106 protein-coding genes (2 of these 106 cut by a window edge) are annotated in these 115,343 nt (G+C 51.7%); 20 read left to right on the forward strand and 86 right to left on the reverse strand.

Features of this window, described 5'->3' with window-relative positions:
• From DFP95_RS12590 to pdhA, 12 genes are all read right to left on the reverse strand, one after another.
• On the reverse strand, positions 1–114 hold the 5' portion of the coding sequence (locus tag DFP95_RS12590; protein ID WP_115993202.1) for a glutamate synthase subunit beta. Its footprint begins 1,377 nt before the window's first position; the window shows 114 of its 1,491 coding nt (coding positions 1–114); it begins with the start codon at positions 112–114; its stop codon lies off the left edge, out of view.
• A gap of 124 nt (positions 115–238) precedes the next feature.
• On the reverse strand, positions 239–730 hold the full coding sequence (locus tag DFP95_RS12595; protein WP_115992990.1) for a dihydrofolate reductase: 492 nt from the start codon (positions 728–730) through the stop codon (positions 239–241).
• Between the two features lie 101 nt (positions 731–831).
• Complete coding sequence (locus DFP95_RS12600; protein ID WP_115992991.1) at positions 832–1,608, reverse strand: anti-sigma factor; 777 nt, start codon at positions 1,606–1,608, stop codon at positions 832–834.
• Between the two features lie 3 nt (positions 1,609–1,611).
• Positions 1,612–2,178: an RNA polymerase sigma factor gene (locus DFP95_RS12605; protein WP_115992992.1), complete on the reverse strand. Its 567-nt coding sequence runs from the start codon at positions 2,176–2,178 to the stop codon at positions 1,612–1,614.
• Between the two features lie 89 nt (positions 2,179–2,267).
• Entirely contained in the window at positions 2,268–2,960 is a 693-nt protein-coding gene (locus DFP95_RS12610; protein WP_115992993.1) for a cupredoxin domain-containing protein, read from the reverse strand.
• Entirely contained in the window at positions 2,957–4,594 is a 1,638-nt protein-coding gene (locus tag DFP95_RS12615; protein WP_115992994.1) for a cupredoxin domain-containing protein, read from the reverse strand. The genes DFP95_RS12610 and DFP95_RS12615 overlap by 4 nt, the downstream gene beginning before the upstream one ends.
• A 171-nt stretch (positions 4,595–4,765) precedes the next feature.
• A complete protein-coding gene (gene thyA / locus DFP95_RS12620) occupies positions 4,766–5,560 on the reverse strand; it encodes a thymidylate synthase (protein WP_115992995.1) in 795 nt (264 codons plus the stop codon).
• A 52-nt stretch (positions 5,561–5,612) separates the two neighbouring features.
• Positions 5,613–6,104 (reverse strand): acyl-CoA thioesterase, encoded by a 492-nt coding sequence (locus DFP95_RS12625; protein WP_115993203.1) that lies wholly within the window; start codon positions 6,102–6,104, stop codon positions 5,613–5,615.
• 146 nt (positions 6,105–6,250) lie between these two features.
• Positions 6,251–7,672, reverse strand: coding sequence for a dihydrolipoyl dehydrogenase (gene lpdA, locus DFP95_RS12630; RefSeq protein WP_115992996.1), 1,422 nt, complete (start codon positions 7,670–7,672; stop codon positions 6,251–6,253).
• Positions 7,673–7,675: 3 nt separating this feature from the next.
• Complete coding sequence (locus DFP95_RS12635) at positions 7,676–9,022, reverse strand: dihydrolipoamide acetyltransferase family protein (RefSeq protein WP_115992997.1); 1,347 nt, start codon at positions 9,020–9,022, stop codon at positions 7,676–7,678.
• A gap of 16 nt (positions 9,023–9,038) precedes the next feature.
• Positions 9,039–10,016 (reverse strand): alpha-ketoacid dehydrogenase subunit beta, encoded by a 978-nt coding sequence (locus DFP95_RS12640; RefSeq protein WP_115992998.1) that lies wholly within the window; start codon positions 10,014–10,016, stop codon positions 9,039–9,041.
• 87 nt (positions 10,017–10,103) lie between these two features.
• Positions 10,104–11,207: a pyruvate dehydrogenase (acetyl-transferring) E1 component subunit alpha gene (gene pdhA, locus DFP95_RS12645; protein ID WP_115992999.1), complete on the reverse strand. Its 1,104-nt coding sequence runs from the start codon at positions 11,205–11,207 to the stop codon at positions 10,104–10,106.
• 245 nt (positions 11,208–11,452) lie between these two features.
• On the opposite strand from pdhA, the gene DFP95_RS12650 reads away from it, so the two are divergent.
• On the forward strand, positions 11,453–12,205 hold the full coding sequence (locus DFP95_RS12650) for an alpha/beta hydrolase (RefSeq protein WP_115993000.1): 753 nt from the start codon (positions 11,453–11,455) through the stop codon (positions 12,203–12,205).
• Here DFP95_RS12650 and DFP95_RS12655 read toward each other — a convergent pair.
• From DFP95_RS12655 to DFP95_RS12665, 3 genes are read right to left on the reverse strand one after another with little or no spacing between them, the layout of a single operon-like run.
• Positions 12,202–12,735, reverse strand: coding sequence for a hypothetical protein (locus tag DFP95_RS12655; RefSeq protein WP_245987619.1), 534 nt, complete (start codon positions 12,733–12,735; stop codon positions 12,202–12,204). The two genes, DFP95_RS12650 and DFP95_RS12655, sit on opposite strands and share 4 nt — an antisense overlap.
• Entirely contained in the window at positions 12,725–13,204 is a 480-nt protein-coding gene (locus tag DFP95_RS12660) for a low molecular weight protein-tyrosine-phosphatase (RefSeq protein WP_115993001.1), read from the reverse strand. The genes DFP95_RS12655 and DFP95_RS12660 overlap by 11 nt, the downstream gene beginning before the upstream one ends.
• Positions 13,201–13,842 (reverse strand): trimeric intracellular cation channel family protein, encoded by a 642-nt coding sequence (locus tag DFP95_RS12665; protein ID WP_115993002.1) that lies wholly within the window; start codon positions 13,840–13,842, stop codon positions 13,201–13,203. Before DFP95_RS12665 ends, DFP95_RS12660 begins: the two co-directional genes overlap by 4 nt.
• Positions 13,843–14,018: 176 nt before the next feature.
• Here DFP95_RS12665 and DFP95_RS12670 point away from each other — a divergent pair, with 176 nt between their 5' ends.
• Positions 14,019–14,684 (forward strand): thiamine diphosphokinase, encoded by a 666-nt coding sequence (locus tag DFP95_RS12670; protein ID WP_245987620.1) that lies wholly within the window; start codon positions 14,019–14,021, stop codon positions 14,682–14,684.
• On the opposite strand, the gene DFP95_RS12675 is transcribed toward DFP95_RS12670, so the two are convergent.
• The 3 genes from DFP95_RS12675 to DFP95_RS12685 form a co-directional block, all read right to left on the reverse strand.
• Positions 14,681–15,454 carry an MBL fold metallo-hydrolase gene (locus tag DFP95_RS12675; RefSeq protein WP_115993003.1) on the reverse strand — a complete coding sequence of 258 codons (774 nt, stop codon included), beginning with the start codon at positions 15,452–15,454 and terminating at the stop codon, positions 14,681–14,683. The genes DFP95_RS12670 and DFP95_RS12675 overlap by 4 nt on opposite strands.
• Positions 15,455–15,633: 179 nt before the next feature.
• Positions 15,634–16,305 (reverse strand): GNAT family N-acetyltransferase, encoded by a 672-nt coding sequence (locus DFP95_RS12680; protein ID WP_115993004.1) that lies wholly within the window; start codon positions 16,303–16,305, stop codon positions 15,634–15,636.
• Complete coding sequence (locus DFP95_RS12685) at positions 16,305–16,937, reverse strand: GNAT family N-acetyltransferase (RefSeq protein WP_115993005.1); 633 nt, start codon at positions 16,935–16,937, stop codon at positions 16,305–16,307. The genes DFP95_RS12680 and DFP95_RS12685 overlap by 1 nt, the downstream gene beginning before the upstream one ends.
• A gap of 358 nt (positions 16,938–17,295) precedes the next feature.
• On the opposite strand from DFP95_RS12685, the gene DFP95_RS12690 reads away from it, so the two are divergent.
• Entirely contained in the window at positions 17,296–17,796 is a 501-nt protein-coding gene (locus DFP95_RS12690) for a C40 family peptidase (protein WP_115993006.1), read from the forward strand.
• 161 nt (positions 17,797–17,957) lie between these two features.
• On the opposite strand, the gene DFP95_RS12695 is transcribed toward DFP95_RS12690, so the two are convergent.
• From DFP95_RS12695 to metH, 14 genes are all read right to left on the reverse strand, one after another.
• Entirely contained in the window at positions 17,958–19,313 is a 1,356-nt protein-coding gene (locus DFP95_RS12695) for a HAMP domain-containing sensor histidine kinase (RefSeq protein ID WP_115993007.1), read from the reverse strand.
• Complete coding sequence (locus DFP95_RS12700) at positions 19,310–20,008, reverse strand: response regulator transcription factor (protein WP_115993008.1); 699 nt, start codon at positions 20,006–20,008, stop codon at positions 19,310–19,312. Before DFP95_RS12700 ends, DFP95_RS12695 begins: the two co-directional genes overlap by 4 nt.
• Positions 20,009–20,161: 153 nt before the next feature.
• Positions 20,162–21,751 (reverse strand): serine/threonine protein kinase, encoded by a 1,590-nt coding sequence (locus tag DFP95_RS12705; protein ID WP_115993009.1) that lies wholly within the window; start codon positions 21,749–21,751, stop codon positions 20,162–20,164.
• A gap of 114 nt (positions 21,752–21,865) precedes the next feature.
• Positions 21,866–22,888 carry a 23S rRNA (cytidine(2498)-2'-O)-methyltransferase RlmM gene (locus tag DFP95_RS12710; protein WP_115993010.1) on the reverse strand — a complete coding sequence of 341 codons (1,023 nt, stop codon included), beginning with the start codon at positions 22,886–22,888 and terminating at the stop codon, positions 21,866–21,868.
• Positions 22,885–23,664 (reverse strand): ABC transporter ATP-binding protein, encoded by a 780-nt coding sequence (locus DFP95_RS12715; RefSeq protein ID WP_115993011.1) that lies wholly within the window; start codon positions 23,662–23,664, stop codon positions 22,885–22,887. The genes DFP95_RS12710 and DFP95_RS12715 overlap by 4 nt, the downstream gene beginning before the upstream one ends.
• Entirely contained in the window at positions 23,661–23,981 is a 321-nt protein-coding gene (locus DFP95_RS12720; RefSeq protein WP_115993012.1) for a thioredoxin family protein, read from the reverse strand. The genes DFP95_RS12715 and DFP95_RS12720 overlap by 4 nt, the downstream gene beginning before the upstream one ends.
• Complete coding sequence (locus DFP95_RS12725) at positions 23,974–24,321, reverse strand: cyclic-phosphate processing receiver domain-containing protein (RefSeq protein ID WP_115993013.1); 348 nt, start codon at positions 24,319–24,321, stop codon at positions 23,974–23,976. Before DFP95_RS12725 ends, DFP95_RS12720 begins: the two co-directional genes overlap by 8 nt.
• 2 nt (positions 24,322–24,323) lie before the next feature.
• Entirely contained in the window at positions 24,324–25,169 is an 846-nt protein-coding gene (locus DFP95_RS12730; RefSeq protein WP_115993014.1) for a deoxyribonuclease IV, read from the reverse strand.
• The gene (mutM, locus tag DFP95_RS12735; RefSeq protein ID WP_115993015.1) at positions 25,169–25,987 is read right to left on the reverse strand and encodes a DNA-formamidopyrimidine glycosylase; all 819 of its coding nucleotides are present in this window, start codon (positions 25,985–25,987) and stop codon (positions 25,169–25,171) included. Before mutM ends, DFP95_RS12730 begins: the two co-directional genes overlap by 1 nt.
• Entirely contained in the window at positions 25,988–26,854 is an 867-nt protein-coding gene (locus DFP95_RS12740) for an HAD-IIA family hydrolase (protein WP_245987623.1), read from the reverse strand.
• Positions 26,855–26,861: 7 nt separating this feature from the next.
• Positions 26,862–28,208, reverse strand: coding sequence for a ribonuclease H-like domain-containing protein (locus DFP95_RS12745; RefSeq protein WP_115993016.1), 1,347 nt, complete (start codon positions 28,206–28,208; stop codon positions 26,862–26,864).
• Positions 28,205–30,490, reverse strand: a complete 2,286-nt coding sequence (locus tag DFP95_RS12750; protein ID WP_115993017.1) for a DEAD/DEAH box helicase — start codon at positions 30,488–30,490, stop codon at positions 28,205–28,207. Before DFP95_RS12750 ends, DFP95_RS12745 begins: the two co-directional genes overlap by 4 nt.
• A gap of 285 nt (positions 30,491–30,775) precedes the next feature.
• Positions 30,776–31,744 (reverse strand): metal-dependent hydrolase, encoded by a 969-nt coding sequence (locus DFP95_RS12755; RefSeq protein WP_115993018.1) that lies wholly within the window; start codon positions 31,742–31,744, stop codon positions 30,776–30,778.
• A gap of 137 nt (positions 31,745–31,881) precedes the next feature.
• On the reverse strand, positions 31,882–35,337 hold the full coding sequence (metH, locus tag DFP95_RS12760; protein ID WP_115993019.1) for a methionine synthase: 3,456 nt from the start codon (positions 35,335–35,337) through the stop codon (positions 31,882–31,884).
• A gap of 147 nt (positions 35,338–35,484) precedes the next feature.
• Between metH and DFP95_RS12765 the strand changes: the two genes are divergently transcribed.
• Complete coding sequence (locus tag DFP95_RS12765) at positions 35,485–36,024, forward strand: cupin domain-containing protein (protein ID WP_115993020.1); 540 nt, start codon at positions 35,485–35,487, stop codon at positions 36,022–36,024.
• 59 nt (positions 36,025–36,083) lie between these two features.
• On the opposite strand, the gene DFP95_RS12770 is transcribed toward DFP95_RS12765, so the two are convergent.
• From DFP95_RS12770 to yneA, 5 genes are all read right to left on the reverse strand, one after another.
• Entirely contained in the window at positions 36,084–36,602 is a 519-nt protein-coding gene (locus DFP95_RS12770) for an RNA polymerase sigma factor (RefSeq protein ID WP_181907384.1), read from the reverse strand.
• Between the two features lie 201 nt (positions 36,603–36,803).
• Positions 36,804–37,595 (reverse strand): HAD family hydrolase, encoded by a 792-nt coding sequence (locus tag DFP95_RS12775; RefSeq protein ID WP_115993022.1) that lies wholly within the window; start codon positions 37,593–37,595, stop codon positions 36,804–36,806.
• A gap of 12 nt (positions 37,596–37,607) precedes the next feature.
• Positions 37,608–38,126: a hypothetical protein gene (locus DFP95_RS12780; RefSeq protein ID WP_115993023.1), complete on the reverse strand. Its 519-nt coding sequence runs from the start codon at positions 38,124–38,126 to the stop codon at positions 37,608–37,610.
• Positions 38,127–38,231: 105 nt separating this feature from the next.
• Complete coding sequence (locus DFP95_RS12785; RefSeq protein ID WP_425453280.1) at positions 38,232–38,432, reverse strand: DUF896 domain-containing protein; 201 nt, start codon at positions 38,430–38,432, stop codon at positions 38,232–38,234.
• A 129-nt stretch (positions 38,433–38,561) separates the two neighbouring features.
• Positions 38,562–38,963, reverse strand: coding sequence for a cell division suppressor protein YneA (gene yneA / locus DFP95_RS29375; protein ID WP_245987625.1), 402 nt, complete (start codon positions 38,961–38,963; stop codon positions 38,562–38,564).
• Between the two features lie 160 nt (positions 38,964–39,123).
• Here yneA and lexA point away from each other — a divergent pair, with 160 nt between their 5' ends.
• On the forward strand, positions 39,124–39,747 hold the full coding sequence (gene lexA / locus DFP95_RS12795; protein WP_115993025.1) for a transcriptional repressor LexA: 624 nt from the start codon (positions 39,124–39,126) through the stop codon (positions 39,745–39,747).
• Between the two features lie 155 nt (positions 39,748–39,902).
• On the opposite strand, the gene glnA is transcribed toward lexA, so the two are convergent.
• The 19 genes from glnA to DFP95_RS12890 form a co-directional block, all read right to left on the reverse strand.
• Positions 39,903–41,231, reverse strand: coding sequence for a type I glutamate--ammonia ligase (glnA, locus tag DFP95_RS12800; protein WP_115993026.1), 1,329 nt, complete (start codon positions 41,229–41,231; stop codon positions 39,903–39,905).
• A gap of 31 nt (positions 41,232–41,262) precedes the next feature.
• Complete coding sequence (locus DFP95_RS12805; protein WP_115993027.1) at positions 41,263–41,676, reverse strand: MerR family transcriptional regulator; 414 nt, start codon at positions 41,674–41,676, stop codon at positions 41,263–41,265.
• Positions 41,677–41,780: 104 nt separating this feature from the next.
• Entirely contained in the window at positions 41,781–43,049 is a 1,269-nt protein-coding gene (locus tag DFP95_RS12810; protein ID WP_115993028.1) for a methionine gamma-lyase family protein, read from the reverse strand.
• Positions 43,050–43,084: 35 nt separating this feature from the next.
• A complete protein-coding gene (gene hflX / locus DFP95_RS12815; protein ID WP_115993029.1) occupies positions 43,085–44,374 on the reverse strand; it encodes a GTPase HflX in 1,290 nt (429 codons plus the stop codon).
• A 25-nt stretch (positions 44,375–44,399) separates the two neighbouring features.
• Entirely contained in the window at positions 44,400–45,386 is a 987-nt protein-coding gene (locus tag DFP95_RS12820) for an AAA family ATPase (protein ID WP_115993030.1), read from the reverse strand.
• A gap of 74 nt (positions 45,387–45,460) precedes the next feature.
• Positions 45,461–46,072, reverse strand: coding sequence for a YdcF family protein (locus tag DFP95_RS12825; RefSeq protein ID WP_115993031.1), 612 nt, complete (start codon positions 46,070–46,072; stop codon positions 45,461–45,463).
• Positions 46,072–46,632, reverse strand: coding sequence for a ribonuclease FAU-1 family protein (locus DFP95_RS12830; protein WP_115993208.1), 561 nt, complete (start codon positions 46,630–46,632; stop codon positions 46,072–46,074). The genes DFP95_RS12825 and DFP95_RS12830 overlap by 1 nt, the downstream gene beginning before the upstream one ends.
• A gap of 178 nt (positions 46,633–46,810) precedes the next feature.
• Complete coding sequence (locus DFP95_RS12835; RefSeq protein WP_181907385.1) at positions 46,811–49,327, reverse strand: transglycosylase domain-containing protein; 2,517 nt, start codon at positions 49,325–49,327, stop codon at positions 46,811–46,813.
• A gap of 194 nt (positions 49,328–49,521) precedes the next feature.
• A complete protein-coding gene (gene hfq, locus DFP95_RS12840; RefSeq protein WP_115993032.1) occupies positions 49,522–49,764 on the reverse strand; it encodes an RNA chaperone Hfq in 243 nt (80 codons plus the stop codon).
• 30 nt (positions 49,765–49,794) lie between these two features.
• A complete protein-coding gene (gene miaA, locus DFP95_RS12845) occupies positions 49,795–50,784 on the reverse strand; it encodes a tRNA (adenosine(37)-N6)-dimethylallyltransferase MiaA (RefSeq protein WP_115993033.1) in 990 nt (329 codons plus the stop codon).
• Positions 50,777–51,547, reverse strand: a complete 771-nt coding sequence (locus DFP95_RS12850; protein ID WP_245987627.1) for a class I SAM-dependent methyltransferase — start codon at positions 51,545–51,547, stop codon at positions 50,777–50,779. The genes miaA and DFP95_RS12850 overlap by 8 nt, the downstream gene beginning before the upstream one ends.
• Positions 51,548–51,549: 2 nt before the next feature.
• Positions 51,550–53,544, reverse strand: a complete 1,995-nt coding sequence (gene mutL, locus DFP95_RS12855) for a DNA mismatch repair endonuclease MutL (protein WP_115993035.1) — start codon at positions 53,542–53,544, stop codon at positions 51,550–51,552.
• Between the two features lie 36 nt (positions 53,545–53,580).
• Complete coding sequence (locus DFP95_RS12860; RefSeq protein WP_181907386.1) at positions 53,581–55,005, reverse strand: S41 family peptidase; 1,425 nt, start codon at positions 55,003–55,005, stop codon at positions 53,581–53,583.
• Between the two features lie 2 nt (positions 55,006–55,007).
• Complete coding sequence (gene mutS, locus DFP95_RS12865) at positions 55,008–57,695, reverse strand: DNA mismatch repair protein MutS (RefSeq protein ID WP_115993037.1); 2,688 nt, start codon at positions 57,693–57,695, stop codon at positions 55,008–55,010.
• A 167-nt stretch (positions 57,696–57,862) separates the two neighbouring features.
• Entirely contained in the window at positions 57,863–58,918 is a 1,056-nt protein-coding gene (fni, locus tag DFP95_RS12870; protein WP_342768215.1) for a type 2 isopentenyl-diphosphate Delta-isomerase, read from the reverse strand.
• 114 nt (positions 58,919–59,032) lie between these two features.
• Positions 59,033–60,532, reverse strand: a complete 1,500-nt coding sequence (locus DFP95_RS12875) for a putative amidoligase domain-containing protein (protein WP_115993038.1) — start codon at positions 60,530–60,532, stop codon at positions 59,033–59,035.
• Between the two features lie 193 nt (positions 60,533–60,725).
• A complete protein-coding gene (locus DFP95_RS12880) occupies positions 60,726–61,289 on the reverse strand; it encodes an outer spore coat protein CotE (RefSeq protein ID WP_115993039.1) in 564 nt (187 codons plus the stop codon).
• A gap of 142 nt (positions 61,290–61,431) precedes the next feature.
• Positions 61,432–62,403, reverse strand: coding sequence for an aromatic acid exporter family protein (locus tag DFP95_RS12885; RefSeq protein WP_115993040.1), 972 nt, complete (start codon positions 62,401–62,403; stop codon positions 61,432–61,434).
• Between the two features lie 74 nt (positions 62,404–62,477).
• The gene (locus DFP95_RS12890; protein ID WP_115993041.1) at positions 62,478–64,007 is read right to left on the reverse strand and encodes a carboxypeptidase M32; all 1,530 of its coding nucleotides are present in this window, start codon (positions 64,005–64,007) and stop codon (positions 62,478–62,480) included.
• A 125-nt stretch (positions 64,008–64,132) separates the two neighbouring features.
• On the opposite strand from DFP95_RS12890, the gene DFP95_RS12895 reads away from it, so the two are divergent.
• A complete protein-coding gene (locus DFP95_RS12895) occupies positions 64,133–64,474 on the forward strand; it encodes an iron-sulfur cluster biosynthesis family protein (protein ID WP_115993042.1) in 342 nt (113 codons plus the stop codon).
• A 21-nt stretch (positions 64,475–64,495) separates the two neighbouring features.
• Positions 64,496–65,074 carry a beta-class carbonic anhydrase gene (locus DFP95_RS12900; protein ID WP_115993043.1) on the forward strand — a complete coding sequence of 193 codons (579 nt, stop codon included), beginning with the start codon at positions 64,496–64,498 and terminating at the stop codon, positions 65,072–65,074.
• On the opposite strand, the gene DFP95_RS12905 is transcribed toward DFP95_RS12900, so the two are convergent.
• Entirely contained in the window at positions 65,037–65,594 is a 558-nt protein-coding gene (locus DFP95_RS12905) for a DUF309 domain-containing protein (protein WP_115993044.1), read from the reverse strand. The genes DFP95_RS12900 and DFP95_RS12905 overlap by 38 nt on opposite strands.
• A 155-nt stretch (positions 65,595–65,749) precedes the next feature.
• Between DFP95_RS12905 and DFP95_RS12910 the strand changes: the two genes are divergently transcribed.
• Both DFP95_RS12910 and DFP95_RS12915 read left to right on the forward strand, forming a co-directional pair.
• Complete coding sequence (locus tag DFP95_RS12910) at positions 65,750–66,172, forward strand: hypothetical protein (RefSeq protein ID WP_115993045.1); 423 nt, start codon at positions 65,750–65,752, stop codon at positions 66,170–66,172.
• A gap of 18 nt (positions 66,173–66,190) precedes the next feature.
• On the forward strand, positions 66,191–66,457 hold the full coding sequence (locus DFP95_RS12915) for a DUF2653 family protein (protein WP_245987629.1): 267 nt from the start codon (positions 66,191–66,193) through the stop codon (positions 66,455–66,457).
• 730 nt (positions 66,458–67,187) lie between these two features.
• On the opposite strand, the gene DFP95_RS12925 is transcribed toward DFP95_RS12915, so the two are convergent.
• The 16 genes from DFP95_RS12925 to DFP95_RS13000 all read right to left on the reverse strand — a co-directional run bounded on the left by DFP95_RS12925 (position 67,188) and on the right by DFP95_RS13000 (position 90,501).
• Positions 67,188–68,168, reverse strand: coding sequence for an aldo/keto reductase (locus DFP95_RS12925; protein ID WP_115993048.1), 981 nt, complete (start codon positions 68,166–68,168; stop codon positions 67,188–67,190).
• A gap of 107 nt (positions 68,169–68,275) precedes the next feature.
• Complete coding sequence (locus DFP95_RS12930) at positions 68,276–69,964, reverse strand: methyl-accepting chemotaxis protein (protein ID WP_115993049.1); 1,689 nt, start codon at positions 69,962–69,964, stop codon at positions 68,276–68,278.
• A 195-nt stretch (positions 69,965–70,159) separates the two neighbouring features.
• Positions 70,160–70,669 (reverse strand): MgtC/SapB family protein, encoded by a 510-nt coding sequence (locus DFP95_RS12935; protein ID WP_115993050.1) that lies wholly within the window; start codon positions 70,667–70,669, stop codon positions 70,160–70,162.
• 9 nt (positions 70,670–70,678) lie between these two features.
• Entirely contained in the window at positions 70,679–71,719 is a 1,041-nt protein-coding gene (locus DFP95_RS12940) for a LacI family DNA-binding transcriptional regulator (protein WP_115993051.1), read from the reverse strand.
• Between the two features lie 69 nt (positions 71,720–71,788).
• Complete coding sequence (locus tag DFP95_RS12945; protein ID WP_115993052.1) at positions 71,789–72,820, reverse strand: ABC transporter ATP-binding protein; 1,032 nt, start codon at positions 72,818–72,820, stop codon at positions 71,789–71,791.
• On the reverse strand, positions 72,817–73,860 hold the full coding sequence (locus DFP95_RS12950) for an ABC transporter ATP-binding protein (RefSeq protein ID WP_115993053.1): 1,044 nt from the start codon (positions 73,858–73,860) through the stop codon (positions 72,817–72,819). Before DFP95_RS12950 ends, DFP95_RS12945 begins: the two co-directional genes overlap by 4 nt.
• Positions 73,861–73,893: 33 nt before the next feature.
• Positions 73,894–75,042 carry an ABC transporter permease gene (locus tag DFP95_RS12955; RefSeq protein ID WP_115993054.1) on the reverse strand — a complete coding sequence of 383 codons (1,149 nt, stop codon included), beginning with the start codon at positions 75,040–75,042 and terminating at the stop codon, positions 73,894–73,896.
• Positions 75,043–75,044: 2 nt separating this feature from the next.
• Positions 75,045–76,043 (reverse strand): ABC transporter permease, encoded by a 999-nt coding sequence (locus DFP95_RS12960; RefSeq protein WP_115993055.1) that lies wholly within the window; start codon positions 76,041–76,043, stop codon positions 75,045–75,047.
• A gap of 96 nt (positions 76,044–76,139) precedes the next feature.
• Positions 76,140–78,113, reverse strand: coding sequence for an ABC transporter substrate-binding protein (locus DFP95_RS12965; protein ID WP_245987631.1), 1,974 nt, complete (start codon positions 78,111–78,113; stop codon positions 76,140–76,142).
• Positions 78,114–78,711: 598 nt separating this feature from the next.
• On the reverse strand, positions 78,712–80,829 hold the full coding sequence (locus DFP95_RS12970) for a DUF5054 domain-containing protein (protein WP_115993057.1): 2,118 nt from the start codon (positions 80,827–80,829) through the stop codon (positions 78,712–78,714).
• A complete protein-coding gene (locus DFP95_RS12975; RefSeq protein WP_115993058.1) occupies positions 80,822–82,639 on the reverse strand; it encodes a right-handed parallel beta-helix repeat-containing protein in 1,818 nt (605 codons plus the stop codon). The genes DFP95_RS12970 and DFP95_RS12975 overlap by 8 nt, the downstream gene beginning before the upstream one ends.
• Positions 82,640–82,943: 304 nt before the next feature.
• Complete coding sequence (locus DFP95_RS12980; protein WP_115993059.1) at positions 82,944–83,420, reverse strand: (2Fe-2S)-binding protein; 477 nt, start codon at positions 83,418–83,420, stop codon at positions 82,944–82,946.
• Entirely contained in the window at positions 83,417–84,256 is an 840-nt protein-coding gene (locus tag DFP95_RS12985) for an FAD binding domain-containing protein (protein ID WP_115993060.1), read from the reverse strand. Before DFP95_RS12985 ends, DFP95_RS12980 begins: the two co-directional genes overlap by 4 nt.
• Positions 84,253–86,571, reverse strand: coding sequence for a xanthine dehydrogenase family protein molybdopterin-binding subunit (locus DFP95_RS12990; RefSeq protein ID WP_115993061.1), 2,319 nt, complete (start codon positions 86,569–86,571; stop codon positions 84,253–84,255). The genes DFP95_RS12985 and DFP95_RS12990 overlap by 4 nt, the downstream gene beginning before the upstream one ends.
• A gap of 137 nt (positions 86,572–86,708) precedes the next feature.
• Positions 86,709–87,389 carry a DUF7002 family protein gene (locus DFP95_RS12995; protein WP_115993062.1) on the reverse strand — a complete coding sequence of 227 codons (681 nt, stop codon included), beginning with the start codon at positions 87,387–87,389 and terminating at the stop codon, positions 86,709–86,711.
• Positions 87,390–87,423: 34 nt separating this feature from the next.
• The gene (locus DFP95_RS13000; protein ID WP_115993063.1) at positions 87,424–90,501 is read right to left on the reverse strand and encodes a hybrid sensor histidine kinase/response regulator; all 3,078 of its coding nucleotides are present in this window, start codon (positions 90,499–90,501) and stop codon (positions 87,424–87,426) included.
• A 197-nt stretch (positions 90,502–90,698) separates the two neighbouring features.
• Between DFP95_RS13000 and DFP95_RS13005 the strand changes: the two genes are divergently transcribed.
• The 4 genes from DFP95_RS13005 (at position 90,699) to DFP95_RS13020 (ending at position 92,698) form a co-directional block, all read left to right on the forward strand.
• A complete protein-coding gene (locus DFP95_RS13005; protein ID WP_115993064.1) occupies positions 90,699–91,103 on the forward strand; it encodes a CBS domain-containing protein in 405 nt (134 codons plus the stop codon).
• Between the two features lie 225 nt (positions 91,104–91,328).
• A complete protein-coding gene (locus DFP95_RS13010) occupies positions 91,329–91,658 on the forward strand; it encodes a PadR family transcriptional regulator (protein WP_115993065.1) in 330 nt (109 codons plus the stop codon).
• Positions 91,655–92,053 (forward strand): permease prefix domain 1-containing protein, encoded by a 399-nt coding sequence (locus DFP95_RS13015; protein WP_115993066.1) that lies wholly within the window; start codon positions 91,655–91,657, stop codon positions 92,051–92,053. Before DFP95_RS13010 ends, DFP95_RS13015 begins: the two co-directional genes overlap by 4 nt.
• A gap of 12 nt (positions 92,054–92,065) precedes the next feature.
• Positions 92,066–92,698, forward strand: coding sequence for a hypothetical protein (locus DFP95_RS13020; RefSeq protein WP_245987633.1), 633 nt, complete (start codon positions 92,066–92,068; stop codon positions 92,696–92,698).
• Positions 92,699–92,759: 61 nt separating this feature from the next.
• Here the strand turns inward: DFP95_RS13020 and DFP95_RS13025 are convergent, their stop codons facing one another.
• The 5 genes from DFP95_RS13025 to DFP95_RS13045 form a co-directional block, all read right to left on the reverse strand.
• Positions 92,760–94,496: an ABC transporter substrate-binding protein gene (locus tag DFP95_RS13025; protein ID WP_115993067.1), complete on the reverse strand. Its 1,737-nt coding sequence runs from the start codon at positions 94,494–94,496 to the stop codon at positions 92,760–92,762.
• Between the two features lie 78 nt (positions 94,497–94,574).
• Positions 94,575–95,480, reverse strand: coding sequence for a carbohydrate ABC transporter permease (locus DFP95_RS13030; RefSeq protein ID WP_115993068.1), 906 nt, complete (start codon positions 95,478–95,480; stop codon positions 94,575–94,577).
• Positions 95,481–95,492: 12 nt separating this feature from the next.
• Entirely contained in the window at positions 95,493–96,449 is a 957-nt protein-coding gene (locus tag DFP95_RS13035; protein ID WP_115993069.1) for an ABC transporter permease, read from the reverse strand.
• Between the two features lie 168 nt (positions 96,450–96,617).
• On the reverse strand, positions 96,618–98,138 hold the full coding sequence (locus DFP95_RS13040) for a response regulator transcription factor (RefSeq protein WP_181907387.1): 1,521 nt from the start codon (positions 98,136–98,138) through the stop codon (positions 96,618–96,620).
• The gene (locus tag DFP95_RS13045) at positions 98,131–99,915 is read right to left on the reverse strand and encodes a sensor histidine kinase (RefSeq protein ID WP_115993071.1); all 1,785 of its coding nucleotides are present in this window, start codon (positions 99,913–99,915) and stop codon (positions 98,131–98,133) included. Before DFP95_RS13045 ends, DFP95_RS13040 begins: the two co-directional genes overlap by 8 nt.
• A 195-nt stretch (positions 99,916–100,110) precedes the next feature.
• On the opposite strand from DFP95_RS13045, the gene DFP95_RS13050 reads away from it, so the two are divergent.
• On the forward strand, positions 100,111–100,419 hold the full coding sequence (locus DFP95_RS13050) for a Dabb family protein (RefSeq protein ID WP_115993072.1): 309 nt from the start codon (positions 100,111–100,113) through the stop codon (positions 100,417–100,419).
• A gap of 108 nt (positions 100,420–100,527) precedes the next feature.
• On the opposite strand, the gene DFP95_RS13055 is transcribed toward DFP95_RS13050, so the two are convergent.
• Positions 100,528–100,794 carry a hypothetical protein gene (locus tag DFP95_RS13055; RefSeq protein WP_115993073.1) on the reverse strand — a complete coding sequence of 89 codons (267 nt, stop codon included), beginning with the start codon at positions 100,792–100,794 and terminating at the stop codon, positions 100,528–100,530.
• A gap of 207 nt (positions 100,795–101,001) precedes the next feature.
• Here DFP95_RS13055 and DFP95_RS13060 point away from each other — a divergent pair, with 207 nt between their 5' ends.
• Positions 101,002–101,349 carry a helix-turn-helix domain-containing protein gene (locus DFP95_RS13060; RefSeq protein WP_115993074.1) on the forward strand — a complete coding sequence of 116 codons (348 nt, stop codon included), beginning with the start codon at positions 101,002–101,004 and terminating at the stop codon, positions 101,347–101,349.
• Here DFP95_RS13060 and DFP95_RS13065 read toward each other — a convergent pair.
• Entirely contained in the window at positions 101,346–103,463 is a 2,118-nt protein-coding gene (locus DFP95_RS13065; protein WP_115993075.1) for a sensor histidine kinase, read from the reverse strand. The two genes, DFP95_RS13060 and DFP95_RS13065, sit on opposite strands and share 4 nt — an antisense overlap.
• 140 nt (positions 103,464–103,603) lie before the next feature.
• Here DFP95_RS13065 and DFP95_RS13070 point away from each other — a divergent pair, with 140 nt between their 5' ends.
• Genes DFP95_RS13070 through DFP95_RS13080 form a run of 3 tightly spaced genes read left to right on the forward strand, consistent with a single transcriptional unit; the run spans position 103,604 to position 106,558 of the window.
• Positions 103,604–104,347, forward strand: coding sequence for a response regulator transcription factor (locus DFP95_RS13070; protein WP_115993076.1), 744 nt, complete (start codon positions 103,604–103,606; stop codon positions 104,345–104,347).
• A 23-nt stretch (positions 104,348–104,370) separates the two neighbouring features.
• A complete protein-coding gene (locus DFP95_RS13075) occupies positions 104,371–105,240 on the forward strand; it encodes a class I SAM-dependent methyltransferase (RefSeq protein ID WP_115993211.1) in 870 nt (289 codons plus the stop codon).
• Between the two features lie 43 nt (positions 105,241–105,283).
• Entirely contained in the window at positions 105,284–106,558 is a 1,275-nt protein-coding gene (locus tag DFP95_RS13080; protein ID WP_115993077.1) for a CapA family protein, read from the forward strand.
• Positions 106,559–106,888: 330 nt separating this feature from the next.
• On the opposite strand, the gene DFP95_RS13085 is transcribed toward DFP95_RS13080, so the two are convergent.
• Positions 106,889–107,389, reverse strand: a complete 501-nt coding sequence (locus tag DFP95_RS13085; RefSeq protein ID WP_115993078.1) for a MarR family winged helix-turn-helix transcriptional regulator — start codon at positions 107,387–107,389, stop codon at positions 106,889–106,891.
• Positions 107,390–107,584: 195 nt separating this feature from the next.
• On the opposite strand from DFP95_RS13085, the gene DFP95_RS13090 reads away from it, so the two are divergent.
• A complete protein-coding gene (locus DFP95_RS13090; protein ID WP_115993079.1) occupies positions 107,585–107,764 on the forward strand; it encodes a hypothetical protein in 180 nt (59 codons plus the stop codon).
• Between the two features lie 20 nt (positions 107,765–107,784).
• Here the strand turns inward: DFP95_RS13090 and gyrA are convergent, their stop codons facing one another.
• Genes gyrA through DFP95_RS13115 form a run of 5 tightly spaced genes read right to left on the reverse strand, consistent with a single transcriptional unit; the run spans position 107,785 to position 115,124 of the window.
• Positions 107,785–110,271: a DNA gyrase subunit A gene (gyrA, locus tag DFP95_RS13095; protein ID WP_115993080.1), complete on the reverse strand. Its 2,487-nt coding sequence runs from the start codon at positions 110,269–110,271 to the stop codon at positions 107,785–107,787.
• An 18-nt stretch (positions 110,272–110,289) separates the two neighbouring features.
• On the reverse strand, positions 110,290–112,263 hold the full coding sequence (gene parE, locus DFP95_RS13100; RefSeq protein ID WP_115993081.1) for a DNA topoisomerase IV subunit B: 1,974 nt from the start codon (positions 112,261–112,263) through the stop codon (positions 110,290–110,292).
• A 58-nt stretch (positions 112,264–112,321) separates the two neighbouring features.
• On the reverse strand, positions 112,322–113,311 hold the full coding sequence (locus tag DFP95_RS13105; protein WP_115993082.1) for an ABC transporter permease: 990 nt from the start codon (positions 113,309–113,311) through the stop codon (positions 112,322–112,324).
• On the reverse strand, positions 113,304–114,275 hold the full coding sequence (locus DFP95_RS13110; RefSeq protein WP_115993083.1) for an ABC transporter ATP-binding protein: 972 nt from the start codon (positions 114,273–114,275) through the stop codon (positions 113,304–113,306). The genes DFP95_RS13105 and DFP95_RS13110 overlap by 8 nt, the downstream gene beginning before the upstream one ends.
• Positions 114,276–114,308: 33 nt before the next feature.
• On the reverse strand, positions 114,309–115,124 hold the full coding sequence (locus DFP95_RS13115; RefSeq protein WP_245987634.1) for a GDSL-type esterase/lipase family protein: 816 nt from the start codon (positions 115,122–115,124) through the stop codon (positions 114,309–114,311).
• A 163-nt stretch (positions 115,125–115,287) separates the two neighbouring features.
• Between DFP95_RS13115 and DFP95_RS13120 the strand changes: the two genes are divergently transcribed.
• A protein-coding gene (locus DFP95_RS13120) for a hypothetical protein (RefSeq protein ID WP_115993085.1) crosses the window boundary here: on the forward strand, positions 115,288–115,343 show its 5' portion. It continues 202 nt past the right edge of the window; only the first 56 of its 258 coding nucleotides appear in the window; its start codon is at positions 115,288–115,290; its stop codon lies off the right edge, out of view.

Here is a 115,343-nt window from a genome sequence, read left to right on the forward strand (position 1 = left end):
CTGCTCTTCGGAGAACATCCGGTGGAATTCATTCCAGTCCTTGATGCGCTCCAACGGATCGCGGTCGCTTGGCAGCTCCCGTTTATATTCCATGAAACCCGTAGGTGTCGACATCTTCTTTTCCCCCATCTGTCGGTATCTTCTTTAGTGCGCTAATACATTAATTGAACGTTGATGATAGAAAATCCTAACAAAATAAGCCTACCGCCTGAATGCATTATGCGTAAGATTGTTTGTACTATTTCACTAAAACACGCTCATAAACGCAAAATGCGTATGGAAGTAGATTTTTGTCGTCCTGAACGCCCGCTTCGCGCGAAACTAAGTCCCACTCGTCGCGATTGAAAGAAGGGAAATAAGAATCCCCCTCGAACGGTTGTCCGATCTCCGTCAATAACATCCGGTCTGCCGATTCCAGCATTTGCGCATAAATTTCCGCGCCGCCGATCACCATCAGCTGTTCGTCCGCGAACATCGACAGAGCCTCGGGGATCGTTCTTACTAATATACAGCCTTCGGGAGCTTTCGACAATGATCGCGACATAATCACGTTAGTCCGATCCTTCAGAGGCCGTCCCAGCGACTCGTAAGTTTTGCGCCCCATTAATACGGGCTTGCCTAGAGTTTGCTTTACGAAATATTTCATATCGGCAGGCAGACGCCATATTAGCTTGTTATCCGCGCCAATAACCCCGTTCGAGGCTACGGCGGCAATGAGAGTTACGGTCATAGCTGACTTCCTTTGCCGGCAAGTAAGCGGCTTTTTTAACATCATACCATACCGTCTTGCCCCTGCCTACCCAATCGAAAGCAGTCGAAATGTTGACAATATCAAGCTTGGCCGGGCGATTCCTGCTTATCCGAACCGAACATCTTCGGTCCCCGAGGCGACAAGGAATGACTATCCGGCTCCAGAGTCACGCCGACCGCATCCGTATCGAGTTCTTGATCTCCCAGCGGTAAAGTCATGATTCCGATTCCGGACTCCCCGACGGTAAAAGTACCGGCGCTAGTCCGTTGACCGTCCTTCAATAGCCACACATGATAGGCTTCCTCGCCCTTCGTGCGAGGCGTGCCGAATACGTAGACGACTAACTGCTCGCCTTGCCCGGTACGTACGAAACAGGCTACTCCGTAAGCCCTAGCATTGTTTGCGAACTGCCCGGCGCTCCTGTCGGCGCTCAAATGGAATACGGTCTCTATATTGTCGGGGAGCCGCACGGACGACTCTCGTTCGGGAACCATGGATTGCCGATTGCCGATCAGCCATCCGGACGAGAAGACGGCCGCCACGATCGCCGCTCCCATAGCCCACTTCGCGAACGGTCCCGCCTTGCGCGTATTCCTAGCCGATATAATCGGCCCCGACGTCAAGGAATCCTTTTTCAAAATAGGTCCCAGCACTTCTTCCTTCAAGTCGGCTGGAAGCTCGAGCAATTCCGCGTCCTCCGATAAGCGATCCCATACTTGGCGCCATAAAACAGCTTCTTCCTGGCAGGTCGCGCAGGTTGCGAGATGTTTCTCGAATCTCTTCCGATCCACATCCATGCTCTCGCCGGTTAAATATTCGATTAGATTATCGCAGGGCGACGTTACCCGGTCGTTCATCGTTTAAAGCTCCTCCCTCGAACTCTGAAGATGTCTGCGAAGCGACTTCAGCGCCTGGTGCAGCCGGTTTTTGACCGTGCCGACCGGCTCTCCGCCCATCTCCGCGATTTCAAGAAGCGTGTAGCCTTTCCAATACATCAATTCGACGACTCTCTGCTGAGGCGGGCTTAACCTCCTCGAAGCCGAAGCAATAGCTTCTTGCCGGTCGTTGCGCAGAAGGATCGATTCCGGATCATCTTCCTCAACGTGACTTCGCGTTTCTTCTATTACATCTATGGAGACCATGGATTGATGTCTACGCTCTCGCCTTAGAACATCGATGGCAATATTCCTTGTTATCGTAATCAACCAACTCGAGTAAGCCCCTTTAGTCGAATCGTACTCCGCTTTGGTCGACCATAGCCGCGTGAAAACAAGCTGCACGATTTCGCGCGCCATTGATTCTCCGCCGGCCATTCGATAGGCGAAAGAATAGACGATCCGCGCATGCCGATCGTAAAGCCGCTCCAAAGCGTCTCTGCTTCCTTCGCGCACACGGCGCATGAGTTCCCCATCGGACAGGTTAGCCATCTGGTCATATCTCCTCGTTACGAACATTATGCTTATCCGATAATCGGCAAACAGGCGGATGGGATGTTACTCCCACCCGCCTTCTTCTACTAATCTTCAACGATGATCGAACCCGTCATTCCCGGATGCGGAACGCAATAATAAGTGAACGTTCCCGAGTCGTCGAACTTGATTTCCTTCTCTTCGTCCTTACCGAACAAACCCGTATCGAATTGTCCGCCGTCCGCCGTGGCGGTATGTTTGACCGTATCGCGGTTGATGAAGGTCACCGTGCTGCCTTTGGAAATCGTTAATTCAGCGGGGGAAAAGGCGAAATCCTTGATTTCTACTATGATCTGCTCCCCTTCCGCCTCGCCCTCGTTTTCTTTCGTCGGAGTCGGCGTGGCCGCTTCCTTGCTCGGAGTTGGAGTTGGGTTTGCAGAAGGACGTACGGACGCCGATGGAGAATCTGCGGATGCCTCTTCGGATTCATGCCTGTGCGACTCTGCATCCGAAGCCGAAGGGCTTGGCGACGGTGAAGGCGAAGGTGAAGGGCTTGCCTGTGCCTCTTCCGAAGATTGTTCGCTAGGCTCGTCGGTTTCCGAAGCCTGCGCCGATTCTACCGGGGAGGCCGAAGGCGAAGCCGACGTCGTTGCCGAAGCCGTTTCGAAAGCTGGAGCCGAAGCGTTCGAAGCGGCTCCCTCCGAGGAAGTCGACGATTTCGAGCTTCCGCACGCGGCTAGCGATAAGATCACGAAAATGGACAACAGCGCGAGTAAGTAACCTTTATGTCGGAAGCTCATTGGACGATAATCGTTCCCTTCATGAAGGATTTATGCGGTTCGCAGAAATATTCATACGTCCCCGGCGTATCCAGCTTGATCGTGGCGGACTGTCCCTTCTCGAGCAACTCCGTCTTGAAGGAACCGTCCACCGCCACCGCGTTATGCTTCATGTCGTCGCGGTTGATGAACTCGATCGTCGTCTCCGCTTTGACCGTTAGTACAGTCGGCGTAAACGAATTTTCCTTCATCTCCACTACGGCTTTTTCCGTGACCACGGGCGCTGGAGTATCCTTACCCGCAGTCGTGCCCGCGAAAGTCGATGGATTGACCGCGAACCATATATCGCCTACGGCTTGCCCCTTCAGATCTCCTCGCTTGGTATCCTGCGCGACGTAATATAGCGGATATCCTTTGAACGTCGTTTGCTTAATGCCGTCTGACCTTGTGATTTCTCCGAAGTCCTCCGTCTTCAAGCCTTTGGGAACGACAATGGAATCCGCATGGAAAACTGGCCAATTCGCCAGGCAATTGCCTTCGCACACGCTTTTGCCAATGGGGTCTTTGTCAAAATAATACAAGCTTCTTCCGGAACTGTCGACCAAATAATTAGCTATTTTCGCATCCGTCCCGAGTCCGATCGTATAGAAAGGATGTTTAACGAGAAACCAAACGTCGTTCGCTCCCTCTCCGTTCACGTCTCCGGCCTTTGCGTCCTTGTTGAAATAATAGAGCGGCCAGCCTTGATAGGTCAGTTGCTTCCCGCCGTCGGTACGAACGAATGCTCCGAAATCCTTGGCATCCAGACCGTCCGGAACGATTAATTGGTCAGAGTACGCGACCGGCCAGTTCGTTAAGCACGTACCTTGACACGAGCTAAGATCAGCCATATCCTTCGTGAATAAGTAGAGCGCCATTCCTTTGCCGTCGGTCAAATAAGAAGCCCCGTCCGCGGTTTGACGAACGTCGATCCTGAGACCTTCCAATAACTTTCCGTTATCCGCGGTTACGATGTTCTTCCCGACAAGCTCGTGTAGTAAAGCATGCATACCGCCTTTAGGCGTTGCCTGAAGCGTTTCGGCGAGTACGGTCGATAGATCGCGATTAGTGAAAGGGGATGCGCCGGCGGCACGATAAATGCCCTGCTCGGTCGCGAAGACTATCGTATCCTTAAAGGCGAAATCCGTTCCCGAGCGGTAATTAAGCGATTCCAGCATGACCTTATAGATTTGCTGCGCCGTTATTGCGGCATTGGGCTCGAAGTTACCGGTTCCCGTTCCGCCCCAACCGTAGGTCGGATTATTCTTAAGATAAGCAAGCACGGGCTGACTGGCCTTTCCGGCGTCTGCGGCATCGGCGAACGTGTCCGTCCCCATGTAATCAAGCGCTTCTTGTTCTTTCCCGATTAACCTCAACATAAGAATAGCGGCTTGCAGCCTTGTCGTCGTTTTGCCCAAATAAGCATCCGTTACGCCTTGACCATCTCCCTTAAGCACGCCCAATTGCGTGACGGCCTCGCTTGAGGTATGCGTTTGCACGGTAAGCGTAGTTGCGTTGGTAGCCGGCGTTTCTCCCTCCGCCAATGCGGATAGAGGCATTAATGCTAATCCGAATACAAGTCCAAGCGTCATTATCCATCTTCTGCCCATGTTCATTCGCGATCTTTCCCCTTTCGGAATGGAATCTCATCCTAGCTAACGAATGGAATCGAATTCCGGTTTGAGGGAAATCGAAATTCATATTAAAGCCGGCAACGTTCGCGCGAATGAAAAAGACCGCCTCTCCACCCACCAAAGGGTAGAAGGCGATCTTGTGCCATGAATCGATTAAATGGCGACCGGGGCCTTGATAGACGGATGAAATTCGTAACCCAGGAACTCGAAATCCTCGAACGTATAGTCGAATATCGATTCCGGCTTGCGTTTAATGCGCAGCTGCGGCAGCGGCAATGGCTCCCTGCTTAATTGAAGCTCCACTTGCTCGAAATGATTGTTGTAAATATGAACGTCTCCGCCGGACCATACGAACTCGCCGACCTCTAGATTGCATTGCTGGGCGATCATATGCGTCAACAGGGCGTAAGAGGCAATATTAAACGGCAGTCCCAAGAACGAATCTACGGAACGCATCGTAAGCATGCAAGACAGCTTGCCTTGAGCCACGTAAAATTGGAAAACGAAATGGCACGGCGGAAGCTTCATCTCGTCGATAACCGAGACGTTCCAAGCGCTAACAAGATGCCGGCGCGAATCGGGATTGTTCTTGATTCCGTCGACGACCTGCTGGATCTGATCGATCGTACGGCCGTCGGCCGTCTCCCACGCACGCCATTGCGAGCCGTATACCGGACCCAAGTCTCCGTTCTCGTCCGCCCACTCGTCCCAGATCCGGACTCCGTGCTCCTTCAAATAATCGATGTTCGTGTCGCCTCTTAGAAACCATAACAGCTCGTGAACGACCGATTTCAGATGGATCCGCTTTGTCGTCACAAGCGGAAAACCTTGAGACAGATCGAAACGGAGCTGCCTGCCGAACACGGATAACGTTCCCGTACCCGTGCGATCCCCTTTAGGCGTTCCGTTCTCGAGCACATCCTTCAGTAAATCCAAATAATTACGCAACGAGTACACACCTCGACCAAAGTTTTTGTTGTATATTGTATCACTACGTTAGTTAATCTGTCGATGAATAACGCTCGGCTCGCCGCTTCTTCCGTGCTTCGTACCTCTCGGGCGCGCTGTCGTACAGCTTCCGTTCGGCCGCGTTCTCCGGCAATACCGGAGGCACGGTGATCGGTTTGCCGTTCTCGTCCACCGCGACGAAGGTAGAGAACGCGGTGCAAGTCACTCTTCGTTCTCCGGTGAACAAATTTTCCGCGCGAACGACGACGTATACCTCCATCGAGGTTCGATGCGTCGAGGCCACGAATGCTTCCAGCTCGACGGCTTCTCCCATCCGGATCGGAGTTAGAAAATCGAGGCTGTCCGTGGATGCCGTCACGACGGACTTGCTGCAATGGCGCATTGCCGAAATGGCGGAAATTTTATCGATATACTTCATTAATGTACCGCCGAACATCGTGCCGTGATGATTCGTATCCGTCGGAAACACGAGCTCCGTCATGATAGATCGCGACCTGCTTACCGGCCTCACTTCTGCCTCCATCCATTCATCCCCTCCCGCTTTAATATATTCTTGGATCCCATTTATTCGAACCAATCGATTAATGATATTAAATAAACCTTCATGAAGACAGGCCACGAATGCTCGTGTCGTCTTCATGAAGGTTTACTCGTCTCTTCGACTTCGAATTAAGATTTAGGAGCGAGCGTGTGGATCGGATGACCCATCGCGAGCTCGGCCGCGTCCATCGTAATCTCAGCCAACGTCGGATGCGCATGGATCGTAAGCGCGATATCCTCGATCGTCGCGCCCATCTCGATTGCCAGGCCGATTTCCGCGATCATGTTGGAAGCCTCAACGCCGGCGATTTGCGCGCCAAGCACGAGTCCGTTGTCCACGTCGTGGATCAATTTCAAGAAGCCGTCCGCTCCGTTCAGAGTTACCGCGCGGCCGTTACCGCCGAACGGGAACTTGCTGGACTTCACTTTATAGCCTTTTTCTTTCGCTTCCTTCTCCGTATAGCCGACGCTTGCGCATTCCGGATCGGAGAAAGCGACCGCAGGTATGCATTTATAATCCACTTTGGATGGCAATCCGGCAATGGCTTCGGCCGCGACTTTCGCTTCGTAGGAAGCTTTGTGCGCCAGAGCCGCTCCCGGCACGATATCGCCGATCGCGAAGATATGCTTAATGTTCGTGCGGCATTGCTCGTCGACCTCGATCAATCCCCGTTCGCCGACCTTGACGCCGATAAGATCCAGGCCAAGCTCTCCGTCCGTGTTAGGACGACGACCGACGGTGACGAGCAAGTAATCGGCCGTAACCGACTTCTGTTCGCCCGCGACTTCGTACGTAACCGTTACTTCTTTGTCGGTTTGCTCCGCGCCTTTGGCAAGCGCGCCGTTGACGATGTCTACGTTGGATTTTTTCAGCTTCTTCACGACGAGTTGGCTCATGTCTTTGTCGAAGCCCGGGAGAATCGTATCCGCGCCTTCCAGCACGGTTACCTTCGTTCCGAATTTCGCGTACATTTGGCCAAGCTCGATTCCGATGTATCCGCCGCCGATGACGATCAAGCTCTTCGGCAATTCAGGCAAGGATAAAGCTTCGGTCGAGGACAGAATCCGTCCGCCGAACGGGAACGGCTTAAGCTCGATCGGGCGGGAGCCCGTCGCGATAATGCAGTTCTTGAACCGATAACGCGGAGCTTCCTGATCGTTGAACAAACGGGCTTCGTTCTCGTTGATGAACATGACTTCGCCTTGGAACATTTCCACTTTGTTCGCCTTCAGAAGCATTTCTACGCCGCCCGTCATTTTGTTAACGACGGAGGTTTTGTAGTCTTGTACTTTACCGAAATCAACGCCGATATTCTCGGCGGACAATCCGAAGTCAGCCGCGTGCTGCATCGACTCGTAGTGATGAGCGGCATTAATCAATGCCTTGGACGGGATGCAACCTACGTTCAAACATACGCCGCCGAACTTTGCTTTATCCGCGATAATTACTTTTTGACCTAATTGAGCAGCGCGAATAGCTGCCACGTAACCGCCAGGGCCCGCGCCTACGACGAGCAAGTCGATATCTAGAGAAGCGTCTCCTACGACCATGGATTACACCTCCATAACAAGCAGCTCAGGATCGCTAAGCAGTTGTTTAATATAGTTTAGGAAATTTTGCGCTGTTGCGCCGTCAATGATACGGTGGTCAAAGCTAAGGGACAGTGCCATTACGGGCGCGATTACGATTTCGCCGTTCTTAACGACGGCTTTCTCGGTAATGCGGCCGGTTCCGAGAATAGCGACTTCAGGGAAGTTAATGACCGGCGTGAAGAACATGCCTCCAGCGGACCCGATGTTCGTGATCGAGATCGTGCCGCCTTTCATTTCGTTCGACGTCAGCTTACCGTCGCGCGCGCGAGTAGCGAGCTCGCGAATTTCGTTCGCGATCGACCAGACGTTCTTGCGATCCGCGTCAGCTATGACGGGAACGACCAGTCCGTTATCCGTATCGGTAGCGATGCCGACATTGTAGTATTTCTTGTAGACGATTTCGTTAGCCGTCTCGTCTATCATAGCGTTAAGAGGCGGGAATTCGCGAGTTGCCGCGACAAGAGCTTTCACGATGAACGGCAAGTAAGTGAGCTTGACGCCCTTCTTCTCCGCCACCGGCTTCGCTTTCGTCCGCAGTGCAACAAGTCCGGTAACGTCTACTTCGTCCATTAAAGTAACGTGAGGCGCCGTATACACGGATTTCACCATCGCGTTAGCGATCGCTTTGCGAATGCCTTTGAACGGTACGCGTTCTTCGACGCCAGGTCCGCTTACGGATGCTTTGGGAGCAATCGCAGGTGCTGCGGTCGCGGAAGCATCGGCTACCGGAGCGGCATCGGCCGCTTTCGGAGCTCCGCCGGCGCTAAATCCGAGAACGTCATCGCGGGTAATACGGCCATTCTTGCCGCTGCCGGATACTTCGGAGATCGTGACGCCTTTCTCGCGAGCAAACTTGCGCACGCTCGGAGTCGCTAGCACTAACCCGCCAGAAGCAGGTTGAGCGGTTGGGGCTGGCGAAGCTGCCTGAACGGGCACCGCTTCGACGACCGGTTGCTGAGCGGGCTGGCCTTGCGTATCCGTTCCGCCCGTCGCGCTGTTGCCGCTTGCGCCGCCGGAAGCTTGCTCGGCGTGGCTTTCCTCGGAAGGAGCCTGATCGGGAACGTCGCCTTCCGCTTCGATAATCGCCACGACTTCGCCGACGTGCATGACTTGTCCGTCTTTGGCGCGAACTTCGACCACCTTGCCGTTAACCGGGCAAGGAACTTCGACGATCGCTTTATCGTTCTGAACTTCCATAATGATATCTTCGTCTGTTACCGTCTGGCCCGGCGCGATGTGCATTTTGACGATTTCGCCTTCATGCAGTCCCTCGCCCAGCTCCGGAAACCGATATTCAAATCTCGTCACATGGAAACCTCCTCATTTAGAACTGAAGCACCTGATTTACGGATTTTACGATGCGCGCGACCGAGGGAAGCCATGCATCCTCCACTTGCGCGAACGGATATACCGTATCTGGACCTGCGACGCGGAGCACGGGTGCTTCCAAGTGCAAGATAGCTTTTTCGTTGATTTGGGCAATGACTTCCGCCGCGGCGCCGGAAGTTTTCTGAGCTTCCTGAACGACGATCGCCCGGTTTGTTTTCTGGATCGATGCCACTAGAGTATCGATGTCTAACGGCATAAGCGTACGCAGGTCGATAACTTCTGCCGAAATACCGTTTTTCTCAAGTTCTTCTGCTGCTTTAACGGAAGTATGAACCATTAAGCCGTAAGTGATAATGGTAACGTCTTTGCCTTCGCGCACGACTTTAGCTTTGCCGATCGGCACGGTATAGTCGCCTTCCGGCACTTCGTCGCGGAAAGCATGGTACAAATTCAAATGCTCCATGAAAAATACGGGATCGTTATCGCGAATCGCAGAGATCAGAAGACCTTTAGCGTCATAAGGGTTGGAAGGGATAACGACTTTGATGCCCGGAGTCTGGATAGCCAGACCTTCCAAGGAATCAGTATGCAATTCCGCCGCTTTCACGCCGCCGCCGAACGGGGTGCGAAATACGATCGGAGCATTATAACGGCCGCCAGAACGAAAACGCATCCGGGCAGCTTGTACGAACATTTGATCCAATGCCTCGTAGATGAAGCCTACGAATTGAATTTCCGCAATCGGACGGAAGCCTTGCGTTCCAAGTCCGACCGCTAATCCGCCGATCGCGGATTCGGCAAGCGGCGTATCGAATACGCGGGTATCGCCGAATTCCCCTTGCAGACCCTCCGTCGCGCGGAAAACGCCGCCTACTTTACCGACGTCCTCGCCGAATAGAATCACGTTAGGATCGCGTTTCAGCTCTACGCGCATTGCGTCGCGAATCGCTTCTTTCATATTCATCTGAGCCATGCTGATAAACTCTCCCGTCTACGAGCGATCTCTCGCCCGCGATCGATATCCGCGGGCAGATCATCTCCATAAATTTATGAGCGACTATTATTGGAAATCGGCTTTTTGCTCTTCAAGATGCGCAGGCGTCGTTTCGAACATCGAATCGATCAAGCCCGTAACGGTCATTTTCTCCGTTTGCTCCGCTTTCTTGATATGCTCGTTCACCGCATTTTTCGCTTCTTCTTTCACGCGAGCCGTTTCTTCTTCGTTCCAAAGACCTTTTTTCTCCAAAAACTTGCCGAAGCGAACAAGCGGATCCCTCAAGCTCCATTCTTGCTCCTCTTCTTTGGTACGGTACTTGGAAGCGTCGTCTGCCATGGAATGCGGACGGAAACGGTAAGTCAACGCTTCGATCAGCGTAGCGCCGCCGCCGTTGCGACCGATTTCGGCAGCCTCTTGCACCGCGGAAATAACGGCCAGGACGTCCATTCCGTCGATTTGTTGACCGCGAATGCCCGCCGCCAACGCTTTGTGGGCAATCGATTGTGCAGCTGTCTGCTTAGCGAACGGCGTCGTGATCGCATAGCCGTTATTTTGCACGAAATAGATAACGGGTAAATTAAACGCGCCCGCAAAGTTCATGCCCTCGTAGAAATCTCCCTCGGAGGAACCGCCATCGCCCGTGTAAGTGATCGCTACGCGTTTCTCGCCCTTAAGCTTGAAGCCCATCGCGATACCGGTCGCGTGCAAAATTTGCGCGCCGATGATGATCTGAGGCATAAGAACGTTAACGCCTTCCGGAATTTGCCCGCCATGCTGATGTCCGCGGGAATAGAGGAAAGCTTGGTACAACGGCAATCCGTGCCAGACGAGCTGCGGCATGTCGCGATAGCCCGGGCAAATGAAATCTTCCTTCACCAAAGCGTATTCGCTGCCGACCATTGTCGCTTCTTGTCCGGAAACCGGAGCATAGAAGCCTAGACGGCCTTGACGGCCTAAATTCACGGCTCTGTCATCCCATGTGCGGGTGAAGACCATGCGGTACATGATTTCTTTCAACTGATCGTCGGAAAGCTTAGGCATGCGTTCCGGATTGACGACTTCGCCTTCCGGGGACAATACTTGTAATGGTGTTACGTCATCGGACCTGACTTCGTGCGATGGAAGGCCGGCTTTGACCGCCGGAGCTTCCGCGGATAATTTGCTCATTAGGTTCACCTCATCTTTAATTGTGGAAGAGGGCTTTCTGTTATAGAATTATTATATCCCTGTTTAAGTGATTTGGTCAAAGAAAAACTCAAAAAATCCTTTGTTTATATAGCTTTGTTCCATTTCATGTTTGTATAACAGGATTTAATATATTATGTAACAGGATAATACACCTCTGTAGGTTTTACCTCCAATTGGTTTGCCCATGCCCGTGATTTCCCATACCTAGCAAGGAGGTTTGTCCCATGAGCGACAACCCGTTATTCAAGAGAACGATTCATAAGCACGACGTGCCTAGTCAATTTCTGCCTGAAGAAAGCCGTTCCATTCGAGTCTATCTTCCGCCAGGGTTTCAACAATGGATCAGTTATCCTGTCGTTTATTGCCAGGACGGCGAAGATTTCTTCAACTTCGGACGCATTGCAACCCATACCCAAAGGTTGATATTGGAAGAAGGTTGGGATCCGTTCATCATCGTAGGCGTAGACGTCGACAAGAAACGAAGGACTTCGGAATACGCTCCGGACGGCGAGCGCTATTCTATATATACCCGTTTTTTCGCCGAAGAGCTCATACCCTGGGTCGAATCGCATTATCCCGTTCGCGACACCCCCGATCAAAGGGTACTGGCAGGCGATTCATTAGGCGGTGCCGTATCGCTCTCGCTTGCTATCGCTTATCCTGCTCTATTTAATCGTATCATCTCCCTTTCGGGCGCTTTTTACGATAGTTACGTCGAGCAGATTCGGCAAGCTGCTTCTTTGGAGAATGTGCAAATATGGATGGTCGTAGGTTTGCAGGAGAGGGAATATCCGACCGACAGGGGAACATTCGATTTCGTGGAGTTAAATAGGAAAACCGTGCGATTGTTGGAGAATAAAGGCGCGAAAGTCAAATACGCCGAAAAAAACGGGGAACATAAGTGGGGATTCTGGCAACAGGAGCTACCTGAGGCTTTAGCTGCATTCCTCGGCGAGGCGCCTCCGGAATTCGACTAAGGCTCGGAACGGGGAGGAAGACGTTTCTCCATGGCGTCAAGCAGTCGCCTCACGTCTTCCTCTTCATGATTCCCTTTGCTTCGAAAAGCAAGCAGCTGCTCGCGGATAAAGGCTTCCGTCTCGGCATATTCCGCTTCGCTAGTCGCGGCGCCGCTAGGATCATACCAGACGAAGCCGCCATCAGGGCCATTGCGAAGATAGGCATGGGTCCACTGCTCCGGGTATTCGTATAACGGAGCTCCCAGCGCCAACGCGATGACGTCGTCGTGCTCCAACGGAAGCAAGTGATGGTATTCCTCGTCGACTGCTCCTCCCGCGATGTGAAGATGGTACGACGCGAAATGCAAATAGTGCTCGCCGGTTTCCTGATCCTTAACGACTCGATAAAGCTCGTTTTCCTCTTCCTTCAATATTTTGACCGGTTCCATTCTTCGCATTAATTCCTCTTGCGAGACTAAGCGAATCCATTTGAACGACAAGGGAATCGGCGCCGACGGCGAAGCCTCTGTTCGTTCGGAATCACTCCCCATGTTCAAGCCTCCCTTTGATTCGCTCCAATAATATTTCGCAGCCGTCCTTCACGAGTTCGTATACTTCTTCGAAGTTGCCGGAGTAATAAGGATCGGGCACATCGTCGGACCCGTTCGCGGGAAGCAACGACATAAACCGGATGACCGGAGCATTGTCCGAGCCTTGCAGAATGTTCAGAATATCGCGTTCGTTCTTCGAATCCATGGCGACGATGAGGTCGAAGCTGCCGCCGTCTTCCGAGGTGAATTGTCTCGCCTTCATTCCCTCGCTGGATATCGAAAGTTTGTCCAACAATCCCCTCGTTCCTTCGTGAGGCGGATGCCCGATGTGCCAATCACCGGTTCCGGCGGAGTCGACCGTAATCTTATTCTCTAACCCATCTCGCTTAACGAGATGACGAAACACGGCTTCCGCCATAGGCGAACGGCAAATATTGCCCAGGCAAACGAACAAAACGGAATAACTCATGACTGACCTCCAGTTGGATTCCGATCCGTCGCGGTGCGTAAGGAACGGCGCGGAAGCTTCCATTTATAAAAGACGGATAACATTCTGAACGCTACGACCAACAGGAATAGCGTGAATAGCTCCCATGGTTTCTGTATTCCCGTGACCCCGATAACCAATCCCGCTCCGATAGCCCATACCGCATAGATCTCGTCCCTGAGGACGAGCGGCTTACGTCCGGCCATAATATCCCGGATCATCCCGCCTCCGATTCCCGTTAGCATGGCGGCAACCATGACCGCGCTTATCGGCAATCGGGCGTTTAACGCGTATGATGCGCCTTGGATGGCGAATGCCGCCAAGCCGATCGCATCGAAGAAGGCTTCGCTTCTTTTCCAGTGATGAATGAGCGCTATAGGAACGATGAACACGATCAAGATAGATATACCGGCCGTTTTGAGAAACAATCCTTGGCTCCATAAAGTCGTAACGGGAACTCCGATCAACAGATTGCGTATGACTCCGCCGCCGAACGCGGTAACAAGCCCCAATACGAATACCCCTAGAATATCGTAATCTTCTTCCATGGCGACGATCGCTCCGCTGACCGCGAAAGCGATCGTACCGATAATGCTAAAAACCTGAAATTCCCACTCCAACTTAAACTCTCCTCCGCGCGATCCGGCTCTTTCCCCTCGTTCATCAGCGAATAGAGGGTTTCATTCATTAAGTCTTTCTCATTGTAGCGGGAAGCCTCGCTGTTCCGCAACGATCATTTTCCGTTATACTGATAGAACGAACAATGCTTGTCCGTATAACTAGGAGGTTCCTTACCATGTCCGTCATGCCGCACCATTCGCCGAATACGCGCGCTCTCATCTTCACCGGAGGCACCCTTGATCCTTGGGCGCTCGAACATTTATTGCCGACGGATTATATCATAGGTGCCGATCGCGGAGCGGAATTTCTGACGCGCAACGGTTACGCCCCCCACTTGGCTTTAGGAGATTTCGATTCCGTTACGCCCGATCAGATGGATCGCATTCGCGAGACCGCAATCGAGTTGTACACTTGCGATCCGATCGACAAGGATTGGACGGATACGGAGCTTGCCCTGCGGGAAGCGATTAAACGAGGTTTTATGGAAATCGTCCTTTTGGGCGCTTTCGGCACTCGATTCGACCATGTCCTAGGTAACGTACATTTGCTTAGGCATGCTTCCGAACATGGGTGCAGGCTCACGCTGATCGACGATCATAACGAAATACGGCTTTGCGTTGACCGATTAGTATTGGATGCGGAACCGAAATTTCCTTATACGTCTTTACTTCCGTTGTCTCTTGAAGTCACGGGGGTAACTTTAAAAGGCTTTAGGTACCCGCTTAAGGATGCGACGCTGAAGCTCGGATGGTCGATAGGAGTTAGCAATGTATTAGAAGCTTCGAGCGGCGCGATCTCGATTACAGACGGACTGCTTCTCGTCATCCGCAGTCGCGATTAGAAGTTCATTGACAACCCCGTCCGGGCAAGCTTAACATTTTCCGGCAGGCGATAGTCATGAGTAACGTCTATGTCATGAGAAAGATGCGTGAAGACGACAGATTGCGGATTCCATTCTTCGGAGAGCAACAATCCTTCCCTCATATCGTATACCGATCGAGTATCCATCGGATACGGCTCTTCGGCGAAGCTCGTGCCGAGCACCAACAATGCCAAATCGGCCAACGGTGCTTTTTGCCGTTCCGTCAAGTTGATCGCATCGGAGCAATATACCCAATTGACTCCGTTCTCCTCATTACTGAAGCGGTACGCATAGGAATAACCGTTCTTCCCGTGATTGACCCTCCATGGCGTTATCCGCCATTTCCCGTAAGTCATTCCGTTATCGTTCTCCGCCATCTCGATATGCCGTTCGATCCAAGGAAACCGCTGGCGTATTTCGTTCAATACCTCGCGCGGAGCATAGGCAACCCCTTTCTCGTTCGTCCAGCGACAAGCATCCGCCCATTCCGTCATGCCGCCTATATGGTCGAAGTGAGCGTGGGTAATTAGCGCCTGCGACACCTTCTTTGTCCCGTTACCTTCCATCTGAGCTAGCCAATCCGGACCGCAGTCCAGCAAGAGCGGCCGTTGACCTTCTTCTTCTATCCAAAGAGAGGAGCGAAACCGGCGGTTGACGCCCGTCGTTCTGGCTTCCATGCAAATGCTGCAATCGCAATATACTCTCGGCGTTCCCATGGAATCGCCGGTTCCTAGAAATGTAATGCGCATGATGATCTCCTTCTTGATCCGTATGAGCTTAACTTTATTTCTAATCGGCGAATTTATCAATTCAAAATAATGGATTTGCAGGTGGAAACAAATAAAAGGTAAGCAGTACCTCGACAAGACATGCATCGGGTTTCTGCTTACCTTATTCGAAGAACGTATTCGCTTAATCGTGAACTAGCTCATAAAGGCAGAAGCTTGATTTCGTCGCCGCCGTCCAACTCCGAGATCATTTCCTGCCACTCTCTCGGCTTCTTCGGAAGTGCCGAATAATATTGCTTGAGGAACTTCGAGATTAACCCCGCGGACAACCATTGCCTGGTTTCATCCGCCGGCAAGAAGCCTAAATCCAGCTCCGCGACGGCTCTGCCCTCGTGGTCCCAAGAAGGGTGCACATACGTAATGTCAAGTTTCTGATAACCCAGATGGGACAGAACTTCGCGGCGCACAGCCGGATGCATTGGAAGTACGTTGCCGAACTTGTAAGACGAAACGGCCTGCGGTCTGTAAATTTCCGCGAACATGCCGATCGACTCCGTCCCGCTTTCGGACTGCAGCCGTTGCAAATCAAGGGAACGTTGCATGTAAAGGTATCGTCCGACTCCCAAACCCATAACGCCGATAATCGTGAAATCGGTCATCGCGACGCGCAAATCGGGATAATAACGATATTCCGTTGCTCCAACTACATTGCCTTCGTATACGGCCACGTAAACGTGAATGTCGGGATCCGCGATCGGTTCCCTCCACAATTCGAAAGCCAGAACCTCTTCCGGCGGAAAAATCGAGCTCATCAATTCGTGCATTGCCGCAAAATTAGGGTCCTCGATTGACTGTACGCGGATATATTCCATTAGACTCGCTCCTTCTTGAATGGGTTACGCCATTCCATCAATGCTGCGTGATGACAAGACTGTTCATCTTCTAGGTAATTGGTCGCAATTCCGATCGGTAGTCTTCCGCATTGCAATAAAAAAGTAATAACGGGATCATGTAATATTCCTTCAACGACTTGTTCTATGTATTGTTCCGGCGTCATTTCGTTAGCGACATCACCGTAACCCGGCATCCTTCCCCCGCCGAGCAAATTATCGCAGTCCAATCGAACGACGGTCTCGTACATCGACTGCATGAGCCATTTGCCTATTCCCAGCTTTCGGAAATTCGGTGCAACGCAGATATCCACCACATATATCGTATTTCCATCCGCCTCATGATTCCTAATATAACCTTCATCGGTTATGGAAGACCAATGATGACGGGTGTTCGGATCGATATTTCTGCGCAATGAAGTCATGGACCCTACGATAATTCCGTCTATTTCGGCGCACAAAGCCCCTTCGGGAAACCGAGTCACGTGCTCCGACAATTGCTCCTCGTTCCACCAAAGCTCCGAGGGAAAAGGCGGAGGAAAGCATTGCTCTTGCAAGGCGACAAGCTTCGCGAAATCCCCCCTCGCATAATTTCTGATCGTCAACGGAACCATCCGCCGACCATCCGATACTCTCAACCGTTTAAACACCCTTTCACCCCCGCCTAGACATCGAGTCCAATCTACAAGACTAAATACCCCTTACTCTCCTCCTATATTATAGGAAGCAAATGTAATGGGGCAAGCATGTTTAACTCTGCGTTTACAAAGGAAAAGGATAGAATCCACAAAGTATCGGATAGAACCGGGGATTAGCGGATGTAATGAGAATTTTCTCATGCAATTCTAAGAAAGCATGGCAAACCGTTCCAGTGCCCAGCGTTTCCCTCTCCTTGGTAATTATTAGGTGGTTTAGCTTTTGTTATACTCTTCAATGTACAAATGAGAAAAGCAAGATGGAGGGAACCACAACATGAGTTTCAAAAGCACTCTCGCACGTAAAGTTATTAGCGTCAGCCTTTGCGCCGTCATCGGCTTCGCCGGCATTGCGTTAAAGCATGCCCCGCTAGCATCGGCAGCCACATCCACTTCCACGTCCAAAGCGGACAAAATCATAACGCTCGGCAAAAAATACTTAGGCGTAAAATATCGGTTCGGCGCTCCGTCCGGTTCCACTTCCGCGTTCGACTGCTCCAGCTTCACGCAGTATATTTTCGGCAAGAACGGCATCAAGCTACCTCGCGTATCCAGCTCGCAAGCAACCAAAGGAGTCAAGGTCGCTAAAGCAAACCTTAAGAAAGGCGATCTCGTGTTCTTCAAGGTCGCGAGGACCGGCAGTAAAATCGGTCATGTCGGCGTCTATGTGGGAAATAACAAAATGCTTCATACGTACGGCGATACCGGCGTTACTTACTCTTCAATGAACACGAGCTATTGGAAGTCGCATTACGTAACGGCGCGACGCGTATTGTAGTCGTCGATTGTTAACTATAATGACGCATCCAGTTCCAACAAGGTTGCACGAATAATCGTTTTTCAATCGGGACTGAAAATGTTTCAGTCGCAAGCAAAACCGGCCATTTCTGAAACTCAGAAATGGCCGGTTTTTTCGATCGCGCCTCGATTGCAATCCGATCAAATCTTGCGTGGCAACATGATCGATATCGTCGTACCGTTGCCTGGCTTACTGTACACTTCCACGTTGCCTTCATGGATATCGATTATTTTTTTGGCTATCGACAAGCCTAACCCGCTGCCGCCCGTCTTGCGGTGGCGCGCTTCGTCCACGCGATAGAACCTATCGAACATATAGGGGATTTCGCTATCGGGAACCCCGATTCCGTAATCGGTCACCTCGAGCTTGATTCCGCTCTTCTGATTGCGAATTCGGACGTCAATCGGCTCCTTGCTGTACTTGATCGCATTATCTATCAGAATAAGCAGCAATTGACGGATCTTATCCTTATCGCCCTTCATGTTAACCGAGTGATGATCGGAATGGACCCGAATCTCGCGCTCGAAGGTTTTCCCCAGTACCTCCGAAAGCTCCCGTACGACGCTCGTTACGTCGAAGCGAGATACATTCAGCCAATTGTCCTGCTCGGCTTCCGCAAGCGTTAGCATCGATCGGATAAGGTTTTGCAGTCTCTCGGTTTCCTTGGAGATCGCCTCGATGGCTTCGTCTCTGACTTCCGCGTTGTCTCTTCCCCAACGCTTCAGCATGTCCGCATAGCTCGATATAACCGTTAGCGGGGTTTTTAATTCATGGGAGGCGTCGGCCACGAAATGCTTCTGGTGCTCGATCGTCCGATCAAGCCTATCGATCATCTGATTGAACGCGCGAACCATTTGCTGAAGCTCGACCGACTCTTCCCGTCCGTTCAGCTTCACGCGGTATAGCTTGCCGCTTCGATCGATCTCCCTCATCGTTTGCACCATCTGACCGATAGGACCTGTCAATCGCGAAGTGAACCAATAAGTCCCGAATATAGCGAATACGATTGCGCCGATACTCGTTACGCTTAAGGCACCAAGCAAGATTTGCAAGTAGCTGTCGAGTACGGTTAATCGGCGCGCGGCCTCGACCGTTCCGATCAGATGTCCTTGGTCGAAGAACGGAACGGATAAGTAGAGCACCCTCTGACCGTTGATCTGCCTCGTTTCTGTCTGATTGTAAACTTGCATCTGCGGAGGGATGGACAGAAGCTCAGGGTCCGTTCCGACCTCGTTCACAACGCGGACGTCTCCGGTGACGATTCTCATCATTTCGTTATAGTTATACATCTCGCTTAGCAGCTTTGGATCTTCGAACCCGCGCAACCCTTGCTTACGCAAGCTCTCGATGACCAGATTAGCTTTATTACTCAGCAATTGAAGTTCTCCGCGGGTCGTAACCCGAATGACGAAGAAATAAACGAAAATGTTATAGAGAATCAAGATGAAAATAAGCCAGAAAACCGTGAATAACGTAAACCTGGATCTTAAGGTCATGCATCAGGCTCCTTCAGCATATATCCGACACCGCGTACGGTATGCAGTAGCTTATGGCGGTAACCCTTGTCCATTTTCTGCCGTAAATATCGGATGTACACGTCGACAACGTTCGTATCGCCGATATATTCATATCCCCATACGTCGGATAAGATCTCGTCGCGCGTTTTCTCGCCGTTCTTGTGCTTAGCTAAATACAGCAGCAATTCGAACTCTCTCGGAGTCAGATCGATGGAATGATCCTTCCTGTACACTTTGCGCGTAAGCAGCTCGATGGATAGATCCCCGATCCGGATGACGTCCTCGGTTTCTCCCTCGCGTGAAGCTTTGAATATCCGAAGCAGGTTTCGCACTCTCGCAAGCAGCTCTTCCATCGCGAAAGGCTTCGTAATGTAATCGTTCGCGCCGTGCTCAAAGCCGCTTACTTTGTCCGGAACGGTATCCCGTGCGGTGATTAAAATGACGGGGACGGCTCCGTCGTTCTGCCTTAAACGGCGAAGAACCTCGATTCCGTTAAGCTCGGGAAGCATCACGTCGAGCAGCACCAAATCCCACTCCCCGGAAGTAGCCATCTCGAGCCCCTTGCGACCATCGGCTGCCCTGCCGACGCCGTAGCCTTCGTGCTCTAATTCCAATTGCAGGATCCTAGCGATGGCATCCTCGTCTTCGATGATCAATATATTTTCATTGTTCATTTCATTCACCTCACGTAAAATCAATAGGCATTATGCCCGCGACTAGCTAAAAGAATAAAAAAAACAAAACCAATCTCCCTTAGCTATTGTACCACGACTGTCAAAGTCGTGGAAAATCGGCAAGCTGCCGCGCCAAAAAGGCTGAGAGGTTAATTATCTTATGCCCGTAACCTTTGCAATCCATTTTCGAAACGCACCGTCGAATGCAACCGAAGTCGTCTTGTCCTTCGGCAAGCCTTCTCCTCTCCACAATGCATTGATCATAGCGGGACTTCCTATATCCGGAATGGACACCTCCGGTTTATTAGGGAATAAGGAAAGCCAGTTTTTTCTATCGGCAAAGGGCTGGTCCCGATTCGCGAGCCAGGCACAATTAATACGATGCTTACTCGCCTCTTCCGCCAATTCAACGCAGGACAATTGTCGGCGATGAGACCATTTCGCGGGGAAGCAATCGGCCACGAGTCCGATATGATCCGCCGATCTCATAAGCCACTCCTTGATCCCCGAGCGTTCCCACCGGCTGGAAACATCCAACAGTACGATCGGAACTCCAAGTCTTTTTAACCAATTCGTATAATCGTTGTCCGGGTTATGAATTCCTTCATCGTTCGGACTTAAAGGATAATAAGCTACGCTTCCTTGCCGCCAGGCAGGAACGGCCGCTTGCTCGACCCCGGCTTGCGAGTAGATTGCCCACTTGGGCATTCTTACGGCTCCGTTAAGCAGAGCGTAAAGCTCCCCATACCCGCCAGGGCATTCGACCAAAGCATGAGCGACTTTCATTCGCGCCAACGTATCGGACAATGCCATAGAAGCGAAGGTAGCTCCGGCTCCCGGATAAGCGGAGGCGATAGCCACGATAATGACCGGCTCCATGTCAGTTCGAAAGTCGCCGCGAATATGCTCTTCCGAAAGTGGAACGTTGCCGCGTTGAATGATCTTTAGCTCCGTTAACAGCTCGATTGCCGTTTGCGGACGCCTATCAGGATCGCTATCCAATATCCTTTCCAGCACCCGAATGAATTCCGCGGGCACATCCTCTTGAATGGAGCGCTTATAGTCTCCTCTGTGCCTAATGGCAAACTTACCGCCGGTCAAGAGATGATAGGCTAAAGCGCCTAGCCCGTATAGATCCGTCCGACAATCGGATTGCTCTCCTCTCAGCTGTTCCGGCGCGGCGAAACCCGGAGTACCGAGCTGAAGCGTATCGCTCAGCTTCTCCTCCCGATACCGCCTGGCAATCCCGAAATCGACGAGGATCGCCCGATTTCGCCGATCCAGCAGCACGTTGGAAGGCTTAAGGTCGCGAAACACGATTGAAGGCTTACGAGAATGCAAATAAACGAGCACTTCGCATAAATCGGTCAGGATACCCAGAACGAAAGGAAAAGTCAGCCTTAATCCGAAACGTTCGAATCTCTCCGCAAGCGTATCCCCGGCGACATAGTCCATGACGATGCAAGCGACGCCGTCTTGGTCAGGCGGAAAATAATCCACTATGTCGGGTAGGCCGGTGTGATCCAGTTCGCTCATTAATTCAGCTTCCAGCAAGAAGGTTCTCCGCTCGTCGGGAAGAGGACGAGTCAGCTTAAGCGCTCGCAGTTTCCCTCCTAAGCGAACGTCTTCCGCTAAGTAAACCCGACCCATACCTCCTTTACCGATCGGCATAACGATTCGATATCGATCTCCGAACATTTGCCCTTGTTCGAGATCCAAGCCCGAGAGTCTTTCATTCTTCAATGGACTTATCCACCTTTCTCCGCTTAGAAAAACGCAAAAATCCCGCACGCGGAACGAAACCGGCTTGAGCAAGGTTTCGTCCGGATGCGGGATGCTTTCCCGATACGTTCGGTCTTATTTTCTCTTCACCCACATTGTAACTTCTTCGCGGTTGTGAAACAACTGTTTCACTTTGCGAACGTCGAACTCATGGCTATAGTCCTCCATGAGATCGTTAATGCTTTGAAGCGGTTTCTTGTACATCAGCTTCAGCGTAATGATTCCGGAAGCTCCCGCAGATAAGGCGGGGGCGAGCTCGGAGACGATGCGGCGCGTATGATGGGGATCCCAGCTCATGTCGCACACCAACAAATCGAACGAACCCGGAGCGAAGGAAACATCGGCGGCATTGCTCCTGATGTGCCGCAGCTTAGGATGATACTCCAACGAAGGGTCCATCTCCGCGGGATCGACGGCGGTTACCTTCATGCCGCGATCCAGAAGGACGGAAGTCCACCCGCCCGGAGCCGCCCCTAAATCCAACGCGTTCGAGAATCGATCCAAAGGCAAGTTAAACGCCCTCTCCGCTTCCAGCAACTTAAACGCCGCCCTCGAGATTACTTCCTCGTCCTTGCGAAACCTCACCGCTCCGCCCGGCCAATCGGACAAGTTATCTCGGGGTAACGAACAGCCCACGAACAGCTTCTTCTTCGTCGCGTAGACGGAAATGATCCAATCGGCTTCTCGAGCGACGGATTCCCCGCCGAGTTGCTCGATGATGGGAACGATAACGTCCCTTCCCTCCGCGGAGGAAAACGGAAACGGGCTATTGTGTTCCTTGCGCACTTGTATGGCTATTTTGCTGCCTTTAATCCGGTCTTCCAAAGTCAAAGCATATGCTTTCAGAGCGTCGGCGGTATTATCCGGGTTCCCCGTTACTTCGTACTCCGCTTCGACGGGAAATAGATGTCTTAGGAATATCGGTTCGTTACGGCGTAGATCCGTTAGCAGCGGCTCAGGATCGTAATCGCCGCTCGTGAACGAGAAGGTTTCTCCAGGCGCGAGTCCGGATACTTTGGTTCCCTGAATGCGTCTGCGCAGCTCCTCCATCGCGTATGGCGCGAAACCCGGATTCGCCGTCCCGACGTAAATCGTCATCGTTGCTCCACCTTCCCGACCTCTATCCACGGCCGGTCATCCCTCCACCTGATTTCGAGGGGCAGGTCGTATGCCGCCTGCAATTTATCGGGAGTCAAGACATCGCGTTTCGGGCCGGATGCTACTAACTGTCCGTCCGACATAAGCGCGACGTGAGTGAATAGAGGAACGATTTCTTCGATATGATGCGTTACGTACAGCATGGACATTTTGTCGGAGGTTAATTCCGATAAAGCGCTCAGAAATTTCTCCCGTTCATATAAGTCCAATCCCGCGCAAGGCTCGTCCAGGATCAGCAGTTCCGGAGAAGCCATCATCGTGCGGGCCAACAGAGCTTTCTTGCGTTCGCCTTGCGATAAGGTGCCGAACGGCTGCTCCGCCAACGACTTCAAGCCGACCCGTTCCAACTCTATGTACGCGCGTTCCCGAACTTCCTCCGCGATTTCTTCGTAAAACCGCAGATAAGCGAACGCTCCGCTAGCCACGATCTCCCATACGGGATCTCGCAGCGTCATTTTCTCGATAAGCGCCGGACTGATATATCCGATTCTCTTGCGGATTTCCCTTACGTCAACTTGTCCGAAACGATTGCCTAACACGTCGATCTTACCGGATGTCGGGAATAAATAGCCCGTTATCATTTCAAGCACCGTAGATTTTCCGCAACCGTTACGTCCGAGTAGCGTCCAATGCTCGCCCGGGTTAATGGTTAGATCCACGCCTCGAAGAATTTGCCGGTCGCCCCGGCGAAAAGTCAAATTATGCAAATGAATCATTGCGTATCCCTCTCGCTTCTCAATCGTTCCACCACGTCCGTAACGGACGGGAAACGGTAATGTTTCGTCCATGATCCGTTCTTGCGTTTGATCAGAAGACACGGCACGCTCTCGATTTGGAATTTCTGCGCCAAATCCGGCATCACGTTAATATTCGCCGACATGATCGCAACCTCGGGAACTAGTTCCGTTGCGACCTCCAGCATGCGCCTGGCGGCAAGGCACGTTCCGCAAAGCGGAGTATGTACGAAAAGCGCGAAGGGCGCCGGCGTAAACGTCCATTCCCGTTTCCAATCGTTCGTTTCCAACTCACGCATTCCCGTTTTCTCCAGTAGCGGATGCTTCTAGAACGGCAGCCGGCATCGGTCCGTCATGGATCGCGACCCCCGAAGGGTTTGCCGCCCTTAATTCTTTAACCATCTGCGCTCTCCCCAACAAGCTCGAAGAGTGAACGAAGATTTGCCTCGGATATTTACCGCTGACGATAATGCCTTGCACGACCGCCATGCCGTTCGGTTCGCCGTATCCAAGCTCGTAATCCAACGATAGAATATCCACTTCGCTCGCGGAAAGGATCAGCAAGCATTCCTCCGCCGATCGAGCGACGACAAATCCTCTCGGACAAGGCCTTACATCGTCTAAATACAAGTTAATCACCTTTACGCGCCTCCCCCCGACTCGTACAATCGTTTAACTAGCTCTATTTGTTCCCGATGCGTGCCGTCTTCTCCCGCGGGCGTTTCCAGGAAAAAAGGAATGTCCTTAAGCTCCGGAGCGCTCATGAATGCCATAAGTTCGTCTTGTCCGATTCGACCTTCCGCGATCGGCGCGTGGCGATCTTTAAGGGAACCCGACGGATAGCGCGAATCGTTCAAATGAACGGCCTTCACGTTGTTCCAGAAGCCTAGAGCATTTGCCCGAGTCGCGAAGGAAGACCATTGTCCATGACGCCATTCCCCGCTCGCGAACAAGTGGCAGGTATCCAGACAAAATCCGATTTTGCCGGGAGAATCGACAAGCGAGCGAATTTGCGTCAATTCCTCGGGCGTCGTCCCCATCTGACCATGATCTCCAGCTTGGTTCTCGAGAAGGATTAACGCCTTTCCTTCCCATAAGGAGGTCACGCTATTTACCCATTGTATTACATTTCGGTATCCCTGTAACGGATCAATCCCCTTGGAATGGCCAAAATGCACGACGACCCCGATGGATCCGCAGGCTTCGGCTATTTGCAGATCGTTTAGCGTGCACGCGGCCATGCGGCGGGCGGCATCTCCGTCGGACGCGGGATTGACCGGGTAAGGACCGTGGCCGATCGAAACGACGTCGCGTTCCTTGCACCAAATCGCGCATTGGGCTGCGTCGCTGGCGTCGAAAGCTTTAATTGCCAGCGTTCGCGGGTTTTTCGGAAAGTATTGAAAAGCATTGCCCCCGAGCGAAACCGCATACTCCGCCGCCTTGCGGTAGCCGTTCCTCGTGCTGACATGGCTGCCTATCCTTAGCATTAGGCGCCTTGCTGGCAATGCGGGCAATAGAACATTTTGCGTCCCGTTAACGTCTCGAACTTGATTTCCGTTCCGCATACGTTGCATGGTTCGCCTTTGCGATCGTAGACGAGACATTGGTTGTTGTATCCGCCGGTTAACGTATCGTCCGGGGTAAGCGGATGCTCCATGTATCCGCCCGCATCCTTAGCCGTAGTCAGCACCTTGCGAATCGAATGATAAATACGCTCGACCGTGGACTCATCCAAAGAATTGACAGCAACGGCAGGATGGACCTGGGCATCGAAGCAAATTTCGTCGCTGTAACAGTTGCCGATTCCCGCTAAAAACCGTTGATTGGTAAGCGTCGTTTTCAGTTTGCCTCTCTTGCCCGCCAACCTTTTACGGAACGCTTCCAACGTTAGTCTCGAATCGAAGGGATCCGGCCCTAATTCCTTGAGCTCCTCGATGGCGGCTTTGGCCGTCATGCGATGAAGGTACCCTAAGCGCAGTCCGCCGAAATACAGCGAGTTGCCGTCTCCGAAAGTAAGAATGACTTGGAAGTGGCTGTCTTTCTTCGGACCCTCTTCCCCGTAAGCCAGCCAACCGCCGAGCATGAGATGTAGATGAAGCCGGTGACCGTCGTCAAGGTGGAACAACAGATGCTTGCCCTTGCGCTCCACGAACAGGATGCTTTTGCCGACGAGAGCCGAAGTAAAGACATCGACAGGCTCGTTAATCGTGGCGGCACGGTTGACGGTAACTCCCGTGATCCTTTGTCCGCATAACCGCGGAGATAATTGTGAACGGTAATGCTCCATTTCCGGTAATTCCGGCATTTACAATCTTCCCTTCTGCTGATTATCGCTTAGTTGCCCGTTAAGGTATTCTTCCAATTGTTCCGGTCCATCGAACACCGCGTCCGGAGTCACTCCAGCGGCCGAGCAATGATCCTGCCAGTTATCCATCGAGCATAATCCGGTGAGCACGAGAATCGAAGGACAGCCTGCAGTGCGGCCGGCTGCCAGATCGGTATAAGGATTGTCGCCGACGACCCAGGTCTTGCTCGGCGCGGTGCCCGCTAATCTTAGCGAATAATCCATGAGAATGCGAGACGGCTTGCCTACGATAATCGGCTCGATTCCGGTTGCCGCTTGCAGGGAAGCCCCGATGCTTCCGGCACCGGGGAGGAAACCTCCGTCTACCGGCAACAGCCTGTCTGGATTCGTTTGAACGAATGCGGCTCCGTTAAGCAAGTGCTTCACCGCGGTCTTCAGACGGCTGTAGGTCAATTCGCGATCCAGTCCTTGCACGACGATCGTCGCGTTCCGATCCTGCTCCTCGTCGCCCAACAGGTGAAGTCCCGCGTTCGCGAGCGCTTCGCGTAATCCTCTTTCTCCAATAACGTAAGTATCGGCTCCGGGATGCTCCAACTGTACATAATAGGCGGTTGCCAAAGCGGAGGTGACGATCGATTGGACTTCGGCTGAGATTCCCATGATATGCAGATGCTCAGCGACCTCTTTCGGCGTTCTCGTCGAATTGTTGGTTACGAATAAACAAGGCAATCCCCTTGCCTGCAATCCGGCGATTAAGCGGTCCGCCCCGGGAACGGGTTCGTTTCCGCGATACAACGTACCGTCGAGATCGAACAGTACGGCATCCGGCGCCGGATAATCTTTAAGATGATTCAGAATGGCTTTCAAGATGCGCTTACTTCCTTTCTCGCGAAACTTTCTCCCGTAGCCTCGCCACTCTATGCTGCAATCCGTCCTTCTCTTCCTTACGTTTAGCGGCGCTGCTGATTAACCGGGATCTTCGTTGCGTTAATTCCAGAGCTTTTTCCGCATAGGATAACGCCGTAGGTAGCTGTTTTTCCCGATGCTCGTAATACATCGCCAGTTCGATATGCGCCTCGAGCTTGGGCAATGCGGATGCTTCCGCCTTCGCCGCGGATTTTCTCCAGATCGGCAAAGCCAGTTCATGCCGTCCCGCTCTTTTATACCTCGCGGCCAGCGCTAATCCCCAGCCGCCATCATCGATACCCTTCATATCGGGCAACAAGGAGAACATTCGTTCGGATGCCTCAGTTAGGCCATGTTGCTCAAGCCAGCATGCGGTCCGGAACAACTCTTCGCCTTCTGTTGCCTCGATGTCGTCAGGTTGTACATTCCCGCTTAACAATAATCCGAAATGGACGGAAAGCGAAGCCAGAGTAAGAATATCTTTTTCGTTATGGGCATATACGCCATGCAAATGAACGGGATTCCCATCGCTTAAGTATTGGAAATACAACGAGGGAGCAAGCGATCCCGGTACGTCGTGTTCTCTATGGATACCCAGCCTTGCTTCTTCGATCATGCTCAGACGGCAGGAAGGCAACGTATTGCGCCAGAGCGCCCTTGCCGGATGTAGGAAATCGAGATGTCCGGGCTCCGGTCCGCTTCTGCGCCAGCCGTTCAGGATGAACCGGTTAACGAGCACGGGCCAATCGAACGTTCGTCCGTTATAAGTGACCAGATGGCTCTTATCCTTCATGTGGCCGAGCAAGTAGGTCAGCATCGCCCTTTCCTCGCCGGGATGGCGAATGAGCGTCTGCTCGACGATGAATCGATTGCCTGAATAATAGCCGAATCCGATCATGAACGGGACGTTACCCGTGCCGACTCCGAGTCCGGTCGTTTCCGTATCCAGGAAGAGCAGCCGGTAAGGATCGATGGCTTCGCTCTCCCGGTTCTGTCTCATGGCAACGGGATGAAGATGGCTCGCGCACGCAATCAATTCCTCTAGATCGTAATGTCCATGACGATAAGGCAAGTCATATTCGATCCGTCGCAGCAGAAACTGTCCCGACTCGTTGCTCATCCGTTCCACCCCGATTTGGCGAAAGCCGGAAGGTAACCGCGACTCTTGTTCGATCGAGGAATCCCGTTCCCTCTCTGCCGGGATTGCGGTTTCCGCAACAGACGCGGCAGGCAGAGAATTTACCGATAGATCCGCAATCACGGCTTCGGAAGTTTCCTGCCGAAGGCGACCAAGCCTTTCTCTTAGCCCGCTCATGAGCTCGTCCTCGTCCCCCGGAGCAAGGAAAGCGCCAAATCCTTGCCTAGCAGGCCGACTTCTTCTATCGGTCCGACGCAGGCCGGGCAACCGCTTAAGCAGCCGCAGCCCAGTATGAGCCTTCCCGCTTCCTCCAGCAGCTCGTCGTGCTTCTCGTACAGGCGTTGGCTAAGTCCGATTCCGCCCGGGTAACGGTCGTAAAAATAAATCGTCGGCCGTTTGGTATGGAGGGCTTTCACTTGAGGCACGACTCGAATGTCCAGCGGATCGCACATCAGATGCAGCGGCGCAAGGTGGATGAGAACGTTAGCCAAGCCTAGCAAGGCCATCTGCATGTCGTTCGCGCTTCGTTTGGCCGATTCTTCCTCCGAGAACGAGAACCAGTACCCGCTCGTATGAAGAATTTCTTCCGGAAGATGAATCGGACCGGAACCTATGTTCTCGTGCGTCCTCAACCGTATTTTCTTGAAAATAGTCGGCTTCGCCATAACCGTCACTTCGCCGTATTGGCGTTCGAGCGGGCCGGAAGACGATTCGAGATCGACATGCAGCACCTTCAGCTCCACCGCAAGACTCGCGTCCGTGAAATAATCCACGTTCACTTCCCTTACGAATGCTTTTTTCTCCGGATAATCCAGCTTCTCCACTTGATATTGTACCCCTTCGTGCAGGTATATCGCCTCTTCGTGTATGAGCGTCGGCGCGCTGAACCGATCGACTTCCCCTAACACGCGATGTCCCTCGGTCCGGTCGATAATGACGAAGTTCTCCTGCGCGGCAGAACGCAACGAGATGTTGTGCGCGGGGAAGGCCTGCTCCATCCAGTACCAGCGGTTTCCGACCCGGTGAAGCACCTTCTCCTCGGCCAGGAATTCGAGCAAATCCGTAAGCTTCTCCCCGCCGAACGTATCTCCCTCTTCGAACGGCAGCTCGTAAGCCGCGCATTTCAGATGATCCAGCAGGATTAGCAGGTTATCGGGATGAATGCGGGCTTCCTCGGGAGGACGGCCCAAGAAATAGTCCGGATTCTGTATTAAATATTGATCGAGAGGATTGCTGCTCGCCACGAGAAACGTGACCGAGCTTCCCTGCCTGCGGCCGGCTCGACCGGATTGCTGCCAGGTGCTGGCGATCGTTCCCGGATATCCGTTCAACACGCAGGCTTGCAATTGGCCGATATCGATACCGAGCTCCAACGCGTTCGTGCTGACGACGCCACGAATCTCTCCGCTGCGCAATCCGCGTTCGATCTCTCTACGAAGCTTGGGCAAGTATCCGCCTCGATATCCGCGAATGGATTTCGCGCCAAGCTCGTGCTTGATGTTTTCCTGCAAATAAGTTAGCAATATTTCGACCCGGACTCGGCTTCGCGCGAATACGATCGTCTGGATGCCGCTCTTGAGCAACAACGCGGCAAGCTTCTGGGATTCGAGCACGCTGCTCCTGCGAATGCCTAGTTGCTTGTTGACGACCGGCGGATTATAGAAGACCATATGCTTCTCACCGGCTGGCGCGCCGTTGTCGTCGACGAGCGCGACCGTCTCTTCGATCAGGCGTTCCGCGTGCTCCCGCGGATTGCGAATCGTCGCCGAAGCGCACAGAAACTGCGGATCGCTGCCATAGAAACGACAGATGCGCTTCAGCCTGCGGATCACGTTCGCGACATGGCTGCCGAACACGCCACGGTAAGCATGCAATTCGTCTATGATTATGTACTTGATATTTTCGAATAGCTTAACCCATTTCGTGTGATGGGGCAATATCGCGGAATGCAGCATATCCGGGTTCGTTACTACGATATGCCCTGCGTTGCGGATCGCTTGACGAACGTTCGGCGGCGTATCCCCGTCGTACGTGTGCGTCTTGATATCGGCTTCCATCAAGTTAGCCAGCTCTTGAAGCTCCGCCACCTGATCCTGAGCCAACGCTTTGGTCGGGAACAAATAGAGAGCTCGCGCGCTATCGTCCTCCAGCAGCTTCTGAATGACGGGAAGGTTATAGCATAACGTCTTGCCCGAAGCGGTGGGAGTGACGGTAACGACATGGCGCCCTTCCGTAACGGCATGATAAGAAGCCGCTTGATGCGTATATAGATTCGTGATGCCTTTCTGCTTCAACGCGTGCTTAAGCTTAGGGTGTATGTTATCCGGGAGCTGGACGGCACGCGGAGGACGCGCAGGTTCGGTGTGCCAGAACGTTACGTTCTCCATCAGCTCCGGTCGGCTTCGCAGCAGCGTCAGCCACTCCTCTACCGACTCCGCTTTTTGCGTCAACGGGTTCATCGGCATTCTCCTAAATTCGTTATACTATCATTGTACAGAATACATGTTCGCACGGCAACGGGCGGTTCAGACCGTTTTTCGACAAATGGCTTCACCGCGACTCCGCGTAATCCCCTTCGTTCGCATCATTAGAGCCAATTGCGACAATTCGTGTCGGCTCCTGCGCTTTCCCGGGAAACTATTTTATTTCCTAAATTGGCTAAGAAGAACGAAAAAACCGTCCACCAGATGCCGGCTTGCCAAGGAGCCGACTGGTGAACGGTTTATTTGAAACAATCGAACTGTTCATACATAAGGAGCTTCCCAGGCTTTCTTGTACCAGCCGATACGCTCGGTCAACACGTTGTAACGATCGTCCAATCTTACCTCGGCCCTGTACGGCCAATCTCTATCCCGCCAAAACCGAAGATCCGTCCAAATCACCAAGTACCCTCCGTCGGGCTGCGCGGCCCAGCTCGCATACTCTTGCTTCGCGAAGCCGTGCAAGGTTTTTACCGCGGACACCTGTTTCGTTGCATCTATGCAGTCATGAGTTGCTCTATTAGGAAGAAGCATGGAAGGCAGCCATCTTCTGCCCTCGATGACGCCCATCTCGTATCCGTTATCAGTTTGAACAACATACTGCCATCGGAACCACCATAAGCCCGGAAGCACATGGACCGCCCGCCACCTCCGATATTTTCGCTTCACCCTGCGGACCACCATTTCGTGATGGACGACTCTCCATAACATATATACAAACGTAATCCCCCAAGCGAAAGCGCACGCCCATTGAGGTGCAGGCCAAATGCCGATTAACGAACCGATCGCGGTAGAGGTATGCAAGAGCAACAAAAACGGATCCGTCAGACATACAGCGTCCAGATGAAGCCATTGTTTGCGAAAAGGCAATAAACATTGAACGCCGTAGCCATTCGAAAGATCGAAAACGACGTGGGCGGCGACGGCGGAGAAAGCAATGATACATAACAATAACAGATGCTCCCAAGCTCCCCAACCCCAAGACGCTAACGTTCCGATCGCTCCCGACCAGAGAAACCACGCGGGGATCGAATGGCTTAAGCCTCGATGGTGCTTCAGATAAGCATCATTGCTTTTGAATCTTACGACCGAATCCAAGTCCGGCGCATGAGAACCGACCAGCGCGACCGTCATAACCGCGGCCGCCAGATGCGGATCGGAGCCGACCGCCGGATTAAAGTACGCCAATCCCGCCAACGTTACCCCGAACAGTAAATGGGAACCCGTATCCATGTCCTATTCCCCCTCCAGTTATCCGTTCTATCCTCAGAATAACGGTACACTGTTAAGGCGGAATTATCCGAACGTAAAACAATCCCCGAGCGACCGAGCCGTTAAGCTCGGTTCATTCGGGGATCGGTGTTCGTTTCTTATACTTTCTCCACGTTGAAGTATTGCGCTTCCGGGTGCGCGAACACCATGGCGGACACGGAGGCTTCCGGCTCCATCATGAATCCTTCCGTTAGATGAATACCGATATCCTCGGGCTTCATCAATTCGAATAACGGGCCTTGGTCTTCTAAGTCCGGACAAGCGGGATATCCGAACGACACGCGGATGCCCTGGTAACGAGCTCCGAATCTCTTCTTCATCGTCATATCGGCCGGATCAGGGAATCCCCAGCTGTCCCTCATGATCTGATGCACGCGCTCCGCGAGTCCTTCCGCGACTTCAAGAGCCGTCGCAAGCAGAGCATGGGAGCGAAGATAATCTCCGCTTTCCTTCCACTTTTCTCCTTGCTCCCTGGCCCCTTGTCCGGCCGTTACGACTAGGAATCCGACGCTGTCCATAATTCCGCTCTCCACGGATTTTAGAAAATCCGCAAGGCAGAGGAACGGCTCGACTTGCTGGCGAGGGAACGTGAACCGTTTCAACACCTTGGTCATGTCCGCCGGATCGTAGATGATAATATCGTTGCCTTCCGATTGCGCCGGGAAGTACCTATACATCGCTTGCGGGTTCAACCAGCCTTGAGACTGCGACTGCTTCATGATATCGTCGACCGTTTCCTTCAGGTTTACGGTTCTCTCGTCTCCCGCGGCAAGAAGCTCTTCGACGTTCCCCTTCAAGCCCAAGTGATGTCCTAGAAGCATTTGCAGGTTCACATATGGAAGGACATGGGACATCGGATAATCGCGCAATACGTGGCGATCGTAATCCGGCGGAGTAAAGATCGGCGCATCGGCGGAAATGTTCGAGCGTCTTGCCCTCGTCAGCTCGGGAAGCTCTTGCTTCGGTTTCGCCTCTTCTTCCGCCAGCGCGGCTTGCGCCGCCCAATGTTCCTCGATGATCCGGGCGCGATGACCGGGATCGTTCAATTTATTGGCGATATCAAGGCCGTCCATCGCGTCCTTGGCATATAGCACGATCCCGTCGTATTCCGGAGCTATTCTGTTTTTGGTGAATTTACGCGTAAGCGCGGCGCCTCCTACGAGTATGGGCGCATCGATTCCAGCGGACCGTAAATCCTGGGCCGTGATGACCATCTGCTGCGCGGATTTAACGAGCAAGCCCGACAATCCGATCGCGTCGGGGCTCTCCCTGCGGGCAGCCTCTATGATTTGGTCCGGCGGTACTTTAATGCCGAGATTTATGATTTTGTACCCGTTGTTGGACAGAATGATCTCCACGAGGTTTTTGCCGATATCATGGACGTCGCCTTTGACGGTGGCGAGCAGAATTTTCCCTTTGACCGCCGATTCGTTCTTCAGCATGTGAGGCTCGAGCTGTGCGACCGAGGCTTTCATGACCTCCGCGCTCTGAAGAACTTCCGCGACGATGAGTTCGTTGTTGTTGAACAAACGCCCGACCTCTTCCATCCCTTTCATCAGCGGGCCGTTGATGATATCAAGCGGGGCGTACTTGCCCAGCGCCTCGTCGAGATCGGCGATCAGACCGTCCTTGCTGCCCTCGACTACGTATCCGGAAAGCCGCTCCTCGAGAGTTTGGTTCGTTAACTTCTCTTTCTTCTGCAGCTTCTTGTCGCGGAACGCGGCTACGAACTCGGCCAGAGTCTCGTCGTTCGTATCGTAAATAAGCCGTTCCGCAAGCAAGCGTTCCTCTTCCGGAATGGAGGCGTATCTCTCCAGCTTCTCCGTGTTCACGATGGCGTAATCCAGCCCTGCCTTCGTGCAATGATAGAGGTACACGGAATTCAGCACCTCGCGCCCGGCGTCGGGCAATCCGAACGATATGTTACTAAGACCGAGTATCGTCTTCGCTTTGGGGTACTTCTCCTTGATCATACGAATGCCCTCGATCGTCTCGACGGCGGAACCGATATATTGCGGATCTCCGGAACCGACCGGGAACATATTCGGATCGAAAATGATGTCTTCGGGATTCATCCCGTACTTCTCAGTTAATAGCTCGTAGGACCTTGACGCGACTTCCATCTTCGCCTGCCGGGTCACGGCTTGCCCGCGTTCGTCGATCAGAATGCATACGACGGCGGCTCCGTATTGATGAATGAGGGGAAGAATTTGTTCGAATTTCGATTCTCCGTCTTCTAGGTTAATGGAGTTAATAATCGCCTTGCCTTGCGAGTATTTCAGGCCAAGCTCGATGATATGATCGTAAGTCGAATCCAGCATGAGCGGCACTTTGATTTTCTTCGTGACCATGGGAAGGAATTGGTTGACCGCGTAAGCCTCGTCGATATCGGTATCCTGAAGGTTAATATCGATGACGTGGGCTCCGCCTTTAACTTGCGCGCGGGCGATATCGGAAGCTTCGTCGAACTTGCCTTCCTGGATCAGTCGCTTAAACTTGCGGGAACCCGAGATGTTCGTTCGTTCCCCGATCATGATCGGACGGTTGTCTTCCTCGATGTACACCGTTTCGATGCCGGAAACCGCCGGAGGATGCTCTCCCGCGATTCGGCGAGGAGCGATGTCTTTCATGACATCCGCCATGGCCGCGATATGAGCCGGAGTCGTTCCGCAACAGCCTCCGGCAATATTGATCCAACCTTGCTCGGCGAATCCCTTCAGCTTCTTAGCTAATGATTCGGGAGATTCATGATAATGACCGTTCTCATCCGGCAACCCCGCGTTCGGATAACAGCTGACGGCCGCATCGGCTAAGCCGGATAAAGTACGGATATGATCGCGCATGAATTCGGGACCGGTCGCGCAGTTGAGTCCCATGGAAATCGGCTTAAGATGCTCCAACGAGATGTAGAAGGATTCGATGCTTTGACCCGCGAGCGTCGTTCCCATCGGTTCGATCGTTCCGCTGATCATGATCGGTAGCTCATAGCCTTTCTTATTGAAAGCATGACGAACTCCGATGCTCGCCGCCTTCACGTTCAGCGTGTCCTGGCATGTCTCGATCAGGATGCAGTCGACGTTCCCATCCATCAGTGCAAGCACCTGTTCCTCGTAATCCTGAACGAGCTGATCGAAGGTAACTCCGCCCGTAACCGATAACGTCTTCGTCGTCGGACCTAACGCGCCGGCCACGAATCTCGGCTTATCGGGAGTAGAGTACTTGTCGCAAGCCTCTCTTGCCAGCTTGGCTGCCGCTAGATTGATCTCCCTGGCTTTCTCAGGGATATCGTATTCCGCCAATACGATCGCGGTCGCGCCGAAGGTATTCGTTTCGATAATATCCGAACCGGCAGCAAGATAAGCCTCGTGTATGCCGGAAATGACGTCCGGACGCGTCAAAACGAGGATTTCGTTGCAACCGTCCATATCGTCGCTGCCGAAATCGTCCGCCGTCAGGTTCGCCTGTTGGATCATCGTTCCCATGGCTCCGTCCAGAATAAGGATTCGCGAGTTTAAAGCCTCTTGCAGAGACGGTTTGGTTTGCGTTAAAGTCATAATTATAGTCTCTTCCCCTGTCTGTCAAGTCATTAAACTCTATAGTACCAGAATCCCATCGGGACGAAAAGGTACACAGTCGACAGCAAATAGCAATTGGACTATAATAAAAGGCATAAATTCATATTGGGAAAAGAGGAATTAACTATGGCGCACATTCGGATACGCAATACGAACGAACGAATCGAAAACGAGGACCAAGTGCTGGAGTTTCTGACCAAACAAAACGTCTTGTACGAGCACTGGGACGCCTCCAAACTTCCAGAGCATCTTCATAATAAATTCACCCTCTCCGACGACGATAAGAGCGCGATTCTTGCTACTTACGACGAAGAAATTCGCGAAATCGCCGGACGCCGCGGGTACAAGGTTTGGGATATCGTCGCCCTTTCCGAGAACACGCCTAATCTGCCCGAAATTCTGAAGAAGTTCGAACAAGTGCATACGCATACGGAAGATGAAGTACGTGCCATCACCGCCGGTCGCGGAATCTTCATCATCAAGGGCGACGAGGAGACCGGTTACTTCGATGTAGAGCTAACGGTTGGAGACGTTATATCCGTTCCGGAAGGCCAACCTCACTTCTTCACTTTGATGGATAACAAAGCTATCGTAGCCGTTCGATTATTCATCGAGCCGGCAGGCTGGGTCGCCGATCCGTTCGAAGATCCGTCCTTCGTTAAGTAATAGAACCGTTAATCATCATTTCAACGAAAAAGCGTCCCGGGTGGACGCTTTTTCCTTTGTTAATTAGCTAACGCGATTCTATCCGAATTGATATCCAAGCCGCCTAACCATTTCCTCAGCTTCCTCAATGCGCGATAAGACTTCATTTTAGCTGTTTCTTCCGATTTGCCGATCATGTCCCCAATCTCCCGATACTTCAATCCTTGTAAATACTTGAGATTCACGATCACGCGCTCGTCCTCGGGAAGACGATTCAAAGCGAACTTTAAGCGTTCGTTATCGAATTCTCTTTCTAATTGCATCAAGATCGAATCCGGTACCATCAAGAACTCTCCCGCATCCTCCAACGATACGAAATTTTTCCTTCTGCGAAAATGATCGATCAACGTATTGCGCGCAATCGTCATCAACCATGATCTGACGTTCTGATCGTTCCTCAGACCGGGAAAATTCACGAAAGCTTTGCGGAACGTGTCGCTGACCACATCCTCCGCATCCCATTTATTCCCTGTTTTATAATATACGTATTTGTAAATATCGGTTGAATATTCGTTATATAATCTCTCGAACGACTCCAAAACGATTTCCTCACCTTTCAAACTCGCCGATTTTCGGGCTGTTGCTTTCACAACCCTGCTGCTTTACTTTAATGGTCCGATGTAACCATTTGATTACCACTTGTATCTAATTTGTAAAATCTGGTCCTGCGGAGAGGATTAACGAACGACAAAAAACCCTCTTATCAATAGAGGGCTTACAGATTGATTGCTATAAGTGCATTATAGCTTCAGAAGTAACGAAGGGATCTCCGACAATGATCGAATCTCGTAAGTTGGAATGATTTCGTCGTTCCGGACAGCGCCATGGCGATTGATCCAGACGGAGGTCATACCGATGCGGTTCGCTCCGAGTATGTCTGTCGTAAGCTTGTCCCCGACCATAATACCTTCGTTCGCCGAAATTCCGATTTGCTCCAATGCGTGCTCGAATAGCTTAGAGGATGGTTTACCTTCTCCGAAATTTCCGGAGATGACGATGGAATCGAAATACGGGATTAAGTCAGGCATGCCGTCCAATTTCTCCTGCTGCAGATCCGGGGAACCGTTCGTTAACAGCAGTAGCTTATACGATCCTTTAAGCTCGTCCAATACGGAGAATGTTTCTTCGTATACGTACTTCAGGTTACGGCGTTGAGCGGGAAAGCTCTCCGCCAATCGGCGGCCTAATTCGGGATTATCGATGCCAAGCGAGGCTAAACCATTCGTCCATGCGCTAACCCGGTACTCCGGGGCTAATTGCTGCAACTTGCGGAACATCGGGTGATCTCCGCGCTCGAATTTCCCCCACAACGCTTCGAAAGGATTAATCCCGATCATTTGTGTAAATCCATATGTCTCGTATGTTTCGTATAATGCTCTTGCTTCGCGTCGAACGGCAGCTTCCAGCTCCGCTTCGTTCACGCCCTCCGCTTCCGCTGCCATACGGCAAGTATCCCGGAAAGCTTCGGCCACGCTACGGTCATCCCATAATAAAGTATCGTCCAAATCGAACAAAACCGCCTTAACCGACATGACGCTTTCTCCTCACTTTGTCTTTACTTCCCAATCGATATGATGAAGCTCCGAGTACGTTTTAAGTCTCTCGCTCATTCTCTCCAATGGATAACGATGCATTAACCGCGAGAAAACCCAGCTTGCGCCTTTGATCGTCTCTATGATCACGTACCCCGGTTGAATCGATATTTTACGAATTTCTGTCGGGCGCAGCGTTTTATAGCCCGTGAATTTGCGGGTCTCAAGGGTATCGCGAGTGACGGCCAGGTATGGTCGTCGGAAATAATAGAACACGGCGAGTACGACGTAACAACCTATCGTTACCCAGAATAACGTCTGATCCTGCATGAAGCTATCGGACCAAGGTTGAGCCAAGGTAACGTAAAGGATAATGAGCATGAGAAGTAAGGAAGGAACGATGTAATTCCGACCGCGAAACCGGTCGATTTGCGGCGCGTTGGGGCTTATCCCCTTCTTGCCTTCTTTTCTGCGACGCTTGTTGATTTGTTTAGAGTTTTTCTCGACCATTCGTTCCCACGAGCGGGACATATGTTTCCTCCTAATGTTCGACTGTCCGCCTAACACGTTCGGCGAACCTTCGTTAACTTTATGCAAAAAATCGGGTACTTTGTAGACCGCGATTCGTTGTCAACGTTAATGCTTTATTCCAGGTTCGTTATCGTTCGTATTTTCATCGACGATTTCTATACGATCAAGCTCCTGACGGAAATTTTGCTTGAAAATAGCTAGATATTGCCGACGCAGAACCTCGCGTTCTTCCAGTTCGCTTTCGGTCAATCCTTCGGATTTGTTTTTACGGGATAATTCGTTAATACGGCTAATCAATTTATCCATTTCCACCGTGATTTCACTCTCCTTTCATTACCTCCTCTACTTTGCCATTTCACCGGATAGGTTGTCAAGAAAAGCGAACGCACAAAAAAGACCGGGTTATCCCGGTCTGGAAAAGTTGTAAGATTAAGGTTAGGGCAATATCTTGCTCGGAATAATGATCGACTGTCCGGACTTAACGGCCGAAGAAGATAGACCATTACGTTTGGATATTAAATGAACGGCTTCACGGGTATCCATCTTGTCGGACTTATAAGTTCTGGCTAATTCCCAAAGCGTTTCTCCGGAATCGACTGAAATGACGATTTCCTCTGCCTTAACGGGAGCGATTTCGTTCGTAGAAGCAAAAGTATGCATAAGCGTGAATCCGCTGAACAGAAGAAGGAAAGCGAACAGAAAGAACAAGCTTCTAGCAAGCTTCAAATTGATCGTGGAAAAAGCACGATGAGTCTTAATACGCCCAGACTTATAAGGAGCAGATTTATGTATAGATGATACAGGAGCCGAGCCAACCGTTACCCATGAATGCACCATTAAGTTCACCCCAAACATTTGTTCTGGTAACATCGTAACACGAACGTATGTACCTGTCAACAAATATTGGAACAAATGTTCTGTAGAACGAATGTTTGTACGAACTCGAGTTCTGTGTTATAATTTGTCATCATGAACTTATACATAGGGAGGGCTTGGCGTGTCCAAGATGTCCAATCGCCAGAATTCCATACTCGAATTCATTAAGAACGAAGTACGCGACAAAGGGTATCCTCCTTCCGTCCGGGAAATCGGCGAAGCCGTTGGATTAGCTTCCAGTTCGACCGTCCACGGTCACCTGGACCGTTTGGAGAAGAAAGGCTTGATCCGACGCGATCCCACGAAACCTCGCGCAATCGAAATTCTCGGAGACGATGACGATTCCGTGTACCGGATTTCTTCTTCCGTTCGTCCCGTGCCTTTACTCGGGAAAGTAACGGCCGGAATACCGATCACCGCCACCGAGAACATCGAAGAGTATTATCCGTTGCCTATTAATATGGTCGGCGATCAACCGGTCTTCATGCTTTCCGTTATGGGCGACAGTATGATTGAAGCCGGAATTCACGATGGCGATTACGTAATCGTTCGTCAGCAGCCTACGGCCAATAACGGCGACATCGTTGTCGCAATGACGGAAGAAAATGAAGCGACCGTGAAGACCTTCTACAAGGAACGCGATCACATTCGTCTTCAACCGGAGAATTCCAGCATGCAGCCCATCCGCTTGCCGAACGTTAGCATTCTGGGCAAGGTCATCGGCTTAATTCGTTCTTTCATGTAACTTTCATTATGAACGGCCAACAAGGCAGCCTCCCCTTCGGGAGGCTGCCTTGTTTTCGTATCCAAGCTTATGCGGCGGAAATTACGAACAATCCGGGCCATCAACAAAAATCCCTCGGCATAATATCGCCGAGGGATTCGCTTTCTCTATATGGCTTAATACATCGTCAAATACTGATCGCGTTCCCATTGGTGAACTTGCGTCCGGTACATATCCCACTCGATTTCCTTAAGCTCGTAGAAATGGCTAAGAGCGTGATCGCCCAAAGCGTCGCACATCACGTCGTCGCGAAGCAACTCGGCCAATGCTTCCTTGAGGTTAATCGGCAAGCTCGGGATACCCGCGTCTTGACGCTCTTCTTCGCTCATCACGTAAATATTGCGATCAACCGGAGCAGGAATCGCCATTTTGTTGTTGATTCCATCTAAACCTGCCTTCAACATAACGGCGAGCGCTAAGTAAGGATTGGCGGCAGGATCCGGATTACGAACCTCGATACGCGTGCTCAATCCGCGCGATGCCGGAATCCGGATCATCGGACTGCGATTGCTTGCGGACCATGCCACGTAGCAAGGCGCTTCATAACCTGGCACAAGACGTTTGTAAGAGTTAACGGTCGGATTCGTGATCGCGGCGATTCCGCGAGCATGTCTCAGAATACCGGCCATATAATGGCGTGCGACGTTGCTCAAGCCCAGCTTGTCGTTCGGATCGAAGAACGCGTTCTCGTTTCCGCGGAACAACGATTGGTGGCAATGCATGCCCGAACCGTTCATTCCGAACAATGGCTTAGGCATGAATGTAGCATGCAAGCCATGCTGACGGGCGATCGTCTTAACGACGAGCTTGAACGTTTGAATCTGATCGGCAGCCTTGATAGCCGGCGCGTATTTAAAGTCGATCTCGTGTTGACCCGGTGCTACTTCGTGGTGGGACGCTTCGATTTCGAAACCCATTTCTTCTAGCATCAATACGATATCGCGACGGCAATTTTCGCCCAGATCCGTAGGAGCCAAGTCAAAATATCCGCCTTGATCGTTAAGTTCCATTGTCGGGTTGCCTTTATCGTCCGTTTGGAATAAGAAAAATTCCGGTTCTGGACCGACGTTCATCGTCGAATAACCAAGATCTTCGGCTTCTTGAAGCGCGCGCTTCAGAATGCCGCGCGGATCTCCGGCGAACGGAGTGCCGTCCGGCATGTAAATGTCGCAGATTAGTCGAGCAACCCTATTCTCAGTTACCCAAGGGAATACGACCCAAGTGCTGAGATCGGGATAAAGATACATATCCGACTCTTCGATACGAACATAACCTTCGATGGAAGATCCGTCGAACATCATCTTATTATCCAGCGCTTTTTCCAACTGGCTTACCGGAATTTCCACGTTCTTGATCGAACCGAGCAAATCCGTAAATTGCAATCGAATGAACCGTACGTTCTGTTCTTTGGCAATCCGGGTAATGTCTTCGCGAGTATAGGTCATGACAGCCTCCTAGAATGCATCTTATGGATTTTTATTTGTTTTTGAAAAACCGTGAAAGCTCGCCTTGAATCAAGGAAACCTGGCCTGGGCGTTTACCCGTCATTAGTTGTTGTTTAAGCATGCGATGAAGCTGCGAATCGCTCATTTCCCGTCTCTTGACCTCGGAAACTTCGTTGATGATCGTGCCGTCGTTCTCGTCTTCCCCAACCGGATTCATCACTTGCTTGATTCCCGCAATATTGACGCCCTTCTCGATCAAGGACTTGATTTCCATCAAGCGTTCGACGTCGTTAAAAGAAAACAAACGTTGGTTGCCGTCGGTTCGAGCCGGCTGAATCAGTTCGTGTTGTTCGTAGTAGCGAATTTGGCGGGCTGTCAGGTCGGTTAGCTTCATTACGATGCCAATCGGAAACAACGCCATATTCCTGCGAATCTCGTCGCCCATGTCATACCAACCTTCCAACTTAACTTGTTGTAATTGAAATCACTTTCATTGTACCCTTGCTACAAAAACATGTCAAGGCATGTAAGGTTTTCTCGCAATAATGTTCACAGATATCCGCGTTTTCGGAACTCCGCCAAAGCCTGTTTAACCGCAAACTTCACATGAGCGTACGTGAGGCCTCCTTGCATGTACGCTATGTACGGTTCGCGTACAGGGGCATCAGCCGACAGCTCCAAGCTGCCGCCTTGAATGAACGTACCGGCAGCCATGATAACCGGGTGCTCGTAGCCGGGCATGTCCCACGGCTCCGGTACGGCATGGGCATCGACGGCGGCTGCTTTCTGAATCGATTGAACGAAATGTATCAAGGGCTCGGCTGCTCCGAAACGGATGGCTTGAATAAGATCCGTCCGCGGGTCATCCCAGCGCGGATGCGTTTCGAAGCCAAGCTTCGCAAAAACCGACGATGCGAATACGCTCCCTTTAACGGCTTGTCCGACTAGCAAAGGCGCCATGAACAGACCTTGAAAAATCGACCTAGTTGTCCCGAGCATGGCTCCGACTTCCCCTCCGATCCCTGGTGCGGTCATCCGATAAGCCGCCAGCTCCACTAAGCGTTTCTTGCCGGCGATATATCCCCCGCTCGTGGCCAGTCCGCCTCCGGGATTCTTGATCAAGGATCCCGCGATCAGATCGACGCCCACTTCCGTAGGCTCTCTCTCTTCGGTGAACTCTCCGTAACAATTGTCCGCGAATACGATGCCTTCCGGACTCATGGACTTGATTCGTTCGACCATTTCCCCGATCTGGTCGACCGTGAAGGAGGCTCTCCATTCGTATCCTCTCGAACGCTGAATGGCGAACACTTTCGTACGCTCCGTCATCGCGGACGAAACGCCGTCCCAATCCACGTTCCCATCGGCGAGCAGTGGAACGAACTTCGTATGTATTCCCCAATCGGCAAGCGAGCCCAATCCGTCGCCCGGCTTGCCGATAACCTTGTGCAAAGTATCGTAAGGCTTGCCGGTTACGAACAACAGTTCGTCCCCCGGACGCAAGCAGCCGAATAGAGCCGCGGATATCGTATGGGTTCCGGATACCAGATGCGGTCTAACGATGGCGGATTCGGCGCCGAAGACGTCCGCGTACACCAAATCCAATACTTCCCGACCGCTATCGTTATAACCGTAGCCGGTAGACGCGGCGAAATGAAAATCGCTTACTCTATGCTTCCGGAAAGCTTGAATGACTTTCCATTGATTTTTCTCCGATATCCGATCCAGTAAACGGAATCGCGGTTCGATCTGAGCCTCTGCCTCTTCCGCCCATTGCTGCCACTGCCGTTCGAAATTCTCTTCTATGAGGTCCTGCATGTTGCTCTCCCTTTCGATGCTTTCAACGCTTCGATTTACTCCGCTACGCGGTAAGTTTCCAACGCATGGCCTGTCTTTTCCATGTCGGCGGGGTTCAGCCTAACCGTCAGAAGAAGCCAATCTTCCTCCGTCTCCTGTTCGACGACTTCGCCGACCCTGTACACGAGCGCGGCTAGATCACCTCGAGACGCCGGAATTCGGAAGTGCGCGACATCGCCGAGTATTCGATCCTCGATGGCTTCGCGCAGCTTCAGCAAGTCCTGTTCGACGAACGCGTTCACGCGAATCGTGTCCGCACCCCCGGTCAACATGGATAGTGCCTCTTCCGAGCCGAGATCGATCTTATTATAGACCAACAGCGTAGGCTTACCTCCCGCGCCAAGCTCTTGAAGCACTTCTTCGACGACCTTTTGTTGCCTGACTCGCATCGGTGACGACGTATCCACGACGTGAAGCAGCAGATCGGCTTCGCCGGCTTCCTCCAAAGTCGCTCGAAAAGCTGCGACCAGATCATGGGGAAGGTTCTGAATGAATCCGACCGTGTCCGTTAGGATGATCTCTTTGCCGCTTGGCAGGATCAGGTTTCTCGACGTCGGGTCGAGAGTCGCGAACAGCTTGTCTTCGACGAGCACGTCCGCCTCCGTTAATTGCCTTAGCAAAGTCGACTTGCCCGCATTCGTATAGCCGACAAGAGCGACTTGAACCGCGCCCGCTTTACGCCGGCGCTCGCGATGCAGATTGCGGTGAGCCGTTACCGTTTCGAGCTGGCGTTTAAGCTCCGTGATCCTATCCCGAATATGGCGACGGTCAGTCTCTAGCTTCGTTTCGCCCGGTCCGCGCGTCCCGATTCCCCCACCTAAGCGCGACAAATTTTTCCCGTGTCCCGAAAGCCTCGGGAGTAAATACGATAGTTGTGCCAACTCGACTTGCAAAATCCCTTCCCGCGTTTTCGCGCGGCCCGCGAATATATCCAAGATTAGCTGGGTCCTGTCAATGATCTTCATATCAAGCGCTTCTTCGAGATTTCTTACCTGCGCTCCGGATAACTCTTGATCGAAGATCGCGGTCGTCGCGCCGGTTTGTTCGGCCAATGCCCGAATTTCCTGCGCCTTGCCCTTGCCCACGAAGGTTTTCTTGTCCGGGACGTCGAGATTTTGCATAATCGTATCGATAACCTCGACGCCCGCGGTGTCGGAAAGCGATGCGAGCTCCTCTACGGAATGCTGCGGATCCGAACCCGACTTCTTGACTTTATCCGTTACCAAGCTAACGAGCAACGCTTTCTCCCTCTCGCTGGCTCCGGTTTCATATGTGCTTTGTCTCAATACACGACCCTCTTTCTCCTAATGCTTACAGAACTCGTACGTCTTCCGGGCGCAAAGCCATCAGTTCTTGACGACCGGGCGATCCGTTCGGATGCTGGCCAAGCAGACGAACCGCTTGATAACGGATAGCCCTCTCCAACACGTTGCGAACGTATCTGGCATTGCTGAAGTCGTAAACGGCTTCCGCCTTCTCCTGAGCCAGCAACTGCCTTAGCTTGAACAATGTCTGGGGAAGCAACGTATAATCCCGTTCCTTAGTCATCCCTTCTGCGATTTGAACAAGCTGATCGACGGTGTAATCGGGAAATTCCATCTGGATGGGAAAACGCGAAGGAAGCCCCGGGTTCGTCATCATGAACGTCTCGATCTCCAACGTATATCCCGCTAATATAAGCACGAATTGGTTTTTGTAATCCTCCATCGCCTTTACCAGCGTGTCGATCGCTTCCTTGCCGAAATCCTTTTCTCCGCCCCGCGCCAAGCTATACGCTTCATCCACGAACAGTACGCCGCCTAAAGCTTTTTTGACCAATTCCCTAGTCTTCTGCGCGGTATGTCCGATATATTCGCCGACGAGATCCGCCCGTTCAACTTCCACGAGATGACCTTTGGCGAGCAGGCCCATACTCTGGAACAGCTTGGCGAGCAGCCTGGCGACGGTTGTTTTCCCCGTTCCGGGATTGCCTTTGAAGATCATATGATAGACATGCGCTTGAGCCTGCAAGCTGGCTTCGCCGCGGTATTGCATGATCTGAAGCAGCGCGTATATCTCGTAGACAAGCTCTTTGATATTATCCAGCCCGACCATACGGTCGAGCTCCTTCTGCCATTCCGACCAAGGCCCGGATTGAGGCAGGGATCTCATACCGCCCGAGGTATCCGCGGCGTTCGCTCTCTCGGATGCCGCGTTATCTTGATCCGAATTGCGCAAGATGACGTTAATCTGACGTGAAGGTCTTTTCTGAGCGGCCGAAGCTTCCCTTGCGTTCGACGTACTCGCTTTAGCATTCATCAAGCTTCACCCCATATGGCTTGTGTCGACGAATTTGCCGCAATACCAATGTATTCCGATCGTCCGATCCATAGTCATAGGAACATTTTCGTAACCAACCATTTCGTGTAAGCCAATACTTCCCTTGTCTCATGATAAGACATTTTAAGCACCTTGGATCGCGTCACGCGAACTTGAACAGGGTCATAGTCCAATTTCCTGGCGATATCCGCCGCGCGGGAACCGTGATAATCGTGCGTCACGATCACTGACTTATGCCAATCGCGGCTTTCCATGATGTCTCGCGCGAAAAGGAGATTCTCGTATGTACTCGTGGACTTCGAATCCAAGAGTATGGACGACTCGGGCACGCCTTGCGCCATCAAGTAATCGCGCATGCCTTCCGCTTCCGTTAACGTCGCTCCGTTATCGTCGAGTCCGCCCGTAACGATGAAGCTCTTGAAAACTCCCGAGCGATAGAGCTCCAAGCCGAGGTCCAACCTCTCTCGCAACCCCGGACTAGGCGCATTATTCCATAAGGTCGCGCCCAGTACGATTCCCGCATCGGCACTAACGGGAATATCTGCTTTCGGTGTTCCTTCGTATCCCGATATGATCAAATACAGTACGAAACACCAGATGGCCAGAGCTAACGCCCCGGCCGTCGCTAATCCTACCCATACCCGGAGCCGTTTGAGCCGCTTCATCAAACCAGTCCTTTTTCCCAGCCGAGCTTATCCAGCAACAATCGTCTGTGCGTCAGGCTCAAGTCGAAATAAGGAAACTTGTTCTGATTAATTAACTCCATTAATCGTCCGGCCGTTTTCTGCGCCATCGCGGAATCGCGGGGCGTGATCTGCCCTTCGTCCAACGCTTCCTCCAGCTCGTCCTCATCCAACAGCAATTTCTCGCCCGTCGGCAAAACCACGATATCCAAGAACAAATCATCGAACCACGGAACTTGTTGATCCGTCAGCCCTTGTATTTTGCAAATGTCGATATACCATTGAACGACTTGCCCCTTGTCGTCGAACATCGTCGTCACGACGAAGTGCTCGCCTCGCGGAAAATGCTGCATCCATAGGTAGCCGCGATCAGCCAAGCACATCCGGCGTCCGTTATATTCCTTCCATAAGGGATCTCGCAGCTCGTGTATTCGGTACAACGTCACGAAACCTCTGAAATGAGGCTCATCCATCGGAATGCAGGCATAGCTCTTCTTCAGTATCCTCCGCCAATTGGCTCGATCCGAAAATTTACGTTTCATCACGACTTTCCTTTCCGTCCGTCCAACGTTAGTAGTAAACCCGCGTTGCCCGCAGGGCAACTCAATATAATGAAAGCTTACCACAAGTTGCCTTCTCGAACCAGTTGGGCCGTCCTCCGTTAAAAACGGAAAAGCAGCTAAGCGGGTGCTTAGCTGCTTGAGGTCGATTCTAGAGCGTTTAAGGCGTAACGCCGTCTACCGGAGGGACATCGACGCCATCGCTCGGCGGAGGGCTAAGCGACGGATCCGGAGTCGGTTCACCCGACGGCGGAAGCGGCGGCGTTGGAGTCGGCGGTGGCGTTGGGGTCGGATCGCCGGGAACGACAATCACGATAGGGGTTTCGGTCGGCTCTCCAGGTTCCTCGGAATTGTCCGGAGGAGGGGTTTCCCCGCCTTCCTCAGGTGGAGGAGTAGGCTCCATTCCGGTCGTTATCGTCACCTTCAATTTTTCCGAAGGCTCGCTTTCCAATTTCTTCGAGGCTTGGTAAGCCGTTACGTAATACGTAAATGTTTGATCCGGCAGGATAGCTAAATCGTCATGCGCCGTTTCCGCCGTTTCGGCCAGCAATTTGAATTCCGATTCCGCGTCTTCCTTGCGGTAGATTTTATACGTTATGCCTTCTCCTTCTACGGGAGCCCATGTCAATTCGACGGATACGAGTTCCGGCGAATACGCGGCGACCAACCCGGTAACGCCCGGGAGCTTCGGCTCCTGCTCTTCTTCCTGTAAACCGGAGGGCTTGGGGAAGTTCTGAAGCTTAACGCCTTCCAGAGCCTTGGACATGACCGCGGAGAACATCTTCGCCGTCAATCCGCTGCTATTGTCCAACAAGTGATCCTTATCCGTAATATCGTAACCGAACCAAACCGCCGCGGTCCATTCCGGAGTAAATCCGACGAACCAAATATCGCGGTTTTTGCCTGTCTTGACTCCCGAGAGACCGGCTTGAGTCGTTCCGGTCTTGCCGGCGAGCTGATGTCCGCCGAAGCTCGCGCTCGATCCGGTACCGCCTTTCGTTACGACGCCTTTCAGCAGCTCCGTCACGTAATATGAAGTATACTCGTCCATGACCTGCTTAGGTTTAGCATCATCGTATTCATAGACGGTATTGCCTTTGCTGTCTTCGATCTTAAGGATGCTGTGCGGATCCTGCAGCTTCCCTCCATTCGCGAATGCGCCGTAGGCCCTAACCATTTGCAACGGAGTGACGCCGTGGACCAACCCGCCTAAAGCGGAGGACAAATTGCGATCTTCATCACCCAGCTTGATTCCAAGCTTCTCGGCGAATGCCATTCCTTTGCCGATTCCGATTTCGTTGAGCAGCCATACCGCGGACACGTTGCGCGATTCTTTAATGGCTTCCTTCATCGGAATGGCTCCTTTATAACCGTTCGTATTCGAAGGGCAATAACTGCCGTAGCATTTCTTAACATCCTGAACGATTGACCAGGGGAAGTAATCTCCCGTCTCGATGGCCGGACCGTAATCCATGATCGGCTTGAACGATGAGCCGGGCTGCCGCTGCTTGGTTACCCGGTTCCAACCCTGGCTCTCGTAATCGCGACCGCCGACCATCGCGATCAACGAGCCATCGTGCTGATCCATGATGACCATGGCTCCTTGGACCGGTCTGTCGTCCACGCTTTTCTCGAATCTATCGTCTTTGGCGAACTCCGTCTCCATTGCCGTCTGCGCCTTCGTGTTAATCGTAGTCGTAATCGTAAGTCCCGCGCTAAGCAGTTCCTCCTCGGTTAAATTAGTTTTATCCATCGCTTCTTCTACGACGTAGTCGGTGAAAGTCATATATTTAGCGCTTTTTCCGGTCGAAGCGCTTGGTTTGTAGTTGATTTTGGCGGCTGCTTCCTTCTCCTCCTCGGAGATCAAGCCCTGATCGGCCATCAGCTTAAGGACTACGGCCCTGCGCTCCATCGATCTCTCGGGATTGGAAATCGGATTATAATTGCCTGGCGCCTTAGGGATTCCCGCCAACGTCGCGATCTGCCAAAGCTTTAATTTGTTCAGATCGGACACTCCGAAGTAATATTTAGCGGCGGTTTTCACTCCGTACTGCCCTTTGCCGAAGTAAATCCGATTTAAGTATAGCTCCAGGATTTCCTGCTTGCTCTTCTGTTGCTCCAGCGCCAATGCTATGGAAGCCTCTGTTCCTTTACGGAAAACCGTCTTGTCCGCGTTCAGGAAAAGGTTTTTGGCCAATTGCTGCGTGATCGTGCTCGCGCCTTCGACGGCGCTTCTAGCGATAACGTCCTTCACCAGCGCACGACCTATTCCAAGCAAATCGACTCCGCTATGCTCGTAGAACCTTTTATCCTCCGTCGCGACGAAAGCGTCCTGGAGCATTTTCGGTATATCCGCGAAAGGCACGAACTCCCGATTGCCTTCGGAAACGTATAGCTTAGCGACTTGATTGCCCTTGCTGTCGACGATAATGGACGCTTGATCCAAATTCATTTTATTGATATTCGTGCTTAGTATACGTTCGCCATTCAATATTACCAATAGATATCCGACTACCGCGCATACGATCGCGAATAGCGCTACGAAGAACAACCATATCAGCGCCGTCCGTTTGCGACCTTTGCGGGGCCCTTTTCCTTTACCCTTGCCCTTGGCTTTAACGCCTTTGTTTCCTCTACCGGTAGTGCCAGTATTGCCGTGAATTTCAGGTTGATTCATCTTGTTCTCCCCTTCTATCCAACTCTCTCTAGTCTATAACTTACCCAAGTTGAACTTCTTCACCCGATAACGACTCGCGGTGTCCATAAAGAAAGAACAACCCGGTAACGGGTTGCTCAAGTTCCGGCCTATTCTGTTAGACGTTCGTCGCTAGGGAAAAGTTTCACGAATCAGCACCCGGAAGGGTTACCGAATCAGTTGTCAGATCCGCTATCCTGCTGCATAAGGGAAACGTTGCGTTGCGGCATAAACGTGCTGATCGCATGCTTATATACCATTTGCTGACGTCCCTCGCTGTCGATTACGATGGTGAAGTTGTCAAAGGCGCGGACAACGCCGCGGATTTGAAACCCATTGGTCAAATAAACAGTGACCGGAATGCTGTCTTTGCGAAGTTGATTGAGAAAGGTATCCTGGATGTTAATGGACTTGTTCATTGGCCGTAAACCCCCATCGCCACAAAATATTTATGAACAAATATATTCAATATCAATGGCAAACTTTCCTGCTATTATAGCACAGATCCGATTGAAAAGGTCGCTGTTTTTTGAAGGGTCTCCAACATCGACCCATTCCAACGACTTCATATGCCTAAACCAACTGAGTTGACGCTTAGCGAAATGCCTGGTGTCGCGCTTCAAAATCTCTATTGCTTCTTCGTATTTCGCCTCGCCTGACAGGTAAGAGACGATTTCCTTATAACCTAACCCGCGCATCGATACCGCATCGCTCGGGACGCCTTCGCGGAGCAAATTTTCCACCTCCGCTACCAAGCCCGAAGTCATCATCGCGTCTACTCGTTCATCGATGCGCTTGTATAATTCCGACCGGTCCATCGTTAAACCGATGATGCATAATCGGTATGGAGATTGCTTATCGTCGCCGCGCGATTGATCTTGCTGCTCGGATAACGGCTTGCCGGTCAGCCGGTATACCTCCAAAGCCCGGATGACCCTTCCCTCGTCGTTGCAATGAAGCTTGGCCGCCGAGACCGGATCGATCTCGCGCAGGCGGTCGTGAAGTGCTTGCGCTCCTTTCTCTCGGGCGAAGTTCCGCATCTCCGCCCGGAACGCCTCGTCGGCGCCGATGTCTTGGAAGCGAAATCCGTAGCAGACGGATTCCACATATAATCCTGTACCCCCTACGATGAACGGTAAACGTCCTCGAAGATGGATATCTTGAATTTTTTGCGTACATAAACTTTGAAATTCCGAGACCGAAAACGGATGCTCCGGCTCGCGGATATCGATCAGATGATGAGGGATTCCCTCCCTCTCGTCCGGCATGAGCTTGGCTGTACCGATATCCATTCTGCGATACACCTGCATAGAGTCCCCGCTTATGATTTCCGCGTTTAACGCTTTTGCCAGCTTCAGACTCAGCGCCGTCTTGCCAACGGCTGTAGGACCGACCAGCACGAGCAGCAAGGGACGATCGTCTACCGATGCTTCATTCAATTTCTATCACTCCGTATGCTACCGCGGAAGAGGAGGATCGGGCCAAACGAAATCCCAGCCTATCGAACCGTCCGCTATCGCGATGATCTTTAAGCACGACTTTCTTGCGGGCGATGCGGATCGCCTCCCGTACGGATTCCTCGGACAACGGCTCACGATGGGCTTGGGAACGTAACGGAATTATGGAGTCCGAGGTTGTCACCGGTCTCTCGAACATGGGATCGAAATACACGATATCTACGCTATTGTCCTCCATTCGGGTCATGGATTGTTCATTGTTGCCATATACGGCTTTAATAGAACGCATAGCCTTATCGATCTCCGGGATCCCTGTTTCATAGCTTTGCAAGCCTTCCCTTACGATCGCGTGAAGCACTTTGGAAGCTTCCAGGGCGATTACGCTGCCCCGTTCCCCGACCTTGTAGCTGAACACTAACGAATCCGAGCAAAGCCCGGCGGTGCAGTCGAGCACCGTATCCCCTTCGGAAACCCCCGATACGGTCACTAGCGCGTCGGTTCCTCCGGCCATTAACCTTTTGAGCCTGACGAGGGCCATGCTCGGATGAAAATAGAACGGCTTCAGTCCTTCGAGCATCAGCCGGATATCGCGCGGACCGACTATGGCGACTTCTTCCGTATCCCATTTCTCGTGCATGAACTTAACGGTCCGGTTACGACGTTCCGCATAAGGAGCTTGCAGCTCGTCCGCCAGACTTCTCGCCCGATCGACGACCTCCTTCGATGGGCTTTCCGACGTTGTCACGATCAAGACGTCACCCGCTTAAACATCTTTTCGAGCTCGTACGTGCTGAAGCTGATCACGATAGGACGCCCATGAGGGCACGTGTAAGGTTGCCGGCATGTACCGAGTCTCTGCAGCAGTTTTTCCGCGGATTCCCGCGTCAACGCTTGGTTCGCCTTTATTGAAGCTTTGCAGGAGCACATAATGGCTGCTTTCTCTCTCAGAACGTGCAGGTCGACGGATTTCTCCTCTATGACCCATTCCGCCATCTCGCGAACGATAGCGGCCTCGTCGCCGGAGGGAAACCAATGAGGGACTGCCCGTATGATAAAGGTATTGCCGCCGAAATCCTCCATGTATACTCCCGCGGTTTGAAAAGTTGCCAAACGGCCGCGAAGAACGACGCTTTCGTCCGGAGCGAATTCCAGCGTAACGGGCAGCAGGAGCTCTTGGCTGGCCTCTTCGGGGTGTCCGAATTTGTCGTAATAGTATTCGTAATGGACGCGTTCGTGGGCGGCATGTTGATCGACGAGATATAAACCGTTGATGTTCTGGGCCACGATGTACGTTCCGTGCAATTGGCCTATCCAACTGAGCTCGGGAAAATCCGGCACCTGCGGTTTAACTTGCGGAGCTCCGAAAGCGGTTTTCCATACATGCTCCGGCACCTTCTCCGGCTCGGTTTTCTCTGCCCATGAATTCGCGTTGCCGGAGGCGTAAGTCTTACCGGCTTGCCCGAAAGACTTGTCTCTCGCAGGAGAACTCGAGGAATCGGATACGTAAGAATCTCTGAACGGAAAAGAAGAAGGCTTATTGTGCGCCGACCGTTCGAAAGACGTCTTATCGTTCGATGCATGGTCGTAGCCGGCTTTCGTCTCCGCGATTAGCGGTTCCGCCAGCCTCTGAACCGCAGCCGCAAGCTCCGCTTGAGCAGACTCCGGCTCGGACTCGGGAACCTGGAAGCGGATTTGATCCTGGACCCACGTATTCGCTTTCGGCGTTCGGACCGACGTTCCGGAAGGAATATAAGCTTCGGACCCCAGCGCTTTCTTGACCGCGCTCTCCACGAAGCTCCGCAGTTCGTTCTCCTTGCTGAACCTCACCTCCAGCTTGGCGGGATGTACGTTTACGTCCACGAGAGTAGGGTGCATTCTCAAGTCCAGAACCGTAAGAGGATACCGGTGCAGCGGAAGTAACGTATGATACGCCTGCATTAGCGGCTGAACGACTGCTTGGCTGCGGACGTATCGGCCGTTGACCAGGACGGTTACCGCGTTGCGGTTAGCCCTTGTCTCGATCGGCATCGCCGTCAACCCGATAATGGAATAATCGGGATTATCTTCGCGAACTTCTATCATCGCTTTCGCCGAAGAGGTTCCGTAGATCGCCGCGACGACCTGGCGCAAATCTCCGTTACCCGGGGTTCGTAAAAGCACGTTGCCGTTGTGGGAGAACGTAAAGGCGATATCAGGACGCGCCAATGCCTGGCGATAGACGACGTCCGACAGATGGCCGAGCTCCGTCTGGATCGTTTTCATGTACTTCAGCCTGGCAGGCGTATTATAAAACAAATCCTTTACGATCATTTCCGTCCCTTTGGGAGCATTCGTGTCCCTGTTAGCCAGAAGAGTTCCGCCCTCGATCTCGACCACACGACCCAAACCGCTATCGTCGGTCGCGCTGACGCACTTGACCTTGGCGACCGCGGCGATACTGGGAAGTGCTTCTCCGCGGAATCCAAGCGTGGAAATCTGAAATAAATCTTTTCCCGTTGCTATCTTGCTTGTCGCGTGGCGCTGAAAGGCTAGCAATAAATCGTCGGACTGAATCCCAGTTCCGTTATCGGCCACGCGCAACGAATTTAAGCCGCCCTCTTCAGCGGATACATCAATGCGGGAACTGTCGGCATCCACGGCGTTCTCGATTAATTCCTTCAATACGGAAGCCGGCCGTTCTACCACTTCGCCGGCAGCGATTTGGTTGGCTAGATGATCGTCGAGAGGACGAATGATTCCCATTCCTATTCGCTCTCCTTTCGGGACGGTTGCGTCCGGTTAAATGGCAGTAACAAGCTTCAAGCCAACCGAACTAGCCGTATAGGCAACGCCCGAGAAGCTTTTTTTCAACATTCTAACGTCGATGCTGGATACCCCGTCCTTGATTCGGACGTGATAATCGTTCGTCGGAAGCGCCAGGACTTCGCTTCCTCTTGCTAAGGTATAAGATCGGGACTTCGAGTCGTAAGTCAGCTTAGCTCCGAGTGCGGAAGCCGCCAGCTTTAAATTGACGAACCATATCGTGCGATCCTTCCATAAGGCATCGGTTAGCGATACTCGTACGCCATTAATTGCTACCGCGCCTTTATCGGACGTTACCGTAACCGCATTGCCGCCGGCCATTCGGTAAGCTCCAATCAATTGTTCGCCCGCTCCGTTAATGTAAAGATCGGGAACCAATCCGATTTTGTCCACTTTCCGGCCAGTAGGCGTGTAATATTCTTGCACGGTTACTTTAAGCATGCCTCCGCTCTTCACCGCCAGGAGGGATTGGACGACGCCTTTGCCATACGTTCTAGTGCCTACGAGCTTTGCGACCCCGTAATCTTGCAACGCACCCGATAACAATTCAGAAGCGCTTGCCGAATTTTTGTTCACCAGCATGTAGAGCGAGTACGGTTTCGTCGACCCGTCTAATTCCAACGGGTGATCGTTGCCGTCCCTATCTCGCATATGGGCGAGAACGCCTTTCTCGACGAACAGGTTCGCGATGGCTTGGGCGGCATCCACGTATCCTCCGCCGTTGTCGCGCAGATCGAACACCAACGACTTCAAGCCGTTTTCCTCCAGTTTAGCCAATTGCCGTTCCACTTCGTTCGCCGAGTCGGATGTAAATCCGGACAGCGCCAGATAACCGATACCCTCCGATAGCATTCGGGTCGTGACAACGGGAATTTGAACCGCTCGTCGTTTCATTTCAAACTCTAAATCAGAGCCGTTCCGCGAGACGCTAAGAGTAACGCTCGTCCCTTCGAGGCCGCGAAGCGCCTCTTGGATGTCCGTGACGGATTTTCCCTTGAGCGAGTTGCCGTTAGCCCCGACCACCTTGTCGCCGGATAAAATACCGGCCGCTTCGGCCGGACTTCCCGTTATCACTTCATCTACGTAGACGGAACCGTCAGCATCGGCCATGACGATACCTACGCCGACGAATTTCTGCTCCAATACGGAATTGAAAGAATCCCACTCTTCATTATCGAAATATTGCGTATAAGGATCGTGCAGGGAATCGACCATCGCGTCGATCTCCGGCTCGTTCAAGTCGTCATCGTCCGGTTTGCTTAGATGATATTGCTCGAGCAACTCTCGAACCTCTTCGACTTGATCCGCGCTCGCTCCGAGAACGTTCGGAGCATAAGCGCCGAGAAGAGCCAGCGCTAGTAATAACGACAGGATGAACTTAAATCGCTTGAATGGATTCATGGCTATTCCCCGCTTTCCGTCAATTGGTTTCGCGCGTCGTTTAACCATTCCAAGGCTTGCATCGGCGTCATTCTCATGACGTCTAGTTTGCGCAGCTTATCGAGCAGCTTATCGTTCGCGGTAGACTTCGAAGTTGGTTTGGGCGTCGGCGCCGATTCGGCGAACATGGACAATTGTTCGACGCCTTTCCTAAGGACCGAAGGCACCTTGTCCTCGAGAACGTCCGTCGAACTCGCGTACGCGGCTGCAGTTTCCTTGACTGCCGCATGCGCGCTAACCGCCGCCGCCTGTAGTGGCGATCCGTTCTCGTTCAATAGCGTATAGGCACGGGACACGATCGTCTCCGGCAAACCGGCAAGCTGAGCACAATAAATTCCGTAACTGGAATCCGCGGCACCCGGTACGAGCTTGCGTAGGAACGTCACTCCTTCCGCGCTTTCCTTGACGGCCATGCATCCGTTACGAAGACCTTCTAGAGAGCTTTCCAGATGCGCCAGCTCGTGGAAATGCGTGGATACGAGCGCTTTGCAGCCAATATGGTTATGGACGTATTCGATGACCGATTGGGCGATCGCCATTCCCTCGTCGGTTGACGTCCCCCGGCCGAGTTCGTCGATGATGATCAAGCTTCTGGAGGTCGCTTGCTCCGTCATCACTTGGATATCCTTCATTTCCACCATGAAAGTGCTTTGCCCGCCTACCAAATCATCGGCGGCTCCGATCCGCGTGAAAATCCGGTCTACGAATGGCAATACCGCTTTCCTCGCCGGTACGAAGCATCCGATCTGCGCCATGAGACAGATCATAGCGACCTGTCTCATGTAGGTGCTCTTCCCTGCCATATTCGGCCCCGTTATGAGAAGAATCGAGCCTTCGGAAGCCGTAAGCGAGGTTTCGTTGGCGATGAATACGCCGTTCTCGTTCACGGATTCGACGACCGGATGACGACCTTCCTCGATCGTCAGATCGTAACCGTCTCCATCCGTCCAACTCGGCCTCGTATATCTGCGCTCGGCGCTGGCTTCGGCGAAAGACTGGAGAACGTCCAGCGCCGCAACGCTTTCCGCTAAACGCTGAAGCCTCCCCATCTGCGCGGCGATGCTATCGCGCAATGCGACGAAACGTTCGTATTCCAGGTCGAACATGCGATCTTCCGCTTCCAGGATGAGGGCTTCCTTCTCCTTCAGCTCCGGAGTCACATATCTCTCGGCGTTGGCCAAAGTCTGCTTTCTCTCGTAACGTCCTTCCGGGAGATTAATCAAGTTCGAACGGGTGATTTCCAAATAATAACCGAATACTTTGTTAAAACCGATTTTCAAGGATTTAATGCCCGTCGCTTCCCGCTCCTGGCGTTCCAACTCGGCAATCCACTGCTTTCCGTTCTGGCTTGCCTCGCGGAGCTCGTCCAGCTTGGCATCGTAGCCGGGACGAATGATTCCCCCGTCCTTCAAGGAAACGGGAGGCTCTTCCGCGACGGCTTGTTCTATAGCTTCGGCGATGTCTTCGCATGCATCCATTCCGTCGGCAAGCGTCCGCAATGGCGATGCTTCTAGCGTGCTGCATAATCGTTGGATCGACGGAATGCGCTTCAACGAATTTTTCAGAGCGTTCAAGTCTCTGGCATTCGCCGTTCCGTAAGCGATTCTTCCCGCAAGCCGCTCGAGATCGTACACTTCGCCTAGCTCGTCCCGAAGCTCCTTGCGCTTGATCAGGTCACGGTTGAGCGCTTCGACGGCGTCCAATCTGCGTTCCGCTTCCTCGCGGTTCAGCAATGGCTGATCGATCCAACGCTTCAACAATCGCGCGCCCATGGCGGTTCTGGTGCGGTCGAGCAACGATAACAACGAACCTTTGCGCGAACGGTCGCGAACGGTTTCCGTCAACTCCAGATTCCGTCTGGTGAATGCGTCGAGAGACATATACGATTCCGAATCATAGGCTTTAACCGACCGCAAATGCACCAGCGAACGCTTCTGAGTCTCGTCCAAATAAGCAATTAAACGGGCGACGGCCATCCGCCGAACGGGCTCGTGAGCGTTCCACGACTCTTCGGGGAATTGTTCGGATAGCTTGGAGAAGTCCGTCTCCTCACGAACGGTCGTCAACATCGATTTAGAAGCGATAGGATTTACGTCGTTATGTATGGCGGCAATCGATGCCTCGTCCCCGACCGCTTCCGACGGACGGTACACGTTGATCATATTTTTGACCGTTTCGCGTGAATCCGCGAACGAAGTTACGTACAGCTCCCCTGTCGTCAGGTCGCATGCCGCGATTCCGAATCGTCCGTCTTGACTGGCAGCACCCACAATAAAATTGTTCGAAGAGTCGCCGAGCATCTTCGAATCCATGACCGTCCCGGGAGTGACGATGCGCACGATCTCTCGTTTGACTACGCCCTTCGCGCTGGCCGGATCCTCAACTTGCTCGCACACGGCGACCTTATAACCTTTGTCTATCAACCGGGCAATGTAACCTTCCGCCGCGTGATGGGGAACTCCGCACATCGGAATCCGTTCCTCTTGGCCGGCTCCGCGCCCCGTCAACGTAATCTCTAATTCGCGCGATGCGGTAATCGCGTCCTCGAAGAACATTTCATAGAAATCGCCAAGGCGAAAAAATAGCAAAGCGTCCGTTGCGGTCGCCTTAACCGATAAATACTGCTCCATCATGGGGGTATATCCAGCCATGGGTCTTCCTCCTACTATCGTAAACAATGCAAAATGAGTTCAATAACTCATTATAGCAAATGTCGGAAGATTTCCGAAACTAAGTCTCGAAGGGGAACCAGCCGGTTAATTCACGCAAAATCTCAATCTTACCGGGCAATCTACTAACCGCTTTTCGAATTATTCTCTCATAGCCGCTGAAGCCTATTCGTGCTCGACAATTGCGGAATATTAGCCGCCCCGATTCCGAACATTGCCGTGCGAAGCTCGAACTCGATCCGTTCGAACAACCGCTCGAGCTCTTCGCCGACTTGCAACGCGGGAGCCAGCAGAGCTCGTCCGAACGATACAACGTTCGCTCCGAGAGCGATTGCCATAGCGGCGTCGACGCCGTTCATCATTCCGCCGCTTGCGATAATGCGGCCATCCCGCAGCTCGGCTCTTACTTCCTTGATACACTCGGCCGTTGGCATGCCCCAATCTTGAAACGCTTTCGCAGCCGACCTCCTGACTTCGTCAGCGGAACGATACTTCTCGACTTCGATCCAAGATGTTCCGCCTGCGCCCGCCACGTCTATAAAAGCCACTCCGATATCAGTCAATCTTCTCGCCGTTTCGCCGTCGATCCCGAACCCTACCTCCTTGACGCCGATCGGGAAGGAAGATTCCCGGCATAGGCGCTCGATTTTGCGCAGCAAGCCGCTGAAATCGACGTCCCCGCCGCTCTGAAACACTTCTTGCAAGCCGTTCAGATGAAGGACGAGGCCATCTGCCTCCGTCCAATCCACAGCTCTCCGGCACTCCTCGATCCCGTAGCCGTAATTCAGTTGAACCGCCCCCAGGTTGGCCAGCAAGGGAATATTCGGCGCAAATTTACGAACCTTGAACGATTCCGCGTTGGATGGCTGCTCGATTGCCGCCCGCAATGAGCCGAGTCCCATCGCCCAGCCTCTTCGTTCGGCGGTCTCGGCCAGACGAAGGTTGATGCGGCTCGCTTCTTCCGTTCCCCCGGTCATGGAACTGACCATTAAAGGCGTTTTGAGACGACGGCCCAGGAATTCCGTGGTCGTATCGATCGCCGAATAATCGATTTCGGGCAGCGCGAGATGGCGCAGACGGTAACGGTCGAACCCCGTTCCTTCTCCGCGACCCTCCACGTCCTCGTTCAAGCAAATTTCGATATGTTCTTTTTTCCTTCTTTCGATATCGGTTGCCACTTCCGATAAGGACGACATTCTATTCATGTCTCGATCCTCTTTTCAATCCCGATAGTTGCGTGCTTATTCTGGGTTCTATTTGCAATATTGCCAATATCGATTCGATCTAAATCCGGTTTCGCATCGTTACATAACGTTTCCTTAACCCAAAGGAATGCGCCACTTCAGACGGATGTCCGCCGATTCGTCCCAACTGCGTTCCCGGGCTACGGCGCGAAACAGAAAATCTATGGGCTCCTTATATTCTACATATCCGGACGTCCCGCGGATAGACTCGAAGAACGAATCGGCCGCTTTCATCAACAAGATTCTATCTCCGGCATAGAACGCATCGCGGATACGATCGTCGTCCAACGGCCGATTCGAGGCAAGCTCCCTCGAGTGCTCGGCAGCCACTTTCGCCAATGCGATAACGCCCAAAGCAAGGCTTGGGGAAACCAGCCAACTTGGAGGGGTCCGATATTCGAAGCCTCCGTGCGGCTGTCTCCTGACGTCTCCCAGCGTTCCGTACCTCGGTCTCCTGCGTGCCGCGAGAGGCGGCTCCAACAATCGAAGCGTAAGACCTACCGCATTGTCCAGCGCCCGCAGCCGTTCCCCCGTCATGGCAACCCCGCTCATGTGGATGTGCCCCCCCAGCGGCAAGCCGGGTACGGGTAAAGCTCCAGCGCGCCAGGTTAAGGATGCGCCTGCGGTCCGTTCGGCAGCCAAGCAAAGCAGCCTGTGCATCTCTGACAGCACTTTCTCCGGATCTACGGACGGTCTGGGCCTGATCTCGACGAGCGGCCATCGCTTCTCTCCCTTAACTCTGACGGAATCGCAACCCGCCGCACCGTCCGGAGAGAAATATCTGGTTGCCGGTACGATTCGTCCCTCCTTGGACAAGAGGACGAATTCGGGGTCGGCGCCAAGCTTGGCTTGTACGCCATTCTTCGTCTCGTGAGCCCAATCTTTCGAGAAACGCGATACCGCATCGGATAATCGCTGTTTGGCAGCTCTCCCCGATAGCTTCATCAGCGGAGAGATTCCGGTAACGGTGAATTTCCCCGCTTCGCTTAGAGCAAGCTCCACCTGTCCGAAATCTAAACCCAACAAGTATAACGCCCGAGCCGATATTCTTGCCGCGGGTTTCCATAACGCGTGCTCGCTGGAATAAACGTAACTTCCCGATATACCTTCCGAGCTATATTTAACCCCATTAACTCTTTGGTCAAAGGAATTTACCCTTCTGATTTCGATCGCGTCGAAGCCCCATACCGTCACCGAAACGAACGTATCGGTCGAACTTAGGCTTGAGCGTGTTATTATATCTTTTCCAGCGGTTCCGATGCGGGCCGGCAAGCCTTCCCTGCGAAGCCTTCTCTCGATCTCAATCTCCGGCAAAGCAAGGATTCGCGATGCGGATTCGTTCATTATCCATGGCGTCAACCGAAGCGGCGAACGCGATATATTTTCCTGTTTAATCGGATTGCCCAACGGAATTGCTTTGGGCAACCCCTCCGGTTTCCCGATCGGTATCACGCAATCGTTTGGCCCAATGTCGGAAAATTCGGTAGTAACGGATAGATCTCCCCGTCCCCAAACTCCTAATCGGTCTCCCGGCTTTACGAGCAGTCGGGCCTTTCCTTCCAGCCTATTCTCCAATGCCAAGGCCCTCCTCTACGAAACACGGGAAGGGCCGTCCCGCAGACGGCGCGTGAGCGCCGAAGCCGAATGACCCTTCCCTATGTTCGACGATGCTACAATCAGGCTCATCCCGAAGTTCCGACAGGGCATTAGCCCTCGACTTTTGTTCCGTCTCTGCATAGACTTAAGTACCGGCTGATGACCGAACCGATTACAATTCGTCTTCCAGTAAATCGGAATCGAGATCCTCAAAATCTCCATCATCACCAAGGCCGAAGTCGACGTCTTTACCATCGTCGTCGGATCCGTTGGGATCCACTACGACGCACACCTTAGTTTCCGCCACCATCTCCACGGCGAATTCCCGTTCGACGCGGATGAGCACGGATGAACCACTGGAACTGATCGTCGCTTCCACGCAATTAGGCTCCTGCGTTGCGTCCGCAGTAACCTCTTCCGTGGAAGAGCGATGTTTCGGGTCTACATACGAAAGGGACACGAGCTCGACGTAAGAGATCGTTTCTTTCGCGACATCGGTTTGCGAGTTTTTGTTGTACGAATACCAGATGTTAATATCGTAAGACCCGATAACTTCGATTCCATCCCCTGATTTCACCGCTTCATACTGATGATTGATGATCCACGCTCCCAGTATGCTGGTCGGGTGGTGCGGCGGCGATACGGTGTGGGTAATCGTCGAGAACTTACGGCCTTTGCCGCAAACCGCCTTCGTGATGATTTCCCTGCGCTGTAGCCGTTTATCCGCAATAGCCATTTCGGTAGACCTCCTCCATACGATCAAGTCTCTTAAAGTCTATGCAGGACATTCGTCTAGAGTGACAAAAATGTATTGTTGCATCCCGCAACCGTTACCCGGCAAGTTAGATGCGGGCGGTTGTCTGAATAGACTTTACTTTTCATTGTATGATCGTCTGGGCAGAAGTTGCCTTCCGTTTTTTCTCGCGGCTCGCGATTCCTAAGAATCGACGCAGTTCGCGGGATAACTGGAACAACGCGGAACGGGTTTCGAACTCGTCCCTCGTCTCCGGCAACGGCAGCCCGCGGAAGCTCCGCTCAAGCTCCGAAAGCATTCTCTCCGTTTCTCCTTCATAATATTCCGACTTCACGTCGACCATCAGCCTGTCGAATAATACCGCGATCAGCTCCGCTTGCGGGACATGCCTCGATACGAAAGCTACCGATTCCATCATTAATTGAATCGATTCCAATTGCTGTCTGCGCATCTGAAAATACAGCTGCCACGGCTCGTCCTGCGGGATCAGGCGATTTTCCCGCGCGCGTTGCGACACTTCCATCCCTTCCTCGATGGCCGCCCCCGTCGCCAGTACTTCCTCGCCGCCCCATATGGAATCCGGATTGCGCAGATGCTTCGCCAAATGACCGAATATATCGGAGAAGCCGTTCTCGGTCGCGGCGCGAAGCGCGAACAACGTATGGTTCTCCTTCGGCATGTAGGCGAGATTCAGCACAGACGCCCAGCCCAAGCCGATAACGAGCAGTTCAAGCTCCGTCAAGATAGCGTTCGTCGTGACTTCTCCGCGCGCGAACAAATGGAAGACGATAACCGATCCCGTGATGATTCCGTCCTTCAATCCCGTGCGGGCAAGCAAGGGGTAAGCCAGTAGAATGTATACAGCAAGAACCCATATGTGGAAGCCGATGAACTCGAACAACAACGAAGCAAGAATCAATCCTAATATGGAAGCCATGAATCGGGCGAACACCGTTTGAATACTTCTCTTACGAGTCGTGTCGATGCCCAATATCGCGAGAATTCCGGCGGACAGCGAGTTATCCACGCCGAAGAGAAACGCGGTATAGATCGCCGCGAGAGCTGCAATTGCTGTTTTAATGACGCGAAACCCCATCTGTTATTCCTCCCGGCAGGCAACCACGGCAAAGGGGCGAAGAAGAGTTCCCCCTCTCTCCGCCCCGCCGAGTACTATTCCAAGCTATAGATTTCCCGATACTTCTTCTCTAAATAATCGCACAGATAGGACGATTGCAATGGCTGTCCGCTAATCCGTTCGATGATCTCCGACGGCTTCAGCAATTTCCCGTGCCGGTAGACTTGCTCGGTCAGCCATTCCTTCAGCGGGAGAAGCCGGCCTTCCGCGATCTGGGCATCCAAGTCCGGGAGCTTGCCGCGCGCGATATTCATCATCTGCGCCCCGTACATATTGCCTAACGAATACGATGGGAAATAACCGAATGCGCCGCCGGACCAATGAACATCCTGCAGAACGCCTTGAGCATCGTTCGGAGGGGTTATTCCAAGCGCTTCCTTATATTTATTGTTCCAAACCTCTGGCAGATCGCGAGGGTTCAGATTCTCGTTGAACAGCATCTTCTCGATTTCGTAGCGGATCATGATATGCAAGTTGTAAGTCAACTCATCCGCTTCGATTCGTATAAGGGATGGCTCGACGACGTTGATTCCGCGATAAAATTGCTCTGCTGTAACTCCGTCGAGTTGACCCGGAAAATGAGCCTGCAAATCCGGCAAGTACCGTTGCCAGAAGCCTAGGCTGCGTCCGATCATATTTTCCCATAGTCGGGACTGCGACTCGTGAATGCCCATCGAAGTTCCCGTGCATAACGTCGTACCTTCAAGCTCCGCTTGGATATTCTGCTCGTACAGAGCATGGCCGCCTTCATGAATCGTTCCGAATAACGCGCTCGTGATATCATCGGGCAAATATCTAGTCGTGATTCGAACGTCGCCCGTGCTCAGTCCCGTCGCGAACGGATGCACGCTCTCGTCCAATCTTCCGGCTTCGAAATCGTAACCCATTTCATTCAGGATGTGCTTGCTGAATTTTTTCTGAGCTTCTTTATCGAACGTTCCCTCGAGGAACGAGGTATCCGGTTTGTTCGGAGAATTCGCGATCCGCTCGGCTAGCGGCACTAACCGGTTTCTTAATTCTCCGAAGAGCCGATCTAGCTCGTCGGTCGTCAATCCGGGCTCGTACATGTCCAGCAACGTATCGTACGGAGTCGTCTTCACGCCCCACAATTCGATGAACTGCCTGTTTATCGCGATGATTTTCTCCAAATAGGGTACGAAACCCGGAAAATCGTTCTTCTCCTTCGCTTCTTCCCAAGCGGACTCGGCTTGAGACGTTAATACGACGTATTCGCGGTATAGCTCCGGTGGAATTTTACGATTGCGGTCGTATTCCTTGGTCGTTTCCTCCACGAGGCGGCGATCGATTTCTCCAAGGCGGGAGCGTTGATCAGGCTCGTTCAACATCTCCAGAAGCTCGCCCATCTCCGCCGATGTCGACAGCTTGAACGTTTCGGAGGATAACGCTCCGACGGCTTCCGACCGTTGCGGTATTCCTTTGCGGGGAGCGCCGGTTCTCATATCCCAATAGACCAAACCCAATATTTCCTCGTATTGTTTGATTTGACCCGTCAATTCCCTGAATCGTTCCAAGGGGGACGCCGTTGCCCGTTTTTCGTTGCTCATGAAGGCACAACCTTTCCTTGCTGGATAATGTCTCCTTGATCATACCCTCAGCTAAATTTATAATCAACTTACTAAGCAGAATAAATAGCGTTAATCGCTGGCTGCATGACAGGAGAGGAACACGGATGATCATACAATGGAGCGAGGAAGCGATCCAAGAAGTACAAGCCAGATTCGGCGCGGAAGCCCTCGTATGGAAGCTTGTATCCGATTCCGAGGGATGCGGGTGCTCCGTCAACGGCATTGCTACGTTCTGGGTCATTCAATCGCCCGATAACGGCGAGCTTCAAGCCGAGAGCAACTTCTTCGAGGTTTGGTACGAGCAGCGGCATGAAGTTTACTTCGACGATGTGATGAGGGTAACCTATCAGCCGGAGCGACGGGCGTTCAAGCTAGCGAGCGACGGGCAAATCTACAGCAACAGCTTGAAATTGGAAGACAAACGAATGGCGAACGCCTCGACATAGATGTAGCGGGAGGAACGGGCAATGCGGAAAATGGATCAAATCATGGCATACAATCAAGAGTTCGTTAAGAAGAGAGATTACGAGGAGTATCTGACTACCCGATTTCCGGACAAGCGGATGGTTATCGTTACCTGCATGGACGCCCGCTTGACGGAACTGCTTCCGAAGGCGATGAATCTCAAGAATGGCGATGCCAAAATCATCAAGAACGCTGGAGCCATTCTAACCTCGCCATTCGGTAACATCATGCGCAGCATATTGATCGCGATCTACGAGTTGAACGCGGATGAAGTATTCATCGTCGGCCATCATGAATGCGGCATGACGGGATTGGATCCGAATAGCGTCATCACCCATATGGAAGCTCGCGGAATTCCCGACAACGTCATTCATACCTTGCGCCACTCCGGCATCAATTTAAATCGTTGGCTTACCGGCTTCGACAGCGTGCGGGAAAGCGTAGAAAGCAGCGTAGACATCGTGCGCAATCATCCGCTGCTTCCTCCGAGCACTCCCGTGCACGGACTCATTATCCATCCGGAAACCGGAGAGTTGGAGATGGTCACCGACGGCTACCGTCATCTGGAGTCCCTCGCCTAAGCGCTTTGCGCTTGGCCGATTCTGCTCTGGCCAGTACGACATCGCTGCGATCTCTCGTCTTATGGCGATGAATAACCTCGTCTCCTGCCTCCAACCCGTGAATTCCCCACGCATAGCCAAGCTCCGAGCAACGTGCCTTGGCGGCCTCCAACAAAAGCGCGTCCGTTATCGGCAGTTCGATATCGGCGTAGCTTGCGTTCGGACTATTCCATTCCCTAGTCGCCGCGCGAATCTGTTCGGCGAGTCTTTCCCCATCCAATCCTAACCGGTCGAATTGGGAAGCATCGGCCTCGGTGGCCGCTTTGCCCATTAGCTTCGCTGCTCCCTTCCAATTCCCTCGTCTAGCGTGGTACAAACATACGGAAATTCTGATGAGCACCAGCCAGCAGGTCGTGAAATCCGAATCGGGATGCTCCTTCCAATATTCCTCCATGATTTCATGGCATTCGAAATAATCCCTCGAACCGTTATATTCTGCCAGGTAATGGATATAAGCATCGGGATATGGGGAAAATATCATATAAAAGTGCTCCTCTTAGTCGTCTCGTATTTCCTATCCACTAAGAATACCTTAAAATGGCGGTCGGATACCATCCGTATATGTGAAACCCGCCCGAGGATAATACGTATATTACGAATGAGAAGACAACCATTCAGCAGGAGGAATACAATCATATGTGGAAAAAAGCCTTGTTACTGTTAAGTCTATTCGTTTTCACCGTCGTCGTAACCGTCCCCGCGGGCAACGCGGATGCCAGACCCCGTTCCTTCAGCTCCGGCAAGAAATCGTTCAGCCAAACGCCGGCTAAATCCGATAGCGGAATAAGCAAGAGCTCTACTACGAATAAATCGTCATCCACTTCGGGCACGACAGCCAATCGCGGGTTTTTCGGCGGCGGCAGCTTCATGAAAGGCATGATGATCGGCGGACTTGCCGGCTTGATGTTCGGCGGGATGTTCGGATCCGGAATATTCGGGAATATGATGGGCTTCTTATTAAACGCGGTAGCGTTAATCGTTTTGTTCATGATAGCGAGAGGGATCTACGACGCTTTCAGAAGACGTCGGCAATCCAATCCGAATCAGCGTCGTTGGTAACGATAAATGAGGCTTAGCATGGATGAGATCGTCAACGCCGTTTGCCTGAACATGGCCGAACGTTACGAAGTGCCTGTCGCCTCCGTCGAGGTAGAACTCGTATACGAGGAAGACCAAGGCTTCAGCGCTGAGGTGTGGATTCAAGGACGCCAACGCATCCTGATCGAGGCTAACCTGAAGGAAGCGATCATGCGCTACATGTTAACCCAGTACGATCAACGTGTCTTTTCTTCGCAAATTACGCTGGACGTCGAAGACGAGATGTGGGCGGATATCGAATCGTAATACCTAAGCTCGCTTGAAAATCAAAACGTGTTAAAATACAGAAATGGCGGTACAAGGGTTATCCTTGCACCGCCATTTCTTGCCTTTTAGGGGACCTCCAGCCATCTTATAAAAGAACGGTCTCCTTTTGTTTCCAGCGCAAAAAAACCAGGGCGGTCTTAATGGTCAATTTATGACCTTTTGAGACAGCCCAATGCAACAATTAATCAGATGGCGGCCGCAATTTTCACCACGTGAAGACACTTTGTCAAAGTCGTATTTTTCGACTTTTAACCCACACAATCTTACGCGATACCTCACCATATTCGGTTTTTTCGACTTTGACCCGCATAACCACATTACGTGGTACCTCTCTATAGTCGGTTTTTCCGACTATGGCCGGCTCAACCTTACTTAGCACCTCACCATAGTCTGTTTTTCCGACCATGACCCGCACAACCTTAAGCGGCACCTCACCATAGTCGGTTTTTCCGACCATGGCCGGCTCAACCTTACGTAGCACTTCGCCATAGTCGGTTTTTCCGACTATATGTCTCACACAGACTACGAGACACCCGATAGGCTGTATAGCTTTGACCTAGTATGACAGCCAAGATTCTATTACGATGATGAATGTATTTTATATTTATAATTCCACGAAAAAGAACGCATGAACGAGGTCGGGCTTGAGACCGACCTCGTTACATGCGTTCTTCGCCTATTGCTTATCCTTAAGAACGATAATTCCAGATCACCAAGCGTACGCTTTAGGGGCGGAACCGCCCGGCCCCGGGAAGATTTCGTCCAAACGCTTAAGCGTGTCCTCTTCCAAGACGATATCGACGACGCGAAGAGCGGTTTGTAATTGCTCAAGCGTTCTTGGCCCGATAATCGGTGCCGTCATCGCCGGCTGTACCAACGTCCAAGCGAGCGCGACGTTCGCTTCGCTTTCTCCAAGCTCCCGGCAAAGCGCTTCGAACGCATGCAATTGATCGCGATGCTTCTCCACTCTCTCCGGATTGTTCGCTCTCTTGGAGCCGGCGATAGGCTTTAATGCATGACCGCTTAACAATCCGCCTTCAAGCGGACTCCATGCGATAACGCCGATTCCCAGCTCTTCGGAAGCGGGCAAAACCTCGAGTTCCGGCAGACGGCAGAGCAAGCTATATTTATGTTGTTCGCTGACGAGTCCGAGCATGCGGTGAGATTTCGCTTCGTATTGGGCTTTGACGAGATCGCGTCCGGCAAAATTGCTCGAACCCACGTACCCGATCTTGCCTTGATGAAGAACGACGCTGAATGCTTCCCATAGCTCGTCCCACGATACGTTGCGATCCACGTGATGCATCTGGTAGAGCTCGATATGATCGGTCTGCAGACGTTTAAGAGATCCTTCCAAATGACGGCGAAGCTTATATGCGGACAATCCCGCTCCACTGTTGGGACCATCGGATTCATGGCTCATATCGCCATAGAACTTAGTCGCCAGCACGACTTTCTCGCGGCGTCCGCCGCCTTGCGCGAACCAACGTCCGATGATTTCTTCCGTTCTGCCTGCGTTCTGGCCCCAGCCGTAAATATTCGCGGTATCGAAGAAATTGATACCGGCATCCAGGGCTGCATCCATAATCCGGAAAGATTCGTTCTCGTCCGTATCCACGCCGAAGTTCATCGTTCCCAAACAAAGCTTGCTTACTTTAAGGCCTGATCTTCCTAGCGAACTATACTTCATGATTTCCCACGCACCTTTGTATCGAATTTCTGTTACTTGTCTATTGTACCGGAAAATTTGTCCAAAACAAAGGAAAGGCAGCCAGAGAAGGCAGCCTTTCCTAAGGATTAAAGGGTGAACTTCTTAACGATTACTTGCATGTCCTTGGCGATTCCGGACAAAGTCTGTGACGATTTCGTCATCTCTTCGCTGGAAGCCAGCTGTTCTTCCGTGGATGCCGCAACCTGTTGCGACATACCGGCCGTCTGTCTGGCGATATGCCCCATATTGGCGATCGACGCCGCGACTTCCTCGGAGCTTGCGGCCAATTGTTCGGCGGCAGCGGCAGCTTCCTGCACCCTGTTCGATACCTCGCCCGTCGATATGACGATTTCCCGGAAAGCCGTTTCGGCGTGTTCAACGGCCAATACGCCCTCTTGGACTTCGGCAAGGCTTTTCTTCATGGTCGCCGAAGCGGACTTCGTGTCCTCCTGAATCGAAGCGATCAATTCGATTATGCCTTGCGAGGATTCGTCGCTCTGGGAGGCTAGCTTGCGAACCTCTCCCGCCACGACGGCGAAGCCTTTGCCATGCTCTCCGGCGCGCGCCGCCTCGATCGCGGCGTTAAGCGCCAGCAAGTTGGTTCGGGCGGCGATGTCGCCGATTAAAGCGGATATTTCGCTGATCTGCGAAGACTGCTGCTCGAGCTTGCGAATCGTAATGCTGGCTTGCTCGACGGAATCGTACAACCCTTTCATCCGGTCCGACACTTCGATGATTTTCTCCGAACCGTTATTCGCGCGTGCCGCCGCTTGTTGCGACAGCTCGGATACGTCTCCCGTCGTTTCCGCGATCCGCTGAACGCCTTCCGCCATTTCGTCGATGACGCGTCCGCACTCCGCCGCGGTATTCGCTTGATCTTCCGAACCGGAGGCTACTTGTCCGATCGATTCCGAAACGTGTCTGGCGGCTTCGGAGTTCTGCTCGGAGCTCGCGTAAAGCTGGGAGGAAGCCGTTGCGACGGACGTCGCGGATTCCTGCAATTGCTTTACCGATTGCTGCAAGTTATTCAATGTCTTGTTCACGGATTCCATCATAACGCCGAACTCGTCCTTGCGTTTGATTTCAAGCGGCTTTACCGTCAAATCCCCTGTTGAAATTCTATTCATCATTGCAGTCGTAGCTCTTAGCGGTTTCGTGATATTCTCGATCAATGCCCAAGCCAAGGCGGCGATGACCAATACAATGACGATTCCCAAGTAAAACAACGCGGATGAAGTCTCCGTATACAGCTTATCGCTGTTCACTTCGCTTTGCTCTGCTCCGGCGTGATTATAGACGATTAATTTATCAACCGAGATGCGGAGATCCGCGAAAGCTTTGCTGATTTCTTCGAAGTTAGCTGCCGATTCCGCTTCGCTTAATTTTCCGGCGTTGCTAGCGGTGAATCCTTTTACGAACCTGGCCCAAGCTTCCTGCAAGGTTGCGTAATCCGCTTTGTCTCCTTCTGCAACCGTGTCCCCGTATTTCTTGATTCCGGTATCGATCGTACCGACGAGTTCGCCCATTTTATCGTTGACTTTTTTCAGGGCATCCGCGTCTTTCAGTATCGATGTTTGATAGTAATTGCTTAAAAACTGTTCAATACTAACGTTAACCTGGTTAATCGTCTCGATGCCGTACATCCAATTCTTCGTTACGTCTTGCGTAAAATCGCTCATTTTCTTGATTTGGGTCAGTCCGTTCAAACCCAGCACGAATACGAAAACAAGCACGATGAAAAACGAGCCTAGAAGCTTTGTCCTAACCGATCTCATGATATTCCCCCTGATGATGTTGTCTACTCTCTATTTATCGTCATCGACCACTAGGAATGATAAGAGGTAAATCAATAATAAACGATTGTAAAATATGAATAAATTTCCATATTCAAGGTCCTTGCCTTGCGTTCCGAATCAATCGATTTACCGGAAAAGAAGAAGCGGCTCCCGCGAATGGGCGCCGCTTCTTTGTTAATTCGCTTTTCTCTCTTGCCTCTCTAGCTTCTCCTGTCTCGATTGGACCCGTTCATGCTCCCGCTTCTCGATCCATCCGCCTACATAGATGAACAGAAACGCAATCGCGATCGTAAAGATCACGATGCCATAAAACCCGGCTCCGATACCGATGCCGACGCCTCCCGCGAAAAGGATCATCGCGGCCGAGGTCAAACCTTTCACCTCGAAGCCGGTTTTCATGATGAGCCCTGCCCCGAGAAAACCTAATCCGGTTACGATTTGCGCGGCCAATCGCATCGGATCCATCATCGTTCGTTCGTGCAGATGACTATACATTTCCACGCTTTCGATGGAAACAATGGTGATCAGCGCGGAAGCCACCGTAACGAACGTATAGGTTTTCACTCCGGCGGGTTTGTTTTTATGAGTTCGGTCGAATCCGATCAACAGCCCTAGAAACGCGCTGAGAAGAATCCGGAAATAGATTTCGTAATCGGAGAATAAGTCCGAAAAATTAATCGTCATGCGTACCTCCTAATCAACTCGCCCTCCAACGGAAGCGCAAGAATTTCTCTCGATGATTTTGCTATCGACGATCCAACGATCGTCATAAACGCCTTCCAGAACGGCAAGCTCATGCATGAGCAGTTTGACCGATTGCGCCCCCAGCTCGGAAGGCTGTAAATCCATGCCCGTAAGCGAAGGCGTCGCCTGACTCATCATCGCGAGATCGCCGCAGATGACGAATATCGATATATCCCCGGGGACGTCAAGTCCCAAACCCTTAATCGCGTTCATCGCGCTGAATGCCGTGCGATCGTCGTCCGCGATTATTGCCGTCACTTTCTTCCCTTGCGCAATAAGCGCATGAACCGTTTCGTCGTAACCGTAATTCATGTATTCTCCGGAATGAATATCGGGCATATAGCGGATCATATGCGATTGCGGTTCGATTTGATGCTCTCTTAACGCTTGAACGAACGCTTCCGTTCTTTCGAGGGAAACCGTTTTACGCAGACCCGCGTTAAGAAACATTATGTCGCTGTGTCCTAGACCGATTAAATAGCCGCAAATGTCGCGAATGATACGATTATTGTCGTTGTTGACCGTGGGAACGTCCCTCACGTTCGAATTGATGATTCTACCGACCGTGACGAAAGGAATTCGGTTGCGGTGCAGCAAATCGATGCGTTCATCCTCTTCCTCCGGACCAAGGACGATGGCCCCGTCGATCGGATAGCTGGCCAAAGAAGGCGTCTTGACCTCCTGAGAGGGAATCATATCGAGAAGCACGCGGTATCCGAACGTGGAGGCTTCCAGTACGACGCCGTTGATGAACTGATTATGGAACGTACTGAAGAAGACGTTGCCGTGCTGGATCGTCAGCCCGATGGCCATCGTTTTCTTCGTTACCAAGCTCCGCGCGATATGATTCGGCACATAGTTCAATTCCCTTGCGACGTTCAACACTCTTTCGGTCACCTTTTTGCTCGCCGGTCTTTTCTGACTGAACACGTTGGATACCGTTCCTTTGGATACGCCTGCCTGACGGGCAACGTCATCGATTTTAGCCATTTCTCGGCAACAACCTTTCAAGGCGCCAAACCGCGATCAGGAAATACGAACATTGTTCCCGGATTCGGTTTAGCTAATGTTGACGGCGTCGTCATGAACGCCTTTCAGATTCAGTTCCTCCGCGTAATGGCATGCCACATAGTGACGATCGCCGACTTCGCGGAGCGCCGGTGATTCCTGAACGCATTTATCGGTTCGGTACGCGCAACGCGGATGGAAATGGCAGCCGCTAGGAGGATTGGCCGGATTCGGCACCTCTCCCTCGAGAATGATCCTGCTTTTCTTCTGCTCCGGGTCGGGCTGCGGCACAGCCGACATGAGCGCTTCCGTATAAGGGTGCTTTGGCGATCCGAACAGAGAGTCCGTTGACGCCTGCTCGACTATCCGTCCCAAGTGCATAACGGCGACTCTATCCGAAATGTTCTGAACGATGGATAGGTCATGCGAGATGAAAATATAAGTAATCCGGTACTGCTCCTGTAAATCCTTAAGCAGGTTAATGATCTGGGCTTGGATGGACACGTCCAAAGCCGACACCGCTTCATCGCAGACGATCAGCCTCGGCTGCGTAATGAGCGCCCGCGCGATCGCGATCCTCTGTCTTTGCCCTCCGGAGAATGCATGGGGATACCGCTTCAAGTAGCTGGCGTTTAATCCCGTTTTCTCCGCGATGTCCGTTACCTTGGCGTCGATCTCCGACTTGTTCAGCTTAAAGTTAGCTACAAGCGGCTCCGAGATGATGTCGTACACGCTCATTCGCGGACTTAAAGAGGAATAAGGATCCTGAAAGATCATCTGAATGTCTTTTCTGAACTTCTTGGCTCCCTTGCCCTTCAGCTTCAAGAAATCGACGCTCTCTCCCGACTCCGAATGGTAAACCACATCTCCGGAGGAAGCGCTTACCCCCTTCACGATGCACCTGCCCAACGTCGTTTTCCCGCTGCCGGATTCTCCGACTATGCTTAACGTCTCGCCTTCGTCCAGCTCGAAGGAAATATCGCTCAATACCCTTACCGAGGAAGGTTTACCGAAAAACGTCTTCTTGGATTTCACCTGGAAATCCTTGTTCAAATTCTTGACGTTAAGAATGGGTTTCTTCATATCGAATCTCCTTCCCGCGAATCCGAGTACAGAAAACATCTGACCATATGATCGTCGGATATATGCGTCTTGGGGACGGATCGGGCGTTGCAGACACCCTCGATGCGATCGCTGCAACGCTCGTAGAATCCGCACATCGGCGGCATATTGATAGGCATCGGAACCGAGCCCTCGATCGAGTCCAATCGCTTGCTCTTATCCCCTCCCAATCGGGGCATCGATTTCAGCAAGCCTTTCGTGTACGGATGCTTAGGATTATAGAACAGCTCCTTCACCGGCGCCTGCTCGACGATCTTGCCTAAGTACATAACGGCGACCTCGTCGCACATTTGCGCGATAATGCCGAGATCGTGCGTAACAAGCAGAATCGCCATCCCGAACTCCGCTTGAAGGGAACGCATCAATTCCAGCACCTGGGCTTGAATCGTAACGTCCAAAGCCGTCGTCGGTTCGTCGGCGATCAATAGCTCGGGGTTGCACGATAGCGCCATCGAGATCATCGCCCGTTGACGCATCCCTCCCGAAAATTCGTGCGGGTATTGGTCGAAGCGCTTCTCTTGGTCGGATATTCCGACCTTTCCGAGCATCTCAAGCGCGATCTTCTTCGCTTCCTTCTTATTCTTCGTTCGGTGAATCAGGATCGCTTCCATGATCTGATTCCCGATCGTATACATCGGCGAGAATGCCGTCATCGGCTCCTGGAAGATCATGGCGATCTTCCGTCCGCGAATCGAGCGAATCTTCTTGCTGTTCGGGTCAAGCGACAAGAGGTTCAGTTCCTCCCTTGTCTGCTCTTCCTCGGAGCGGTATATGATCGTACCCGAAGTCTCGCACTCCTTCGGGTTAATGCTGATGATCGCTCTGCTCGTCAAGCTTTTGCCGCAGCCGGATTCGCCTACAAGACCTAAAGTCTTGCCTTTTTTGATCTCGAAATCGACCCCGTCGACCGCTCTCATTTCTCCGTTATCCATCTGTATCCGAATTTTGAGATCCTGAACGGACAACAGCGGTTGCTCTGCTCTTATGGCCTGAGTCGTCATGCTATCCCCTCGCTCGCTTATTAATGAAGTCGATTACTTCTTGTATGGGTCGGCCGCGTCGCGCAATCCGTCGCCAAGGAAATTGTAGGTAAGCACGGTTAAGATGACGATCCCTAAAGGGAATAGCTTCCATGGGTACAAAGCGACGTTCTCGATCATCTGGGCTTCCTGCAGTAATACGCCCCAACTCGTGGCCGGCGAACGTATGCCCAATCCAAGAAAGCTCATGGCCGTCTCGCCGAGGATCATGCCGGGAATCGCCAGAGTGGTCGCCACGACCAAATAACTAAGAAATCCGGGAACTAGGTGCTTCACGATGATTTTCGTATTCCCAACCCCGGCAATCTTCGCGGCGACGACGTAATCTTCGTTCTTCAGGGAGATGAATTTGCCCCTGACGACCCTCGCCAGATCCGTCCAACCGATTAAGGAGAAGATAATGACGATATACAGATACATCGTCACGACGGGTATTCGAGGCGGTATGGCAGCCGACAACGCCATCCATAACGGCAACGTCGGGAATGAACGTATAATTTCGATAATCCGCTGAATGAGGGAATCGATCCACCCGCCGAAGTACCCGGATATCCCCCCGATGATCAAGCCAATCACGAAGCTGATCCCCACGCCTACGAGCGGTATGCTCAATGAGATTTGGCTTCCGAGTACGATTCGCGAGAATAAATCCCGTCCCATCCCGTCCGTGCCGAGAAGGAACAATCGGCCAGGCTGTTCAACGCCGAACATGTGCGTGGACGTCGGAATAAGGCCAAGAAACTTATAGCGCTCTCCCTTGACGAACATTTGCAGCGAATAGCGCTTCTCCTTGTTCGCCACGAACATTTTTCTCATCGTCTCCGGATCCCTGGTAGACTTGAGCTCATACACGAATGGTTTGATATGGAACTTCCCGTCGGCATCCACGAAGCGCAGCGCCATCGGCGGAGCATTCACGTACTTACTGTCGTAGCTCTGCAGATCGTAAGGAGCTATGAATTGAGCGAATAAGGCAACCGCATAGAGCAAGCCTAGAATGATCAGGCTGATACGAGCCAGCTTGTGCTTCTTGAACCGGAGATACATAAGCCGCCATTGCGAGCTGTAATTGGTGTCCGCGCTCGCAAGCGGCTTAGCGGCGGCCGTCGTCTTCTGTCTTCTGAATAATGGAAGTGTGCTCATCGTCAGTTACCTCTGAACTCTGTGCGGATTTTTGGATCTAGCCATGCTAGCAGAATATCCGAGATCAACGTTCCGAGCACGGTCAGCAGCGCCATGAACAGCAACCACGAGCCTGCCAGGAACATGTCTTGGCCAAGCAATGCATTGTACATTACCGGTCCTTGTATCGGTAAATTCAATACGATAGCGGTAATGGTGGCGCCTGTAAAAATCGAAGACAACGACCAGCCGAACGTACTTACGATCGGGTTCAAGGCTGCTCGCGTCGGATATTTGAATAGAATTCGGATTTCGGACAGCCCTTTGGCTCTAGCCGTAACGACGTTAGGTTTGTTCAGTTCGTCCAGCATCTGGCCGCGCATGACGCGGATCAGGTCCGCCGTGCTCGCCAATCCGATGACGATGACGGGAATTACCATGTGTTTGGCCAAATCTATCATTTTGTCGATCGACCATGACGCATTGACGAATTCGTTGGAGAACAAACCGAGTAGAGGATCGCCGAACCACGTATAGGATAAAAACATCAGAATGATCGCAAGAAGGAAGTTAGGCGTTGCCATACCCAAAAAGCTGATTCCGGAGAAAATATAATCGCCTGCCGAATATTGCTTGACGGCCGTGTAAATACCGATCGGTATCGCTACGGCATATTGAAACACCATCGTAACCAACGAAACGACGAGCGTAAGGCCCATGTATTGCTTGACTACGTCCAAGACCGGTTTGTTGTAGTTAAACGAAAAGCCGAAATCCCCGTGCAGCACTATTTTCTTAGCCCACATCGCGTATTGCTCGTATACGGGTCGGTCCAGTCCCAAATTCGCCCTCATCTGATCCATGTCGGCTTGCGTCATTACTTCGCCAGTCGCCGTCATTTGAGCCGAATAACTCGACACGTAATCTCCGGGAGGAAGCTGAATGATATAGAACACGATGAAGGAGATGAAAATAACGACGGGAATCGCCATCAGAATTCGTTTGATCGAATATTGGAGCATCTAACCCAATCCTCTCCATTGCAGTTGATATCCCCGAACGGACGAGCGGTAACGGGGAAACGCTATTCCCGTTACCTCCTCGTTGTCGGTAATTACTTATTGCTTAATGAAAAATTGCGCCGGATGGCCGTTGCCGATCGTCCGGTATTCATCGGCCCACACTCTGTCGGTAGGAATGTTGCGCATACTGTTCGAAGCTGCGAGCAGCATAGGAGTCGGACCGGCATAACCGATAACCCATTGGTTCTTCATATGAAGCTTGTAGATCTCGTTGCTTAGCCGATCGATTTCGCTAGCGTCTTTACTAGCTTTGATCTGATTCCACAGATCAAGAATCGCCGCGACGTCGCCTTCCGGCTTCACGCCTTCCGCGCCTCCGGATTGCGTGAACAATCCGTAGTGGCCGAACCAAGGCGTAATGATACGAAGCGGCACCAAGGCGTCAGGTCGGAACGCCACATTGGCAACGGATATATTCTCGGTATGCATTGGAATCTCGTTCGCATACTTCATATCGAAGTTCGCGCCTGGCTCAACGACCTTAACGACCGTTCTTAATCCCAAATCCTCATAATATTTCGTCAGCAACTCCAAGAACGCGGCGTTATCCGTGCTCTGCTCGACGATCGTCAGAGTCAAATTTTTGCCGTCCGCGAAAGTGCGGAAATTGTCTTTGTCGCGTTTCGTCAAACCGATCTCGTCCAGCAGCTCGTTGGCGCGCGTCGGGTCGAACTCTGCCCATTTCTGCGCCCAGCCTTCCTGGTAGCCGATTACGCCTTCCGGAACGGAAGCTTGGATCGGCTCGGCTATACCGTTCGTGACGATCTCCGTGATTTCGTTGCGGTCGACGCCGATCGATACCGCTTCCCTGAAGCGGATATCTTGGAATAGCTTGCGCAGGTTCGGATCCGGCGTCGTCTGGTTAAATTGAATTCCTGCGCTGGACCAAGCCGGCTGGGTCCAAGGAATGACCCTGAAGTTGCCTTTCGCCTCGTTTTCCTTTAATACCGTAAAATCGGTTGACGTGAAAGTGACCAGGTTGTAGTCGCCGGCTAACGTGCCAAGCACCTTCTGACTAGGATCCTGAATCTTGGTCGCGACGATCCGGTCCATGTAAGGAAGCTGATTGCCTTCGGCATCCGTTTTCCAGTAGTACGGATTACGTTCCATAACGAATTGATCGCTATTGGGATCCGTCTTGGCTACCCAAGCCCTAAGCGTCGGAATTTTCGAATAGAGCCAGAAATAGTACCCCGTCTCGACCAAAAACGCCTTCGGATCCTCGTAGCCCCATTCCTTCGTTATTTCAAGCGTTTTGGCATCGCCTACGAATTCCGGAAGAATGGTTTTCTGAAAGTGCGCTGGAGCGAAAAACCATTTGTTATCGATCGCAACGCGTTCCAGGAACTGAACGCTCGGGTATTTATGGGTTACCGTGAAGGTATAATCGTCGACCTTCTTCACTTCGGCCAACGCTTTATCGCCCGTCACCGGATCGACCGAATAATAGGCATCGTATATTTTCTTGCCGAAGGTTTCCTTCGTCAGCATGTGTTCCCAATAGAACAAAACGTCGTCGGCCGTGAACGGAACTCCGTCGGACCATTTCATGCCTTCCCTCAGATGAATCGTGAATACGGTGGAATCCGCGTTGACTTCGAAGCCTTTGGCTACGTTCGGCTCCACCTTGTTTCCTTCCTTATTGAACCGGAAGAGCGCTTCTTCCGTCGCCATTCCGACGCCCCACTTATCGCCGGGACCGGTCCACGGCATCTTCCATTCGCCGCCGAATTGCCCGATTTCTTCGACGACTTCCTCGATCATGATATCCGAAGCGGCAGGCATCCGGTCCTGCAATGGAGGCAGCTTCCCTTCGCTTACGAGCGTCGCAAGCATCGGAGCTTCCTTGGAAACCGTACCGCCGGCAGTCTCGACCGGAGTATCCGTTGCGACGGCTTTCGTTTCGACCGGCGTCTTGACTACGGTAGGCTCCGCATTATTATTGCTGCAGCCTGCCGCAATCACAGACACGATAAGAAGTGCTACCATCAGTAATCTTGTCTTTTTCAAAATAACCCCTCCATGATTGAATTAACGTCTCGATTCCTATCGCAATTTGTTCGCGCGCATCTCTGCAATTCACTCGTCGCAGTCCTCCCGCACCACCTCCTCGCTTTTATTAAACCGGTTTAATTGCTGTCGAAAAAAAATGAATCTTATGGAACGGCTTCCTGAGTAAGCGCTTTAATTATAAGTATCGGAGACCTTCTTATTTGCTTCATTCCACCGAATGCTACACGAAAAACGAATAGAACTCCTTACGCGACTTATGCATAAGCGAATTCGATCCGTTGATTCTCTAGGTGTAAACTTCTCTGGGTTGCGTGGCTCGATCCTCTGTGTTCCGGTACTTGCGTCTTGTTAATCATATCCTCCTTTATTGATATTAAGCGCTTTTAGTTGTAGCGCTTTCAATTCTAATTAAAATTAGTTAGGACAATTAGTGAAGCGCTTAATAAAAGATTACTATGGAGTTTCCTTTAAATCAATCATTATTTCAAGCGTTCCGTCAAATATGTGGCATCCCACCTTTATCGGGCTCTTTTTCCATATGCGTTCCATAGAAAACAGCGGCCCGAACTCGCCGTTCGGACCGCTCATATATTCCCTATTTCCGATTCGAATGAAGTCTAAGCCTAAATCTGAACTTCGCGTCTTCTCCATACCACATCGGAAAGTTCGTTCCCCATATATTATTGTGAAGATTAAAGTCCCAACCTCCATCTAGCGGGGCGAAAGTGTTATCGAACTGCAGGAGCCTGCCCCGGCCGGGCGCGGCAAGAGCCGCATCCAAAGTCTCGATGTCTGCCACGCCGTCGGCGCCTTCGTAACGAACGCCGCTTCCCAGCGCATGCAGATTCCGGTTGCCGTCTTTGACCACGCGAAGGGGAGATAGCGGCATCCCCAGCTTATCCATCGTCCATAAGTTCGGATTATCTACCTGCAGGCCGCAACCGAACCAACTCGCTTCAGGCAATCTGTTCGCCTCTTTGCCGAACCATAGCAAGCTAATACCTATAATGCCCGTAACGAAATCGATCGCGTATTCGATCTCAAGCTCTCTTGGCGCTCCGTATTGCTTATGGGCTTCTTCCGGCATGCGCAATCGCAGGACATAGCGATCCGAAGATTCGCCGCGGAGTCTATGAAGATCGATCAGTACCGGTTGAAATAACATATGGCTAGGACGCGGCCTTACGAATTCGAAACCGGGTTTGCTGAAATCCGCGTCCGCCCAAGGATGGGTAACGGGTAAATTCTGCATATAAGTGCGGAAGTAGCGTGCGTAATCCTCCGTTCCGAACGTCTCGTAAGCGTAGCTTCCGAAAGGAGTTTTTTCGTCGATCCAGCGTTTTCCGTTGTCGTCTTCCAGATGTATAAGCGCTCCGTTCTCCGAAAAAGCGATCGAGTACGGTCCGCTCCGATGAATAGTTCGGACCTGCAGCGTTTCCGCTCCGGCAAGATCAGCCGAAACCGGACTCAATTGATTTAACGCCTGCAGAGCTTCCTCCCTTCTTACTGGAGCCAGATGCGAGACAGCTTGATCGATGTATTCTCTCTGCTCCGCCCATGAGCTCTCGATCATGGAGTAGGAACGGCGACTTTGCTCCGCTTCGAACAAGCCTTGAGAATGGCGGTCGAATTCGTCCATCGCGAACGCGCCGATATAGCCGAATTTCGCCGGAAGATCATGAACGTCCACTTCGTCCTTCAAGCGGGCAGCCTGAAAGTCTTTCTTGGAATAGTTGCGGAAATCCGGCAGCCATTTCTTGACGTCGAGTCCCCAGGTGTGCTCCGCGACGAATAGCATCCCTTCGCTCATGCCCTTATACTCTTCGCTATTCTCGATCATCGTGCCATCCTCGATCCACCCGCTCCGCAAACGCTGGAGCTCGCGAAGCTTCGCTAGCTTCAACGGATCCGTCCCGGCGCCATGAATCCAAGTATCTCCGATTTCTTCGCGGATGAGCGGCAAGCTGTCGCGACGCTCCGCGAGCTTCTCCGCGAACGCATCCAGCGTTGAGGCCAGCACCTCCGCCTCCGGATAGCGGCTCTGAATTTCTGCGAACTGCTTGCGAATTTCGTCCGCATCCGGCGGTCCGCAGTTATCGCCCGAATGCGCGAACACTAGGACGTCCTCCAGTCCTTCGACTTGCACGGCTTCGCCATAACTTCCCGCATAGTTAACGATGATTTCCGATCCGTCGTCCGACTGCCAGCGAAATAGACGAGGCACGTCCGGACGCATCGACGCCGGATTAACGCCGAGATGCATATATTGAATGCCGGCATCGCTCAGAAAAGGAACCATCCCCAGCGTATGTCCAGGAACGTCCGTCATCTTGGCCGCAATCGTCCGTTTGCCGAATCGCTTGTCCAATTCGCGGCTGATCGATAGTCCATAACGAATCAGAAGCGGGTCCATAAGCTCCGTATGAGTCGTGAACGGAAACCCGTGCCAGGCGATATGACCTCGCGATATCGCTTGCTCCATAACTCGCTTCCCTTCCTCGGAAGCATTGTCCAAGTAATGACGAATGAGCCAAGAACCGGTTGTCCAAATAAACCGTTCCTTGCCGCCCTCGCTCTCCATCCGTTCGGCAAGCTCGATTGCTTTCGGAATATACTCCTCCACGTATTGCTTCGTAACGTGAGCGGCAAGATTCGTAAAACCGATATCCAAATGCGTCTTGAAGACGACATGCACTCGCTCGATGCTAACCATTAGATGTCTCGTCCTCCATTACTTTGATCTTATTTTCAGGAAAACAGAAGAGCGTCTCCCGGATCATCTTGCCGATACGGACGGATAGTATCTCGGTTCCTCCGATGACCGAATTCCCCTCGATTTTCACGTCTCTGCATGCAGCCAATCCGATCAGTTCGTCATGTGAATCCGAAATATCCGCGAGACTCTTCTGTAATTCGATTTCATTGTCCGTAAAAAGGAGTTGTTCCGTGCTTTTGGCATGTAGCGCCGACGACGAATCGTTCATGACGAATCTGTTACGTTCGATGCGAATATTGCTGTGAACGGGATAGGCGTCGCTAATGATGCTGTTCTCCGGCTCAATGCGGATAACCGCATGCTCGGTCCCGCCGCATTCCATGAATTCGTTGCCTCGAATCGTTACGTCCTGTACCCTGCCCGATTCGAACCAGCTCTCCGCATCGTCCGCGATAAGGATGGCGCTCATCGTCATCCGGTCGAAGCGGTTATTCTCGATCACGACTTTTCGCCGCGTCGTTACCAGAATGCCGCGAGTCGGAATTCGCGCGAAGTAATTGCCGCTAATTTCTACCTCGGGCGTCCAAGTGATGTTCTCGATCACGTCGCCCGGATGCCACTCAAGCGGCGCTTCCCGCTCGAGAATTAATCGGATTTCCCTTCGGTTCACCGCCTCCGCGGCAACGATTCGATTGCTGGCATAACCGCCAAGCGTCCTTCCTCTCACGAATTCAATGGTATCCCCGGGGAAAAAAGCCTCGAATCCGTATGTCTGAGGATGCGCAAAGCGGACAAGCAACTCGTTGGAAGACGGTTGTCCAACTACTAGCAGATGCGTGCCGTGTACATTTATGGGGTCGTCGTGACCGCCGATAAACCGGCTGTTAGCGATTTTCACTTTGCCGCGGCAACCGGACAAATGAATGAAGTCGGCGAATGCCGCCGCAGTTCTTCCGCTGTCGTCGCGAGGTGCCAAATTCATCTTGTCGAATAAGAGATTCTCGCTGAATTGGCAGATGATGCCTAAACCGTGCATGTAGTGCATGCCGACGTTGCTCCAACCGATATCGCGGCAGCCCGTCGCAAACGTCCCGACCTGATCGCGCAGCCCGTCTCGCATCTGCAGTACGGTGCCGGCCATCAAAGCAGGAATCCCTTTGCCGCTAAAACGAAGCTTCCCCGGTTCGGGCGTCTCCGCCTTTTCCGCCTTTGCGACCCAGTTGTCGACCCGATGCGTCGTATTCGTTACAGGGTCGTATACCTGCATCGGACCATGCCCGAAACGCCAACCGTCGCCGATCCAATATAGCTTTCCGTCCGTGATTTCATACCGCGAATCCGGATGAACCCTCGCCTCCAGAAATCCGGCTCCGGAGAGCTCCACCGTCATTTCCGCCATCGTCGGCCGAGCGTAATCGAAGTTAAAATTACGAAGCTCAATCCGCTCGCAGTCGTCTAGCACCATCATCGTCTGCTTGCCATGAACGATGAAAGAGGACCCTTTGCCTTCGAGTGTGAGATTCTTCTGCCCTTGCAAATACAGAGCAATCGTCTTCGTTACGTCCGCGTTCTCTTCCTCGCTGGCCGTATTCGAAATATAGTAGACCTTACGGGTAGCATTCGCCGGATAAAAGTCGTAACGCCCCATCGGGCAATCGAGCACGACCGGACTTTCCGAGCGAGAGGCCGCCTCTAGGGCCAATTGCATCGGAATAGTCGCATCCTCTCCCGAATCGGGTCTAGCTCCGAAGTCCGTAAGCCTAAGGTGAACGTAAGCGAGCGAATCCGCGTTTTCAGTCGTCTGCATATCCCTATCTCCATCCTCCGCGAATATAAGTTCACAATAGATTATGTCACTGATATATTCAATTGGTTAACATAAATATATCAGTGATACATATTAAACAGCGGTCAGGAACTCTTTCCCGACCGCTAGATCCAAATTTTAATTTATTCTGATCGTTCTTCAAAAATCGTATTGATCCCCAAGTATGAAAGAGAGTATGTCCCTTGTCGATAGCTAAAGCGGGTAGGATTTCATGCTAGTCCATTCTAGCAGAACGAGAAGGCTAAATAACCACTTTTTTTCGATTCGGCCTGTTGAGACCGATTTAACCTTGCCATCTTAGAACCGACTTTATAGCCGCGCCGATCTCCTCGTAACTCGTGCATCTGCATATATTGGACTGCAGCCATTCTTGAATGACATCGTCTCCCGCTTTCGGCCGATGCTCCGCCAATGCATGGCATACCATTATAAAACCCGGGGTGCAAAATCCGCATTGGAAAGCGAAGTGGTCGACGAAAGCTTGTTGAATCGGCGTATTGCGCAGTCCTTCGATCGTAGCTATGCGGCTTCCGCGAGCTTCGATCGCTAGCATCATGCAAGACTTGATCGGCACTCCGTCGACGTGAACCGTGCATGCTCCGCAGTCTCCGTTCTCGCAGCCGGCTTTTGCTCCCGTCAACCCCAAATGCTCCCTCAAGACGCGCAACAAAGTATCCGCGGCGCGAATCGCGGCATGATGACTCTTATCGTTGACGAGCAGCTCGATTTCGAATTTGACCGACCCGGGGTGTCCGTTCATAAGCGCCTCCGTTCCAGTGCTTCCATGGCGTCCGTCAACGTATTTCGCAGCACGAACGTTCTATATGCCGCGGAGCTCAAAATATCGTTCAATATCGGATAAGGCCATCGGCGGATCGCGACCTCGATTCTTTCTTGCACGGGCAGCGCCGTATCGTTCAGAACTTCTTCTAGCTCCCGCGAACGAAAGGCAGCTTCGCTAACGCCGCTGAAAGCCATACGAATACCCTCCGCCGCGCGAAGGCCGGTAACTCGAACGATCGGATAGTCGATTTTCTCCTGCTTCGTTTTTTTCACGGTAATAAACGGGAGAGCGAGATATCTCGCCTCGCTTATTATTTGCACGAGCAGTTCCCCTTTTTCCAGCCGCGGTTCGCCGTTCATGACGAGATCAATCGGGACCTGACGTAACCCGCCCGCTCCGGCCAGAACGACCTGGCTGTCCGCCAACAGAAAGGGCAGCAACGCTTCCCGATAATAGAATTTGCCGCATAAGTTGCCTCCGATAGTAATTTTGTTGCGGTTGGTGAAGTCGGCAACGTTCCTCGAAGTCTCGCTCAGCAGCGGGTATAAATTAGCCTCGACAACATTCGTAAGCGTAATTGCCGATCCAATGACGAATCGGTCCTGCCGAACGGCCATGACGTTGCATTCGGGTATCCCTTTAATATCGATGACTGCACCCGTCCGCAACAGATTCAACCGTGCCATCGATATGATCTCGGTTCCTCCGGAATAATATATCGGTTCAAGACCGGCAGAATCCGCCCGTTGAAACGCCTGAACCGCTTCTTCGATCGATTCGGGTCTTTCATATTGGAAATCGAATGAAATCATCCGCGCGCCTCCCTATTCCGCCAGATGAGCTCCGGCGTCAAAGGCAGCTCGTTCAATTCGACTTCGGCCGCCACCGACAGAGCATTGGCCAGAGCCGCGGGCATTCCGATCGTACCATGCTCTCCGATGCCGCGAGCGCCATAAGGCCCCTCCAAGAATGGCGTTTCCACGAAATCCACCAGATATATCGGGTTTTCTCCGAAGCGAATCATTTTATAGGAACGTAGCTGCGGATTCAACACGGCGCCCTTGGCATCGAACAGGAAAGCCTCTCGGCTGGCGAAGCTGAGCCCCATATTCATTCCGCCCGCCACTTGACCGCGCGCGGTCCCTTCGTTGATGACTTTGCCGGCATCGATAACGGACGCCGCCTTAACGATTCGATACGTACACTCCCGCGTATCGAACTCGACTTCGACCGCTTCCGCCCCGACGGTCCATTGCAGCCCGGGAATGCCTCGGCCCGTCTCCGGATCGAGCCGGCTCTGACGATGAACGCGGTAACGTCCGCGACCGATGACGGGTTCCCCGGACGCGCTGCCGTCCGGATACATATATCCGCTGGCAATCGCGCCTATCTCCAAGCTAACGCTCGGATCGTCATTGGCGTATACTTTGCCATGACCGACCTCTAACGTCTCCGGAAGCCTGCCGAGCACGATTGCCGCGTTCCGCTTCAGCTGCGCTATGACATCCTCCGCCGCATCCAGCACGGCGCGGCCGACCATCGTCGTACTGCTGCTGGCTACGGTTTTCCAATGCTCCGGGGTAATCTGCGTATCGACATCCATCTTGACATGCACCAGCCGGACAGGCATGTTCATCCGCTCCGCGAGAATTTGCGCCATGACGGTTCGATTGCCTTGCCCGATCTCCACCGAGCCTATGCTCAAATTCGGGGTCCCGTCGTGATTAAACGTAATCGTCGCTCCCGAGCCCGTATCGACCGCGGAACCGGATGTTTTCCATATGCAAGCCAGCCCAATCGCTCTAACTTTATGGCCATCCAGGACGATTCGTTGTCCTTCGTCCCACCGAATGAGGCTTTTCAATTTATCGATGCACTTCGTAAGATCGCCTAGATTGCTGCTATCGAACGGCGCTTGAGTCGGCGAAGTATCCCCGGCCTTGATGGCGTTGAGATAACGCAATTCCATGGGATCCATCCTCAGTTTCTTCGCCAGCAAATCCATCGTGCGCTCAACGCAGAACATAGCCTCCGTATGCCCGAACCCGCGGAACGCCGTGGCATACGGATGGTTCGTATATACGCTTAACGCATCGCACCATACATTGTCGATCCGATATGGCCCCGTGCAGTCTACGGCGGCCGCTTGGGTAACCAATGCCCCTTCGTCCGTATAACCGCCGTTATCGAACAGGAAGGTGATTTCCCCCGCGGTCAATTTTCCTTCCCTTGTCGCGGCAAGCTTTACTTTCGCTTCCAATCCGATATGGCAAGGCGATCCGACCAAGTCCGTCTCGCGGATATTATTAAGTTTAACCGGCCTGCCCCCGCACGCCGTCGAAGCCAAGTAGGCGATATATTCCAGCTGACAGGAGCCTTTGCCTCCGAATCCGCCTCCGACGAACGGAACTTTTACCGCTACCTTGGATTGATCCACTTGGAAAAACCGTTGAAACAAGCGTTTGATGTTATACGGGTCCTGAGTCGACGTTCGAACCTCGACGAGACCGCTCGGCATCGCTTCGACGATGGCGCATCGCGGCTCCATCGCTCCATGGTCGGAAGTATTGAAAGCATAAGCGCCTTCAACGACGAATTCTCCGGCCGCCCACCCCGACCTCATGTCGCCTTTGCGGATTTTGACGCGATTGCCGACGTTCGTGCCGGGCTCGGGGTAGACGTCTCCATACTTCCTGTAGCTTCCCAAATCCTCGTGAACCAATGCCGAATCCGGCTTCAATGCTTGACTAGGCGAACTAACGTAAGCAAGCGGGCGATATTCGGCGCGAACAAGCTCTGCCGCCCGTTTGGCGATATGTTCTGTTTCCGCGACTACGACGGCAATCGGTTCTCCGAAATATCGTACCTTATTGACCGCAAGCGGCGGACGATCGGCAAGAACGCCTCCGGTGAGTACGGGAAAATATTGTCCGGTGATGACCGCTTGCACGCCTCTGACCGCCAGAGCTTGCGAGATGTCGATGGATAAGATCTGAGCATGCGACACTGGGCTTAACACAAGCCAACCGTGCAGCAAACCCGGAGATTGCGTATCGTTCGCATACCGGGCGAATCCGGTCACTTTATCTTTGGATTCAATTCTAGGAACGGCTTCCCCGATGGTCAAAGTACCCACCCCCTCCCGAAATCGGCTTCCTACATCCTATAGCGATAATTATTGTCCTATTCTTCGGTAGCTGCTTAAAGAGAAAAAGCATAACGCGCGCCCGCTGTATCGCGGTTACGGTCATGCTTAACGGTCGACTATTCAAGCAACGCCAATGGCTTCGCAAGATCTTTCCATCGATCGGGAATCAGCTGAACATTATCGGCGTAGACGCCTCGTAAATGCTTGGACAAATGATAGGCTCCGTTTTCGATTAGCACCTCTCGAATTTCAGATGCGGTAACCGGCACAAGGTTACTCGCGAGGCTCTTGAACGAGTTCAAGGGCAAGTGCATTTCGGGACTCTTCCTGTAGGAACACTTATTCGGATAACGCGGCGAGCTTCCGGAATCGTATTTCGATAATTTTACCGAGTCATAATGCTCCGATAATAAGGAACGCGCATCGAAAACAAGAATGGCAAAATCTTCATCGGGTTCCCTGCGAGCGTATGTGTCCAGCATTTTCCGGCAATCGCGCAAGGTGGGCCAGAAAAAGACATGCCGATCGATGGAAGCCCGAAATTGTTCCTGCGTACTCGATGGATCGATCATGCTGTCGGGAATTTTCAAATGAGCATTGATCGTTATCGAATGGCTTCCTAGCTTTAACTCCCTCGCCTTTGATCTGCGCTCGCCTGCGAAATGAGGATCAAGGCCATAACTGGATTTCAACGCATCGTAATGCGCAACGGCAGGCAAGTTTCTTGCTCTCGTAAAATGATACAATGATTTTCTTCCGGGGGCATTGGTTACTGAACCGATAATCGCGTCTTTCATGCTCCCACTCCTTCGGAAAACGCTATTCGATTCTCTATTTCTTAACGAAGAATGAAACGGTCGTGCCCCGATCCGGTTGACTTCGAATTTGAAGCCCTTGCCCGTAAATCTGCTTCAGCCGGCGATCGACGTTGAGCAAGCCGATTCCCTGCTTATCATCGGAGCGCTTGTGCAGTAGGCGGTTCAACGTTTCTTCTTCCATCCCTTTGCCGTTATCCGTCACGACGACTTCCACGCGATCTTCCCGATCCAAGATACCGATCGTGATCCGCCCTCCCGCGGTTCTGCTCAAAATTCCGTGCCTTAACGCGTTTTCTACCAACGGCTGAATGGAAAGCGGGGGAATCATCAGACTTAAATCCGCGTTGATCTCCCACTCGACGAGCAATCGGTTCTCGAAGCGTTCCTTCTCGATATATAAATAAGAGCGAACGAAATCGAGCTCGCGCTCCAGCAGAACAAGCGATTCGGCATTCTTGAAATCGAAGCTCGACCGTAAATAATTGCTGAACTCGTTAAGCAACTGGCGCATTTGAGCGAGATCGATCTCGCTCAGCGCGGCTATCGCGTTCAGTGAATTGAATAGAAAATGCGGTTTAATCTGAGCTTGCAGCCATGCCGCTTCCATGCTTAACCGTTCGTTCACCGACCGGTTCAAATCGGTTAACGCCTTCACGCGGGTTCTCAACTCGATCGCGTCCGCAGGTTTCGCGATATAATCGTTTGCCCCCGATTGGAATCCTGCGGCGATATCCTCCGTCCTGTTGCGAGCGGTCAAGTGGAGTATCGGCAGCTCGGACAACGAATAACGCTCGCGTATCGCTCGCGTTAATTCGTAACCGGACATGCGAGGCATCATGATGTCGGTAATGACCAGATCCCACTCCTTGCTCTCCAGCCGGGACAGAGCTTCTTTGCCGCTTGTTACGGCTACGACGTCAAATGAATACTCGTCGAGTATGCTTTCCAATATTCTCAAATTAAGCGCGTCATCGTCAACGATCAATATTGCCGGTCTTTCCTTTGCTGCGACCGTAACCTGTGCGGTATTCGCGATTGATACATCGCTGAAGAACGCTGCCGCCGTTTCGGCGTGAGCGACGCTAGAGAGCGGCGCATCAACCGGCGTCTCCCGCACGACGGTTTCGGGGATTGGTAAAGTAAAAGTAAACACCGAGCCTTTACCAGGCGATGAGCTCGACTCCAACTTTCCGCCATGCAGTTCGACAAGCTGCTTGCTAATGCTTAATCCAAGACCGATTCCGCCTCCATGGGCAGCCGTCATTCCAGAATCGCCTTGCGCGTAAGGTTCGAAAATCGCACGTTGGGTTTCCGTGTCCATCCCGATCCCCGTGTCCTCTATGCTTATATAAGCAATTCTGTTTTTCACGTCGGCACGAATCGTAATATTTCCTTCGTCCGTGAATTTCATCGCATTGTGAAGAAGATTGTATAAGATCTGAATCAATCGGTTCTCTTCGGCCATTACGGGGGGAAAGTCGTCCGGAATCCGATTGACTAACCGAACAGGTTTCCCTTCCAACATCGAGCGAAGCATGTCGATGACGCCTACGATAACGTTTTGTATTTGAATGCTTCGAGCTTGCAACTTAATATTCTCTTCTTTCAGCCGCGTTAAATCGATCAAATCGTTCAGCATGAACGACATTCGCCGGCCGACCGTTAGAATCAGCTCCAGATTTTGAACGCTTTTGCCGTTTAACGATTGTTTATCGCTGTCCAGAACGATTTGAGTCATATTCAGCATGCCATGAAGAGGATTTCGCAATTCATGGGAGGTGTTCGCCAGAAAATCGTCCTTCTGTTTGTCCGCTTTCCGCAGCTCGATGGACATCTTCTCCGACTGCGCGAACGTATGGATATAACGCTTGAACCAATAGGAAACGAAGGCAAGGAAGGAAACGACCAGATCGACGGGATAGTAGAATATCTCGATCAAGCCCGCGTCCTTCGCGAAACTCCACACCATATTATTCGCCAGCGCGGAAGCTCCCAGCAATAACGCTATGGCATCCTTGTCGCTCTTCATTGCCGTTCGCAAGGTAATTACCGGCACGATAAGAAAAGAAAGCAAAACGAAACCCGTAACCCCTCCGGAAACCGGTAGCACGTATTGAACGGGCGCAAGCGTGACATATAGAGCGAATATCGCGCCTACTATGGAATACCATCTAAAAACCTTTACATTCAAATATTCAGTTAACAGCCGTTTCGTAAATTCAAGCATAAAGACGGAAGCGCCCAAAAAGGATACGAGTTGAATTCTGGAGAACCATTCATAATTGAGCGGAAACCAAAGCGACAACAGCATATCGTCCGATACGAGAACCCACAAAGTCGAGAAGCCTATGGCTCCCGCGAAATACATGAGAACCCGCTGTCTTACGCCGATAAAATACAATATAAAGGCGTAAACCGCGTGCAGAATAAAAATCGCGCATACCATTAGTTGCAGCCCTATTGCCAGCCACGTTTCTCGGTTAATGGCGGCGTCCGTTCCGAACGAAATGGATTTGACTATACCGCCGGATCGAACGTCGTCGAAATTAGATACTTGGACGACAAGATCGATCACTTCTCCTTCGGGGTGAAAAATGGCTGAATACGGCGCATTACGGGCGACATAACCTTCCGCGCTCCGTGCTGGATTTCCCGAACTCGCCAGCCTTTCGCCATTCACGTACAACGCGGATGAGGATGGAACGTTGAACAACCGAATCCCGTACTGCAGCTCTTCGTCCGGATCTATCAGAATTCTTAGGCGATATGTCCCGATACCTATCGGAGACTTGGACTGCGAAGGCAGCTTTGATTTCCAATTTCCGGGAACGCGAATAAACTCCGGATGAGCATCCGAAGCGGTCATACCGATGTCCCCGCCCTCGAGAAGGGTATTAGGGTAAAATTGCCACTCCCCATCTAATTTAAAGGAGTGCGCGGATGAAAGCTTCCAGCCGCGCAGGTCTAATTCGCCTCTTGCGACGTTCGGATGATCGGAAGGCGAATTCACTAAGATCCAGAGAATTCGAACCGCTATAAGCAGAATAAGAAACGCGCTGGTGACGACGATTATTCTAGTTTTATTTCGCATAATTCCTAATAATTCGACAGGAAAATGTTATTCCCTTCTTGTTTTCCATTGAGCGATTTCGGCGATTCCAAGTCCCTAAAAACTTCCCCATCCTAATTTTAAGTATATAACCTACTATTTCCGATCCAAGTTCACCGAAAATTATGTTAAAATTAACATATCGCTATGCGAACACTCCAAGTAAAGGAGATTAAATGATGAATATTCGTTCTTTTTTATTGCCTAAAGCCGAAGTTGCTTATATCACGACCACCGCGACGATGCGCGACGCGCTGGAGCTATTGGACACCTGCCATTATTCGGCGATACCCCTTATCGATCACGAAGGTAAATATGTAGGAACCTTATCCGAAGGCGACTTGTTATGGAAAATGAAAAATACGCCCGGAATCTCCTTCGACAATATGCATCAGGTTCCGATCATGGAAATCAAAAAAAGGATTCGCAACGAATACGTCTCGGTCGACGCGCAATTAGACGATATGCTCGCGCTCGCCGCCGACCAGAATTTCGTTCCCGTTGTGGATGACGAAATCCTTTTTATCGGCATTATCCGTCGCAAGGATATTATCGAGTATTATACGAGAAGCATTACTGATTAAGCGTGCACAGATGTCCACTAGAGATTACCACCACTTCACCAAGATTAATGATAGAAATCCCTGTTCCCGTCGCGCCTTTCCGGCAACGCGGGAATTTTTTTGCGATTATCGCGAAATATTACTTTGACACGCAGAGCAATTCGTGATAAATTTACTCCATCAGATAGAGCTATGTCTGATAGAGCACTATCACATAGAACAATTCTGCACGCAGGAGGACGCCACATGATTCGAAGCGACATTATACGCGGGCACTTGGATGCGATTATTTTGCGCCTCATCTACGAGAAGGATTATTACGGATACGAAATATCCAAAGAAATCGGCTTTCGCACGTACGAACGTTTTCAGATCAAAGAAGCCACGTTGTATGCCGTCTTTCAAAGGCTGGAACGCAAGGAGCTGATCGAATCCTATTTGGGAGACGTCTCCCATGGCGGCAAACGCCGCTATTACAAAATCACTAAACTCGGCAAGGCTTATCTGCGGGAAACGATCGAGGAATGGAAGGAAATCAAAGAGATCATCAATATATTCATGGAGGGATTAGATTGAAGAAAATTAACAAGCACGTCGAAGAATGGTTCAGCGACATACCGGACAACGAGCACAATCAGAGGATCAAAGAGGACATCGTCATGAACTTGGAAGAAAAGGTTAACGATCTTATGCGCCTAGGCAAAGCGGAGGAAGATGCCGTCAACAAAGCGATCGTGGACTTCGGGGATATCGAGGATATCAAAGCCGAGTTGGGAGTAAGCGGAGTGAAACCGCGCAACCGCTTTTCCTTGCATCTCGGCTTCTCCCTGTGGGGGAGCGGGTTGATCATTGCGTTGTCCGTCTTCATTAATTTCTACTATACTCCCGATTCGATTTGGTTCGTGTATCCTACCTTCGCCGTTGCTTGGTGGCCGTTATCCATGTTCTACAAATGGCTTGCGAATAGGTAAGGGGGACTTCCTATGACGAACAAGCGATTAGCCTTTGCCGTGACGGGAAGTTTAATGAGTATTTTCTTCCTCATTATCGTCAATTATCTGACCACTCCGGGAGAAATATGGTTTCTCTATCCGGCTTTCACACTGCTTCAGTGGCCAATCAGCCTCTACTTTTTCTCGAGAGGCAGGATCAAGGATTATTCCGCCGTCACAAGCGTCCTTTTCATATTGTTATTGATTTGGGAAAACGGAATGCACTCTCCGGAACATCCCTGGTTCCTCTATCCCGCCTTCGCAATCATTTGGTGGCCGATTCTTATGTATGCCGGCCGGTTTGCCGGTACGCTCGCCATGGCCTTTATTGGCAGCCTAAGCATCATAGTTTCCTACGGCATGTTGAATTTCTTCATTTCGCCGCAGTTTCCATGGGCGGTCTTTCCCGCCTATGCCGTACTCTGGTGGCCGTTGTCGATTTACTTCGGCCTCCGTAAGCAATGGTATGGTTTCTCCGTCTGGGCAACGATCATGAGCGGTCTGTTCTTTATCGTAACCAATGCCATAACGACAATGGAAATCTGGGCGATATACCCCCTATTCGCTATCGTATGGTGGCCTCTTAGCATGTATTATTACCGCGTTAAAGCTTCACGGGTTTAAAAATAGAGAAAAGACCCGATGAGCGGGTCTTTTCTCTATTGGCGTCGTCATGCTTGACTGATTATTTCGCGCTCCAAAGAGCCACGCGATCCTGGACGTATTTCGTATAACCTTTCTCCATTTTTTCCACTCCCGCTTTATCCAGGTCTTTCATATAATCATCCCAGACTTTATCGAAATCCGCGGGTTTGGCAAGAATGGCTTCGGGAATTCTCTTCCACGTGATATCTTTCATTTTCGTCCCCAGAATCGATACCTCGTCCTCGCCCGGAATGGAGATGTTCCAAGCCGCGCCGTAAGCCTTTTCTTTGAATTCATCCTCTTTCGGGAACAAATCCTTCCAGATCGTCGCGTTATATGCCGCAAGCGTTTCTTTCTCGACGTCGCTATAACCGACGACCAATTGCTCGGGGAAATTCTTGGTGTAATAATTTCCGGTAGAATCTTTGGCTCCATCGCCGTAGTGTACCATCGTATTCCAATAGAAGCCGATTCCGGATTCTTTCGTGAATGCCGTATTATCGTTATTAATCCGATCTTGAACTTCTTTAGGAACTACGCGTTTGCCGTTCTCCATGACGTAGTGTTTGCCTTCGATACCCCAGTTGTTAAGGATCTGACCTTCGTCGGAAGCTAAGAAGTCCAGGAACTTAATGATACGGACTGGATCTTTGGCTTTGCTGGAGATGGAAATACCGTACCCGCCCATAAATCCGGTTGGCCAGAACGAGGATTCCTTGATGTCCTTCGACATCGTTACGGGATAATGGCCATAGGTTTGATCCAGCTTGCCGGCCGTTTTCAAAGCTTGTTGGCTGTCGTTATAATCCCAATCTTGATCAATGAGGCCGAGAACGCGTCCGGTAGCGACTTTGGCTTTATATTGATCGTATTTCTGAACGAAGCTTTCCCTGTCCAGCAAGCCGATATCGTTCATGTGGTTCAACCAGCGGAAGTATTCTTTCTCCTCGGGACGACGGAAATGATAGATCGCTTCATGGGTTTCTTGGTTGACGAAATATTCGCCGTCGTCGGACCCGCCCGTCGTTGCGACTGCCGGATTCGTCACGGAAATGTACATATGCCAATCGTCCGCGTTAAGCGATACGCCGATGTTCTTATTACCGTTCTCGTCCGTCGGGTGCTTCTCCAGATAAGCCTTGATTACGTTCTCGTAATCCTGAACGGTACGGATTTCGGGATAACCCGCTTCTTTAACTACGCGATGCTGCAGTTCGAATCCTCCTCCGGCAACGAATCTTTGCTCGTCGACGGCCGCCCAAGTCGGGAGTGCGTAGATAGATTGATCTTCATTGGTATACTTTGCGCGAGCCAGATTGTCGCCGAGCACTCTTTTGATATTCGGAGCGTACTTCTCGATTAGCTCGGTAAGATCAAGCACGGCACCGGCGTCCACTAGCTTCCCGATATCTCCTTTGGCCGATATAATATCCGGATATTCTCCGCTTGCCGCGATTAACGCGACTTTCTGGGCAGGATCGCCTACCGCGAATTCCGCGTCCAAGGTAACTCCCGTTTTTTTCGTGATTTCTTTGCTTACTTCGTCTTGCATATTGTTCCAGTTAGGATTCGGATCTTCGGCGAACAAAGTGAAAGTAATCGGAGTTAAATCTTCGGAACTCGCGCTTGCGCTTTCAGAGCCGCTGGCGCTTGCTGCCGGTTTAGACGCTTCCGGACTAGTCGCGTTCGAATTATTGTTGCCGCTGCACCCTGCGATAAGACCCGTAAACAATGTAAGCGTTAGTAGAATCGTAGCCTTGCTTTTTAGTCCTGACATTCTTTCGAACCCTCCCAGATATTGAAGTTATCTATCGTATAAACAGGATTCCCTGCGAATACCGCGTTTGGCGAAGCATTAGCTTTTGACCGCTCCCAGCGTCATTCCCTTAACGAAATAACCTTGAAGGAAAGGATATACGACCAGGATCGGGACGGTTACGACGATCGTAATGGCCATTTTCACGGACTCCGGCGATACTTGGGCCATAATAGCGGTCATGTTCTTTCCTCGAAAGCTATCGACATTAGTCGTCGTGCTTTGGATGACCTTCATCAGCTCGAATTGCAATGTCGTCAGATGTTCTTGCGAGCCGTTATATAAATACGTATCGATCCAGGAATTCCATTGCCCTACCGCTAGGAAAAGCGCGATTGTCGCGAGTGCAGGCTTCGTAAGAGGCAGGATGACCCGCCAATAAATCGTAAAATCGTTCGCTCCGTCAAGCTTGGCCGACTCCTGCAAGGCATACGGGATCCCGTCGATGAAGGAACGAATGACGAACACGTTGAATGCGCTGACAAGACCGGGCAGTACGTAGACGGCGAAAGTTCCCATCATATGCAGATCTCTGATCAGAATATAGAAAGGAATCAATCCGCCGGATACATACATCGTCAGCGCCAGAAACGTTGATACGAATTTACGGCCTTGAAAGTCGGCTCTGCTTAACGTATAGGCGAGCATAGAGGCGCTTATTAAACCTAATACAGTCCCGATAACCGTTCGAAGTATCGATATTTTCAAGCCCGTAATCAGACCGGAGAAAGCGAATATCGTTTCGTAGTTTTTCAACGTGAATTGACGGGGAAAGATCGTAATGCCGCCTCTAACGCTGTCTATTGAATCGTTTAAGGAAATGGCCAGTACATTCAGAAACGGATATAAGGTCGCAAGGGTTGCAACGATAATGACCGCGTATACGACGATATCGAACAATCGGTCAGACCAGGGCGCGCCTCTGGTTAATTTCTTGGTTTCCATTTGGCACCCTCCCTAAAAAATGCTTTCTTTCGTCAGTTTCTTGAATATTCCGTTAGCCGAGAAGAGCAGAACGACACTGATAAGCGAATTGAACATATTAATAGCGGTACCGAATGAATACCTTCCCATTCCTAAGCCGTAATTAAGCGCATATAAGTCAAGCGTTTGAGAATAGTCCCGGACTAGATTGTTGCCGAGCAAGAATTGTCTTTCCCAACCGATACTGATCAAATGGCCGATCGATATAATCAGCAAGATAATGATCGTCGTTCGGATTCCGGGAAGCGTGATATGCCATACCTGCCTCCAGCGGCTAGCTCCGTCTACTCTCGCGGCCTCGTAAAGCTCCGGTCCGATACCGGCTATTGCAGCCAGAAATATAATAGCGTTCCAGCCTGTTTCTTTCCAAATATCTGAAGCGGTTACAATTCCCCAAAAGAGCTTTCCTTCACCCATGAATTGTATCGGCTCATTCACGATATGAAGTCCCATTAGAATGTCGTTGACGATTCCGTTGTCCGTCGAAAGCATTTTCGATATAATGCCGGCCGCAACGACCCAGGATACAAAGTGGGGAAGATAAGAGATCGTCTGCACGAATCGTTTCAGAGCTTGTACCCTTACTTCGTTTAACAGTATTGCAAATATGACAGGCACCGTGAAGCCGGCAATTAATCCCATGCCGCTCATTGCCAGGGTATTTCTTAGTGCTTGATAAAACATGTCATCCCGAAACAATTCCTTGAAATAATCGAAGCCGACCCATTCTTGTTCCATGAACGACTTTCCAGGCTTGAATTTTTGGAAAGCCATCGTCCATCCCCAAAGAGGCAAATAACTGAAGACGAACACCCAGACAACAAAAGGCAACGACATCATATACAAATATCTGTTACGAATAGCTGTTGACCAGAAACGACCGCTTCGAGGCCTTTTTTTGATTGTTGGCGTCACTGTTACCGCTTTCATGTCATCCCTCCTGCTCCATGTAGTTATCTTAATCGAACGCCGTAACACCGACTACCCGAAGGATTTGGCATAAAATCATATCAAAATTAGTGAAAGCGTATTCAATGCGCAATAAAAAGAGCACGACCATCCATAGGGACGACCGTGCTTGCACTGACCCTTCATCGTTCATTTTTTCTTGTAGCCGCTTGGGGAGCTTCCCACGTATTTTCGGAATTTCGCGTGAAAGTAGTCCACGTTGGCATAACCGACCTTGGTCGCTACTTCATAGACTTTGTCGCCTTGCTCGAGCAGCAATTTCGCCTGTTCGATTCTGACGTTGTCCAGATAGGTATTGAAGTGGGCACCCGTAGCTTGTTTGAAAAGCTTACCTAAGTACGCGCTGTTGTAATTGTATAATTCGGCAAGCTTCTCCAGCTTCAGATTCTCGTTGAAATTTCTGTGTATGAGATCGGTCATCCGTTTAATCAGCTTGTCTTTTCCCAAGTGTCCAAAGGCGTCCGAGATCGTTCGAACGATGTGATTTACTTTATCTAGAACCGAGCCGTAGCTCCGTTCCTTGTGAAGATCGATAAACGCTCCTCGGATTTCCATGCTCTGAAATCCGTTATGGCGATGAGAAAATTTATCGAACACGGAAGTTAACAGCTGCACGTGCGCGTTTTTAAACTCCTCTTCCGCGTAACCCTCTCTCTTCAGCGTTTCCGCCATTTCCCTAATCACGTTCATGCCGGCTTCGAAGTTTCCGACCTCCATGGCTAGATACAGCGAAATTATCGCATCCGACAGAAGGCTTTCCAAAGCTTGATGTTCTCTGTCGCTCGTACGATCGGGATCGATATCGGCCATGATTAAGCTGGTTTCCTCATGGAAAAACCGATTTTTCATTCTTGAGATCGCTTTCTGATAAGAGACGACGACATCTGTCCAGCTTCGAACGGCTCCCCCTGCCGAAGCAGAGAATTCCGACGAATATTCTTGGCAAGCTTGCTCTATTTTCTTGTATATCGTTCTTTGATTCCACTCGTCGCCGACTCCGTTTTTCACGAGAACGCCGATGTAGGGATCCATGGCAAACGCGATTCCCCGCTGGCACTGGTCGAAATGCTTCTCGAGCTTCTGCTTAATCAGCATATGAGGGGCGAAAGCCGCTTCGTTGGTCAGAGGCTTTACTAGAACAACTTCGTATTCCTCCCAATTTAAGTCTTCTATACGCGAGGTGGACATGTCAAGTCCAGAAGCTTCGGTCAGCAGGGCTTGAATGGAACGTTCCATCGTACCTTCGTCGGATCTTTCTTGTTTTTTCGATTCGGCTTCGTCCAACTGCGCATGTAACACTCGCAAATAATTCGTTAGTTCGTCTTCGTCCACGGGCTTCAATAAGTAACCATCGATTCGATGAGCGATGGCTTGCTTGGCGTACTCGAAATCCGCGTAACCGCTTAGGATCAATACATGCAGTTCCTGTCCCAGATCCCGAATATGTTTCACTAGCTCTAAACCGTTCATTCCGGGCATTCGAATGTCGGCGATCATCAGATCGGGTTTCTGGAGCTCGCATTTCTGAAGCGCTTCTTGCCCGTTGGCTGCCGTATCCATGACGCGGAAACCCATGTCCTCCCAAGGTATTAGCGTTCTAAGTCCCTCGCGGATCGTCGGCTCGTCATCTACTAACAATACGTTATACATGCCACTCACCTCCATACGGTATCGTAAACGAAATGCGGGTTCCGATGCCTGGCTCGCTCTCGATATGAAGCCCATGCCCGTCTCCATAAATCAGCAATAAACGCAGATGTACGTTTTGAAGCCCGATGCGATTGCGTTCATCGTCCTCCACTTGATTGATCGACTTATAGATTTGCTGGATTTTCTCCCCCGTCATTCCCGCTCCGTTGTCGTAAACGTCGATGACGATGCGATCGTCTTCGATCCCGGCTTGCACGGAAACCTTTCCGCCCTCCAGCTTGTTCTCGAGTCCGTGAATGACCGCGTTCTCTACGAGAGGCTGAATGATTAAAGGCGGAATCGAATACTTTTCCAATCGCGGATCGATTCGAAGAGAATATTCCAGCCGACCCTCGTAACGAAACTTTTGTATATCCAAATAACATCTAACGATATCCATTTCATCCGCCAGCTTTGTTTTACCGTTCCCGACCTCGAGAATTCTTCGCATCAATTTGCCGAGCAGGCTGACGATCCGGGAGATTTCCTTCTCGCCTTTTAAATGCGCTTTCATTCGGATCGATTCCAAAGCATTGAACAGGAAGTGGGGATTAATCTGGCTGGCCATCATCTTTAGCTTGATTTCATTTTGTTTGGATTCCAGCAGGTTCATCTGGCTGTTCGAATTCTTGACGGCCTCTACCAGCCCGTTGATGCTGTATACCATCGAATTGAATTGCCTGGAGAGCTGACCGATCTCGTCTTTGCCATCGATCTCCAGAACCAAATCCAGATTGCCTGTAGCGACCTTCGTAATATGCTTGCTTAGCCGAAGCATTCTCTTGGAGAGAATGGTCGAAACCCCATAGATAAGAATAATGGCGATCAGCAGACTCGCGGAAATAACGATGAAAGCATACACGTTGATCCGATTCGCATCCTTGACGATCGTGTCGATCGAGAATACCGAGATGATCCGGAGCGAATTAACGCTGGACACGGGGATCAAAGGTTCAATGAGCACTCGCGAGGCTTTCCCGTCCACGTCGGCTTCGAACGAGCCGCTTTCCTCCTTCATGACGTCTTGGTCGAATTCGATGTCCTCCATCGTTTTACCGACTCGATCCGGACGATTGGCCGCCATGATCGTATTCCGGTCGTCTACAAGCATGGTTTCGAAGGATTCTTGATTCAATATCGCGTTCAGCATGTTCATATTCACGTTGATAACGAGAACGCCGCTCGTGGATTGCTCCACGAAGCTCACCTTGCGAACTAAGCTTAAGTATTGCTTCTGATCCCTCTCGTCCTGAATATAATGCCAGCTGACCGTTCCGTTAGGGCTGGCCATCGCCTTCTGATACCAATCGGAACGAACGATCGCGGGTTCGGGCTGGATGAATTCCCAATTATCCAGCATCGTGGGATTTTCTATATAGAATCTGAGGTTGGATATTTCTTTATAAAGGCGCCGGTTTTCGTTGAACTCCTGGAAATCCCGGTAAGCCTGAACGACCTCGTAAACGGTTTCATATCTTTTGTTGGAAACGGTCGCCAACCGATCGTCGTTGGCCATGCGATAGGAGCTATCGTACGCGACGTCGATAAGCTCTTGCGTACGCGCCTTAACCCGCTCCACGTTCGTAGTCGTTTGATCCATCGCTTTATCGAGCGCCATACCGCGCAATTGGTCCGTTAGAAAAATCCCAACGATGAGTACCGGGATAAAGACGACGACTATAAACGACAGAAAAAGCTTTTTTCTCAGTTTCAAATCGTTTAAGGCCCGAAAAAACAATTCGCGTTACCCCCCTTATTAACCTAATCAGCCTGTCTCGCACAATAATACGCCCATTCCTCCTCCGTTGTAAATATTGCATTCGCCGCATTTTGTCGGGAAATGCGCGGGACAACTTCCCGGTCTTTTCCTTTGGGTACTCATTGATGGTATACTCGAATAGCGAAAATCTATTAACATACGGAGGGCTTATCCATGACTACCCAATCCATCATTCACTCGGTTATCTTTCACCTTAAACATGCGTCCGGATCGGTCGAAGAAACGCGTTTCATCGAAGATGGACGCTCCATCCTCTCTTCCATTCCCGGAGTGCAAAACTTTAAGGTGTATCGCCAGGTTAGCCCTAAGAACGATTATTCCTTCGGTTTTTCCATGGAATTCGCTAACGCGGAGGCTTACGAGAGCTATAACTCGCATCCCCTGCACGTTAAATTCGTGGAAGAACGCTGGCTCGCGGAAGTCGAACGTTTCTTGGAAATCGATTACCACGATCATAAGTAAATACGGTCGATACATTTGAATAAGGGGCTATCGCATGGATGATCGACATCGATCCTCCGCGATAGCCCCTTTGTATGTAGGAATGGCAAAGCAATTCCGGCGACCGTGTTATTCGGTACCGCCGTGCGCTGCGATAATGAATTGCTCGAAGAAAGCATCGTCCTCCTCCAGCATCTCGTCCACGGCTTGAATCTCCTCTTCGCTTCCCGGTTGATTGCTGAAATTCAAAGCATAGCTCCAATTATTTCGTCCGTTATTGCTTTGAATCGTCACCTCGTACGGCTGCTTGTGGTGCTCCACTTCGAATTGGACGTGCCCTACGTAGCCCGATTCCTCGTCCTGGGTCATTTTGGCGCTAAGTATATTTACCTTCATACACTCACCTCCTCAAAAAGATACAATATGTATCCATTTAATGCAATGATTTAATTTATTTTACCTGAAATCAGTAGTTAACAGCTTTATATTCCAAATTACTAGAGAATTATTAAAGAAAACGTTTCCGAACCCCTTGACACGATACATTTTGTATCATAAATTACTTATAGATACTCTATCTGGTGTGTCAAGGAGAAAATACATATGAATATGGGAGAAAGACTGCGAGAGTTGCGCCTTCGACGTAAAATTTCGCAGGAAGAAGTAGCCCGGCATATCGGCATAACCCGCTCTGCATATAGCCATTACGAAATTAACAATAGACAACCCGTTTATGAAACGCTCATTAAACTGGCGGCTTATTTCGACGTTTCCTTGGATTACATTATCGGGGGAACGCATTCCAAATCGAAGGCGGAGCAGGGCGTGACGCCGGATACACGGGAAATTCTTTCTTTATTCCAGCATATGAATCAGGAGCAAAGGAAAAAGTCGATTAATCTGATCACCGATTTCATGCGACAGGAGCACAGAGCGGACGGAAGCGGTTAGCTTGACGGAAAATCGTTAGCGGAAGCCGGCAGAACGATCCGGAAGACGCTTCCCCCATCGGTCGAATTATAGGCGTCGATCCGCCCTCCGTGGAGCTCCACGATTTCTTTGGCAATCGCAAGCCCTAATCCGCTTCCGGCGGAAGACTGCTGGCGGGTTTTGTCCTTTCTGAAGAAACGGTCGAACAGAAACGGCAAATCATCGGGATCGATGCCGCTTCCGTTATCGGTTACAAGAACCTCTACCGATTCGTTTCGCGATTCCGATCTCATCGTAATCCTTATCCTTCCCCCGGCCGGCGTATACCTAACGGCATTGTAGATCAGATTGGCGAATACCCGGTCCATCCGCCTGACGTCGATCTTTATCCGCGCAAGTGCCGACGTCTCCCCCGAGATTAAGCAATCGAACTCGATTTCTTTGCCCTGCAGCTCTATGGCGTATTGCTCCGTTAATCTTTCTTTCCAACCGATCAAAGGAATATCCTCGAGAGCTAGCTCTACTTTCCTGGCTTCGAGCACGGAAAGCTCGAATAGGTCCTGGATCAAGGAATTAAGCCCTTCCACCTTCGCCGACATTAACTTTATCGTTTTATCGCGTTGCGCCGGTTCGGAGATCACGTTATCTCTTAAAGCTTCCAAATATCCCTTCAAGAGAGTTATCGGCGTCCTTAAGTCATGTGAGATATTGCTCACGAGCTGGGCACGCGAATGCTCTACCCTTTCCAGCTCGGTTTTCGCATCGGCCAAAGTGGCGTAAGAGCGTTGCAATTCCTCCGTACGTTCCGCGATTCTCTCCTCCAGCGTGTTGTTCAGCTCGATAAGCTCCGCCGACATGTTCTCCGCCTTCTCGTAAGTAACGGAAAACCTCAAGGAAATAATAAACGAATTCATGACGATAAGAAACAGCAACCCGAACGGCACCAGATCAACGGAAGTAAACCAGCCGTTATAGAACAGCATGTCGTTAACGATCGTCAGGACGAGCCCGGCGAATCCGATCAGAGCAAGCCAAGCCCCCTCTCGCCTGCGATGGGCGGATACAATCAAACCGGCAAGTACCTTTAAGCTGAACAAAATAATATACGACTGGAACGCGATGATCCAAGAAGTAAAATGCAAAGGTTGAAACACAAGCACGACAACGATCAAAACAGCCGCGACAACGGTAGATACCTTGAACCACATCCGCTTGATCTCACGAGGATACATCGCTTGAAAATAGGCGAAGCCCGCCCATCCGCTCATGACGAAAGCGATATATTCCAAGCAAGTGGCCGTATTCCAATTCAGAAATTCCAGCCATTGCACGATAAAGCCTTCCCCGATCAACCCCATCCTCATGCCGACGAACAAGCATAGCATCGCGAACATGATGTTCGCTACCTCTTTGCGGCGTAAAATATATAAGCCGAGATGGTAAAAGCCGATCATGATTAAGCAACCGAGTATGATGAGTTCCTGCGCCTCTTGACGAGTCTGCAGGCGCTGAACTTGATCGGCGTTGCCGAGGATGATCGCCGTCCGAATCCCGCCGTGCCTATGGTCGTAATTAGCCACGATTAATTCTAGTTCCGTACGGGTGTTGTCCGCCGTGAAATACACCGTGGCAGGCAATTGATACGGAATCGTACGCTCGGCGCCCTCGCTTACTTGACCTCGGGCGAGAACGACATTGCCGTCTATGGATAATTCGTATGCCGTGGATATATTAGGCAATCGGATCGCTATCATATCCCGCTGCTTCTCGTGCAGAACGGATAGCCGATAGACGCCATATCCTTGATCGTCAAGCTTCGTTCCTTTCCCCGTCATCAGGTTTCCCCATGTTCCGGGAACTTCAAGCGTCGTTTCTTCATATTGAAATCGTCCGTTCGCGCCGTTGGAAGCGAGCAACCAATCGAACTTCCATTTTCCGTTCAAGGGTACGACGCCGCCATCGTTCCAAGACCAGCCTCTTAGATCGATGATGCCCTGCTCCGCGACGGGAAGAACACGGTCGGCTTTCGAAGAAGCCGCGCAGCCGGTTGAGAACGCTATGAAAGCTAGGAATACAAGAGCGACACCAAACCATCTTTGTCTGTGTTTACGCGACTTTGACGCTAATCGTGCCAACGCTTTTCCCTCTCTCCCGGCTTACCTCGATCCGCCTGTTGCAATAAGGTTTCGAACGTCATTGTAACGGTGCATTGATTACACGTCAACGCTTTCGTTATAATAAGTCATCAAGGCTCTTCAGCTATGGGGGGAAAATAATGAAGAGTTCGGAAGCTTCAATTCTTGTCGTGGACGACGAACGGGAAATTACCGAATTGATAACTTTATATTTAGAAAGAGAAGGCTACTCGGTTCATACTACCGATGAAGGCACCGAAGCCTTGCGGATGGCTGAATCCTTGGTCCCTGATTTGATCGTGCTGGATGTTCAGCTCGGACAGATGGACGGAATTGAAGTCTGCCGCTCCCTGCGCCAAGGGAATTGCGCTGACGTCCCGATTTTGTTCCTAAGCTGCAGATCAGAGGATCAAGACATTATTCGCGGCTTGTCCGAAGGCGGCGACGATTATATTACGAAACCGTTCAGTCCGAGCCAGCTCGTCGCTAGAGTCCAGGCGCATATCCGCCGACGGAGGACCCGCGAGCGGATTAACGAAGAGCAGCCGTTCACTCTTGCTTTCCCCGGACTTGAGATCGACTTCCGCAGTCTTGAAGTACGCTTGGAAGGCGAGCTCGTCGGCTTGTCGGCCAAAGAGTTCGAACTATTGTGCGTGTTGGCTCGGCAGCCGAATCGGGTATTCCCTTTGGAAGAGTTATATCGGCTCGTCTGGCAAACGGATAGTATGGGCGACACGCGCACGCTTATGGTTCATGTTAGCAACTTAAGAAAAAAGATGGAGATCGATCCCGCCCGCCCTCGCTGGATACACACGGTTCGCGGCTTCGGCTACCGGTTCAGCCCGACTAACGGCGGCGATGATCCTTCCTCCAACCCCAATTGACGAAAAAGGACGTATTCAAGATTATGCAGATGGCAACGGATTGGCAAGACTACGAACTATTAGACACGGGTAACGGCGAGAAGCTAGAGCGTTGGGGCGATGTCATTTTACGGCGTCCCGATCCGCAAATTATATGGCCGCTCAAAACGGAGAACGCCGATTGGAAGCAAGCGGACGGCCACTATCATCGGAGCGGCAGCGGCGGCGGACAATGGACTTACAAGCGTGCCCTTCCGGAAAGATGGAACATCGCATACGGTCCTTTGAAATTCCACATTAAACCGACGAGCTTCAAGCATACTGGACTTTTCCCCGAGCAAGCGGTCAACTGGAGCTGGATGATGGACAAGATTCGCGAGGCCGACCGCCCTATTCGCGTTCTCAATCTGTTCGCTTACACGGGCGGGGCAACGGTGGCGGCAGCTTCCGCCGGCGCCGACGTATGCCATGTAGACGCCGCCAAGGGCATGGTCCAATGGGCGAAGGAAAACGCCGAGCTGTCAGGTCTCGGTTCCGCTCCGATCCGGTACATTACGGACGACGTATTCAAATTCGTGCAACGCGAAGAACGGCGCGGCCGCCAATACGAGGCGATAATCATGGATCCGCCGTCTTACGGTCGGGGACCTAACGGCGAAATGTGGAAGCTGGAGGAGAACCTATTCCCTTTCTTGGAATCCTGCATGTCCATCTTGTCTGACAAACCGCTATTCGTGCTCGTAAACTCTTATACGACGGGGTTGTCTCCAACCGTATTGAGCAACCTGCTTCACATGTCCTTTCGCCGTAAATTCGGAGGAAAGCTCGATTGCGGAGAAATTGGCCTGCCCATCACTAGTAGCGGCATGACGCTCCCTTGCGGAATATACGGAAGATGGGAAAGCGAGTCTTGAGATTGTATGCAAGATTGCGAGGGCGAGGATGTGATCAGGATCAATGAAGAGGCCAACTTCTTGGCTTAACACGGGGTTATGCATCGGGCTGTTAGCGATATTGCTAACGGCCTGTTCGAACGGTACTCCTGACGACTCTCCTCTCACCGCGACTTCGATCCCGGACGAAACCCGTTCCCCGGACGTGTCGACTCGACCTCCCACGCCGCCGGAAACCGCATCGTCCGATTTTGCGCCATCCGTTCCCGCCGAACCGGAACGGAGCGAAGCAACGTTGCTGGCCGTCGGAGATATCATGGTCCACATGCCCCAGTTGCCGGCTTATTACGATCGAGCGAATAACAGCTATGATCTTACGGGCTGGTTCACCCAAGTTAAACCGATTCTCGGGCAGGGCGACTGGGTCATCGGGAACCTCGAGACGCCGATTGCCGGCCGCGAATTTAAATATACTGGATATCCGCGATTTAACGCGCCTCGCGAATTGGCTGACGCATTGGTTTCGGCAGGCGTCCAGCTGGTCTCGACGGCTAACAATCATTCGATGGACAGAGCGTTCCCCGGCGTAGCGAGAACGTTAGCCAACGTAAGGAAAGCCGGTCTCATTCCGATCGGAACCTCTGCCTCCGCAGGAGAACAACAGCGACTGGTCATAGAGGAACGAAACGGCATCCGCATGGGATTCTTGGCTTACACTTACGGAACTAACGGAATACCCGTCCCTCCCGACAAATCATTCGCCGTGAACATAATCGATAGAGAAGCCATCAAACGGGATATCAGGCGACTGAAACTAGAACATGTGGATGTCGTGACCGTGTCCTTGCATTTCGGGATCGAATATCAGCGTCTGCCCAACGAGGAACAGACCGGGCTCGCGCGAGAGCTCGTGAAAACCGGTGCCGATATTATTCTAGGCTCCCATCCCCATGTCGTTCAACCCTACGAGGAGATAGACGTCGCGGCCGAGGATAGCGAAGACGGTTTAGCGCGGCGGGGAATCGTCATTTACTCCCTCGGCAACTTCATCTCCAATCAGACGGGCAACTGGAAAGACGTAGGCTTGATTTTCGGCGTTAGTCTGGCAAAAACCAGCTATCCCGACGGAACGTCATCCACCGAATGGGAGGCCATCTCCTTGGAGCCGACTTGGGTTCACATCTTATGGAAAAACCAAAAGAGACATTATACGATCATTCCGATGAAGCACGCGCTGGACAAACGAAACATCCCGGGTTTAACCTCCAAAGACTACGCAAAAATGAGCACGATGTTAAAAGGCATTAACGAGCATCTCGTTAAGCTTCAGCCGAAGTAACGGACACGTGGTTATCAATGCGGGAAAACGAAAGACGCCCTTCCAGCCACGGAACGGCGTCTTTCTTTTTTTCTTCAATTTTGCCATCCCCGCCGAATTATCGAATTTACTTCGCTAACTCTGCCACTTTTCCGCTATCCCCGCTGAATTAACGAAGTTACTTCGCTAACTCTGCCACTTTTCCGCTATCCCCGCTGAATTAACAAAGTTACTTAGCTAACTCTCCAACTTATCTGCCATTCCCGCCGAATTAACGAATTTACTTCGCTAACTCTGCCACTTATCCGTCATCTCCAACAAATTAAAGAAGTTGCTTAGCTAACTCTGCCACTAAATCGCCGATGATTCCACTTCGCTGTCCGCAGCTTCATTGACTGTCCCGTTAGCGAGTGTCTTACGATCGGCAGGATTGCTTTGTTCCCGGGTACCTGCTACCTTGCTGATGAGATAGACGAGCAGCTGGCGATTATGGCTGGACACGAGCTCGAGCGACCGGTTCACGATCGCGCTGCGTACCGCGACTCCTCTCTGGACTTCGGAGCGGCCTAGCGGCGTCATGGTCACCCAGACGATACGACGGTCTCCTTCGTCCCTATTCCTCTCAACCAGTCCGGCGCGTTCCATGCGATCGAGCAAGGTCGTGATAGCCGCAGGAGTCGTCTCCAGATGCGGGAGCAACTCCGATGGCTTCATCGGTTCGTGCGCCTGCATTAATTCAAGCACTTCAAGCTGACCTACCGTTAGCTGGGGAGCAAGCTCCGCATCCATCTGCGCGTTCCATTCCTTCGTGAGCTTCGACCAGCTTTTCACAAAATCCGCCGCATTATCCATAGGTATGCCCCTTTCTTCCCGAACATTGCCTTCTCCTTTATTATACTCAGAGCCTATGTCGAAAGATAGATTAATGCAATTAAATATTTACGACATGAATCCGCAGGAATATGAACAGGACGACATTTCGCGACATATACTATTTACGAAATATGGGTAAACGCGGAGAACAGGCTTGGCAAGGAGGCGAGGCTAATGTCCTCTTCTGAACAACAAAAAATCAAAATGATCGGTCAAATGGCCAAGGATGCCGGATTAATAGAAGACCCCCAGTGGCTGGAACGGCTCAATGAGCCGGTGCCCCTGTGGGTCGTATTGGATATGCTGCTTAGATGGATCGATCGCGCGGAACCGGATAGCGGCCCTTACGATTGAACGCTCCATCCCTAATACCGTTAATTCGAAAGCGGCTTAATGAACGACTCCGCCAGCACGTCGCCGCGATCTACGGCCGTCATTAGCTTGCCTTGTCCTTTGCGGTCGTCCAACGGCGCGTTCTCGGAAGAGAACTCCGATACCGATCCGCCTGCGGTTAATGCCAGCAAGCTGACGGCTTCTTTGACGTGGAAGGCGGCGATCAGCTTCGTCCCGTTCGGCCTTACGCGCTTTCCTTCCTTGAATTCGAACGTCTGGATTCCTTTGCCGCCTCTGCCCTGTTGAGGATAATCCAGAAGCAACGATCGCTTAGCGTAACCGTAATCCGATAGGACGAGAATTTCCCCTTCGTCGCCGACTACCGGAACCGCGTCCGCTAATTGATCGTTATCCTTCAGAATGATTCCTCGGACCCCTCCGGCGACTCGGCCTTGCACGCTGACTTCGTCGCGGTTAAAGCGGATGCTCATGCCTTGCTCCGTTACGAGCAGCAAGTCGTCGGGCTTGTCCGAACGGAATACCTTGATGATCTCGTCCCCGTCCGATACTTTGCATGCGGCAATGGCCATGCTTCGGCTCGTCGCGTAATCGACTAGCGGAGTACGCTTCACTTGGCCGCGCTTAGTCACGAAGACCAACATCGGTCCGGCGTTCTCGAGGACTTCGGCACCGGAAGCACCCGACGTAGGCGTCAGTTCGGCCGTCTTAACCGGAACGATACCGACGATCCGATCATCCTTAGCGAGAGGCAGCAGGTTCACGATCGCCGTCCCCGTATCCTTCCATTTGAATTCGGGAATCTGATGGACGGGAAGTAAATAGTAATAACCTTTCTGCGTGAAAAGAAGAAGCGGATCAAGCGTATTCAATCCCATGCTCCAACGGATGACGTCGCCTTCCTTCACGCCAGCGCTGCCCAGCTCTCCGCCCGAACGAGTGAACGAAAGCAAGCTTGTCCTTTTGACGTAACCTTCGCGGCTGAGAGTGACCAGCACTTCTTCCGCAGGCACCGTAACTTCGAGATTGACTTTGATTTCTTCGATATCGCCCCGAATGATCGAACGACGTTCAATGCCGTATTTATCGCGGATTTCCGTCAATTCATCCTTGATCACGTTGATAAGCTTGCGGGGATTTTCGAGAATGGAGCGCCAGTAAGCGATTTTCTTAAGCGTCTCTGCGTGCTCTTTCTCAAGCTGCGTAATCTCCAAATTCGTCAAGCGATAGAGTTGCAAAGTCAGAATCGCATCCGCTTGCCTTTCAGAGAAGCCGTATTTCGAGACCAGGTTATTCTGGGCATCCAAACGGTTCTTGGAGGCTTTGATCGTTTCGATAATTTGATCGAGCAGATTCAGAGCTTTTACAAGCCCCTCTAGAACGTGCGCGCGATCTTCCGCCTTCTCCAGGTCGTATTGGGTTCGAAAAGTTACGACTTCCTTCTGATGGGCGATATAGGCTTCTAAAATCTGCTTGATCCCTAATTGGCGCGGCGCTTTGTTCACGATGGCGACCATGTTGAAATTATATGCGGTTTGCAGATCGGTTTTCTTGAACAAGTAGGCTAGAATGCCTTCGGCATCGACGTCCTTCTTAAGCTCGACGACGATGCGTAATCCGTTTCTTCCGCTCTCGTCGCGTACCTCGGCGATTCCTTCTACCTTTTTCTCCATGCGAAGGTTATCGATCGCATTGACGAGCTTCGACTTGACGATCTGATAAGGAATTTCCGTAATGATGATCTGTTGCTTACCGCCCCGCACATCCTCGACGACGGCTTTCGAGCGAATGTAGATTTTACCTTTTCCAGTTTCGTAAGCTTCCCGGATTCCTTCTCCGCCCATGATCAAGCCGCCGGTCGGAAAATCGGGGCCTTTTACGATTTCCATCAGTTCTAGGACGTTCATATCCGGTTTATTCATAATCGCGATACAAGCGTCGATGATCTCGCGCAGGTTATGCGTCGGAATTTCCGTGGCGAAGCCCGCAGATATTCCGGAAACACCATTTACGAGTAGATTCGGATAACGGGATGGAAGCACGACCGGCTCTTTGGTCGAGTTATCGAAGTTATCCTTGAATAGAACGGTGCGCTTCTCAATATCCCTTAAGAGCTCCATCGCGATGTTGGACAAGCGAGCTTCCGTGTACCGCATGGCCGCCGGAGGATCATCGTCCATCGAGCCCCAGTTGCCATGCCCGTCGACGAGCATATGCGCCATCTTCCAAGGCTGTGCCATCCGGACCATGCCATCGTAGATCGAAGAGTCCCCGTGGGGATGGTAGTTCCCCATGACATCCCCGACCGTTTTCGCCGACTTGCGGTATTGCTTGTCCGGCGTATTGCCCGAATCGTACATAGCATACAGAATCCGGCGCTGTACGGGCTTTAACCCGTCGCGAACGTCGGGTATGGCCCGATCCTGGATAATATATTTAGAATAGCGTCCGAAGCGGTCTCCGACGACCTCTTCGAGGAATGCCGGTAAAAACTGTTCTAGTAGGCTCAACTCCGTCCCCCCTAATCTTTACTCAACGTAATCCGTAAAATCCACGTTCTCTATAATCCAACGCTTGCGCGGGTCGACTTTATCGCCCATGAGCGTAGATACCCGGCGTTCGGCTTTGGCGGCATCCTCGATCTGTACCTGAAGGAACGTACGAGTCTCATAATTCATCGTCGTTTCCCACAGTTGATCCGGATTCATCTCGCCTAGTCCTTTATATCGTTGAAGCTCGGCGCCTTTGCCGATTTCCTTCATGTAATTGTTCAGTTGGTCGTCCGTCCAAGCATAACGCACGGTCTCGAGCTTGCCGGATTTTCTCGTCAGCTTGTAGAGAGGCGGCTGGGCGATGAACACTTTGCCGGCATCGATCAACGGTTTCATGTAACGGTAGAAGAACGTCAGCAGCAGCACCTGAATGTGGGCTCCGTCCGTATCCGCGTCCGTCATGATGATGATTTTCGAATAGTTGCACTCTTCGACGTCGAATTCCGAGCCTATTCCCGCGCCGATCGCCGCGATGATCGCCTTGTATTCGTCGTTCTTCAGAATATCGGCCAGCTTCGACTTCTCGGGATTCATCGGCTTGCCCTTAAGCGGCAGTATCGCTTGATATTTGGAGTCTCGCCCTTGCTTAGCAGAGCCTCCGGCCGAATCTCCTTCCACGATAAACAACTCGTTGCGCGAGCTGTCCTTGGATTGCGCCGGAGACAACTTACCGCCGAGGCTAGGGCTCTCGCTCCGTTTCTTGCCGCTACGGATTTCTTCCCGCGCCTTGCGGGCGGCTTCGCGCGCTCTCGAAGCTTGAATGGATTTACGAATTAGCAGCTGACCGACCTGAGGATTCTCCTCCAGGAATACCGTCATCTTATCCGTGACGATCGCGTCTACCGCGCTGCGAGCCGATGCGCTGCCGAGCTGGTCCTTCGTCTGGCCGACGAATTCCACCTCGGACATCTTGATATTGATTACGGCCATCAAGCCCTCGCGAAGATCGTTTCCCTCGAGGTTCTTTTCCTTCTCCTTGAGCTGTGCCGTCTTGCGGGCGTATTCGTTCAAGACTCGGGTATACGCCGTCTTGAATCCCGTCTCGTGCGTGCCGCCGCCGCGAGTCGGAATGGAGTTAACGAAAGATGCCAACGTCTCCGTGTATCCGTCGTTGTATTGCAACGCGACCTCGACCTCGATATCGTCCTTCTCCGCCGTGAAGTGGATGACGTCGTGAAGGACCGATTTCTCCTCGTTTAAGAATTGCACGAATTGACGCGCTCCGCCTTCGTAATGGAAGGTATCCGCTTTGCCGCTTCGCTCGTCCTTAATGTTTACCTTAAGCCCGGAATTGAGAAACGCGATCTCTTGAAGCCTTTCCGACAACGTATCGTAATTCATGCTGACGTGGCCATGGAAAACCTTCGGATCGGGCTTGAAAGTTACCTTCGTACCCGTTCTATTCGTGTTTCCAAGAACTTGCAGTCCGCCGACCGGCTCTCCGACGTGCTCCAAGCCACTCGCGTCGACCCAAGTTTCGAATCGCTGCTTATGTATTTTGCCGTCGCGGTAAATTTCCACTTCAAGCCACTCGGACAGCGCGTTGGTAACCGATGCGCCGACTCCGTGCAAACCTCCGGATTTCTTGTAACCTCCGCCGCCGAACTTTCCACCCGCATGCAGGATCGTGTATACGACGACCGGAGTCGGTATGCCGCTCTTATGCATACCCGTAGGTATGCCTCTCCCGTTATCCAAAACCGTTAACGAATTGTCCTGATGAACGGTAACGTCGATCCGGGAACAGAACTTCGCCAAATGCTCGTCCACGGCATTATCTACGATTTCCCATAACAAATGATGAAGTCCGGAAGCCGTCGTGCTGCCGATGTACATACCCGGTCTTTTGCGAACCGCGGTTAAGCCTTCAAGGATTTGAATATCGTCCGCGCCATATTCACTGCCCGCCAAAGCCGCGTTTTCAGTGAAAATATCTATTTGTTCGGTCACGAGTGGACCCCCTTGCTCATCTCTTGCGAATGCACTTGCAGACGCACTAACGTTCATTTTAATTCAATATGTCTTGCTTCGTAAAGACGGTGAATGAAACGATCAACGCCGCAGCCCCCCAAATGGCTAATATAGCCAAGGAAAAACCTAGCGTCATTCCTTCGATCGGAGGCGGCGTCCCTCGTAAATAAGAAGATATATCCAAATTGACGTTAAATAAATATTTGGCGCTTTTCCACGAGGATGCCATGTTTGCGAGAATCGTTCCGGCGATAATGGTCGCCATCATAGTCACGAAGCTAGCCGCCGTGCTTCGGACGAGCACCGATATCATTAATGCGATAATGGATACGACCATGGCTGAAACCCAGATCAGCCCCGACTGCATAAGCAAGTAAACCCCCTGGGTCACCGCGTGCACTCCGTTCGTATTCACGTCGGCTCCCTGGACTTGAAACCCGACGAATACGGGCTCCCCCCATCCTCCGTAACCGAATACCAGACCGGAAACGAGATAGCATAGTAGCGCCGTCGTAATAACGATCAGCGAAACGTATAACGTGAGTGTAACCAATTTCGACATGAGAATGCGCCACCTGCGTACGGGACGGGTCAATAGCATTTTAATTGTTCCCGTTGACCGTTCCGAAGAAACGAGATCCGAAGCGATCGCCAGAACCATAAGCGGAATAAACAATGTAACCGAATTATCCATGAACGTACGCGTAAAAGTTACGGCGTTCGGCGTCTGAGGATTGATATCGTGATCCAAATAATATTGTAGCTGCTGTACGAGCGCGCGACGCCACTTTTTCCATTCTTCCGGAATTCTGTCGCTGCTCAGGGCGTTCGTATTGTCCGTAATCCTGCTTTGCAGCTCGGATCGCCAGTCCGAGTGGAACTTCTCGGTCGTACTTTGGGAAATCTTCATCTGCGCGTACACGAATACGGGGATGAGGATCATCAGAATGAGCACGATAACGGCGAATCGCTTCTTTTTCCATACCTTCAATGTCTCATTGTGGATTAATGCCAACATATTAGCCAATTTTCTCGCCCTCCGTAAGCTTCAGGAATAGCTCTTCCAGCGACGGCGCCACGCGTTGAACGGAATGAAGGCCGATACCGGCCGCAACGAGACGGTTCACCCAATCCGTTATTCGGCTCTCGTCCATGATCGTGATAATCGGCTCGTGAAGCGTATTAAGCAAACCTTCGTCGATTTGATGCTGCTCGTCCGCAATCAGTTGAACGTCCGGCTGATCCTTGAACATTTCCCGAGCGGCTTCGGGACGATCCGCCTGCCAGATCGTATAGGTGCCGGCTTGCGATACGAGCTCGTCTACTTCGCCGACGGCGATGACATCCCCGTGCGCGATAATAGCAACCCTGTCGCACATCAGCTGAATTTCGCTCAGGAGATGGCTGGAAATAAACAAGCTCATGCCGCTCTCGGCCAGGTTGCGAATAAACTCGCGCAATTCTTTGATCCCCTTCGGATCGAGGCCGTTCGTCGGCTCGTCGAGGATGAGCAGCTTGGGGTTCCCTAGTAAAGCCTGCGCGATGCCCAATCGTTGCCGCATTCCCAGCGAGTAAGTTTTCACTTTGTCGTTAATTCTCTGGTCGAGTCCGACGATATCCACGACCTCCGTAATTCTCGTGCGCGTGATGCCCGATTGCATGCGAGCGAAGTGCTCGAGATTTTCCCACCCCGTCATAAAGGTGTACATTTCCGGATTTTCCACGATGCAACCGATATGCGCCAGCGCTCTTTCCGGATGGGTACCTATATCTTCTCCGCAAACGATAATTTTTCCCGCGGTCGGCTTGATCAGATCGACGAGCATGCGGATCGTCGTCGTTTTACCGGAACCGTTCGGGCCCAGAAAACCGAATATTTCCCCAGCGTACACGTCGAAAGAAACTTTATGGATAATCGGCTTACGGCCGATCGATTTTTGAAGCCCTTGAACCGACAGGACGATTTCTCTTTCTTTCGCGGTCGAGTTCATCTTCTGACTCCTCCTTCATCAAGGTTATCGGGGTTATTGAAGCGCTTGAACGATTCTGTCTGATATTCTCGCGTATCCATCGGCATTCGGGTGAAAATGATCCGAAGAAAGGTATCGGTTGATGCTGAATTCAAATAAATCATAAGTGGGAACGACCGTCGCGTTGCCGTCCGCTTTCGCCAGCCCGTAAGCGAAATCGTTCCATTTCGCGACGACCTCGCTTGCAGGTCTCATCTCGGGTAAATCGTAGAAGGCATTATATAATCCGACATAGATGATCCGCGCCGTCGGGTTGAGCTCTCTCACTTTACGGAACACCGTTTCGAGCCGCGGCTCCGTTTCCGGTAACTGCTCCAATAGCAGCTCGGGAGACAAATCACCGCCTTCTATAAGCGAACCGCCGTCCTGGGCGATCTGGAACAAATCGTTGCCGCCTATCGTCATCAGAACGATGTCGGCTTTGCCGATCGCGTTTCGATAGCCGACTTGGCCCAATTCCGTCGCCAATTCATGCGCCTTTAATCCGTTGACGGCCAAGTTATTGACCAGATGAACGGGCTTGTCCATTTGCTTCGCCAGGCTGTCGACGACCCTCGTAACGTAACCTTCCCCTGTCGCATCGCCAGTCCCTTTCGTTAACGAATCTCCGATCGAAGTGACGAACAGCTCCTTCTTCCCGCTCCAATCTCCTCCCGTCGCGGTTTCGGGAGCGGACTTCTCCGGCAAAGTCTGGCCTACGTTGGGAAACCAAGTATCTTTAAGCGCCCAACCGAAACCCGTTAATAGGACTAGCAGGCAAATCAGAGCAGTCCAGCCTAATATTCTCCACAACCAGGATGACGAGTTCACGATATCTCCCCTATCTAAGACGATTCCAACCGAATCGTCGAATTTCCTCTGTTTTCCACGATAACGGTTCTGACGACAATTTTCAAATCCGGGCAGCGAAAAGCGTGGGTCGACTGTCTTTGGAGCGGCTGCCTATCTGTAAATTGGGCGAGCCGACGCTGCTTTGGCGGATTTAGAGCGGCTGCGCGGCTTTAAATCGACGATGGAGGTGATTTCGGC

It is taken from the genome of Cohnella lupini, from assembly GCF_003386205.1.
Taxonomy (GTDB): domain Bacteria; phylum Bacillota; class Bacilli; order Paenibacillales; family Paenibacillaceae; genus Cohnella; species Cohnella lupini.

Coding starts and splice junctions, on each gene's coding strand:
- DFP95_RS12595 (WP_115992990.1), bottom strand. CDS start 730: ATGACCGTAACTCTCATTGCCGCCGTAGCCTCGAACGGGGTTATTGGC.
- DFP95_RS12600 (WP_115992991.1), bottom strand. CDS start 1,608: ATGAACGACCGGGTAACGTCGCCCTGCGATAATCTAATCGAATATTTA.
- DFP95_RS12605 (WP_115992992.1), bottom strand. CDS start 2,178: ATGGCTAACCTGTCCGATGGGGAACTCATGCGCCGTGTGCGCGAAGGA.
- DFP95_RS12610 (WP_115992993.1), bottom strand. CDS start 2,960: ATGAGCTTCCGACATAAAGGTTACTTACTCGCGCTGTTGTCCATTTTC.
- DFP95_RS12615 (WP_115992994.1), bottom strand. CDS start 4,594: ATGAACATGGGCAGAAGATGGATAATGACGCTTGGACTTGTATTCGGA.
- DFP95_RS12625 (WP_115993203.1), bottom strand. CDS start 6,104: ATGGAGGCAGAAGTGAGGCCGGTAAGCAGGTCGCGATCTATCATGACG.
- lpdA (WP_115992996.1), bottom strand. CDS start 7,672: ATGGTCGTAGGAGACGCTTCTCTAGATATCGACTTGCTCGTCGTAGGC.
- DFP95_RS12640 (WP_115992998.1), bottom strand. CDS start 10,016: ATGGCTCAGATGAATATGAAAGAAGCGATTCGCGACGCAATGCGCGTA.
- pdhA (WP_115992999.1), bottom strand. CDS start 11,207: ATGAGCAAATTATCCGCGGAAGCTCCGGCGGTCAAAGCCGGCCTTCCA.
- DFP95_RS12650 (WP_115993000.1), top strand. CDS start 11,453: ATGAGCGACAACCCGTTATTCAAGAGAACGATTCATAAGCACGACGTG.
- DFP95_RS12655 (WP_245987619.1), bottom strand. CDS start 12,735: ATGGGGAGTGATTCCGAACGAACAGAGGCTTCGCCGTCGGCGCCGATT.
- DFP95_RS12660 (WP_115993001.1), bottom strand. CDS start 13,204: ATGAGTTATTCCGTTTTGTTCGTTTGCCTGGGCAATATTTGCCGTTCG.
- DFP95_RS12670 (WP_245987620.1), top strand. CDS start 14,019: ATGTCCGTCATGCCGCACCATTCGCCGAATACGCGCGCTCTCATCTTC.
- DFP95_RS12675 (WP_115993003.1), bottom strand. CDS start 15,454: ATGCGCATTACATTTCTAGGAACCGGCGATTCCATGGGAACGCCGAGA.
- DFP95_RS12680 (WP_115993004.1), bottom strand. CDS start 16,305: ATGGAATATATCCGCGTACAGTCAATCGAGGACCCTAATTTTGCGGCA.
- DFP95_RS12685 (WP_115993005.1), bottom strand. CDS start 16,937: ATGGTTCCGTTGACGATCAGAAATTATGCGAGGGGGGATTTCGCGAAG.
- DFP95_RS12690 (WP_115993006.1), top strand. CDS start 17,296: ATGAGTTTCAAAAGCACTCTCGCACGTAAAGTTATTAGCGTCAGCCTT.
- DFP95_RS12695 (WP_115993007.1), bottom strand. CDS start 19,313: ATGACCTTAAGATCCAGGTTTACGTTATTCACGGTTTTCTGGCTTATT.
- DFP95_RS12700 (WP_115993008.1), bottom strand. CDS start 20,008: ATGAACAATGAAAATATATTGATCATCGAAGACGAGGATGCCATCGCT.
- DFP95_RS12710 (WP_115993010.1), bottom strand. CDS start 22,888: ATGACGATTTACGTCGGGACGGCGAATCCGGGTTTCGCGCCATACGCG.
- DFP95_RS12715 (WP_115993011.1), bottom strand. CDS start 23,664: ATGATTCATTTGCATAATTTGACTTTTCGCCGGGGCGACCGGCAAATT.
- DFP95_RS12720 (WP_115993012.1), bottom strand. CDS start 23,981: ATGCGTGAGTTGGAAACGAACGATTGGAAACGGGAATGGACGTTTACG.
- DFP95_RS12730 (WP_115993014.1), bottom strand. CDS start 25,169: ATGCTAAGGATAGGCAGCCATGTCAGCACGAGGAACGGCTACCGCAAG.
- mutM (WP_115993015.1), bottom strand. CDS start 25,987: ATGCCGGAATTACCGGAAATGGAGCATTACCGTTCACAATTATCTCCG.
- DFP95_RS12745 (WP_115993016.1), bottom strand. CDS start 28,208: ATGAGCGGGCTAAGAGAAAGGCTTGGTCGCCTTCGGCAGGAAACTTCC.
- DFP95_RS12750 (WP_115993017.1), bottom strand. CDS start 30,490: ATGAACCCGTTGACGCAAAAAGCGGAGTCGGTAGAGGAGTGGCTGACG.
- DFP95_RS12755 (WP_115993018.1), bottom strand. CDS start 31,744: ATGGATACGGGTTCCCATTTACTGTTCGGGGTAACGTTGGCGGGATTG.
- metH (WP_115993019.1), bottom strand. CDS start 35,337: ATGACTTTAACGCAAACCAAACCGTCTCTGCAAGAGGCTTTAAACTCG.
- DFP95_RS12765 (WP_115993020.1), top strand. CDS start 35,485: ATGGCGCACATTCGGATACGCAATACGAACGAACGAATCGAAAACGAG.
- DFP95_RS12775 (WP_115993022.1), bottom strand. CDS start 37,595: ATGTCGGTTAAGGCGGTTTTGTTCGATTTGGACGATACTTTATTATGG.
- DFP95_RS12780 (WP_115993023.1), bottom strand. CDS start 38,126: ATGTCCCGCTCGTGGGAACGAATGGTCGAGAAAAACTCTAAACAAATC.
- DFP95_RS12785 (WP_425453280.1), bottom strand. CDS start 38,432: ATGGATAAATTGATTAGCCGTATTAACGAATTATCCCGTAAAAACAAA.
- yneA (WP_245987625.1), bottom strand. CDS start 38,963: ATGGTGCATTCATGGGTAACGGTTGGCTCGGCTCCTGTATCATCTATA.
- glnA (WP_115993026.1), bottom strand. CDS start 41,231: ATGACCTATACTCGCGAAGACATTACCCGGATTGCCAAAGAACAGAAC.
- DFP95_RS12805 (WP_115993027.1), bottom strand. CDS start 41,676: ATGGGCGACGAGATTCGCAGGAATATGGCGTTGTTTCCGATTGGCATC.
- DFP95_RS12810 (WP_115993028.1), bottom strand. CDS start 43,049: ATGCAGGACCTCATAGAAGAGAATTTCGAACGGCAGTGGCAGCAATGG.
- DFP95_RS12820 (WP_115993030.1), bottom strand. CDS start 45,386: ATGAATGCTAAAGCGAGTACGTCGAACGCAAGGGAAGCTTCGGCCGCT.
- DFP95_RS12825 (WP_115993031.1), bottom strand. CDS start 46,072: ATGAAGCGGCTCAAACGGCTCCGGGTATGGGTAGGATTAGCGACGGCC.
- DFP95_RS12830 (WP_115993208.1), bottom strand. CDS start 46,632: ATGAAACGTAAATTTTCGGATCGAGCCAATTGGCGGAGGATACTGAAG.
- DFP95_RS12835 (WP_181907385.1), bottom strand. CDS start 49,327: ATGAATCAACCTGAAATTCACGGCAATACTGGCACTACCGGTAGAGGA.
- hfq (WP_115993032.1), bottom strand. CDS start 49,764: ATGAACAAGTCCATTAACATCCAGGATACCTTTCTCAATCAACTTCGC.
- mutL (WP_115993035.1), bottom strand. CDS start 53,544: ATGGGAATCATTCGTCCTCTCGACGATCATCTAGCCAACCAAATCGCT.
- DFP95_RS12860 (WP_181907386.1), bottom strand. CDS start 55,005: ATGAATCCATTCAAGCGATTTAAGTTCATCCTGTCGTTATTACTAGCG.
- mutS (WP_115993037.1), bottom strand. CDS start 57,695: ATGGCTGGATATACCCCCATGATGGAGCAGTATTTATCGGTTAAGGCG.
- fni (WP_342768215.1), bottom strand. CDS start 58,918: ATGAATAGAATGTCGTCCTTATCGGAAGTGGCAACCGATATCGAAAGA.
- DFP95_RS12880 (WP_115993039.1), bottom strand. CDS start 61,289: ATGGCTATTGCGGATAAACGGCTACAGCGCAGGGAAATCATCACGAAG.
- DFP95_RS12885 (WP_115993040.1), bottom strand. CDS start 62,403: ATGGGGTTTCGCGTCATTAAAACAGCAATTGCAGCTCTCGCGGCGATC.
- DFP95_RS12890 (WP_115993041.1), bottom strand. CDS start 64,007: ATGAGCAACGAAAAACGGGCAACGGCGTCCCCCTTGGAACGATTCAGG.
- DFP95_RS12895 (WP_115993042.1), top strand. CDS start 64,133: ATGATCATACAATGGAGCGAGGAAGCGATCCAAGAAGTACAAGCCAGA.
- DFP95_RS12900 (WP_115993043.1), top strand. CDS start 64,496: ATGCGGAAAATGGATCAAATCATGGCATACAATCAAGAGTTCGTTAAG.
- DFP95_RS12905 (WP_115993044.1), bottom strand. CDS start 65,594: ATGATATTTTCCCCATATCCCGATGCTTATATCCATTACCTGGCAGAA.
- DFP95_RS12910 (WP_115993045.1), top strand. CDS start 65,750: ATGTGGAAAAAAGCCTTGTTACTGTTAAGTCTATTCGTTTTCACCGTC.
- DFP95_RS12915 (WP_245987629.1), top strand. CDS start 66,191: ATGGATGAGATCGTCAACGCCGTTTGCCTGAACATGGCCGAACGTTAC.
- DFP95_RS12925 (WP_115993048.1), bottom strand. CDS start 68,168: ATGAAGTATAGTTCGCTAGGAAGATCAGGCCTTAAAGTAAGCAAGCTT.
- DFP95_RS12930 (WP_115993049.1), bottom strand. CDS start 69,964: ATGAGATCGGTTAGGACAAAGCTTCTAGGCTCGTTTTTCATCGTGCTT.
- DFP95_RS12935 (WP_115993050.1), bottom strand. CDS start 70,669: ATGACGATTAATTTTTCGGACTTATTCTCCGATTACGAAATCTATTTC.
- DFP95_RS12940 (WP_115993051.1), bottom strand. CDS start 71,719: ATGGCTAAAATCGATGACGTTGCCCGTCAGGCAGGCGTATCCAAAGGA.
- DFP95_RS12945 (WP_115993052.1), bottom strand. CDS start 72,820: ATGAAGAAACCCATTCTTAACGTCAAGAATTTGAACAAGGATTTCCAG.
- DFP95_RS12950 (WP_115993053.1), bottom strand. CDS start 73,860: ATGACGACTCAGGCCATAAGAGCAGAGCAACCGCTGTTGTCCGTTCAG.
- DFP95_RS12955 (WP_115993054.1), bottom strand. CDS start 75,042: ATGAGCACACTTCCATTATTCAGAAGACAGAAGACGACGGCCGCCGCT.
- DFP95_RS12960 (WP_115993055.1), bottom strand. CDS start 76,043: ATGCTCCAATATTCGATCAAACGAATTCTGATGGCGATTCCCGTCGTT.
- DFP95_RS12970 (WP_115993057.1), bottom strand. CDS start 80,829: ATGGTTAGCATCGAGCGAGTGCATGTCGTCTTCAAGACGCATTTGGAT.
- DFP95_RS12975 (WP_115993058.1), bottom strand. CDS start 82,639: ATGCAGACGACTGAAAACGCGGATTCGCTCGCTTACGTTCACCTTAGG.
- DFP95_RS12980 (WP_115993059.1), bottom strand. CDS start 83,420: ATGAACGGACACCCCGGGTCGGTCAAATTCGAAATCGAGCTGCTCGTC.
- DFP95_RS12985 (WP_115993060.1), bottom strand. CDS start 84,256: ATGATTTCATTCGATTTCCAATATGAAAGACCCGAATCGATCGAAGAA.
- DFP95_RS12995 (WP_115993062.1), bottom strand. CDS start 87,389: ATGAAAGACGCGATTATCGGTTCAGTAACCAATGCCCCCGGAAGAAAA.
- DFP95_RS13000 (WP_115993063.1), bottom strand. CDS start 90,501: ATGCGAAATAAAACTAGAATAATCGTCGTCACCAGCGCGTTTCTTATT.
- DFP95_RS13005 (WP_115993064.1), top strand. CDS start 90,699: ATGAATATTCGTTCTTTTTTATTGCCTAAAGCCGAAGTTGCTTATATC.
- DFP95_RS13010 (WP_115993065.1), top strand. CDS start 91,329: ATGATTCGAAGCGACATTATACGCGGGCACTTGGATGCGATTATTTTG.
- DFP95_RS13020 (WP_245987633.1), top strand. CDS start 92,066: ATGACGAACAAGCGATTAGCCTTTGCCGTGACGGGAAGTTTAATGAGT.
- DFP95_RS13025 (WP_115993067.1), bottom strand. CDS start 94,496: ATGTCAGGACTAAAAAGCAAGGCTACGATTCTACTAACGCTTACATTG.
- DFP95_RS13030 (WP_115993068.1), bottom strand. CDS start 95,480: ATGGAAACCAAGAAATTAACCAGAGGCGCGCCCTGGTCTGACCGATTG.
- DFP95_RS13035 (WP_115993069.1), bottom strand. CDS start 96,449: ATGAAAGCGGTAACAGTGACGCCAACAATCAAAAAAAGGCCTCGAAGC.
- DFP95_RS13040 (WP_181907387.1), bottom strand. CDS start 98,138: ATGTATAACGTATTGTTAGTAGATGACGAGCCGACGATCCGCGAGGGA.
- DFP95_RS13050 (WP_115993072.1), top strand. CDS start 100,111: ATGACTACCCAATCCATCATTCACTCGGTTATCTTTCACCTTAAACAT.
- DFP95_RS13055 (WP_115993073.1), bottom strand. CDS start 100,794: ATGAAGGTAAATATACTTAGCGCCAAAATGACCCAGGACGAGGAATCG.
- DFP95_RS13060 (WP_115993074.1), top strand. CDS start 101,002: ATGAATATGGGAGAAAGACTGCGAGAGTTGCGCCTTCGACGTAAAATT.
- DFP95_RS13070 (WP_115993076.1), top strand. CDS start 103,604: ATGAAGAGTTCGGAAGCTTCAATTCTTGTCGTGGACGACGAACGGGAA.
- DFP95_RS13075 (WP_115993211.1), top strand. CDS start 104,371: ATGCAGATGGCAACGGATTGGCAAGACTACGAACTATTAGACACGGGT.
- DFP95_RS13080 (WP_115993077.1), top strand. CDS start 105,284: ATGAAGAGGCCAACTTCTTGGCTTAACACGGGGTTATGCATCGGGCTG.
- DFP95_RS13085 (WP_115993078.1), bottom strand. CDS start 107,389: ATGGATAATGCGGCGGATTTTGTGAAAAGCTGGTCGAAGCTCACGAAG.
- DFP95_RS13090 (WP_115993079.1), top strand. CDS start 107,585: ATGTCCTCTTCTGAACAACAAAAAATCAAAATGATCGGTCAAATGGCC.
- DFP95_RS13110 (WP_115993083.1), bottom strand. CDS start 114,275: ATGAACTCGACCGCGAAAGAAAGAGAAATCGTCCTGTCGGTTCAAGGG.